This is a genomic window from Nonomuraea sp. NPDC052129, assembly GCF_040680095.1.
Lineage (GTDB): Bacteria > Actinomycetota > Actinomycetes > Streptosporangiales > Streptosporangiaceae > Nonomuraea.
On the sequence record NZ_JBFAVX010000032.1, the window covers coordinates 1 to 112313 of the forward strand.

At 70.2% G+C, this 112313-nt stretch carries 110 protein-coding genes and 4 pseudogenes (1 of these 114 running past the window's edge); 54 read left to right on the forward strand and 60 right to left on the reverse strand.

Going from position 1 to position 112313, the window contains the following annotated elements; translation table 11 throughout:
• The 3 genes from AB0L53_RS45035 to AB0L53_RS45045 all read left to right on the forward strand — a co-directional run.
• A partial coding sequence (locus AB0L53_RS45035) for a LysR substrate-binding domain-containing protein (RefSeq protein WP_364008519.1) occupies window positions 1-678 on the forward strand: 678 nt, incomplete at its 5' end.
• A gap of 79 nt (window positions 679-757) precedes the next feature.
• Complete coding sequence (locus tag AB0L53_RS45040; RefSeq protein ID WP_364008522.1) at window positions 758-1006, forward strand: hypothetical protein; 249 nt, start codon at window positions 758-760, stop codon at window positions 1004-1006.
• A gap of 257 nt (window positions 1007-1263) precedes the next feature.
• On the forward strand, window positions 1264-2901 hold the full coding sequence (locus tag AB0L53_RS45045) for a phospholipase A2 (protein WP_364008525.1): 1638 nt from the start codon (window positions 1264-1266) through the stop codon (window positions 2899-2901).
• 60 nt (window positions 2902-2961) lie between these two features.
• Here AB0L53_RS45045 and AB0L53_RS45050 read toward each other — a convergent pair whose 3' ends face one another.
• The gene (locus tag AB0L53_RS45050) at window positions 2962-3597 is read right to left on the reverse strand and encodes a CGNR zinc finger domain-containing protein (protein WP_364008528.1); all 636 of its coding nucleotides are present in this window, start codon (window positions 3595-3597) and stop codon (window positions 2962-2964) included.
• A 67-nt stretch (window positions 3598-3664) separates the two neighbouring features.
• Between AB0L53_RS45050 and AB0L53_RS45055 the strand changes: the two genes are divergently transcribed.
• Window positions 3665-4054 carry a RidA family protein gene (locus tag AB0L53_RS45055; RefSeq protein WP_364008531.1) on the forward strand — a complete coding sequence of 130 codons (390 nt, stop codon included), beginning with the start codon at window positions 3665-3667 and terminating at the stop codon, window positions 4052-4054.
• Window positions 4055-4094: 40 nt separating this feature from the next.
• Here the strand turns inward: AB0L53_RS45055 and AB0L53_RS45060 are convergent.
• Together AB0L53_RS45060 and AB0L53_RS45065 are read right to left on the reverse strand one after the other, a co-directional pair.
• Window positions 4095-4256, reverse strand: a pseudogene (locus AB0L53_RS45060) (substrate-binding domain-containing protein); the annotation flags it as partial.
• A gap of 73 nt (window positions 4257-4329) precedes the next feature.
• Window positions 4330-4494, reverse strand: a pseudogene (locus tag AB0L53_RS45065) (hypothetical protein); the annotation flags it as partial.
• Between AB0L53_RS45065 and AB0L53_RS45070 the strand changes: the two are divergent.
• From AB0L53_RS45070 to AB0L53_RS45080, 3 genes are all read left to right on the forward strand, one after another.
• Window positions 4429-5781, forward strand: a complete 1353-nt coding sequence (locus AB0L53_RS45070; protein WP_364008534.1) for a sugar phosphate isomerase/epimerase — start codon at window positions 4429-4431, stop codon at window positions 5779-5781. The pseudogene AB0L53_RS45065 and the gene AB0L53_RS45070 sit on opposite strands and share 66 nt — an antisense overlap.
• Window positions 5771-8731 carry a glycosyl hydrolase gene (locus AB0L53_RS45075; protein WP_364008537.1) on the forward strand — a complete coding sequence of 987 codons (2961 nt, stop codon included), beginning with the start codon at window positions 5771-5773 and terminating at the stop codon, window positions 8729-8731. Before AB0L53_RS45070 ends, AB0L53_RS45075 begins: the two co-directional genes overlap by 11 nt.
• A gap of 159 nt (window positions 8732-8890) precedes the next feature.
• Entirely contained in the window at window positions 8891-9424 is a 534-nt protein-coding gene (locus AB0L53_RS45080) for a MarR family transcriptional regulator (protein WP_364008540.1), read from the forward strand.
• A 61-nt stretch (window positions 9425-9485) separates the two neighbouring features.
• On the opposite strand, the gene AB0L53_RS45085 is transcribed toward AB0L53_RS45080, so the two are convergent.
• Window positions 9486-10235: an NADPH-dependent F420 reductase gene (locus AB0L53_RS45085; RefSeq protein ID WP_364008543.1), complete on the reverse strand. Its 750-nt coding sequence runs from the start codon at window positions 10233-10235 to the stop codon at window positions 9486-9488.
• Between the two features lie 98 nt (window positions 10236-10333).
• Here AB0L53_RS45085 and AB0L53_RS45090 point away from each other — a divergent pair, with 98 nt between their 5' ends.
• On the forward strand, window positions 10334-10990 hold the full coding sequence (locus AB0L53_RS45090; protein WP_364008546.1) for a TetR/AcrR family transcriptional regulator: 657 nt from the start codon (window positions 10334-10336) through the stop codon (window positions 10988-10990).
• A gap of 235 nt (window positions 10991-11225) precedes the next feature.
• On the opposite strand, the gene AB0L53_RS45095 is transcribed toward AB0L53_RS45090, so the two are convergent.
• Window positions 11226-12407 carry an erythromycin esterase family protein gene (locus AB0L53_RS45095; RefSeq protein ID WP_364008549.1) on the reverse strand — a complete coding sequence of 394 codons (1182 nt, stop codon included), beginning with the start codon at window positions 12405-12407 and terminating at the stop codon, window positions 11226-11228.
• Between the two features lie 72 nt (window positions 12408-12479).
• A complete protein-coding gene (locus tag AB0L53_RS45100) occupies window positions 12480-13202 on the reverse strand; it encodes a haloacid dehalogenase type II (protein WP_364008552.1) in 723 nt (240 codons plus the stop codon).
• Window positions 13203-13466: 264 nt separating this feature from the next.
• Between AB0L53_RS45100 and AB0L53_RS45105 the strand changes: the two genes are divergently transcribed.
• Window positions 13467-14348 (forward strand): nucleoside hydrolase, encoded by an 882-nt coding sequence (locus tag AB0L53_RS45105; protein WP_364008555.1) that lies wholly within the window; start codon window positions 13467-13469, stop codon window positions 14346-14348.
• A 17-nt stretch (window positions 14349-14365) separates the two neighbouring features.
• Here the strand turns inward: AB0L53_RS45105 and AB0L53_RS45110 are convergent, their stop codons facing one another.
• Entirely contained in the window at window positions 14366-15322 is a 957-nt protein-coding gene (locus tag AB0L53_RS45110; protein ID WP_364008558.1) for a helix-turn-helix domain-containing protein, read from the reverse strand.
• Window positions 15323-15395: 73 nt separating this feature from the next.
• On the opposite strand from AB0L53_RS45110, the gene AB0L53_RS45115 reads away from it, so the two are divergent.
• From AB0L53_RS45115 to AB0L53_RS45125, 3 genes are all read left to right on the forward strand, one after another.
• Complete coding sequence (locus AB0L53_RS45115; RefSeq protein WP_364008561.1) at window positions 15396-16061, forward strand: HD domain-containing protein; 666 nt, start codon at window positions 15396-15398, stop codon at window positions 16059-16061.
• Complete coding sequence (locus tag AB0L53_RS45120) at window positions 16049-16426, forward strand: hypothetical protein (protein ID WP_364008564.1); 378 nt, start codon at window positions 16049-16051, stop codon at window positions 16424-16426. Before AB0L53_RS45115 ends, AB0L53_RS45120 begins: the two co-directional genes overlap by 13 nt.
• Window positions 16427-16675: 249 nt before the next feature.
• Entirely contained in the window at window positions 16676-17551 is an 876-nt protein-coding gene (locus AB0L53_RS45125) for an NAD(P)H-binding protein (RefSeq protein ID WP_364008567.1), read from the forward strand.
• Window positions 17552-17642: 91 nt separating this feature from the next.
• Here AB0L53_RS45125 and AB0L53_RS45130 read toward each other — a convergent pair whose 3' ends face one another.
• Entirely contained in the window at window positions 17643-18017 is a 375-nt protein-coding gene (locus AB0L53_RS45130; protein ID WP_364008569.1) for a nuclear transport factor 2 family protein, read from the reverse strand.
• A gap of 163 nt (window positions 18018-18180) precedes the next feature.
• Between AB0L53_RS45130 and AB0L53_RS45135 the strand changes: the two genes are divergently transcribed.
• Together AB0L53_RS45135 and AB0L53_RS45140 are read left to right on the forward strand one after the other, a co-directional pair.
• Window positions 18181-19188, forward strand: coding sequence for a YafY family protein (locus tag AB0L53_RS45135; RefSeq protein ID WP_364008572.1), 1008 nt, complete (start codon window positions 18181-18183; stop codon window positions 19186-19188).
• Window positions 19189-19396: 208 nt separating this feature from the next.
• Window positions 19397-19699: a histidine phosphatase family protein gene (locus AB0L53_RS45140; protein WP_364008575.1), complete on the forward strand. Its 303-nt coding sequence runs from the start codon at window positions 19397-19399 to the stop codon at window positions 19697-19699.
• A gap of 37 nt (window positions 19700-19736) precedes the next feature.
• On the opposite strand, the gene AB0L53_RS45145 is transcribed toward AB0L53_RS45140, so the two are convergent.
• Window positions 19737-20900, reverse strand: coding sequence for a hypothetical protein (locus AB0L53_RS45145; protein WP_364008578.1), 1164 nt, complete (start codon window positions 20898-20900; stop codon window positions 19737-19739).
• Between the two features lie 167 nt (window positions 20901-21067).
• Here AB0L53_RS45145 and AB0L53_RS45150 point away from each other — a divergent pair, with 167 nt between their 5' ends.
• A complete protein-coding gene (locus tag AB0L53_RS45150; RefSeq protein ID WP_364008581.1) occupies window positions 21068-22021 on the forward strand; it encodes a DUF5829 family protein in 954 nt (317 codons plus the stop codon).
• 92 nt (window positions 22022-22113) lie between these two features.
• Here AB0L53_RS45150 and AB0L53_RS45155 read toward each other — a convergent pair whose 3' ends face one another.
• Window positions 22114-23133, reverse strand: a complete 1020-nt coding sequence (locus AB0L53_RS45155; protein ID WP_364008584.1) for a saccharopine dehydrogenase NADP-binding domain-containing protein — start codon at window positions 23131-23133, stop codon at window positions 22114-22116.
• A 97-nt stretch (window positions 23134-23230) separates the two neighbouring features.
• On the opposite strand from AB0L53_RS45155, the gene AB0L53_RS45160 reads away from it, so the two are divergent.
• The gene (locus AB0L53_RS45160) at window positions 23231-24193 is read left to right on the forward strand and encodes a helix-turn-helix domain-containing protein (protein ID WP_364008587.1); all 963 of its coding nucleotides are present in this window, start codon (window positions 23231-23233) and stop codon (window positions 24191-24193) included.
• A gap of 9 nt (window positions 24194-24202) precedes the next feature.
• On the opposite strand, the gene AB0L53_RS45165 is transcribed toward AB0L53_RS45160, so the two are convergent.
• The 4 genes from AB0L53_RS45165 to AB0L53_RS45180 form a co-directional block, all read right to left on the reverse strand.
• A complete protein-coding gene (locus AB0L53_RS45165) occupies window positions 24203-24613 on the reverse strand; it encodes a VOC family protein (RefSeq protein WP_358441415.1) in 411 nt (136 codons plus the stop codon).
• A gap of 10 nt (window positions 24614-24623) precedes the next feature.
• Window positions 24624-25064, reverse strand: coding sequence for a helix-turn-helix transcriptional regulator (locus AB0L53_RS45170; protein ID WP_364008591.1), 441 nt, complete (start codon window positions 25062-25064; stop codon window positions 24624-24626).
• Between the two features lie 67 nt (window positions 25065-25131).
• Window positions 25132-25338, reverse strand: a complete 207-nt coding sequence (locus AB0L53_RS45175) for a 4-oxalocrotonate tautomerase family protein (RefSeq protein WP_364008594.1) — start codon at window positions 25336-25338, stop codon at window positions 25132-25134.
• Between the two features lie 48 nt (window positions 25339-25386).
• Window positions 25387-26121, reverse strand: a complete 735-nt coding sequence (locus AB0L53_RS45180) for an SDR family oxidoreductase (RefSeq protein WP_364008597.1) — start codon at window positions 26119-26121, stop codon at window positions 25387-25389.
• A 110-nt stretch (window positions 26122-26231) separates the two neighbouring features.
• Between AB0L53_RS45180 and AB0L53_RS45185 the strand changes: the two genes are divergently transcribed.
• Both AB0L53_RS45185 and AB0L53_RS45190 read left to right on the forward strand, forming a co-directional pair.
• On the forward strand, window positions 26232-26921 hold the full coding sequence (locus tag AB0L53_RS45185; RefSeq protein WP_364008600.1) for a TetR/AcrR family transcriptional regulator: 690 nt from the start codon (window positions 26232-26234) through the stop codon (window positions 26919-26921).
• A 113-nt stretch (window positions 26922-27034) separates the two neighbouring features.
• A complete protein-coding gene (locus AB0L53_RS45190) occupies window positions 27035-27478 on the forward strand; it encodes a hypothetical protein (RefSeq protein ID WP_364008603.1) in 444 nt (147 codons plus the stop codon).
• 114 nt (window positions 27479-27592) lie between these two features.
• Here AB0L53_RS45190 and AB0L53_RS45195 read toward each other — a convergent pair whose 3' ends face one another.
• Window positions 27593-28033, reverse strand: coding sequence for an Lrp/AsnC family transcriptional regulator (locus tag AB0L53_RS45195; protein ID WP_357958740.1), 441 nt, complete (start codon window positions 28031-28033; stop codon window positions 27593-27595).
• A gap of 79 nt (window positions 28034-28112) precedes the next feature.
• Here AB0L53_RS45195 and AB0L53_RS45200 point away from each other — a divergent pair, with 79 nt between their 5' ends.
• A complete protein-coding gene (locus AB0L53_RS45200) occupies window positions 28113-28856 on the forward strand; it encodes an AzlC family ABC transporter permease (RefSeq protein WP_364008607.1) in 744 nt (247 codons plus the stop codon).
• Complete coding sequence (locus AB0L53_RS45205) at window positions 28849-29175, forward strand: AzlD domain-containing protein (RefSeq protein ID WP_364008610.1); 327 nt, start codon at window positions 28849-28851, stop codon at window positions 29173-29175. The genes AB0L53_RS45200 and AB0L53_RS45205 overlap by 8 nt, the downstream gene beginning before the upstream one ends.
• A 9-nt stretch (window positions 29176-29184) precedes the next feature.
• Here AB0L53_RS45205 and AB0L53_RS45210 read toward each other — a convergent pair whose 3' ends face one another.
• Together AB0L53_RS45210 and AB0L53_RS45215 are read right to left on the reverse strand one after the other, a co-directional pair.
• Window positions 29185-29385, reverse strand: coding sequence for a hypothetical protein (locus AB0L53_RS45210; protein WP_364008613.1), 201 nt, complete (start codon window positions 29383-29385; stop codon window positions 29185-29187).
• Window positions 29386-29436: 51 nt separating this feature from the next.
• Window positions 29437-29667, reverse strand: coding sequence for a hypothetical protein (locus tag AB0L53_RS45215; protein ID WP_364008616.1), 231 nt, complete (start codon window positions 29665-29667; stop codon window positions 29437-29439).
• Window positions 29668-29677: 10 nt separating this feature from the next.
• On the opposite strand from AB0L53_RS45215, the gene AB0L53_RS45220 reads away from it, so the two are divergent.
• Window positions 29678-29818 carry a hypothetical protein gene (locus tag AB0L53_RS45220; RefSeq protein WP_364008619.1) on the forward strand — a complete coding sequence of 47 codons (141 nt, stop codon included), beginning with the start codon at window positions 29678-29680 and terminating at the stop codon, window positions 29816-29818.
• 67 nt (window positions 29819-29885) lie between these two features.
• On the opposite strand, the gene AB0L53_RS45225 is transcribed toward AB0L53_RS45220, so the two are convergent.
• Both AB0L53_RS45225 and AB0L53_RS45230 read right to left on the reverse strand, forming a co-directional pair.
• On the reverse strand, window positions 29886-30548 hold the full coding sequence (locus tag AB0L53_RS45225) for a response regulator transcription factor (RefSeq protein ID WP_364008622.1): 663 nt from the start codon (window positions 30546-30548) through the stop codon (window positions 29886-29888).
• Complete coding sequence (locus AB0L53_RS45230; RefSeq protein ID WP_364008625.1) at window positions 30545-31897, reverse strand: histidine kinase; 1353 nt, start codon at window positions 31895-31897, stop codon at window positions 30545-30547. Before AB0L53_RS45230 ends, AB0L53_RS45225 begins: the two co-directional genes overlap by 4 nt.
• A 133-nt stretch (window positions 31898-32030) precedes the next feature.
• Here AB0L53_RS45230 and AB0L53_RS45235 point away from each other — a divergent pair, with 133 nt between their 5' ends.
• From AB0L53_RS45235 to AB0L53_RS45245, 3 genes are read left to right on the forward strand one after another with little or no spacing between them, the layout of a single operon-like run.
• The gene (locus tag AB0L53_RS45235; protein ID WP_364008628.1) at window positions 32031-32942 is read left to right on the forward strand and encodes an ATP-binding cassette domain-containing protein; all 912 of its coding nucleotides are present in this window, start codon (window positions 32031-32033) and stop codon (window positions 32940-32942) included.
• Window positions 32939-33736, forward strand: coding sequence for a hypothetical protein (locus AB0L53_RS45240; protein WP_364008630.1), 798 nt, complete (start codon window positions 32939-32941; stop codon window positions 33734-33736). Before AB0L53_RS45235 ends, AB0L53_RS45240 begins: the two co-directional genes overlap by 4 nt.
• A 23-nt stretch (window positions 33737-33759) precedes the next feature.
• A complete protein-coding gene (locus AB0L53_RS45245) occupies window positions 33760-34953 on the forward strand; it encodes an alpha/beta hydrolase (protein WP_364008633.1) in 1194 nt (397 codons plus the stop codon).
• 51 nt (window positions 34954-35004) lie between these two features.
• Here AB0L53_RS45245 and chrA read toward each other — a convergent pair whose 3' ends face one another.
• From chrA to AB0L53_RS45270, 5 genes are all read right to left on the reverse strand, one after another.
• Window positions 35005-36210, reverse strand: coding sequence for a chromate efflux transporter (chrA, locus tag AB0L53_RS45250; protein WP_364008636.1), 1206 nt, complete (start codon window positions 36208-36210; stop codon window positions 35005-35007).
• Window positions 36207-36893, reverse strand: coding sequence for a TVP38/TMEM64 family protein (locus tag AB0L53_RS45255; RefSeq protein WP_357958777.1), 687 nt, complete (start codon window positions 36891-36893; stop codon window positions 36207-36209). The genes chrA and AB0L53_RS45255 overlap by 4 nt, the downstream gene beginning before the upstream one ends.
• Window positions 36894-37087: 194 nt before the next feature.
• Window positions 37088-38116, reverse strand: coding sequence for a serine/threonine protein phosphatase (locus AB0L53_RS45260; RefSeq protein ID WP_364008639.1), 1029 nt, complete (start codon window positions 38114-38116; stop codon window positions 37088-37090).
• Window positions 38117-38291: 175 nt separating this feature from the next.
• Window positions 38292-39452, reverse strand: coding sequence for a winged helix DNA-binding domain-containing protein (locus tag AB0L53_RS45265; RefSeq protein WP_364008642.1), 1161 nt, complete (start codon window positions 39450-39452; stop codon window positions 38292-38294).
• Between the two features lie 6 nt (window positions 39453-39458).
• Window positions 39459-40076: a DinB family protein gene (locus tag AB0L53_RS45270; protein WP_364008645.1), complete on the reverse strand. Its 618-nt coding sequence runs from the start codon at window positions 40074-40076 to the stop codon at window positions 39459-39461.
• A gap of 61 nt (window positions 40077-40137) precedes the next feature.
• On the opposite strand from AB0L53_RS45270, the gene AB0L53_RS45275 reads away from it, so the two are divergent.
• The 3 genes from AB0L53_RS45275 (at window position 40138) to AB0L53_RS45285 (ending at window position 42047) form a co-directional block, all read left to right on the forward strand.
• Window positions 40138-41142: a WYL domain-containing protein gene (locus AB0L53_RS45275; protein WP_364008648.1), complete on the forward strand. Its 1005-nt coding sequence runs from the start codon at window positions 40138-40140 to the stop codon at window positions 41140-41142.
• A gap of 115 nt (window positions 41143-41257) precedes the next feature.
• Window positions 41258-41671, forward strand: coding sequence for a ribonuclease domain-containing protein (locus AB0L53_RS45280; protein WP_364008651.1), 414 nt, complete (start codon window positions 41258-41260; stop codon window positions 41669-41671).
• 7 nt (window positions 41672-41678) lie between these two features.
• Window positions 41679-42047: a barstar family protein gene (locus tag AB0L53_RS45285; protein ID WP_364008654.1), complete on the forward strand. Its 369-nt coding sequence runs from the start codon at window positions 41679-41681 to the stop codon at window positions 42045-42047.
• A 29-nt stretch (window positions 42048-42076) separates the two neighbouring features.
• Here AB0L53_RS45285 and AB0L53_RS45290 read toward each other — a convergent pair whose 3' ends face one another.
• A complete protein-coding gene (locus tag AB0L53_RS45290) occupies window positions 42077-43573 on the reverse strand; it encodes a helicase HerA-like domain-containing protein (protein WP_364008657.1) in 1497 nt (498 codons plus the stop codon).
• Between the two features lie 418 nt (window positions 43574-43991).
• On the opposite strand from AB0L53_RS45290, the gene AB0L53_RS45295 reads away from it, so the two are divergent.
• The gene (locus AB0L53_RS45295) at window positions 43992-45155 is read left to right on the forward strand and encodes a Cmx/CmrA family chloramphenicol efflux MFS transporter (RefSeq protein ID WP_364008660.1); all 1164 of its coding nucleotides are present in this window, start codon (window positions 43992-43994) and stop codon (window positions 45153-45155) included.
• A 174-nt stretch (window positions 45156-45329) separates the two neighbouring features.
• On the forward strand, window positions 45330-50792 hold the full coding sequence (locus tag AB0L53_RS45300; protein ID WP_364008663.1) for a carboxyl transferase domain-containing protein: 5463 nt from the start codon (window positions 45330-45332) through the stop codon (window positions 50790-50792).
• 35 nt (window positions 50793-50827) lie between these two features.
• On the opposite strand, the gene AB0L53_RS45305 is transcribed toward AB0L53_RS45300, so the two are convergent.
• A complete protein-coding gene (locus AB0L53_RS45305; protein WP_364008666.1) occupies window positions 50828-51691 on the reverse strand; it encodes an NAD(P)H-binding protein in 864 nt (287 codons plus the stop codon).
• Window positions 51692-51821: 130 nt separating this feature from the next.
• Between AB0L53_RS45305 and AB0L53_RS45310 the strand changes: the two genes are divergently transcribed.
• The 3 genes from AB0L53_RS45310 to AB0L53_RS45320 all read left to right on the forward strand — a co-directional run bounded on the left by AB0L53_RS45310 (window position 51822) and on the right by AB0L53_RS45320 (window position 54684).
• Complete coding sequence (locus AB0L53_RS45310) at window positions 51822-52535, forward strand: TetR/AcrR family transcriptional regulator (protein WP_364008668.1); 714 nt, start codon at window positions 51822-51824, stop codon at window positions 52533-52535.
• Window positions 52536-52948: 413 nt separating this feature from the next.
• Entirely contained in the window at window positions 52949-54238 is a 1290-nt protein-coding gene (locus AB0L53_RS45315; protein ID WP_364008671.1) for a cytochrome P450, read from the forward strand.
• A gap of 92 nt (window positions 54239-54330) precedes the next feature.
• Entirely contained in the window at window positions 54331-54684 is a 354-nt protein-coding gene (locus AB0L53_RS45320) for a hypothetical protein (RefSeq protein WP_358551745.1), read from the forward strand.
• 9 nt (window positions 54685-54693) lie between these two features.
• On the opposite strand, the gene AB0L53_RS45325 is transcribed toward AB0L53_RS45320, so the two are convergent.
• Genes AB0L53_RS45325 through AB0L53_RS45345 form a run of 5 tightly spaced genes read right to left on the reverse strand, consistent with a single transcriptional unit; the run spans window position 54694 to window position 60746 of the window.
• Window positions 54694-57024 (reverse strand): penicillin acylase family protein, encoded by a 2331-nt coding sequence (locus AB0L53_RS45325; RefSeq protein WP_364008674.1) that lies wholly within the window; start codon window positions 57022-57024, stop codon window positions 54694-54696.
• A gap of 7 nt (window positions 57025-57031) precedes the next feature.
• Window positions 57032-59251 carry an FtsX-like permease family protein gene (locus AB0L53_RS45330; RefSeq protein WP_364008677.1) on the reverse strand — a complete coding sequence of 740 codons (2220 nt, stop codon included), beginning with the start codon at window positions 59249-59251 and terminating at the stop codon, window positions 57032-57034.
• Window positions 59248-59940: an ABC transporter ATP-binding protein gene (locus tag AB0L53_RS45335; RefSeq protein ID WP_364008680.1), complete on the reverse strand. Its 693-nt coding sequence runs from the start codon at window positions 59938-59940 to the stop codon at window positions 59248-59250. Before AB0L53_RS45335 ends, AB0L53_RS45330 begins: the two co-directional genes overlap by 4 nt.
• Window positions 59937-60464, reverse strand: coding sequence for a PadR family transcriptional regulator (locus tag AB0L53_RS45340; RefSeq protein ID WP_364008682.1), 528 nt, complete (start codon window positions 60462-60464; stop codon window positions 59937-59939). Before AB0L53_RS45340 ends, AB0L53_RS45335 begins: the two co-directional genes overlap by 4 nt.
• A 51-nt stretch (window positions 60465-60515) precedes the next feature.
• Window positions 60516-60746 (reverse strand): winged helix DNA-binding protein, encoded by a 231-nt coding sequence (locus AB0L53_RS45345; RefSeq protein WP_364008685.1) that lies wholly within the window; start codon window positions 60744-60746, stop codon window positions 60516-60518.
• Window positions 60747-60793: 47 nt separating this feature from the next.
• Here AB0L53_RS45345 and AB0L53_RS45350 point away from each other — a divergent pair, with 47 nt between their 5' ends.
• Window positions 60794-61186: a hypothetical protein gene (locus AB0L53_RS45350; protein ID WP_364008687.1), complete on the forward strand. Its 393-nt coding sequence runs from the start codon at window positions 60794-60796 to the stop codon at window positions 61184-61186.
• Window positions 61187-61222: 36 nt separating this feature from the next.
• Here AB0L53_RS45350 and AB0L53_RS45355 read toward each other — a convergent pair whose 3' ends face one another.
• Complete coding sequence (locus AB0L53_RS45355) at window positions 61223-61744, reverse strand: MerR family transcriptional regulator (protein ID WP_364008690.1); 522 nt, start codon at window positions 61742-61744, stop codon at window positions 61223-61225.
• Window positions 61745-61768: 24 nt separating this feature from the next.
• On the opposite strand from AB0L53_RS45355, the gene AB0L53_RS45360 reads away from it, so the two are divergent.
• Window positions 61769-63286, forward strand: a complete 1518-nt coding sequence (locus AB0L53_RS45360; RefSeq protein ID WP_364008692.1) for an MFS transporter — start codon at window positions 61769-61771, stop codon at window positions 63284-63286.
• Window positions 63287-63453: 167 nt separating this feature from the next.
• On the forward strand, window positions 63454-64578 hold the full coding sequence (locus tag AB0L53_RS45365; protein WP_364008695.1) for an AI-2E family transporter: 1125 nt from the start codon (window positions 63454-63456) through the stop codon (window positions 64576-64578).
• 48 nt (window positions 64579-64626) lie between these two features.
• On the opposite strand, the gene AB0L53_RS45370 is transcribed toward AB0L53_RS45365, so the two are convergent.
• Window positions 64627-65646, reverse strand: coding sequence for an NAD(P)/FAD-dependent oxidoreductase (locus tag AB0L53_RS45370; protein ID WP_364008698.1), 1020 nt, complete (start codon window positions 65644-65646; stop codon window positions 64627-64629).
• 341 nt (window positions 65647-65987) lie between these two features.
• On the opposite strand from AB0L53_RS45370, the gene AB0L53_RS45375 reads away from it, so the two are divergent.
• From AB0L53_RS45375 to AB0L53_RS45385, 3 genes are all read left to right on the forward strand, one after another.
• Window positions 65988-67595, forward strand: coding sequence for a phospholipase A2 (locus AB0L53_RS45375; RefSeq protein WP_364008701.1), 1608 nt, complete (start codon window positions 65988-65990; stop codon window positions 67593-67595).
• 106 nt (window positions 67596-67701) lie between these two features.
• On the forward strand, window positions 67702-70107 hold the full coding sequence (locus AB0L53_RS45380) for a S8 family serine peptidase (RefSeq protein WP_364008704.1): 2406 nt from the start codon (window positions 67702-67704) through the stop codon (window positions 70105-70107).
• Between the two features lie 49 nt (window positions 70108-70156).
• On the forward strand, window positions 70157-70447 hold the full coding sequence (locus AB0L53_RS45385; protein ID WP_364008891.1) for a VOC family protein: 291 nt from the start codon (window positions 70157-70159) through the stop codon (window positions 70445-70447).
• Here the strand turns inward: AB0L53_RS45385 and AB0L53_RS45390 are convergent.
• Window positions 70354-71472 carry a virginiamycin B lyase gene (locus AB0L53_RS45390; protein ID WP_364008707.1) on the reverse strand — a complete coding sequence of 373 codons (1119 nt, stop codon included), beginning with the start codon at window positions 71470-71472 and terminating at the stop codon, window positions 70354-70356. The two genes, AB0L53_RS45385 and AB0L53_RS45390, sit on opposite strands and share 94 nt — an antisense overlap.
• Before the next feature lie 339 nt (window positions 71473-71811).
• Window positions 71812-72363 (reverse strand): hypothetical protein, encoded by a 552-nt coding sequence (locus AB0L53_RS45395; RefSeq protein WP_364008710.1) that lies wholly within the window; start codon window positions 72361-72363, stop codon window positions 71812-71814.
• A 350-nt stretch (window positions 72364-72713) separates the two neighbouring features.
• Between AB0L53_RS45395 and AB0L53_RS45400 the strand changes: the two genes are divergently transcribed.
• Both AB0L53_RS45400 and AB0L53_RS45405 read left to right on the forward strand, forming a co-directional pair.
• Window positions 72714-73307 carry a hypothetical protein gene (locus AB0L53_RS45400; protein ID WP_364008713.1) on the forward strand — a complete coding sequence of 198 codons (594 nt, stop codon included), beginning with the start codon at window positions 72714-72716 and terminating at the stop codon, window positions 73305-73307.
• Between the two features lie 4 nt (window positions 73308-73311).
• Complete coding sequence (locus AB0L53_RS45405; protein ID WP_364008716.1) at window positions 73312-74421, forward strand: hypothetical protein; 1110 nt, start codon at window positions 73312-73314, stop codon at window positions 74419-74421.
• A gap of 237 nt (window positions 74422-74658) precedes the next feature.
• Here the strand turns inward: AB0L53_RS45405 and AB0L53_RS45410 are convergent, their stop codons facing one another.
• The 3 genes and pseudogenes from AB0L53_RS45410 to AB0L53_RS45420 form a co-directional block, all read right to left on the reverse strand.
• Entirely contained in the window at window positions 74659-75033 is a 375-nt protein-coding gene (locus tag AB0L53_RS45410; RefSeq protein WP_364008719.1) for a DUF488 family protein, read from the reverse strand.
• Between the two features lie 45 nt (window positions 75034-75078).
• Window positions 75079-75318, reverse strand: coding sequence for an oxidoreductase C-terminal domain-containing protein (locus AB0L53_RS45415; protein ID WP_364008722.1), 240 nt, complete (start codon window positions 75316-75318; stop codon window positions 75079-75081).
• A 225-nt stretch (window positions 75319-75543) separates the two neighbouring features.
• Window positions 75544-75744 (reverse strand): annotated as a pseudogene (locus tag AB0L53_RS45420) (transaldolase family protein); the annotation flags it as partial.
• 499 nt (window positions 75745-76243) lie between these two features.
• On the opposite strand from AB0L53_RS45420, the gene AB0L53_RS45425 reads away from it, so the two are divergent.
• Window positions 76244-77356 (forward strand): helix-turn-helix domain-containing protein, encoded by a 1113-nt coding sequence (locus AB0L53_RS45425; protein ID WP_364008725.1) that lies wholly within the window; start codon window positions 76244-76246, stop codon window positions 77354-77356.
• Window positions 77357-77420: 64 nt separating this feature from the next.
• Entirely contained in the window at window positions 77421-77981 is a 561-nt protein-coding gene (locus tag AB0L53_RS45430; protein ID WP_364008728.1) for a GNAT family protein, read from the forward strand.
• Between the two features lie 36 nt (window positions 77982-78017).
• Here the strand turns inward: AB0L53_RS45430 and AB0L53_RS45435 are convergent, their stop codons facing one another.
• The 5 genes from AB0L53_RS45435 to AB0L53_RS45455 all read right to left on the reverse strand — a co-directional run bounded on the left by AB0L53_RS45435 (window position 78018) and on the right by AB0L53_RS45455 (window position 82585).
• Window positions 78018-78479 (reverse strand): hypothetical protein, encoded by a 462-nt coding sequence (locus tag AB0L53_RS45435; RefSeq protein ID WP_364008731.1) that lies wholly within the window; start codon window positions 78477-78479, stop codon window positions 78018-78020.
• Window positions 78480-78917: 438 nt separating this feature from the next.
• Complete coding sequence (locus AB0L53_RS45440) at window positions 78918-79217, reverse strand: hypothetical protein (RefSeq protein WP_364008734.1); 300 nt, start codon at window positions 79215-79217, stop codon at window positions 78918-78920.
• A gap of 118 nt (window positions 79218-79335) precedes the next feature.
• Entirely contained in the window at window positions 79336-80112 is a 777-nt protein-coding gene (locus tag AB0L53_RS45445; protein ID WP_364008737.1) for an ABC transporter permease, read from the reverse strand.
• The gene (locus AB0L53_RS45450; RefSeq protein WP_364008740.1) at window positions 80109-81659 is read right to left on the reverse strand and encodes an ABC transporter permease subunit; all 1551 of its coding nucleotides are present in this window, start codon (window positions 81657-81659) and stop codon (window positions 80109-80111) included. Before AB0L53_RS45450 ends, AB0L53_RS45445 begins: the two co-directional genes overlap by 4 nt.
• On the reverse strand, window positions 81656-82585 hold the full coding sequence (locus AB0L53_RS45455; protein ID WP_364008743.1) for an ATP-binding cassette domain-containing protein: 930 nt from the start codon (window positions 82583-82585) through the stop codon (window positions 81656-81658). The genes AB0L53_RS45450 and AB0L53_RS45455 overlap by 4 nt, the downstream gene beginning before the upstream one ends.
• An 86-nt stretch (window positions 82586-82671) precedes the next feature.
• Between AB0L53_RS45455 and AB0L53_RS45460 the strand changes: the two genes are divergently transcribed.
• The 3 genes from AB0L53_RS45460 to AB0L53_RS45470 all read left to right on the forward strand — a co-directional run bounded on the left by AB0L53_RS45460 (window position 82672) and on the right by AB0L53_RS45470 (window position 85818).
• On the forward strand, window positions 82672-83841 hold the full coding sequence (locus AB0L53_RS45460; protein ID WP_364008745.1) for a HAMP domain-containing sensor histidine kinase: 1170 nt from the start codon (window positions 82672-82674) through the stop codon (window positions 83839-83841).
• A gap of 358 nt (window positions 83842-84199) precedes the next feature.
• Window positions 84200-84769, forward strand: a complete 570-nt coding sequence (locus tag AB0L53_RS45465) for a hypothetical protein (RefSeq protein WP_364008748.1) — start codon at window positions 84200-84202, stop codon at window positions 84767-84769.
• Window positions 84770-84774: 5 nt separating this feature from the next.
• Window positions 84775-85818 carry a hypothetical protein gene (locus AB0L53_RS45470; protein WP_364008751.1) on the forward strand — a complete coding sequence of 348 codons (1044 nt, stop codon included), beginning with the start codon at window positions 84775-84777 and terminating at the stop codon, window positions 85816-85818.
• Between the two features lie 44 nt (window positions 85819-85862).
• Here AB0L53_RS45470 and AB0L53_RS45475 read toward each other — a convergent pair whose 3' ends face one another.
• The 5 genes from AB0L53_RS45475 to AB0L53_RS45495 all read right to left on the reverse strand — a co-directional run bounded on the left by AB0L53_RS45475 (window position 85863) and on the right by AB0L53_RS45495 (window position 91197).
• Window positions 85863-86396, reverse strand: a complete 534-nt coding sequence (locus AB0L53_RS45475; RefSeq protein ID WP_364008754.1) for a hypothetical protein — start codon at window positions 86394-86396, stop codon at window positions 85863-85865.
• Between the two features lie 293 nt (window positions 86397-86689).
• Window positions 86690-87322, reverse strand: a complete 633-nt coding sequence (locus AB0L53_RS45480) for a TetR/AcrR family transcriptional regulator (protein WP_364008757.1) — start codon at window positions 87320-87322, stop codon at window positions 86690-86692.
• An 85-nt stretch (window positions 87323-87407) separates the two neighbouring features.
• The gene (locus AB0L53_RS45485; RefSeq protein WP_364008760.1) at window positions 87408-88766 is read right to left on the reverse strand and encodes an MFS transporter; all 1359 of its coding nucleotides are present in this window, start codon (window positions 88764-88766) and stop codon (window positions 87408-87410) included.
• Window positions 88763-89833: a MerR family transcriptional regulator gene (locus tag AB0L53_RS45490; protein ID WP_358551816.1), complete on the reverse strand. Its 1071-nt coding sequence runs from the start codon at window positions 89831-89833 to the stop codon at window positions 88763-88765. The genes AB0L53_RS45485 and AB0L53_RS45490 overlap by 4 nt, the downstream gene beginning before the upstream one ends.
• Window positions 89834-90198: 365 nt before the next feature.
• Window positions 90199-91197: an alpha/beta hydrolase gene (locus AB0L53_RS45495; RefSeq protein WP_364008763.1), complete on the reverse strand. Its 999-nt coding sequence runs from the start codon at window positions 91195-91197 to the stop codon at window positions 90199-90201.
• Window positions 91198-91319: 122 nt separating this feature from the next.
• Between AB0L53_RS45495 and AB0L53_RS45500 the strand changes: the two genes are divergently transcribed.
• Complete coding sequence (locus AB0L53_RS45500; protein ID WP_364008894.1) at window positions 91320-93368, forward strand: BTAD domain-containing putative transcriptional regulator; 2049 nt, start codon at window positions 91320-91322, stop codon at window positions 93366-93368.
• A 63-nt stretch (window positions 93369-93431) separates the two neighbouring features.
• Here AB0L53_RS45500 and AB0L53_RS45505 read toward each other — a convergent pair whose 3' ends face one another.
• The 5 genes from AB0L53_RS45505 to AB0L53_RS45525 form a co-directional block, all read right to left on the reverse strand.
• A complete protein-coding gene (locus AB0L53_RS45505) occupies window positions 93432-94592 on the reverse strand; it encodes a sigma-70 family RNA polymerase sigma factor (protein WP_364008766.1) in 1161 nt (386 codons plus the stop codon).
• Between the two features lie 3 nt (window positions 94593-94595).
• Window positions 94596-94934 (reverse strand): YciI family protein, encoded by a 339-nt coding sequence (locus tag AB0L53_RS45510; protein WP_364008768.1) that lies wholly within the window; start codon window positions 94932-94934, stop codon window positions 94596-94598.
• Window positions 94879-95532 (reverse strand): dihydrofolate reductase family protein, encoded by a 654-nt coding sequence (locus AB0L53_RS45515; protein ID WP_364008771.1) that lies wholly within the window; start codon window positions 95530-95532, stop codon window positions 94879-94881. Before AB0L53_RS45515 ends, AB0L53_RS45510 begins: the two co-directional genes overlap by 56 nt.
• Window positions 95533-95667: 135 nt before the next feature.
• Complete coding sequence (locus tag AB0L53_RS45520; protein ID WP_364008774.1) at window positions 95668-96915, reverse strand: isoprenylcysteine carboxylmethyltransferase family protein; 1248 nt, start codon at window positions 96913-96915, stop codon at window positions 95668-95670.
• Window positions 96912-97817, reverse strand: coding sequence for a hypothetical protein (locus AB0L53_RS45525; RefSeq protein ID WP_364008777.1), 906 nt, complete (start codon window positions 97815-97817; stop codon window positions 96912-96914). The genes AB0L53_RS45520 and AB0L53_RS45525 overlap by 4 nt, the downstream gene beginning before the upstream one ends.
• A gap of 82 nt (window positions 97818-97899) precedes the next feature.
• Here AB0L53_RS45525 and AB0L53_RS45530 point away from each other — a divergent pair, with 82 nt between their 5' ends.
• Entirely contained in the window at window positions 97900-98538 is a 639-nt protein-coding gene (locus tag AB0L53_RS45530; protein ID WP_364008780.1) for a TetR family transcriptional regulator, read from the forward strand.
• Between the two features lies 1 nt (window position 98539).
• Here the strand turns inward: AB0L53_RS45530 and AB0L53_RS45535 are convergent.
• The 3 genes and pseudogenes from AB0L53_RS45535 to AB0L53_RS45545 form a co-directional block, all read right to left on the reverse strand.
• Window positions 98540-98662: pseudogene (locus tag AB0L53_RS45535) on the reverse strand (ATP-binding protein); the annotation flags it as partial.
• Between the two features lie 8 nt (window positions 98663-98670).
• Window positions 98671-99138: a cupin domain-containing protein gene (locus AB0L53_RS45540; protein ID WP_364008783.1), complete on the reverse strand. Its 468-nt coding sequence runs from the start codon at window positions 99136-99138 to the stop codon at window positions 98671-98673.
• A gap of 136 nt (window positions 99139-99274) precedes the next feature.
• Complete coding sequence (locus AB0L53_RS45545) at window positions 99275-100495, reverse strand: NAD(P)/FAD-dependent oxidoreductase (RefSeq protein WP_364008786.1); 1221 nt, start codon at window positions 100493-100495, stop codon at window positions 99275-99277.
• A 101-nt stretch (window positions 100496-100596) separates the two neighbouring features.
• On the opposite strand from AB0L53_RS45545, the gene AB0L53_RS45550 reads away from it, so the two are divergent.
• Together AB0L53_RS45550 and AB0L53_RS45555 are read left to right on the forward strand one after the other, a co-directional pair.
• Window positions 100597-101139, forward strand: coding sequence for a TetR/AcrR family transcriptional regulator C-terminal domain-containing protein (locus AB0L53_RS45550; RefSeq protein WP_364008789.1), 543 nt, complete (start codon window positions 100597-100599; stop codon window positions 101137-101139).
• A 174-nt stretch (window positions 101140-101313) separates the two neighbouring features.
• Window positions 101314-101784: a VOC family protein gene (locus AB0L53_RS45555; protein WP_364008792.1), complete on the forward strand. Its 471-nt coding sequence runs from the start codon at window positions 101314-101316 to the stop codon at window positions 101782-101784.
• A gap of 202 nt (window positions 101785-101986) precedes the next feature.
• Here AB0L53_RS45555 and AB0L53_RS45560 read toward each other — a convergent pair whose 3' ends face one another.
• Window positions 101987-102712: a helix-turn-helix domain-containing protein gene (locus tag AB0L53_RS45560; RefSeq protein WP_364008795.1), complete on the reverse strand. Its 726-nt coding sequence runs from the start codon at window positions 102710-102712 to the stop codon at window positions 101987-101989.
• An 82-nt stretch (window positions 102713-102794) separates the two neighbouring features.
• Here AB0L53_RS45560 and AB0L53_RS45565 point away from each other — a divergent pair, with 82 nt between their 5' ends.
• Both AB0L53_RS45565 and AB0L53_RS45570 read left to right on the forward strand, forming a co-directional pair.
• Complete coding sequence (locus AB0L53_RS45565) at window positions 102795-103631, forward strand: NAD-dependent protein deacetylase (protein ID WP_364008798.1); 837 nt, start codon at window positions 102795-102797, stop codon at window positions 103629-103631.
• Between the two features lie 108 nt (window positions 103632-103739).
• Entirely contained in the window at window positions 103740-104978 is a 1239-nt protein-coding gene (locus AB0L53_RS45570; RefSeq protein ID WP_364008801.1) for a cytochrome P450, read from the forward strand.
• A gap of 3 nt (window positions 104979-104981) precedes the next feature.
• Here AB0L53_RS45570 and AB0L53_RS45575 read toward each other — a convergent pair whose 3' ends face one another.
• Window positions 104982-105395, reverse strand: coding sequence for an organic hydroperoxide resistance protein (locus AB0L53_RS45575; protein ID WP_364008804.1), 414 nt, complete (start codon window positions 105393-105395; stop codon window positions 104982-104984).
• 79 nt (window positions 105396-105474) lie between these two features.
• On the opposite strand from AB0L53_RS45575, the gene AB0L53_RS45580 reads away from it, so the two are divergent.
• Entirely contained in the window at window positions 105475-105906 is a 432-nt protein-coding gene (locus tag AB0L53_RS45580; protein ID WP_358184381.1) for a MarR family transcriptional regulator, read from the forward strand.
• 93 nt (window positions 105907-105999) lie between these two features.
• A complete protein-coding gene (locus AB0L53_RS45585) occupies window positions 106000-107226 on the forward strand; it encodes an MFS transporter (protein ID WP_364008808.1) in 1227 nt (408 codons plus the stop codon).
• A gap of 122 nt (window positions 107227-107348) precedes the next feature.
• Here the strand turns inward: AB0L53_RS45585 and AB0L53_RS45590 are convergent, their stop codons facing one another.
• Window positions 107349-110708: a S8 family serine peptidase gene (locus tag AB0L53_RS45590; protein WP_364008811.1), complete on the reverse strand. Its 3360-nt coding sequence runs from the start codon at window positions 110706-110708 to the stop codon at window positions 107349-107351.
• A gap of 90 nt (window positions 110709-110798) precedes the next feature.
• On the opposite strand from AB0L53_RS45590, the gene AB0L53_RS45595 reads away from it, so the two are divergent.
• The gene (locus AB0L53_RS45595) at window positions 110799-111857 is read left to right on the forward strand and encodes a hypothetical protein (RefSeq protein ID WP_364008814.1); all 1059 of its coding nucleotides are present in this window, start codon (window positions 110799-110801) and stop codon (window positions 111855-111857) included.
• Between the two features lie 42 nt (window positions 111858-111899).
• Here AB0L53_RS45595 and AB0L53_RS45600 read toward each other — a convergent pair whose 3' ends face one another.
• Window positions 111900-112313, reverse strand: partial view of an MFS transporter gene (locus AB0L53_RS45600; RefSeq protein ID WP_364008817.1) — the end only. It continues 756 nt past the right edge of the window; the window shows 414 of its 1170 coding nt (coding positions 757-1170); its start codon lies beyond the right edge, outside the window — the gene reads right to left on this strand; the stop codon is at window positions 111900-111902.

Consider the following 112313-nt stretch of genomic DNA (forward strand, 5'->3'; position numbering starts at 1 on the left):
GTGGCGGCCGCCGCCGGCGAGATCCGCGGCCGGCTCGCCATCGGCGCCATCCCCACGGTCGCGGCGGTCGATCTGCCGGCCGCGCTGAAGGAGTTCCACCTGCGGCATCGGCAGGTACGGATCAGCCTCCGCTCGGGCGCGAGCGAGGATCTCATCGAAGGGGTGAACCAGGGCACCCTGGACGTCGCCTTCCTGGGGCTTCCCCTGGGCGCGCGCCCCCAGGGAGTCCGCGGCCGCGAACTGGCGCGCGGCGACCTCGTCGCCCTGGTCGCGCCCGACCACCCGCTGGCGGACGAGCAGTGTGTGGACCTGCACCAACTGGCGGACGAACCGTTCGTCGACTTCCCCCTGGGCACCGCCGCGCGGGCCCAGTCGGACGAGGCGTTCGCGGCGGCCGGGGTGCGGCGGGAGGTCGCCTTCGAGGTGACGACCGTGGACTTCATCACTCGCCTGGTCCGGCAGGGCCTGGGCATCGGGATGCTGCCCGCCGCGTTCGTGGCCGAACTCGCCGATCTGCCCGTCCTCCAGCTTCGCGACGCTCCCGCCCGCATGGAGCACCTCATCTGGAGTCGCTTCTCTCCCTCCCCCGTCGCCGCGGCGTTCCTGTCCGCCCTCGGCATCTCGGCGGCGGAATCCGCAAGCTCGCCGGAATCCGCGGTGGTGGTTCCCGACGAATAGGTCAAGAAAGCGCTCAACGGTTTCGGCGTCGCCTGCACCGTCGAAACCGCCCCCTTACCTGCGCTGATCGGGAGGATGTGTGAAGGAGAGGCTGCGGCAGCTCGCCCTTGCCTTTGTGGGGGTTCTGATCCTGGGGTTCGTCGCTCTGATCGTGGTGATCTTCGTACCTGAATCGCTGCCGTATGTGGTCGTCGCCGTGGTGGCCATCCTCGTTGTGGGCGGCATCCTGTTCGAGATCTTCGTCCTGTCCGACCCGGAGCCCCCTGGCCTGCCGCCGCGATCGGCCCACGACGAGACGATGGAACGACGCCGTCGCGATCCCTGGTGACGCGACAGCACAATTGCCAATAACCAAAGTCAAGTCATTATTGCCGAAACCCCCACAGCATCGCCATAAATTCACCATAAACTCACTATACAGCCCACCTACCTGCGCAAACGTATGAATAATTCACCTCCAAACTATAGCTCCATCGGCGATTTGAGCATCGTTCTGCAAAACAGTCAAGCTCTTGTCAAAACGATTTATCAGCACTTATCCTCCAGGTGATCAAATCACTTTTTCTCTTTTCCTGGAGGCACCACTTGCGCCGATTAGCGCTCCCCGTCGCCGTCACGGCGATGCTCCTCCCCTTCCTAGCCCCCGAGGTCTCCGCCGCCACGGTCACCTCGAAGGCCTCCGTCGCAGTGCTCGCCGACCCGCCGCCTGCCGACGTGCAGGAGATCGGCCCCGGCCAGTACTCCGCCGACACCAAAACCTTCAAACTCACCGAGCTGGACGTGTCCGCGGGCGCGATCAGCCGTAAGCACGGTGTGGCGCTGGCCGGTGGTGACCTGGCCCGACCGCAGTCGGCCCCGGCCACCCGCCCCGAACTGGGCGTCTTCGGGCCGGGCTGGCAGGCCGAGTTCGCCGGTGGGGAGATCAACCGGAAACTGGAGAACCAGAACGGCACCCTCGTCGTCACGGAACTCGAGGAAGGGACGTCGACCAGCTACCCCCTGAAGAGCAGCGTCTCCACCCCTGACGGGGGCGGCATCCAGACGTACGAGGCCGCCGACGGATCCAAGATCACCGAAACCACCAAGTGGGACGCGGCCGTCGGCGCGATGCGCACCACGACGACCGAGACGTTCGTGACGGATTTGGGTCCCCTGAACCCGGGCGCCGAGCCCATGACCTACCCCGACGGCACCCCCATCAGCGCCGCCGACCTCCAGCTCACCTACGTCTGGTCACGGCCGGCCGGGGCGCCGAGCGCCGACCCCTGGCGCGTGACCAGCGTCGGCACCGCCGCCCTCGGCAAGTCCACGATCACCTACGACGCCCAGGCCCGGGTCAGCACCGTCAAGGAACCGACCCGTGGCGAGAACCCCGCGTCCGTCACCAAGTTCACCTACGCCACGGCCACCACGGCCGCCGGCACCTCCTTCGGCGACTTCGCGGGCCGGCTCAAGGAGATCACCGTCGCGTACGGAACCCAGGCGCCGCAGACCGAGGCCAGCTACTCCTACGACCCGAACGGCCTGCTGCGCACCGTGACCGACCCCAGCGTCGGCGCCACGCAGGGGACCTACGCCTACGACTCGGTGGGACGCCTGTCGTCGATCGAGTCCGCCAGCAACGGCGGCTGGCAGCTCTCCTTCCCGGCGGGCGTCGCCGCTCCCCAGGTGACCGCCACCGACACCGACATGCCGGCCAACGGCGGGACGACCGAGGGCGCGGCCGGACTCGACGACCCCAACGCCACCGAGCCGCCGGCCAGTGACTTCCTGCCGGACGGCGTGGACCCCCCGCAGTCCTACCCGAAGAAGTGTGACACGGCCAAGACCTGGATGTGGTACACGAAGTCGGGCTGCTCGGCGTGGGCATTCCATGGCGGCAAATGGCGGAAGCCGAGCTGGAAGCGGACCGCCAGCGGCTTCAAGGTCAGGGGCATCGACTACGACCACTGCACGAAGCCGGGAGCGGACCGCCCCGCCGGGTTCGACTTCCGACCGGCCTGTGACTCCCACGATTACGGGTACGGCCTGATGACCAACCAGAAGAAGCACTACAAGTACTACCTCGACCGCACTCTCTGGCGAAAGGCCGACGTGGACACCCGCTTCTACATCACCTTGAAGGACAAGGTGTGCGGGGGCTACTTCTTCCTGGTGCGGGGCGCCTGCAGGAAGATCGCGGCAGTCTACTACGCGGCTGTTCTCCTCTTCGGCATGCCTTGAGAACGGCGTGCGCAAGCCGTAAAACCCGCTGAGTAACCTCCCCCGGGCCGGATGGCGGCATCAGCCGCCATCCGGCTCCGTGGCGCGCCGGGCGCGGTGCGCCCGGAGTTTGTGGCGGTTGCCGCAGCGCTCCATCGCGCACCAGCGCCGGGCCCCTGGGCGGGAGGAGTCGACGAACACGAGCGGGCAGTCGTCGCTCGCGCACTCGCGGATGCGCTCGGAGAGCGGCCCGGACAGCAGCTCGATCATCTCCCGCGCCAGCGTCGACAGCGCTTGCGTCGCCCGCACGGGCGACACCCACCCCGCGGTCGTGCCGCCGACAACCGGCGCGGGGACCAGCTCGTGGATCAGCTCGGGGACCAGCGGCGCTTCGGCCGCGGCCCGGTTGATGGTCGCGACCGCCTCGGCAGGGAGGGGGCGACGCGCGGCCTGGGCGTGCGCCGCGTCCCAGATCGCCTGGCGGAGGGCCTTGGCCGCGATCAGCTCGCGGGCCGTCACGGGGACCGTCATGACCGCGGCCAGCGGCGGCTCGGCCAGCCATTCGCCCAGGTCGGCAGGCTCATGCAGGGTTTCGAACACCGCGTAACGGCCCTCGCCGCCCGTGTGGGCGAAGTCCAGGCAGACCGCGCCGGCGTCGAACCAGAACGACCCTCCCTTGGGGTCGTGCAGCATCCTGCCGGTTGTGCTCGCGCGCATGAAACCACTATAACTGGTGTCGTACGAAACCACTATTACCGGTGTCAGCGTCAGAGGAGGACGACACATGAGCACACGGCACATCAACCCCGAGGGACTCCACCGCAGTCCGGCCTTCAGCCAGGCCGTCGTGGTCGAACAGCCGGCCAAGACGATCTACATCGGCGGCCAGAACGGCGTCGGCGCCGACGGCAAGGTCGTCGGTCCCACGGTCGGGGAGCAGGCCAGGCAGGTGTTCCGCAACCTCGCGGCCATCTTGGCGAGCGAGGGGGCGAGCCTGGCGAACATCGTGCACTGGCGCATCGCCGTGGTGGACGGCCACACCTTCGACGAGGGCGTGGCCGCCTTCCAGGAGGTGTGGGACCGGGCCGACCCACCGCCGGCCATCACGGTGCACGTCGTCGCCGGCCTGGGCCCCGGGTTCCTCGTCGAGGTCGACGCCGTCGCCGTCGTGTGACCCCACGGGCCGGCGGCACATCCGCGAGTGTGCCAAGTCGCTATCCGGCGGTTCGCGGGGAGACGCCGGTACTGCCACGGACGATGAGGCGTGTGGGCAGGACGATCTCGCGGCGTTCCTGATTGTCGCCGCTCAGCCGGTCGATGGCCGCCTGGACGGCGAGCCGGGCCTGCTCCAGCGGCGACTGGCTGACGGTCGTGAGCGATGCGCGGGTGCCGCGCCATGAGGCTGTCGTCGAAGCCGGTCACGGACATGTCGGCCGGCACCCTGACCCCCTGGCTCTCCAGCGCCTCCATCATCCCTAATGCCGTACGGTCGTCGAACGCGACGACCGCCGTGACATCTGTGCGGAGGCGCTTCAGCGCCGCCGCCCCTTGGCGCTCGGTGAGACCGCCAGGAAGGACGACGGGCTCGAGCCCGTGCCGTCCGCCTGCCTGCACGACAGGCCGCTGCCCGAGGCCCTGGCCATTCTCAGGGGGATGGGGCTGGACAGCGCGGAGATCAACTCCGGCGGGTTCATCCCGGAGCCGCACCTCCCGATCGACGACATCTTCGGCAGCGAGCAGGCCCGTCAGGACTACCTCGGGCTCTTCTACGAGCAGGGGATCACGCTCACCGCGCTCAACTGCAACGGCAACCCCCTTCACCCGAACGCCGAGGTACGGGAGAAACACGCGGGCGACCTCCTGCGGTCGCTGGAGCTGGCCGCAGTCCTGGGCGTCAAGCGCGTCGTCGCGATGTCGGGTACGCCCGCCGCGAGCGCCACCGGCACCAACCCGGCGTGGAACGTTCTGCCCTGGGACAGCGCCTACCTCGACGTTCAGGGCTACCAGTGGAACGAGGTGGCGATCCCGTTCTGGAAGAAGGTCCAGTGGCACGCGACCCACTTCGACGTCAAGGTCGCGATCGAGATGCACCCGCACAACGTCGTCTACAACCCGGCGACGCTGGAGCGGCTCGTCGACACGATCGACGCGACGCATGTCGGCGCCGAGATGGACCCCAGCCACCTGTTCTGGCAGGGCATCGACCCGGTGGCGGCGATCGGCCGCCTCGGCTCGCTGGTGTACAACGCGGCTGCCAAGGACACCCGGATCAACCCGGAGGCGCGGGTGAACGGCGTCCTCGACGACCGCTTCGGCCGGGTCCACCCGGACGAGCCCAGGGCCGTCGGCCTCGGCGGGCCGTACACCCTGTCGCGCTGGCCGCGGAACTCCTCCTGGGACTTCGTCGCCGTCGGCCGCGGGCTGACGACGCGAAAATCAAGTCCTTCAAGAAGGCCCTCTACCCTTCATGCGCGAGTCTCGGGGGCTGTCGCCGATCCGGATGATGGAGCCGCCGTTGATGCGGATGTAGGCGTGCGAGTGCAGCTTGTGGCAGCCGGGCTCCCTGGCGATGCCGTTGTCGCCGGCGACCAGCGGGTAGTGTCCCTTGGCGCAGGAGAAGGGGATCGGTCATCGCGCGTTCGGCTAAGGCCTTCTCCCACAGGTTTCGGGTGGTTCCGGCGAGGACCGCTGGCGGCCGCGTCCACTGATCTCAAGCTTGCCGCGAAGCCGAGACGCTGTCGAGCCGTTGTTCCGAGGCGTACGCGAGGGCCCACAAGTTTCCTCAGGACAATTTATTGTTTCCTCACGACATTGTTTTCTGCTGTTGTGCGCCCTACTGTCGGTCCGACGGGCACTCTCAGGGCCCCCATTGACGTTCAGGGAGAAACGCGTGTCACTTGACGACCTCGCCCGCATGATCGCCGACCCGTCGATCGAGTTCCGGCCCGAGCTGCGCTGGTGGCTGGCGGAGGGCCTGCACACCGACGAGACGCTGGTCCGCGAGATCGACACCGCGCACCGGCTGGGTTTCGGCGGGATGGAGTTCCTCGCGATGGACGAGGGCGCCATCGACCACTCCCGCTACGGCTGGGGTGCGGAGGAGTGGGTGCACGACTCCCAGGTGGTCGTCGAAGAGACCACTAAACGGAACATGTCGGTGAGCTTCACCTCCGGCACGAACTGGTCGAACGCGAACCTCCCCACGATCACCCCCGACGACCCGGCCGCGGCCCAGGAGCTCGACGTGGTGTTCGAGGACCTCGCCCCTTCGAGCTCCCGCAGCGGGGCGCTGCCGCGCGTCGACCTGGACGCCGAGCCGCCAACGCTGCACATTCCCGGCCACCGCGGCAAGATCACCGAGCAGCACCTGGTGGCCGTCGTGGCCGCCCGCCTGCTGGAGACCGGCGCGACGGGCACGATCCTCGACCTCGACTCCGTCATCGACCTCTCCGACCAGGTGCGGGAGGAGAGGCTGGAGTGGAGCGCGCCCGCCGACGGCGACTGGCGGCTCTTCGTCTTCTGGACACACGGCACCGGACAGACCGCCTCCCCCTCGGCGTCGGTCAACTACACCGTCAACTACCTGGACCGGGACGGAGTCGACGCGGTCATCGACTACTGGGACTCGGTCGTGCTCACGCCGGAGTTGCGCGAGCAGATCAGCCGCAACCCGCGCGCGCAGATGTACATGGACTCCCTCGAACTGTCCGTCTACGGCGCCGGGGGCATGTTCTGGGGGCGCACCGTCGCGCGGGAGTTCCGCGCCCGTCGCGGGTACGACCTCACCCGCTGGCTGCCCTTCCTGATCCGGTCCGCGCCCTTCATGGCTGTCAGCACGACCTACCAGAACGACGTGCGCGAGGAGCACCGCGTCACCGTCGAGAAGGTGCGCTTCGACTACGTGCGTACGCTCACCGACCTCTACATCGAGAACATGCTCCGCCCCTTCGCCGCGTTCCTGCACGACAACGGGATTTCGCTCCGCGCCGAGATCAGCTACGGACTGCCGTTCGAGCTCACCCGGCCGGGGCCGGAGGTCGACGGCATCGAGACGGAGTCCCTGGAGTTCGGCGCGCAGATCGACGCCTATCGCTTGCTGGCCGGTCCGGCTCACCTGTTCGGCAAGCAGTACTCCTCCGAGACCGGCGCGACCACCCGCAACCACATGCTCGACCACCGCTTCTACGACCAGATCATCGCCACCCAGCTGGCGGCGGGGATCACCAAGACCGTGCTGCACGGCTGGGCGAGCACCGCGGGCGCGGAGGGCGTCACCCATTGGCCGGGACATGAGGGCATGTGGCCGATGTTCTCCGAGCGGTTCGACACGCGGCAGCCCGCGGCGGAGTTCTACCCGCTGTGGAACAAGGCGATCGGCCGCTACCAGTGCGTCCTGCGGCAAGGCCGGCCGCGGATCGACGTGGGGATCCTCCGTACCGACCACTTCACCGACAACACCTCGGGGCTGGTCTTCCTCGACCAGGACGGGCGGCGGATCCCGGACGAGGACGCCTACGGGCGCATGTGGATGCGCGACCGGCACAACCACTGGTGGCGGGACCTGGGCATGCAGGACGCCGGGTGGACCTACGAGTTCTTCGACGGCTCACTGCTGCTGCGCGAGGAGGTGTCGTTCGCGGACGGGCTGGTGCAGCCGCACGGTCCGGGTTATCAGGCGCTCGTCGTCTATCAGGACACGCTCGACCCGGACGTGGCGGTCAAGCTTCTGGAGTGGGCGCGGCAGGGCATGAAGCTGCTCATCGTCAACGGCGCCACCGAGCTCAAGTGGCTCATGGCCGGCCAGTACACCACCCATCCCCGAGCGGCCGCCCGCACCCCGGGGCTCGACGGCCGCGACGAGGAGCTCGCCCAGACAATGGCGCGACTTCGCGCGCTGCCGACCGTCGCCGAGGTGAACGACCCGGCCGGCACCGTCGAGGCGCTGCGCGAGCTCGGCATCGCCGGACGCGCCGAGTTCACCGGCGAGAACCGCAGCCTGCTCAGCCACCTGCGCGAGGACGGCGATCTGCTGCACCTGTACCTGTATCACTTCCTGTACGAGACCAGCGAGCCGACCACGGTCGAGATCGCCCTCCCCGGCACCGGGACGGCTCACCGGATCGACGCCTGGACCGGCGACATCCACCCGCACCCCGGCATCCGGTACGAGGCGGGACGGACACTCATCTCTGTGTCCCTGGCGCCCGGGGAGACCGCGCTGTTCACGATCGACCGCTCGGCACGGGAGCCGGCGGGCTCCGAGCCCGTCGAGCCGCGCCTCCTCCAGGAGATCGCGGAGTGGACGACCACGGTCGAGAGCTGGGACGCCGGCGAGCTCGAGGTGATCAGCGAGGACCGCGGGCTCGGTTACGAGACCCGCGAGGTACGGCCCACCACCGCGATCACCCGCCTCGACGGCGGCCACGGCCCGCTCCGCCCGTGGAAGGACCTCCGCCAGGTCGGTCCCGACGTCAGCGGCGTCGGAGCGTACGACGCGACGTTCACCCTGGAGGAGGCGCCCGTCGCGGGAGCCAGGTACGTGCTGGACCTCGGATCGACGGCGGGTGGCCTCGGCTCCGTCCAGGTCAATGAGGGCCCGGTCAAGGGCTTCGACACCTCCCGCCCGACCGTGGATGTCACCGCCGACCTGCGGCACGGGGAGAACACGGTGACGGTCCGGGTGTCGAGCTCGCTGAACAACCGGCTGCTCGCCCGCGGCTACTACGACTCGATTCCCGACATCGCCGCGCAGCTCGCCGGAGGCGCTGGGATGCAGCAGACCGAGGTACACGACCACGGCCTGCTCGGACCGGTGCGACTGCTGCTACTGCGCGAAGCGACGGCGAACTGAACCAGCCGGGTCGGGCGGGCTGAGGCGGGCGGGGGGCTGAGGCGGCCGGGCCGGCGACCGGTCGCGCGGGAGCCTGCGCATCCGGTCGCCCGCCCTCCCGACCGGCAGTAGGGTTCCCGGAGACAGAGCGCGGATACAACGGGCGAGGGGAGGCACATCGTGACCTGGACACAACGCCACGAGCTGGACGATCAGGACATCGACCTGTCCTCCGTCATCGCCCCGGACCTCCTCGATCCGCGCGTCTCCCTCTCCTCGATCATCCACTGGGCGGACAGTCATGCGGTACGACTGGCCCTCATGGCCGCCGTCGAATTCCCCGTCAACGATGTGCCGATGTTCCTCGTCGTGAACCAGCTCAGCTACCGGGGAGCGATGCGCCCCAGCGACCTCGCGCTGGCCCTCGGAACAGGGCGGGCCAATCTCACCAAGATCGCCCATCGCCTGCACGACGCGGGCCTCATCGTGCGTGTTCGCGAGCCATCGGACGAACGCAGCGTGCTGCTCGCCCTCACTCCCCGGGGGCGGGAGATCGGGGAGCGGATCATGGAGTGCGTCCAGCAGGACCTTGAGTCGCTCCTGGCGGACTGGAGCGACGAGGACGTGGACACGCTCAAACGCCTCCTCGCCCGCTTTGCCCGCGACACGATGTGGAAACTGCCGACGCCGAAAGGCCATGTCAGGTCGGGCTGAGGTCTCCTGGTCCCCACGGCATCGTGGGCGAGGCCGTCAGCCCGCTCCCGGCGGCGCCGGACTATGCCCCCGGGAGAAGCTTTCCGCCCGCCACGCCTCGGACGGCGCTGTCGATCAGTTCCTTCACCTGAGCGGCCGGCACCGGGACGCCCGGGGTCTCGAAGAACCAGCGGAACGCCTCGTCCTGGCCGACCCCCTCGGGCGTCTGCCCCGGGAAGTACGGCTGGACGTACACCGGCGTGCCCGGTTCGACGCGCCAGCTGTCGGCGAGCGACCCGGTGTCCACCGCGTCGTAGCCAAGTGCGTCCAGCAGCGCGATCACCTCGGCCTTGGCGGCCGGGTCGTCACCCGCGATGGGCAGGGCGCTGCGGTCGGCGGCCCCGGCCGGCCGGGCGCTGGTGGACAGGCGGTGGAAGTCGATGTTGTTGAACGCCTTGACCAGGCGTGAGCCGGCCAGGTGCCGCTGCACCAGGGCGCTGGAGGTCAGCTCGTCGGAGTCCAGCTCGGCGATGCGGCCGTCGCGCTCCGGGTAGTAGTTCATCGTGTCGATCACGATCTTGCCCGCCAGAGCGGCGGCCGGCAGCTGCTCGTAGGCGTGCAGCGGAACGGTGGCCACGACCAGGTCACCGGCCTCGGCGGCCGCGGCCGGCGTGGCCGCGCGGGCCTGCCCGCCCAGCTCGGTCACGAGATCGGCGAGGGTCTCGGGGCCACGCGAGTTGCTCAGAACGACGTTCAGGCCGGCGGCGACGGCGAGGCGGGCCAGCGTGCCGCCGATCATTCCGGTGCCTATGAGGCCGAGAGTCTTGGTCATGGCGTCTCCATCTCAGTGGGGAAATTTACGGGACATCTGCAAGATACAGCACACATGCAAGAATAAAGACACATGTACGGTAGGCTAGAGTTACGGATGTGGCAACGACCAGAGACAGCAACCCCCCGAAGGTCGACCTGCGCGTGCGACGCACCCAGGCGGCCCTGCGGCGCACTCTGATCCAGCTCGCCGAGGAGCGGGACCTGTCGCAGATCAGCGTCGCCGACGTCGCCGAGCGGGCCGAGGTGAGCCGTTCCGCCTTCTACTCCCATTACCGGGACGTACACGAGCTGGCCGAAGCCGCCTGCACCGCCATGGTCGACGACTTGATCGAGTCCCTGCCCGCCCTCGCCTGCGAGACGGCGGACGAGGCGCCGGACCCGATCCAGGCGCTGGCGGCGTTCTTCGCCAACCTCGCCGAGTACGCCGGTCTCTATCGCAGCCTGCTGGGGCCGCAGGGCAGCGCGCGCGTCATCGACCACGTACGCCGCCGGATCACCGCGACCATCCACTTCGCCGCATGCGCGTCACCGGTCGCGGCGCCTGAGGTCCCGCATGACGTACCCGCCGCGTTCACCGCCGGCGCGCTCATCGGCGTGGCCTCCGACTGGCTCCAGCGCGGATGCCCGCGGACACCGAACGAGATGGCCGCGTCGACCTGGCCCCTCCTCGCCGCCCTCCACCACCTCGACGGCACACCCGTTGATGACGCCGCGAACCCGCGAGGTGATCGGCCAGTGCCCCAATCTCTGTGACGGTCCGTCGTGGTGGGGGTGCCTTTGGTGGGATACCCCCTCCGGGGGAACGAAAGAAGACGGTCCGTCGTGGCCGAGGTCCCTACCGAGAGACACTTTCTCCGGGAATCGGAAGTCGTGCCGGCAGAGGTCTCTTCGGAGGGACCCCCTTTGGGGAAGCGGAAGAGGACGGTCCTCCGTGGTTGAGATCCCCAGAAAGGGACCCCCTTCGGGAACGGCGGCCACGATGGGTGGGTCAGATTTCCTTGACGAACACGATGGCGTCGATCTGGTCGATGGTGGCCGGGTCAAGAGACAGGTAGGTGTACTCGGCCGGCACGCGAGGCGTCAGCTTCCGGTCGAGGGTCGCGGCGAGGCGGCCGGGATCGATGACGGCACGGGCGTGGGGCAGGGTCGACAGGAGTCCTTCTAGGGTGTCGGGAGGAGGGACGTCGGAGCCGCGGGTGCCGAAGGTGGCGGCGGCGAAGGCGTACTGATCGCCGAGGTGGGTGCCGATGATGGCGCCCGCGCTCCACCACTGGAGCGACTGACCGGCGAACCACAAGTGACTCTTGTCGCGCTGCAGATGGCGGTTGCCGGCGAACGCGAGCGTGGGGCCGCGACGGGCCTCGCGGCGGACGATGGCGTCGAGGTTGTCGGCCATCATCGCATCGCGCAGGCACATGAGCGTGCCGAGGCGGGTGGGCGCGGTGTCGGCCAGGCCGGCGTGGTAGCGCAGGAGCCCGGCGGCGGTGCGGGCGTGCAGGTCGGCGCGCCACCAGTCGTCGGATGAGGTGGTGGCCGTCAGGTGGGGGGCGTGCGCGGTGAGCAGCGCGCGCAGGTCGTCGGCGATCAGGCGCAATTCCTTGGCCTCGGGGGTGCGGCCGACGGACTCGGTGGGATCCATGATGCCCCGATCGATCCAGCGCTCGTCGGATCCGAGCAGCTCGTCGAGGGTCTCGCGACTACAGGCCAGGTCGAGGTGGGCGGCGAGGTAGTCGTACAGCGCGGTCAGGGCTGGGCGGGGACTGGCGACGCCGGTCACCTCCAGCGGGGCGTCGAAGCCGTAGAAGTGGAGCCGCTCGTCCGGGGAACGCTGCTCGTTGTAGGCGCGCATCCAGCGCAGGAGCTCCCGGTTGGCGGGTGAGGCGCCGAAGCCGTGGCTGAAGCCGCGGCTCATCGCGTCGTCGAGGGTCGCGGTGCCGTCGGTGACGTATGCGTCGGCGGTCAGGGCCGCGAGGCAGTCGCTCTCCAAGGTGATCGAGCGGTAGCCGTCGTGCTCGACGAGGTGGTGGAAGAGGTCGTTGCGCAGTTCGAGGAAGGCTTCGACGCCGTGGGTGGGCTCGCCGAGGCCGAGCAGGCGGGTGGCCGGAGACAGGAGCGCGGTGAGGGCGCCGCCAGTGAGGGAACGGGCGGCGTCCCGGCTGAAGGCCGTCATGCATTCGACTGTATCGTTGAACCCTTCGTGTAAACTTTGGCGGCCCTTCTAGCCGTTTACGAGTGCATACCCTCAAACAGAGTTGTCAGCGTCGACCGCGTCCGCGAACGCGCCCATGGACGTGAAGGTCCAGTCCGGGGTGACATCGGCCGACGGCGCCGGCGTTGCTCCCCCACCCGGGTTGTCATGACGGCGGTTGATCCACACCGTCGGCAGACCCGCGGCCTTGGCCGGCACGTGGTCGTGGAACAGGCTCTGCGCCACGTGCAGCAGCTTGCCGTCGGCCACCCCGAGCCGCCCGGCCTCGCTCATCAGCGCCTCGAAGTTGCGGGGAGACGGCTTGTATGAGCCGATGTCCTCAGCGGTGAGGATGCTGGTGAAGGTGACGCCGAGGCGCTTGTTCGAGCCGGCGAAGGAGGCCCGGTCCACGTTGGACAAGATGATGAGCTTGTACCGGCGCGCGAGCCGCTCGAGCGCCTCCGCCGAGTCGGGGAAGGCCGGCCAGTCAGGCACGGAGACCGCCAGCCGCTCGGCCTCCTCGTCACTGACCGGCACGCCGAGTTTCGCACCCAGGCCACGCATCGCGCGCGCCAGGATGCGCGGGTAGAGGTCGCCGGGATGCTCGACCTCAGCCTGCGCCTCGTGCGTCGCGTACGCCATCAGCAGTTGTTCGTCAGTCATCCGGAGACCGTGCGCGCCGGCCCACTTACGCAGGACGGCCGCGATGCCGGTCTCCCAGTCAATGAGGGTCCCGTAGCAGTCGAAGCTGAGGGCATCGAAGTCGCTGAAGGTCACCGTGCACGCTCCTGGACGAGGTTGCAACTTCCGCACTGCGCCTTCCAGGTCGGCGAGCAGCCGACGACGCAGCTCGTTCGGCGACGGCGCCCGCCACCGTAACCGGGTGAATCGACACGGTTAACCGTATAACAGGCAGTCAGGCGATCCGAGATCATCTGCCAGTCGTTGACAGCGCTCCTCATTGACAGCGCCCCGGAGATCGGACAACCTACCGGAACGGAAGATTATGCGGCAGTGCATAATTATGCAATGGGAGCTGCGATGCGCAAGCGCAGAGTGATCATCAACACCGACGCCAAGAACGAGGCCGATGACCAGTTCGCCATCGTCCACGGATTGTTGTCACCGACTCTCGACATGCGCGGGCTGATTCCTGCCCATTTCGGCACCTGGCGGTCGCAGCGCAGCATGGAGGAGTCCCGCGAGGAGATCGATCTCCTGCTGGATCTCCTCGGCCTGACCGGCTCCGTCACCGTCGCGAACGGCGCGGCGACGCCGTTGCCGGACGAGCACACCGCCGCGGACTCCCCCGGCGCCCGGCTGATCATTGAGGAGTCGAAGCTCGCGAGCGAGGAAGACCCGCTCTATGTGGCTTTCCTCGGGCCGCTGACCGACATGGCCTCGGCGATCCTGCTGGACCCCGACCTCGTACGACGCCCGCTGGTCGTGATCTGGATCGGCGGCTCCGGATACCGCGGCTACGACGAAGGCTCGCGAATCGAGTTCAACCTCTCCAACGACATCCATGCCGCCAACGTGGTGTTCGACTCCGGCATGACCGTGTGGCAGGTGCCCAGAGACGTCTACACCAAGGTCTCGGTGAGCTATGCCGAACTGGAGGAGAAGATCGGTGATGCCGGCCCGCTGGGTCGCTACCTGATCAAGCAATTGCACGAGTGGAACGCGACGTACCACCCCGGCCCGATCGAGTCCCGCTCGCTGGGCGATTCACCGGCCATCGCGCTGATGCTCTACCCCGCGAGCGGAAACCTGCGCGTCAGGCCCGCTCCCCGCTTCGGTGCGGACGGCTCCTATCTGCCCGGTTCGAACCACCCTATCCGGGTCTGCGAGGAGGTCGACGTGCGGTTCCTGCTGGAGGACATGTTCGCCAAGATCCGGGCCTTCGGGCGCGAGCACGACTGACGCGCGGGTGTGACCGGTCAGGCGTCCGCCATCTCGTCCTTGTGGCGGAACAGGCTCCGATATTCCTGAGGCGAGGTGCCAAGGTGCCGATGGAACGCGGCCCGCAAGGAAGCGGGAGCGCCGAGCCCGGTGAGGCGGCCGATCTGCTCGATGGGCACGGTGGTCGCCTCCAGCAGTTCGCGGGCTCGGTCGATGCGTGCGTCGGTCAGCCAGGCCATGGGCGGAGTGCCGGTCTCCTCGCGGAAGCGGCGGATCAGTGTCCGCCGCGACATATGGGCGCGTTCCGCGAGGTCGTCGACGGCAAGGGGCTTCGCCAGGTTGTCGATCATCCACTCCCGCAGAGGAGCAAGTACGTCTCCGCTCGCTTCGGGGCGGAACTGTTCGACGAACTGCGCTTGACCTCCCCGTCGCCGTGGCGGCGCGACGAGATCACGTGCGCGTGTGTTCGCCGCCGCGGCGCCGAGGTCGGTGCGGATCAGGTGCAGGCACAAGTCGATCCCCGCGGTCACGCCGGCGGAGGTGAGGATGTCGCCGTCGTCGACATAGAGCTGATCTGGCAGGACATCGACGCGTGGATACCGCTGACGCAACTGCTCGGCCGCCCGCCAATGTGTGGTCGCGGGGCGTCCATCGAGCAGCCCGGCCGCGGCAAGGGTGAAGGCCGCGGTGCAGATGGAGACGAGCCGGGCACCTCGGGTGTGAGCCGCCCGTAGCGCCGCCAGCAGCTCAGCCGACGGGGTCGCGTCAATGTCGTCGTTGCCCGGAATGATCACCGTGTCGGCGTCGTCCAGCGCCTCAAGGCCGGCCGCGACGGTGATCGCGAAGCCGCACCCCGGCACCAGCCCGGTCTCGGTGTCAGCGCACACCGTCAGCTCATAGTGGGGGTCCATGGTGAAGATCTGCGTCGCGGCACCGAACTCGAGCGGGAGCACACCGGGCTGTACGAGCACTGCGACGTGGTGTCTGCCTGCCATAGTGGCACGATTGTAGCGCTGAATGGCATCCGTGCCACTTTTGGCCGGGTTCCTGGCCTCGTACCGTCGAGTTATGACCGATACCGCCGCCCTCTCGGAAGGGTTGCAGAACGACGTCCTCGCTCTCCCGGCCGGGCCGCTGGTTGAGGCGAGCCTCGCCGCGGCACGGGCCGCGGTGCATCCATCTGTGCTGAACCACAGCATTCGCGGTTTCTACTGGACCCGTCTGTTCGCCGCCCACAAAGGCGTCCTGAACGACGCGGACTACGACGAGGAACTCCTCTTCGCCGCCAATGTGATGCACGACCTGGGAACGGGCCCCGACGCACCGGGCCGGCTCCGGTTCGAGATGGAAGGCGCCGATCTCGCCGCCACCGTGCTGACCGAACTCGGCGCTCCCGCACGGGACGTCGACCGGGTCTGGGAGGCGATCGCTCTTCACACCACCCCGCAGATCCCCGAACGAATGGGGCTGCTGACCTACCTGACCTACGAAGGCATCTGGATCGACTTCGGGAAGAATACCGACCTCGTGGCCAAGGAGCAGAGGCAGATCCATGCCGCCTACCCACGGCTTGAGATGGTCCGCCATATGGCCGAGGAAATCCTCGCCCACGGAGCCCGCTCCGAGACAGCCGCACCCCCTTACGCGGTCGCCTTTCATCTGGCGCGCGAGCGGGAAGCGGATGGAGTCACCTTCATGGAGCGTGGCGTAGCCAATGGCCCATGGGGAGAGTAGACCCGCAAGAGTTGGAGTCAAGCATGTCGAAAACCGTCTCCCAGCACCTGTTCGGAATCGAGCGGGTCGTCGTCGTACACCATTCCTTCTGCGGCGGGACCTCCTTCACGGAGGAGGGGATCATCGACGCGTGGAAACGTGAACAGCACACCGATATCTCGTCCGTGTACGACTGGGACGGCATCCGCATCGCCGACTTCGAGAAGTCACTCGACTACGACGTGAACCTGATCCGCAACAGCCAAGGCACGCCGAAACACATTGAGATTCATGGCCTCTTCTACAACGTCGATTCCGGCGAGCTGACAGAGGTCGTCCGGGACGTTCCCGCTGAGGCCGCACCCGGCCAGAAACACGAGAGGTGACGACTCAGGCATCAGGGGCGATCCGCTGGCCGGTCCGCCGGCATCGCCCTGCTCACCATCCACCCCGCCGCACGCCGCGACACTGCTAATTCCAAAGAAGGAGTAACAACTAAATGTTCTCGAAGTAATGCGGCGGTCACTGCTTCCAGGCATGTGACCGTGACCGGGAAGGAAAAGTCCATGAGCGACAACAAGTGGATGGATGGACTCACTCCCGCACCGGCACTTCTCTAGAAACGGAAACCCATCATGGAACGCAATCTTCTGGTGATCGGCTCGACGGGAAAGACCGGTCGCCACACCGCCGAGCTCCTGCTTCAACGCGGCCACCACGTCCGCGCGCTCGTCCGCCGAGTCGATGAGCGCTCCGAGAGGCTTGCCGGTCTCGGGGCGCAGATCGTGGAAGGCGACGTCCTCGACCTCAACTCCCTGGCGGAGGCGATGAAAGGGATCGATGCCCTGTACTTCACCTACCCGATCCGCCACGGCCTGATGGACGCCACGGCGAACGTGGCCCTGGCGGCGGAGGAGAGCGGCGTGCGGGCGATCGTGAACATGTCGCAAATCTCCGCCCGCCGCGACTCCGCCAGCAACGCGGCACGCCAGCACTGGGTCGCGGAACGCGTACTGGAGCGCTTCCCGGTGGCCGTCACCCACATCCGCCCGACCTTCTTCGCCCAGTGGCTGATCGACACCTGGGCCGACGGAACCGGCGAACTGCGGCTGCCCTTCGCCGACGGACGCCATGCCCCGATCGCTGAAAGCGACCAGGCAAGGGTGATCGCGGCCATCCTGGAGGATCCAGCCCCGCACGCCGGCAAGATCTACCCGCTGTACGGGCCGGTGGAGCTCAACCACTACGAGATCGCCGAGAAGATGTCGCAGGCGCTCGGCCGTCAGGTCACGTACGTGCCCATCAGCCTCGACGAGTTCAGGACCATCCTGGAAAACCGCGGCGCGCCGGAGCACCTCATCCAGCATCTTCTCGCCGTCGCGGTCGACTACCGCAACGGCGTCTTCGCCGGCACGAACGACCTCGTGAAGAAGATCGGCGGCGCCGACCCCCTCGATGTGGAGAGCTTCGTCGCCCAGAACCGGGCGGCCTTCGACCCGCACACCGCCTGAATGGCTGCCCGCGACGCGGCCGAGCAGGCCCGCGCCTCCTGACCGAGGCTGTCGCCGCTCACGTATGCGGGCCCCCCGGCACGGGGCCGGGTCAGTGCTGGATGTCGCCTCTGGCCTTAGCCATCGGGAGCAGGTCGAAGACACTGATCACGCGCGTGATCTCGCCGTTCTCGACGGTGAGGTAGTCGATACCGCGGAAGTCCTTCAGGATGGGCGTGTCGACGGCGTACACGGTCGCCGCGTTTGTGTCGTTGCTCAGGACGTCGATGACGGTGGCGCCGATGAGCGAGTTCGCGAACCGTTCGAGGAATCGGCGGTAGCCCTCTACTCCCTCGAACGTGCCGGTCGGGGCCTCGCACACGACGTCGTCGGCGAGCAGGCTCAGCGCCTTCTCGACGTCCTTGCTGGTCCACGCGCGGACGAAGTCCTCGGCGACCTTCTGGGCGAGCGCGTTCGTTGCGGTCACAGCACAGTTCCTTTCGTGGGGCTTTGTCCCTGGCGAGTCGTGGGGCTTTGTCCCTGGCGAGGCCGGGGACGCTCGGAGCCGCCTCCTGTAGGTGGCTCGTCTGCCTGCAGCTTCACCGAGGTATATGTCAGGTGCTGTCATATACATAGGTAAATTTGGAACCATGAGGTCCGAGCGCCTGCTGTCGATCATGCTGCTGCTCCAGACCCACGGCCGGCTACCCGCCGGCGACCTGGCCGAGCGCCTGGAAGTGTCGGTCCGCACCGTCATGCGCGACATCGAGGCGCTGTCGGCGGCCGGTGTCCCCGTCTACACCGTGCGCGGGCCCCATGGCGGCATCGCCCTGCTGCCCGGCTACCGCACCAATGTCACCGGCCTGACCGCCGACGAGGCCCGCGCCCTGTTCGTCCTGCTGTCCGATCATGCTCACACCGAGCTGGGCCTGGGCCGAGCCCTCGGCTCCGCGCTGCGCAAGCTGATGGCCGCCCTGCCGGCCCCGCACCGGCCGGACGCCGACCTGGCCAGCCGCCGTATCCTCATCGACCCGGTGCGCTGGCGCGGCGGACCGGCACGCCCCGCCACCGGGCCGGCCGTCGACCTGGCCGTACTCCAGCAGGCCATCTTCACCGACCGGCGGCTGCGCCTGCGCTACCGGCACGGCCGCGACAACCGCGTCCGCTCCTACACTCTCGATCCGTACGGCCTGGTCAACAAGGCAGGCGTCTGGTACCTCGTCGCCGACCACCGCGGCGAGCCCGCACTCTTCCGAGCCGACCGAGCCTTGTCAGCCGGCATCCTCGACGAGCCCGTACGACGCCGCGACGGCCTCGAACTGGCCGACGTCTGGGACGGCCTGCGCCGCCACATCGACGACATTCCCGCCCCACTGCCCGTCACGGTCAGCGTCCACCGGGACATCCTCGCCAGATTCCTGCGTATCCACGAAGCAGACCTGGCCGGGCCCCCTCCCACCGACCTCTCGCCGGACGCCGACGACCACCCGGAGCGGGTGCATGTCGACCTGCGCTTCCGCTCCCTGCCCGCAGCCGAGGTACTGCTGGCCTTCGGTACCGACGCCGAAGTCCTCGCTCCGGCCGAGCTCCGCCAGGCCCTGGCCCGCAAGGCGGCCGAGGTCGCCGCCCGCTACACCACCGACACCGATCACCGGTAGGGCCGCTCTTAAGATCATCCCGGAACTGTCCCCTACAGGAAGAGCTCACTCATGCGCACCATCTATGCCGTCACCCATCCGGAGGCGACGCACCACGTCGAGGGGGTCGTCGGCGGCTGGCATGATTCGCGGCTGACGCCGGCCGGGGGGAGGGCCACAGGAGTGGCTGGACCAACGATTCATCCCACCGCCTGTGGCCGGGGAGCGGTTGGAACACGACGAGGGCGTGGAGGGGGCCGAGACCAAGGCGGCCTTGGCACGGCGCATCTACGCGGCCATGGACGAGATCTTGCGGCGCCCCTGCGAACACCAGATCATCGTGACGCACGGGGGCTCCCTGACATTCGTCGTGGCGTCCTGGATCAAGATGCCGATCGAGTCGGTCGGCCATGCCAGTTTCCGGGCGCCATCCGGCAGCATCACCACCCTGCGAGAAGACGACTTCTTCCACAACCGCCAGGTCGTCAGCCTCGGTGACACCCGCCATCTCGACTCCGCCGAAGCCGGCTGACCTCTACCTGGCCCGCCGAGCTCACGAAGCCCGGTGGTCACCAGGCTGCGCGCGGCGGGTCGCCCTCACCGGGACGCTGGTCGACTGTGATCGGCACCGAGGTGGCCGCGCCGTCGGTGAGGCCGATCCGGTAGGCGCGCCAGTCGTGCACGTACAGGAGGTGCTCGCCGGTTCCGTCGACGCTGAAGCGCAGGCTCAGTGAGGCGCCGGGCGGCAGCTCCGGCCTGGCCAGGATCTGCGCCGGCCCGCCTGCCACGGGGACGCGTTCGACGACATGCCCGGAGGCGTAGATCAGTGCGCTGCCGTCGGGGGTGTGGGCCACCGACTCGATCGGCATGGCGCCCGTGGTGTTCTTGATGATCCGGGACGCGGCACTTTCCGGGTCGGCGTCCAGGCGGGCGAGGTCGAGCGAGGCGATGGCCCGGACACCCAGCACGTACGCGAGCGAGCGGCCGTCCGGGGCCCAGGACAGGCCGGTCACCATCGAGTGCGCCATCGTCTTCCAGTCCCGGCGCCGGCCGGTGGCGACGTCGAGCACGGAGATCTTGGCGCCACCTCCGATGAGCGGCGTGGAGTAGGCCAGCCGGGTGCCGTCGGCGCTGAGGGCGAGGTCGAAGACGGCAGTCAGGTCGTCGGGGTCGGTCTGCGTGACGGCCACCGGCTTACCGGGCCGCCCGTCCTCGCCAAGGCGTACCAGGAAGAAGCAAATGCGGGGCTTCTTCGGCTCGGTCCAGCCGGCGACCGCGAACGTGCGGTTGTCCCGGGCGGCGGCCACGAGATGCCAGGAACTCTCGACGCCGGGCGGCAGCGGGATGTTCGCGATGAACGACCCGGTCTCGGCGTTGTGCACGGCGGGCGGCACCGGAGTGAAGACAGCGGTCTTGGACCTGCCGGGGAAGTGGGTGAGCGGAGTGCGCGCGGAGACGAAGAACCGCGGCGGGCCCGTCGCGGTCAGGGGCGTTCCGGTCGCCATGGGCTCGGCCAAGGAGGTCGCCATCGGGAACGGGTGCCGTACGGGACCCGAGGACACCATGGGCGAGGGCGGCGACGGGACCACCGTGAGCGACGGCAGCGGCGCGGACGTCAAGGGCTGGGGTGCGCTGATGAGCGACACCCGGTCGGCGGCCGGATCGGCGCATCCGGCGACCAGGACGGCCAGGGCTAAACCGGTCAGGGCGGCGGACGTACGTGACGACGACATGTAGCGATCATCGCATGGGGCGGCAGCGACGCGCATAACACAGAGCGGCCGGGCGGCATGGCGGTTGACCTGCTGATTCGCGGGGGCGGTGGGCGTCGTTCCGGCGCAAGGTTAGAGGTTTGTCAAATCTTCAGTGGATGTGATCTTCCCAACCTAAGATCACGTCCATGCTGATTCACCGAACCTTACGGACGATCACAGTCCTCGCCGCGACGTTCACCGTCGCATTGTCCGGGGCGGTCACAGGCGGCGCGAGCGCGGCGATGGCCGACGAGAGCCAGCCGAAGCCCGACCGTCAGCTGCTCTTCTACAACCACGCCTACAGCGTCGTCGACAAGGAGACCGCCGACGCGGTCGAGAACTCCGACTACCTCCGGAAGTTCGCCAACTTCGAGGTCCGCACCACGACCGGTGGTGGGATGACCTGGAAAGGCCGCTACCTGAAGGGTCGCGAGACCTATCTGGAGCTGTTCTCGGTGGGCGACCTGCCCGGCCAGGACGCCGAGTTCGGCTCCGCCGGGCTCGGGACCTCGGTCGAGCGCGCGGGGGACCTCTCCACGGTGACCGAGCGCCTGAAGGCCGCGGGGATCGCCAATCCGTTCCCGTACCGCCAGACCCGTGACTTCGGCGACGGGGTCAAGGTGCCGTGGTTCGACACCATCCGTGCCACCGGTGACCAGTACGACGCCTTCGACCCGTGGGCGATGGAATACCTGCCGGAGTACTTCGCCGACCCGCGCAGCAAGACCGAGCCCGAGAGCTTCCCCGGGGACGTCGGCCGGGAGCGCTACCTGCCCGACGACTACCGCGACCACCTGATGCGTGACGTGACCTCCATCCGCATCGGGGTGCCCGCTCGCGACCTCGCCAACACGGTGCCGCTGCTGCGCGCCGGCGGCTTCACCGTCCGGACGCTTCCCGGCGGTGGCGTCGTCGCCGAGGGCGGCGGCACCCGGATCCAGCTGGACTCCGTCGCGCGCGAGCAGGCCGGCCTCAAGCAGATCCAGATGTCGCTCAACAAGCCCCTGCTGTCCATGACCGAGGAGCGGATCGGCCGGTCCACCCTCGTCGTCGGCCCCGGCGCTCGCGCCGTGTGGACCTTCGACGCGCCCGCCAAGTAAGCATCGCTCCACCCGAGTAAGCGTCACTCCCCTCGCCGGCACCGAGGGCGGCATGACGGTCCCTCAGGCCCGGCGCGGCGCGATGGATGCGGTCAGTGCGGAAGCTCGACCGACAGGTGCGGACTCAGCGCCCGGAGGAAGTCCGCCGCGTCGAACATCGCGCCCGCCGAGGCCAGGCCCGTCGCCCGCGTGTGCCCGGCGAGGATCCGCTGGACGGCCTCTACCGCCAGAGGTGCGGTGATCGCGTAGATGTCCTGGCCACGGGCCGTGGCGCGGCGCTCGACACCGCCCGCGCGTACCAGGACGTCGACGACGAAAGTCTGGTTCGACCGGCCCAGAGCGTCGACCGGCTCCGGCGCCGGCGTGTCCTCCCGGGCCAGGTCCCTCGCGGCTTCGACGGTCATGTAGGTGCGGACTTCAGGCACGGCCAGGTGACTGGGAACGGTGACGACATCGGCCATGGTGAACTCCGCGATCACCGCCCGCCGGCCCAGCGGCTCTGGAAAGAGCCAGTCCTGCTCCACCGTCTTGTCGTCGTGGTACCGCAACGCGCCGTCCGTGAACCGCACCCGACGGCCCGCGCGACGCTCATGGGACACCTGTCCGGCCGCCCGCGTGCCGGCGGTGGGATGCCAGCTGCTCAGCCCGTACGCGACGTGCGCCTCGTCCGCGGCGGTCCACTCTCCCATCGCCGCGGTCACCAGCAGGTCGCCCAGCCCACCGTAGAAGGCCATCGCCGGCACCACGGGCCGGGTAGCTGCCGCGTGGTCGGCGAACATCGCGGCGTTCGCCTCGATCTCGGCCGCGACGTCGACGTACGGGATCCCCGCGCGCGAGGCCGCCTCGACGACCGGGCCACCCGTCACCGCGAACGGTCCCGCACAGTTGATGACGGCCGCCGCGCCGGCGAGGGCTCGGTCCAGCGCGCTCGCGTCGTCCACGCCGGCCGGCCGCACGACCACGTCGGCCCACTCGGCCGCCAGCGCCGCCAGCCGAGCCGCGTCACGGCCGGAGATGACTGTGGCGATGCCACGCCTTCGTAGCTCGGCGACGATGAAGCGACCGGTGTGCCCTGTCGCCCCGTAGACCACCACTGCGGCCGTCGTGCTCATGGTTCCCCCATCTCGATGTTCTGATGGGCCTCAGTCTCGCGGTGGGCGGGATCCGACAGTGAGGGTCCGGAACGCCATCATGCGTACACTTTCGGACATGCCCACCGTCGCTGTGCTGACCGCCGGTCACCTGCTGCACTTCGAGCTGGGGGTGGCCTACGAGATCTTCGGCAATCCCCCGAGCGAAGCCACGAAGGGCTGGTACGACGTACTGCTCTGCGGGCCGGGGCCGGTGCGGGTCGGGCCGTTCATGGTCGAGCCCGACTGCGGGCTGGAGCGCTTGGCCGGCGCCGATACCGTGATCGTGCCCGCGTGCGCCGACATCGACGATCCGCCGCCGGCGGAGCTGGTCGAAGCCGTACGCGCTGCCCACGAGTCGGGGGCCCGGATCGCCTCCCTCTGTACCGGAGCGTTCGTGCTCGGCGCCGCGGGCCTGCTGGACGGCCGGCGGGCCACCACTCACTGGGCTCATACCGCGGAGCTGAGCGCCCGCCATCCGCTGGCCGTGGTCGATCCGGACGTCCTGTACACCGACAACGGCAGCGTGCTCACCGCCGCGGGCAAGGCCGCCGCCGTGGACCTCTGCCTGCACCTGATCCATCTCGACCACGGCGCCGCCGTCGCCAACTCCGTCGCCCGCCGCCTCGTCATGCCGCCGCATCGGCCCGGTGGTCAGGCCCAGTTCGTCGCTACGCCGATGCAGGTCAGGAGCGACCACCTGCTCGCCGACCTGTTCGCGTGGGTCCGGCAACGGCTGGACCAGCCGCTGACGGTGACCGACATGGCGCGGAAGGCGAACACGAGTCCGCGCAATCTCGGACGGCAGTTCCGGTCAGTGGCCGGGCAGACGCCGCTTCAGTGGCTCCTGACCCAGCGCGTACGCCGTGCCCAGGAAATGCTGGAGGCCACCGGCGAGAGCATCGAGGCGATCGCCGTCGCCACCGGCATGGGCACTGCCACGACGCTTCGGCGCCAGTTCAAACGGATCGTCGGGGTCCCGCCTGACAGCTACCGGCGCTCGTTCCGCGGCGCGGATCGAGCGAGCTCTCTCCGGTGCTGAACGCGAGTATTACGCCTTGGGCGCCTGCTGGATCCGTACCAGGTTGCCCGAGGGATCGCGGAACGCGCTGTCGCGCGGCCCCCAGGGCTGCTCGATGGGCTCCTGCAGCACCTCGGCGCCGGATGCCCGGACCCGTTCGAAGGTCGCGTCGAGATCGTCGGTGCTGAAGATGATCATCGCCAGGACGCCCTTGGTGAGCAGTTCCTGCAGGGCGTCGCCGTCGGCCTGGGAACGGCCGGCGTGTGGTTCGGAGAGCACGATTTCGAGGTCCGGCTGGGTCGCGCTGCCGAGCGTGACCCAGCGGAACCCGCCGGAGGCGACGTCGTTGCGTACCTCAAGGCCGAGGGCGTCACGGTAAAAGGTGAGCGACTCGTCCACGTCGTTGACGGTGATGTGGCAGTAGCGGAGTGCGATGGTCATGTCGCCCACGTTAGGCGGCGGCGACGCGATCCGCTTCTCCGATCCTGCTCGGCGGGTTTCGTGTCGGCCGCGTGCGCACCTTCGCCACGCACGCGGGCATCGCCGTTTCGGCGCCGTGCTCCCGGCCTCGGTACGCGCTCGGCGTCTCCCCCACCACCTCGGTGAACCGCGAGCTGAACGAGCCGAGTGACGTACAGCCGACCGCCATGCACGCGTCGGTCACGCTCATCCCCTCGCGCAGCAGCGCCATCGCCCGCTCGATCCGGCGGGTCATGAGATAGCTGTACGGCGTCTCGCCATAGGCCGCCCGGAACCGTCGCGAGAAGTGCCCCGGCGACATGAGGGCGTGGCGGGCCATCGTCGGCACATCGAGCGGCTGCGCGTACTCCCGGTCGATCAGATCGCGCGCTCGGCGCAGGTGCGCGAGATTGGCGAGGTCTTCCGGACTCATGGGACGAACATACCACTCCCAAATAGCCATTTACCTGCATGAATACGCTCATGGCTGGGACAGGTGCTCAGCTTCGGCCGAGCATCTCAGCGGTGAGGACGTCGCCGCCGAGGCCCCAGCCGCCGTCGGGGACTTCGTCGATGAGGACCAGGGTGTTCGCCCGGGCCCGCTCGCCGTACACGGCCGCGTAGGCGTCGGTGACGGCGTCGATGAGCTTCTTCTTGGATTCGGGGGTCAGGGTGTCGGCGGGCACCTTGAGGTTGGCGAACGGCATGGTGTTTCCCTTTCGTGTGGGTGATGAAGAGTTGACAGGAGGCGGACGTCAGATGATGCCGCCGTTCACGCGCACGACCTGCCCGTTGACCCAATGCCCCGCGGGACCGGCCAGGAAGGCGACGACCCGGGCGATGTCCTCCGGGGTGCCGAGCCGCGCGAGCGGGGGCTGGTTGGCGAGCCGCTCGATCGTGGCCTCGTCCTTGCTCTCGAGGAACAGGTCGGTGGCGGTCGGCCCGGGCGCGACCGCGTTGACTGTGATGTCCCGCCCACGCAGCTCGCGGGCCAGGATGAGCGTCATCGCCTCGACGGCACCCTTGCTGGCGGCGTACGCCCCATAATTCGGGAGCTGCATGCCCACCACGGAGGTGGACATGGTGACGATCGAGCCTCCGCCGCGCACGCGACGCGCGGCCTCCCGCGCCATGACGAAGGTGCCGCGGATGTTGGTGCGGTGCAGGGCGTCCAGGTCGGCGAGGTCGAGGTCGGCGATCGGGGACAGCGCCAGCCGGCCCGCGGAGTTCACGACGACGTCGACCCCGCCGAAGACCTTCTCCGCCTCATCGAACATCGCCGCGACCGCGACCTCGTCCGCCACGTCGGCCTGCGCCGGGATCGCCCGGCCGCCGGCCGCGGTGATCTCCTGGACCACCTCGGCGGCGGCCGTGGCCGACCCTTGGTATCCCACGACGACCGCGGACCCCTGTGCCGCCAGAGTCGTCGCGATCGCCCGGCCGATCCCACGGGAGCCGCCACTGACCACGGCTATGCGCTGCTCATTCATGGAAACTCCTCCATTCGTATCGTCGATACGCCTCGGCGATATCGCCGCTATGGCATGACGGTAGCACGGTCTTCGTATCGTCGCTAGCGCTGAGGCGTATCATTGGTCGCATGACAGGAACGGACTCCCTTCGCACGGCGATGATCGAAGCCGCGGAGCGTCAGCTGGCGACCTCCTCGGACAACGAGATCGCCACGCGGGCGGTCTGTGAGGCGGTCGGTGTGAGCCAGCCCGTGCTCTACCGGCTCTTCGGCGACAAACGAGGACTTCTGGACGCCATCGCCGACCACGGATATGAGAGGTACGCCACGCTCAAGGCCGCGCAAGAACAGACGGCCGACCCGGTAGCCGATCTACGCGCCGGCTGGGACGGCCACATGGCGTTCGCGAGGGAGAATCCTGCCCTCTACCAGCTGATGTTCACTCCCCGGCCGTGGTCTCACTCTACTGCTCGGGATCGCGTGTTCGACTTGCTGGTGGCGACGCTCGTACGGTGCGCGGCGACGGGCGCGCTGAAGGTCGAGCCGCGAACCGCCGCCCAGCTGATCCTGTCGGCGAGCATCGGCAACGCCCTCAACCACCTCGCCGGCCCGGCCCTGTTCGACGACCCCGCGCTGTCCCATCGCATGCGCGACGCCGTGTTCTCGCACGTGCTCACCGAAACAACCGCTCAAGAGGACGCCGACCCGCTGCGTACCGCCGCACTGCGCCTCCACGCGCAACTCGGCCTCGGGGGCACCGACGCCCTCGAACCGGCCGAGGTCGCCCTTCTCCTGCGCTGGCTCGAACGCATTACATAACGTTTTGGTGGCTGCCGGCCCAGACGACCGGCGTCCGGTCCGCCCATGGGCGGGCGCGCTGGCTTCCTGCCGTGCTCGTCACCACGCCCCCCAAGTCACCCTGGAGAAGTACCGTGTCCGAACACATCGCGACCTGGCGCGACGCCCGCTACGACATGCCCGTCGGTCAGCAACTGGCGCGCTACGACGAACTGGCCGCCAAGCACGCGTCGGCCCGCGCCCGGATCGAGCTGGTGACCCGAGGGATCTATGACCCGGCCCGGCACGGAGCCGACGACCGTCCTCCCCTTACCGTGGCCGAGCACATCGAGCTGCTGGCCCTGGCGGAGTGCATCGCGCGTACCGTGCGCCATCCCGCCAACATCCACCACGCGGTGCAGGCCGGAGTCACCTGGGCCGACATCGCCCGCATCGTCGACTCCGACGAGCGCACCGTACGGCGGGACTACCAGCAATGGGCCGACGACCAGTACGACCTCAACCGGCAGGACCCCGACCTCGGTATGACCGCCGAGGAGCACGTCGCCGCGACCGCCAGAGCTTCGACCGGGCTGTGAGACCGGCCCAGCACCGCAACGTCATGTGTCTCGCAGGATGTCGAACGCCTGGCGGGCCAGGCGCCGCGCCGAGTCCAGCGTCCGCTCCTCCTCGGGAAGGTCGTCGCGGGGTGGTCACGGAGCCGGCTTGAGGTTCTTGAGCGTGAAGTGTGAGGTGATGCCCCGGACGCGCGGGATGGTCATGACGTACTGGCTCAGGAACGCCTCATAGGCGGCCAGATCGGCCACGGCCACCCGCACGAAGTAATCGGGACTGCCGAACAGCCGCCGCAGCTCGACGACCTCCTCGGCCCGCGCCAGGGTCTGCTCGAAGTGCTCGACCGTCTCCGCGTCCTGGGCGTCGAGCGTCAGGTCGACCAGGACCTCGAAGGACCGGCCCACGGCGGCGGCGTCGATGACCGCCCGATAGCCACGAATCACGCCCTCGGCCTCCAGCCGCTGAACGCGCCGCAGGCACGGCCCGGTGGTTAGCCCGACCCGCTGGGCCAGCTCCACGTTCGTCAGCCGCCCGTTTCGCTCCAACTCGGCGATGATTGCTCTGTCAATCGAATCCACGAAAGAATATTGCACTGCGGACCTCTGGCAGAGCAATATCCGCAACCACATAACAGCCGTTTTCCGGCACCCTAGAAGGGTGCAAGATGTACTAGTCCCGACCACGGTGACCCCCGCCCACGCCACCCGGCGCCAGCAGATCGCCGCAGGTGTGCGCGATTCCTTCTCCGCGGGGCTGGGAATCTTCCCGCTGGGGATCGCCCTCGGCCTGCTGGTCCTCCAGGCCGGCCTGCCCGGATGGCTCGCCCCCGCCCTGTCCATGGCCGGCTTCGCCGGCTCCCTGGAGCTCCTGCTGGTGGGCATGATGGCCACCGTCATGCCGCTCGCCGCAGTCGCGCTGACCGTCCTGGTGGTCAACTTCCGGCACGTCTTCTACGCCTTCTCCTTCCCGCTTCACCTGGTCAAGAACCGGTGGGCGAAGGCGTACGCCGTGTACGCGATGATCGACGAGGCGTACGCCGTCAGCGCCTCCCTCCCCGAGACGGAACGCTCCGCGCCCCGGCTGCTGGCGATGCAGATCTCCTGCCAGACCTACTGGGTCGGCGGCGGCCTGGTCGGCGTCGCCATCGGCGCGGCCCTGCCCGCACCGATCAAGGGCCTGGAGTTCGCCCTGTGCGCCCTGTTCACCGTGCTCACCCTGGACGCGTTCCGCTCCCGCCGCGAGATCCCCTCCGTGCTGCTCGCCGCGGCCAGCGTGACCGTCGCCCTCATCGTCACCCCGGGCGTCGCCATGTTCACGGCGCTGCTGCTGTTCGTCGCCCTGCTGCTGGCCCGCCACGCGCTCACCACCCGCCGACCCGTCCCGGAGGCCGACGATGCCTGACATCGCCTACATCCTCGCCGTCCTCGCGATCGTCTTCACCATCACCTTCGCCCTGCGCGCCGTACCCTTCGCGGCGCTGCGCACGTTGCGCGGCTCGGCCGCCGTGGCGCAGCTGTCGATCTGGATGCCGGTCGGCATCCTCGCCATCCTCGCCCTGACCGCCCTGCACGGCACCATCACCGCCGACCCGCGCGCGACGCTGTACGCGTTGCTCGCGGTCGCCGTAACCGCGGTCGTCCACCTCGCCTCGGGCCGCCGCACCATCCTGAGCGTCGGACTCGGCACCGCCGTCTACGTCGTCCTCGTCAACGCCTTCTGAGCTTGTCTTTCAACCCCCGATGAAGCGCCCGGCCATCAGAGGTGGGCTGCGGGTACGGCATCCGCAGCCGGGCCGGCAACTCCAGCCGGCGGTGCGGATGGTGAGTCCGGGCCCGGCCACTTGGAGGGCCTGGGGCCGGCGGGCGATCGCGGTGACGCGGTGTCCGGCGGCCAGGGACCGCTCGACGATGAGCCGTCCGGTACGGCGCACCGATGACGGCGATGGAGCTCATAGGGGCGTTCCTCCCCGAGTGTCAGTGGGCTAATGGGCGGCGGGCTTGGTGGCGGGCTGGAACTTGAAGGAGACGGCCTCCATGAGCCCCTTGTGCTTGGTCTTCTGGACAGCGGCGATGCGCCACTGTCCGTCGGCCTCACGGACGAGGGTGTAGGTGGCGAGCTTGCCGAGCTTCTTGGGCGCGCCCTTGACGACCTCGCCACGGGTGACCACGACGGCGGTGTCAGCGCCGTAGCGGCGGATCTCGAGGATCTCCATGATCAGTTGGGTGCCCTTGAGGAAGCTTCACAAGGTCGGCGCGATCCTCGCCGGCTACTCGACCGAGCAGCTCGACGTCCTCTTCGACTACTTCGACCGCGCCGCCGATGCCTACCAGGAGGCCGCCGAGCTCCTGCGATCCGACTCCTGAGCCGTCTGCCCCCGGAGGTGGCGCTGACGTCCGTCGTGAACTCGCCGCCCGGCACGAGGCCGGCCTGTCAACGGGACGGGAACACCAGGCCGGCGTCGTAGGCCATGATGACCAGCTGTATTCGGTCACGGGCGCTCAGCTTGGCAAGCAGGCTGGCCACGTGTGCCTTGGCGGTGCCAGGGCTGATGTGCAGCCGGGTGGCGATCTCGGCGTTGGACAGGCCGCCCCCGACCAGGGCCAGCACCTCGTGCTCCCGTTCGGTGACGCCCGCGAGCCGCCGCGCCTGGGGAGACGGGGCGCGGGCCGGACCACGGGTGAAGTCCTCGATGAGGCGGCGGGTGACGCTGGGGGCGATCAATGCGTCTCCGGCGGCGACGACGTGGACGGCGGACAGGATGTCGTCCAACGCCATGTCCTTGACCAGGAATCCGCTCGCGCCAGCGCGCAGGGAGGCGTAGACGTTGTCGTCGTCGTCGAACGTGGTCAGCATGATCACGCGGGTGGTCTGGGACTCGGCGAGGATGGTCTGGGTGGCCTCGATGCCGTCCATGCCCGGCATGCGGATGTCCATGACCACGACGTCGGGGCGCAACCGGCGGACCAGCTGGACGGCCTGGGCTCCGGTCCCGGCCTCTCCGGCGACCTCGACATCGGGGGCGGCGTCGATGACCATGCGCAGGCCCGCGCGGATCAGCGGCTGGTCGTCGGCGAGCACGATGCGGATCGTCACCGGGCCTCCACCAGGTCGATGTCTGTGTCCTGGCCGAGGCCGTTCGGCGCGAGCGGCAGACGTGCGGTGACGCGGAAACCGCCATCTGGCCGGGGGCCCGCGCTGAAGTATCCGTTCAACAGGGCGACCCGTTCGCGCATGCCGACGATCCCATGCCCGTCGCCCTCGCAGACAGCGGCATGCCCGTCCTCCTCACCGGCGATGGCGTGCCTGTCGCCCTCACAGAGAGCGGCGTGTCCGTCGTCGATGACGTCGATGCGTAGTTCCTCTTTCCCGTAGTCGATCACGACCCGGCAGTGGTCCGTGCTCGCATGGCGGAGCACGTTGGTGACCGATTCCTGGATGATGCGGAAAGCGGACCGATCGACGGCGGCGGGCAGCGGGCGTGGCTCTCCGTGCCGGCGCACGTCTACGCGGACACCGGCGGCCATGGCCGTCTGGGCCAGCCGGTCGACGTCGGCCAGCCCCACGGGAGCAACCGACTCAGCCAGGCCGGAATACCCACGTTCAGCCAGGCCAGGACGCCCCCGCTCGGCCGGGCCGAGATGCCCGCGCTCAGCCATACCGGGATGCCCGCGCTCGGTCGTGCGGAGCACGCCGAGCAGGTGCCGCAGCCCCTTCAACGTCTGCCTGCTGGTGTCCTCGATCGCGCCAAGCGTCTGGCGCGCCTGCTCCGGCCGGCTGTCGATCACCCGGGCGCCCGCGCCGGCCTGGATGGCGATGATGCCGATGCTGTGCGCGACCATGTCGTGCAGTTCTCGCGCGATGCGCAGCCGCTCGTCGGTGACCGCCCGAGCCTCGGCGTACGCGCGCAGCGCCCGGTCGTACTCGCGCCGCTGCCTGATGAACATCCCGGCCAGCCAGGCGACCAAGACCGCCAGGCCGAGCAGGAGCGACAGCGCGAGGAAGCCCAGCGCCGAGGCACGCAGGCCGTGGCGCAGCAGGTCAAGCTGCCAGGTCGTCTGCTGCACCAGCAACGCGGCGACCGCCGCCGCCAGGCCCGCGCGGCGCGATCGGGTGGCGGCGAGGAGGCAGACCATGACGTCGGCCGCCGGGAAGAGCGGCCAGACCCCCTGGGCCGGATAACCCAGGGACGTCGCCACGACGATCTCGGCCAGCAGCAGTGCGAGCACCGTGGCCGGCCGCTGCCGCGCCCAGGCCAAGGGGACGGCCATGGCGACGGCGAACCCCGCATGCGCCGCGCCCACGGGGAACAGGTCTTCACCGACGGTCAGCGTCACGGCGTACAGCAGTGGCACCAGGGCCGCGACGCCGCCCCAGATGAGCAGCGCCCGCACGCCGGAGGGCAACCGTGACCAAAGTGGTGGTCTGGGCGTTTTGTCGCGCACCCGGCCGATCGTAGTCACCCGCTTCCCGTCGGGCATCGGCCTGTGGGCGTATGCCCGCAGGCCACCCCCGCACCGCGGAAACCGGCCCACGGCCAGATGCGGCGCGTCTGAGAGCTGCGACAGCGTTGACCGGGTGATCGAAGTCAACGGACTGACCAAACGCTACGGCGCGGTGACGGCGGTGCGGGACCTCACCTTCGCCGTACGACCGGGGCACGTCACAGGGTTCCTCGGCCCGAACGGCGCCGGCAAGAGCACCACCTTGCGCATGATCCTCGGCCTGAACCGCCCCACCGCGGGCACCGCCACCATCGACGGCCGCCCCTTCGCCCGCCATCACACCGGGCTGCGTCATGTCGGCGCGCTGTTGGACGCGGGCGACGTCCATGGCGGCCGCACCGCCGCCGCGCACCTGCGCGCGCTGGCGGCCGGCAACGGCCTGCCCCGGCGCCGGGTGGCCGAGGTGCTGGAGGAGGTGGGCCTGGCCGGAGCGGCGCGGCGCCGGATCGGCGGGTTCTCGCTCGGTATGCGCCAGCGGCTCGGCATCGCCGCCGCTCTGCTGGGCGACCCGCCGGTGCTGCTGTTCGACGAGCCGATCAACGGCCTGGACCCCGAAGGCGTGCGCTGGGTACGCGGCCTGTTCCGGCGCCTGGCCGCCGAGAGGCGCACCGTGCTGGTCTCCAGCCACCTGATGAGCGAGATGGAGAACACCGCCGACCGCCTGGTCGTCATCGGGCGAGGCGAGTTGATCGCCGAGGAGAGCCTGGCCGACTTCGCCGCCCGCGGCACCGGCGCGTCCATCGCCGTGCGTACTCCCGACCCCGCCGAGCTGGCGGCGGTCCTCACCCTTGAGGGCGCGCACGTCCGGCCGGACGGCGGCGAGGCCCTGACCGTGACCGGGCTGAGCGCCGCCCGCGTCGGCGAGCTGGCCCATCAGCGGCGGATCATGCTGTACGAGCTCGCCCCGCGTACCGCCTCGCTGGAGCAGGCGTTCATGGAGTTGACCGCCGACCGCGCCGACTACCGAGCCGGGGACCCGCGATGACCGACGGCCGATTCCGCGACCTCCTGGCCGCCGAGTGGATCAAACTCTGGTCCCTGCGCTCGACCTCCTGGCTGGTGGGCCTGGGCACGTTGGCCATCGTCGCGTTCGCTCTCCAGAACAGCCTGGACGCCTACAACGGCTGGCCCGGATTCACCGCGATGGAGAAGGCCAGGTTCAACCCCCTGACCGAGGCGTTCAGCGGCCTGTCCGCCTCCATGCTCATGATCGGCGGCGGCAGCCTGGGCGCCTTGACGATCGTCGGCGAGTACGCCACCGGCCTGATCCGCACCACCCTGGTCGCCGTCCCGGCCCGCCACCGCGTCGTGGCCGCCAAGCTCACCATCGTCGCCACGGTCACGCTCGCGACCGGCACGGTCGTGTCGCTGGGCACGTTCGGCGTCAGCCAGGCCGTCCTGTCCGGCCGCGGCGTCGCCGTCTCGCTCGGTGACCCCGCCGTCCTGCGTGTCCTGGCCGCCAACGCCCTGCTGGCACCGGTGTCGGCGCTGACCGGCTTGGGGATCGGCGCGCTGCTGCGGCACACCGCCGCCGCCATCGTCGCGGTCTGCGCCGCGCTGGTCATCGTGCCCACCTTCTTCCAGCCCAATGTCCACCAGTGGCTCAACGACCTGTACGCCCTGGCCCCCTTCTACGTCTGGCGCACCTGCCTGGGCCTGCCCCAGCTCCGTGACGACCCCGCTCTGCCGACGGTGGCCGGCTCTTGGGCCGCCTTCGCGCTTTGGCCGCTGGCCGCCGCCGTCGTGACCTTGATCGTCGTACGTCGTCGTGACGTATGAGCGCCCTAATGAGGAGAAATCGCATGACAGTGCAGTCGATTCGGACCCGCTTGCTGGCCGTTCCGTTGACGGCCTGCCTCACCTTGATCGCGGTGACCGCCACGACGTCGACCGCGACTGCGACCGGAAAATCGGCCCTCACCGCGACCGTGTCCGGAAAACCGGCCCCCACCGCCGTCCGGCTGGAACTTCCCCGCCCGACCGGCCCCGACGCGGTCGGCCGCGACATTCTGCACCTGGTCGACAGCAGCCGCAAGGACCCCTGGGTGCCCGACTCGGGCCCGCGCCAGCTCATGGTGTCGATGTACTATCCCGCCCGCTCCGCGACCGGCGACCCCGCCCCCTACATGACCACCGCGGAGGCCGCCTCGCTGCTGCGGCGCAAGGCCCCCGGCGTCGAACTCCCTCCCGAGACCGTCAGCGCCACCCGCACCTACGCCCGCACCGGCGCTCCCGCCAAGCGCGGCCGGTATCCACTCGTCGTCCTCTCCCCCGGCCTCGGCCTCCCGCGCGCCAGCCTCACCTTCCTGGCCGAAGACCTGGCCAGTCGCGGCTACGTCATCGCGCTGGTCGACCACGCCTACGAGTCCTCCGGCACCACCCTGCCCGACGGGCAGACCATCACCTGCGCCCCTCTGTGTGACCAGCCCAAGCCTCCAGAAGGCGGGCAGGCGACCATCACCAAGAATCGGACCAAGGACGTCTCCTTCGTCATCGACGAGCTGGCCGGCCGGCACCCCGCCTGGGAGAAGTCCCGCATGATCGCTCCCAAGCGGATAGGCATGGCCGGCCATTCCCTCGGCGGCGACGCCAGTGCCGCCACCATGGCCGTCGACAAGCGCGTACGGGCTGGAGTGAACCTGGACGGCACCTTCCACCCCGCCGTCACGCTCGACCGGCCCTTCCTGCTGCTGGGCAGCCAGGCCGACCACGTCCCCGGCAAGGACGACACCTGGGATGCGAGCTGGCCCAAGATGAGCGGCTGGAAGCGCTGGCTCACCGTGGCCCATACCAGCCACACCAGCTTCACCGACCTGACCATCCTGCAGAAAGCAGTCGGCATGTCAGCGCCCGACGAGCTGTCGCCGCAACGCTCCCTCGAGCTCACCCGCGCCTATGTCGGCGCCTTCTTCGACCTGCACCTGAAGGGCAAGAAGCAACCGCTGCTCAACCGGCCGTCACTGGCCAACCCCGAGGTCGCCTTGCACAATCCCTGACTCGCTCAGCGTCGGTCCCGCCCCGCGCACTCGGCGGGGCGGGACCGGGAGTCAGAACAGCAGGGCGTGCGCGATGCCGATGGCGGCGCCGCCTGCGATGAACCAGGCGTTGTTGAGCCGCGTCTTCCACAACAGTACGAGCGTGACCACGGCGATGAGCGCGGTGAGCGGGTCGATGATCGCGGTCCGGCCCAGTTCGTAGGACACCCCGGCCATGAGGGCGAGGGCGGCGGCGTTGAGGCCGTCGAGCAGGGCGGAGGTCCACTCGCTGGAGCGGAGCTTGTCGGTGAGTTTGGTGAGCAGGCCGACGAAGACGAACGAGGGCAGGAAGATGGCCACGGTGGCCAGAAAGGCGCCCAGCGGCCCGGCGATCATGTAGCCGACGAAGGTGGCGGTGGTGAACACCGGACCGGGGGTGACCTGGCCGATCGACACGGCGTCGATGAGCTGCTGGTTGGTGATCCAGCCGAGCCGGTCGACGAAGTCACCGCGCAGGAAGGCCAGCAGCACGTAGCCGCTGCCGTACAGCACCGAACCGATCTTCAGCATGGTGGCGAACAGCTGAAGCAGCTGGCCGCCCGTGGGGTCGCCGAACACCGGCAACCCGCCGATCACCGGGGACCCGCCGAACGTCAGCAGTGGAGCGGCGAGCACCCCGTGGGCCGCGTCCCGGCCCGGCGGACGACGCAGGGCTCGGGCCGTGGCGGCCAGCGCCGCCCCGGCCGTCAGCACCAGCAGTTCGTTGACGCCCAGCAGGTACGCGGCCAGCGCGGCGACCGCCAGCACGCTCAGCCAGACGGTCTTGACCACGGTGCGCAGCATGCCGAACAGCGCGTGCGCGATGATCGCGATCACCGCCGGGACGATGCCGTACAACAGGCCCTCGGCCGCCGGCGTGCTGCCGTAGGTGACGTACGCCCAGGCCAGGGCCGTGACCATCAGCGCGGCCGGGAGGATGAAGCACACCCCGGCGGCGACCAGCCCGCGCCACCGGGCCCGGTCGTAGCCGAGGTGGATGGCCAGTTCGGTGGAGTTGGGGCCGGGGATGAGGTTGGTGGCGCCCATCAGGTCCACGAACCGCTGGTCGCTGACCCAGCCGCGGCGGCGTACCAGCTCGTCGCGCATCATCGCGGTGTGCGCGGCCGGGCCGCCGAAGGCGATGATGCCCAGCTTGAGGAACACCAGCGTCACTTCACGCAGACGGCGCCGGGCCGCCACCGGGTCCTGCCCGTGCGCTCCGGGCTCGTCCTGGCTCACCTGGACCCGGCCGGATCTTCCGCGTCCGGCTGCTCGACGCCGAGGCGACCGTCGACCAGCAGGCCGGCCAACCCGATCGCACCGCAGATCACGGTGACGACGACCAGCGCGGGATCGGTACGTCCGGTGAGCGCGTCACCGAGAAGGACGACCGCGATCGTGCCGGGAGCCACACCGACGGCCGTGGCGACCAGGAAGGGCACGAGCCGGACCGACGACACGCCCGCGCAGTAGTTGACCAGTGGAAAGGGAACCGGCCCGATCAGCCGCAGCGACCCGACGGCGAGCCAGCCACGACGGGCGAGGCGCCGGTTGACCGCCGCGACCGCCGGGTGGGTCAACCGCGCGGCGACCGCGTCGCGACCGATCGCGCGGGCGAGCAGAAAGGCCAGCGCCGCGCTCACCGTGGTCGCGCAGAGCGCGATGGCGATGCCGGTGACCGGCTCGAACAGGAGCCCGGCGCCGAAGGTGAACGGGGACCGCGGGAAGGCGATGGTTACCAGCGCATGCGTGACGAAGAACATGAGAGGAAGCCACGGACCGGCGGCCCGTGCCCAGTCGCGGATCTGTTGGGCGTCCGGATACGGAACGAACAGCGCGATCGTCACGAACGCCGCGAGCAGCACCACGACCCCGATCAGCCTCGGAGTACGGAGCCATCGCGCACGGCGGCGTATCAGCATGGAAGGTGCTTTCAGTTTTACGCGGAGCTCGGGGCGGGCTGGAACAGCTCGATGAGATTACCAGCGGGGTCGGCGAGCAGGATCTGGCGCCCACCGGGGCCGGACACCGGCTCGCTTCTGAAGGTCAGCCCAGCGGCGCGTAGCGGCTCGTACGTCGTCGTTGAGGTCCCGAGGACCGGCGATGAGGCGGTCGCTCAGCGCGGCGCGCTCAGGGCGCGTTCGACCTTCTCGGCCGGGTACGGCGTCGTGCGATCGACGCCGAACAACTCCCAGTAGAAGTCGTTCATGGCTGCCGCGACAGGGGCGTACCGGCGGATCATCGCGGCGACAGCCGGCGGAGCACCGGCGGGGTCCGCACCTGCCGCGCACGCGCGGATGTACGCGTTGCGCCGCACGGGCCCGCCCTCTTGCGGCACCGCCACCCCGCAGATGTTGGTGACGAGCCAGTTGACCAGCTGCATCAGCGCGTAACCCGTGTCGTGCGTCGCGTTGCGGGCCAGAAATCCACTCTCGCGGGCGGACAGGTCGAACCGAGGGGAGGTCGCCAGCCCGAAGTCGGCGATGTACAGGCGTCGGCCGTCGGTCAGGACGTTGCCGAAGTGGGCGTCGAAGTGCGTCAACCCGCGGCCGTTCATGAACGCCACATCGGCCGGCAGGCGTGACCCGACCATGGCGCACGCCGCTACCGCGGCGTCCTGGCCGGCGGTGAGCTGAGCGGCGAGCCAGTCATGGAGGTTGTACGGGATGAATTCCTGAAAGAGCACGACGCAGGCGGTGGCTCGCGCGAGGGCGTCCAGGCGTCGCCGTACCGCCGAGGAGCCGTCCCAGTATCGGACGACGGCCTCGACGTCGGCGTGCTCCTCGGTGGGCGGGGGTGCTCCCGGCAGCACCCGCCAGTGGTACAGCAGCGGAAAGGCCGCGCTGTGCCCGGCCAGTACCCAGGTGGTCGCCATGACGTTGGCGGCGAGTTCACGCCAGGCGCCGAAGCTCGGCGAGCCGACTCCGTACTGGCAGAACGGGGGCAGCCCGAACAGGTTCGCCGTGGACATCACGTTGTCCGCCTGGCGCTCCACGTCGGTCAGCGGCACCCGCTTCGCGAAGACCGGCACGCCGTCGACGTCCAATAACGCGGAGGTGCCACCTATCCCCGAGCCGAGCCTCCGCGCCTGCCGCAGCGACTCGGCGAGCTGCCGGTCACTGCGCAACGCCAGTGCGCTCGCCACAGCGCCGTATCTGCCGAGACGCTCACCTTGGGACATGTCCGGCTGCGCACCGCGCGGTTCCAGCGGGAGGCCTCCTTCATGATCGGCTCGTCTGGTCAGACGCTACACCCGCGCGCTGCCTGTGCCTTCTTCTCGGATTTCGGTGCTCAAGGGAAACAGCTCGCGGGTGTGGCGGTCAGCGGGGAGACGCGTCGATCTGTACGCGGTCGCTCTCGCCGTCGGACAGGAACGCCGCCAGCTCCTGTCCCTGCTCGGCGACCTCAGCTCGGTCGGCTCGGGAGAAGCCGCCCAGCGGAGTGACGATCACGGTGCCCGCCTGGACGCTCCAGGTCGCGGCGACCCGGCCGTCGACCAGGACAACACGAGCCCCGGCGACCGAAAGGAGGCGGTGGGCGTCGTCGATGATCCGGCCGCGGTCGTGGTAACCGAGGATCGCGTTGTCGAAGGCCGGCAGGAACCGTACCGGGGCCGGTGTGTCGGGGTCGGGGCGCGGCGCGTCGGGGAGGTCCAGCAGGACCCGGCCGCGCTCGTCCCGGAAGGTGACCAGCTCCTCTCGTATCGCGGCCACCGCGGCCGGCAGTCCGGCCAGGCCGCACCAAGCCCGTAGGTCGGCCGAGGCGGCCGGACCGAACGCGGCCAGATAGCGCCGCACCAGCGCTTCACCAACCGGATCGGAGCCGACCGGATCAGAGCCGACCCGATTCGAGCCGACCGGATCGGCGCCATTCGGATCGGCGCCATTCCGGGCCGGTGAGTCGATCTCGCGCCCCAGCCAGGAGGAGAGCAGGACGTTGCGTACTCCCGCCCGCGCACGCCACACCCCACGCGGCGGCAGCTGCGCCATCGGGATGAGCGCGGCGACCAGCATCTCGCCCAGCGCCCGCGGCCCCGGCTCTGGCCAGCGTTCGGCCAGCGCCCGCGCGAGCTCGCTCATCGAGCGCGGCTCGTCATCGGCCATCACCGCCCGTCCTGCCGCCGCGAGCTCGTCGAGATCCACCCCGGCGAGCTCGCGGCGATAGGTCCCGAGTACGCGCTGACGCAGCATGGCGTCATGGCGGCCCCGCCAGGCCAGGATGTCGTCGGCGGTCAGGAGGTGGACGGTGCGGCGCATGAGGTGGGTACGCACCACGCCCCGCCGGATGAGCAGGTCCGAGAGCGCCGCCGGGTCGAACGCCCGCAACCGCGACCAGAGCCCGACGAACGGTTCCTGCGGCTCCTGCGCCTGCAGGCCGCACAGGTGCGCGACGGCGTCGAGCACCGGCACGTCGGCGCGATCGAGCAGCAGTTGCCGGGCGAGCGTCGCGCGGTTGAGCGCCCGGGTGTCCAGAATGGTCATCGCCGCTCAGGTCGACTTCTGACCGTCGAGCGTCTCGCGCAGGATGTCGGCGTGCCCGGCGTGCTGGGAGGTCTCGGCGATGACGTGCATCAGCACCGCGCGCACGCTGCGCACCGCGCCCGGCTCGTGCCAGGGTGCCTCCGGTAGCGGCTGCGTCGCCGACAGGTCGGGGACGGCGGCGACGATCTCCGCGGTGCGGGCGGCGACCTGCTCGTAACGCTCCAGGATCCCGGCCAGCGAGTCGCCGGGCAGCATCTGGAAGTCGTTCTGGTGGTCGATCATCCACTGCGGGAACTCGCGTGCGGTACCGGTCGCGATGTCGGCCCAGGTGACGCCCTCGGGCAGGCCGTACGTCATCGCCGACGGGCCGTCGACCACGAAGCGCAGCCACGTTTCCTCCATGGACGCGACGTGCTTGACCAGCCCGCCGAGGCACAGCTCGCTGACCGTCGGGCGCTCGCCCAGTTGCTCGTCGCTGAGCCCGCGGACGGCGTTGGTCACCGCGGATCGCGCGTTCGCGATCGCGGCGAGCAGGTCGCTCCGCTCGGCGTCGAGGGTCGCGGGGGGCGTGGTGGTGGCGGTCACGGCGTTCGGGCCCTTCGAGTCGTTGTCGTTGTCTGGCATGCGACAACAGTCGCAGAGGAAGCGGACAGGGAGTGTCCTCTTCTCCGGGCAAAATGAGGTCATGCCGAAGACTTCCGCGCGACTGCTGTCGTTGCTCTCGCTGCTCCAGACGCGCCGGGAATGGCCGGGGGCGCTGCTGGCCGAGCGGCTGGAGATCAGCCCGCGCACCGTACGCCGCGACGTCGACCGCCTGCGTGAGCTCGGCTATCCGATCCTGGCTTTCAAGGGGCCCGACGGCGGCTACCGGCTCGACGCCGGCGCGGAACTGCCCCCGTTGCTGTTCGACGACGAGCAGGCCGTCGCTCTGGCCATCGCGCTCCAGACCGCCGCCACCTCCAGTGGGGCGGGCATCGAGGAAGCCGCGGCCCGCGCGCTGAACACCGTCCGGCAGGTCATGCCCGCACGGCTGCGCCACCGGATCGACACCCTCCAGATCACCGCCGTCGAGCGGCCGGCGCGCCGACCGGGCCCACAGGTCGACAGTGGCGTCCTCATGGCGATCAGCGCCGCCGTCCACGCCCGGGAGGTGCTGCGCTTCGACTACCCGCCTGGTGTGGACGACGACGGCGTGCCGACCCCGCCGCGCCGGGCGCAGCCCCATCATCTCGTCACGTGGGGCGGGCGCTGGTACCTCGTCGCCTGGGACCTCGACCGCGAGGATTGGCGTACCTTCCGCGCCGATCGGATCACCCCGCGCACCCCTGCAGGGCCCCGCTTCACTCCGCGCGAGCTGCCCGGAGGCGACCTGGTCGCCTTCGTGACCAGCAAGTTCCGGGGCCTCGACGGCGCCGGCAACTGGCCCTGTCGCGGCGAGGTGATCCTCGACCTACCAGCCGCCGCCGTCTCCCGCTTCACCCACGACGGAGTCGTCGAGGAGCTCGGCCCGAACCGCTGCCGGCTCGTCGTGGGCTCGTGGTCCTGGACCGACCTGGCCGCCGTCCTCGGCAGGTTCGACGCCGACATCGAGGTCGTCGGCCCTGCCGAGCTCAAGGACGCCTTCGCGCGCCTGGCCCGCCGCTACGCCGGCGCGGCGACCGACGCACTCGCCCCGCCGGGTACAGAGTGATTGAACAGGAGCCGTCCGCGAAGTGTTCACCTTCCCCTTGGCATTCTTTGCCTTGATTTGACCTGAGTTGAGCGGCGAACATGACCATGTCTGTCACCCCCCCGAAGGAGGCCTCGTGCACACTCAGCCGCGCCCCCGCCCTTCCTGGCCGGTACGACTGACCGTCGTCCTCGCCGCCATCACCTCCCTCGTCGGCCTGGTCGGCATCACCCCAGCCAACGCCACGGTCTACAACTCCTGCACCATCTCCCGCTGCGCCGACGCACGCTCGGCCAACTCGATCTGGGCTGCCAAGAACTACCCCACCAGCAGCGGCTGGTACGCCTGGACGGACGGCAGGTACAACTACACCGGTGGGCGCTTCTACAACCGGGAAGGCCAGCTCCCCAGCGGCGCCACCTACTATGAGTACGACGTGTACTCCCGGGCGCGGGGTGCCGCGCGTGACGCGTACCGGATCGTCGTCAACCGCAGCAGCGGTGTGACGTGGTTCTCCCCCAACCACTACACCGACTTCTACCGGCTCTAGGACCGCCATGACCGCCGCCGCACATCCGCCGCCGCACTGGCTGACAGTGTCCACCGACCCTGCTCCGGCGCTGGTGGATGGGCGAGCCTGCCGGACGCGTGCCGCCTTCTTCGAGGAGGTGGCACGCGCCCTGCGCCTGCCCGGCCACTTCGGCCGCAACTGGGACGCGCTCACCGACTCCTTGCGCGATGTCGGCGCGATCACCCTGATCGTCGGACACGCGGAGGAACTGCTCAGCGCCGAGCCTCCCGGGCAGCTCGCGACCCTGCTGGCCGTTCTCGCCGACGCGGCCAAGACGGGGCTGACCGCGACCCTGTGCACCGACCCCGGCCACGAGGCCCTGCTCCGGCAGCGGGTCGCCGCCGCGCTGGCCTGAAACCTCGGGCAGGGTCCGCGCGCGCTGATTCAGCGTCGCCCGCGACGGGCGGTGCCGAAGATGGATCTGGTGATCTCCCGGCCGAGACTGGAGGCCGCCGACCGCGCCAGGGACTGGAACTCCTTCGACTCCAGCACCCGCTCCAGCATGGACTGCTTCTGCTCTCGCTCCGGCTCTCGCGGGGTTTCGCGAGCGGGGCCCTTGGGAGGCTCGGCCAGCTTCGCGGACAGGATCTCGTAGGCCGACTGGCGGTCGACCGCCGTACCGTACTTCCGCTGAAGCGGCGAGGCGGCGATGACGCCTTGGACCACGTCCGGGCTCGACGGCCCCATGAGCGACTGAGGGGCGCGCAGGCGCGTCCAGGCGACCGGGGTCGGCGCGCCCGTCTCGGACAGGACCGTCACGACGGCCTCACCGATGCCGACCTCGGTGAGCAGCCGCTCCAGGTCGTAGGAGGAGGCGGGGAAGGTCGAGACGGTGGCCTTGAGCGCCTTGGCGTCCTGGGGGGTGAAGGCGCGCAGGGCGTGCTGCACGCGCGCGCCCAGCTGGGCCAGCACGTCCGTCGGCACGTCGTTCGGTGTCTGGGTGACGAAGAACACGCCCACGCCCTTCGACCGGATCAGCCGTACGGTCTGGGCGATCGACTGCAGGAACGCCTTGGACGCGTCGTCGAACAGCAGATGCGCCTCGTCGAAGAAGAACACCAGCTTCGGCTTGTCGACGTCCCCCACCTCGGGGAGCTCGTGGAACAGGTCGGCGAGCAGCCACATCAGGAAGGTGGAGAACAGCTGCGGCCGGTCCTGTACGGCGGGCAGCTCGAGAACGGAGATCACCCCGTGACCGTCCGGCGTCACCCGGAGCAGGTCGCGCACGTCGAACTCCGGCTCGCCGAAGAACGCCTCCGCCCCCTGCGCCTCGAAGTTGGTCAAGGCGCGCAGGATGACCCCGGCCGTCGCCGCCGACAGCCCGCCGATGCCGCTCAGCACCTCCGGTGTGGTGGTCAGATACCGGATGACCGCGATCAGGTCTTTGAGATCGAGCAGCGGCAGCCCTTGCTTGTCAGCGAAGTGGAAGACCAGTCCGAGTGTCGACTCCTGCGTCTCGTTGAGCCCGAGGACCTTGGCCAGGAGGGTCGGGCCGAAGGCGGTCATGGTGCCGCGGATCGGGATGCCGTCTCCCAGACCGCCCAGGGAGAAGAACTCCACCGGACAGGCCGCGGGCTGCCAGGTCTCACCTACCTCGGCGGCGCGCCGGGTGACGCGCTCGGAGGCCGTACCCGGCGAGGCGAGCCCCGACAGGTCGCCCTTGATGTCGGCGAGGAAGACCGGGACTCCCTGGGCGGCGAGCTGCTCCGCCATGAGCTGGAGGGTCTTGGTCTTTCCGGTTCCGGTGGCGCCGGCGACCAGTCCGTGCCGGTTCAGCATGCTCAGGGGGATGCGGATCCGCTCGGCGGAGTCGGCGGTGCCGTCCTCGCGTACCAGGGCGCCAAGCTCCAGTGCCGCTCCCTCGAAGTCGTACCCCTTCATCGCTTCTCCCCCTCCGGGCGTCCACCGAGGGGTCGTGCGCATCATGCTCACTTCGCAGGTGCGAAAAACCCGCGTCTGGGCAAAAGCGACTATGCGCTGGACGAGTTCTGTGACATTTGACTATCGTGTGGCCTGTGTCCAGTCCTGAGGCGTCAAGACGCTAGCCACCGGTTCTTCCGGTGGCTTCTCGTGATGTCACGCGGCAGCGCCGCCCCCTGAGGCCAGCGCGCCCTTTCGTCACTCCCGCCGCCGGATCACCGTCAAACGGACTGATTCGTTCCAGGAATTCCGCCCCTGTCGTGGTGCCGGACCTGGCCCTTTCCTCTCACGCGGTAGCGCCCGCGCGTCCCTGATGGACGCTGGTGCGCGCCGCGTCGTCCTGTGATGCCCTTTCAACGCGGCCTGGAGTCTTTCGCTCATGCCCTTCGCCATCTACATCCTCGGACTGGCGGTCTTCGCCCAAGGAACGTCCGAGTTCATGCTCTCCGGACTGGTTCCGAACATCGCCGCTGAACTGAACGTGTCCATCCCGGCCGCCGGCGCGCTGACGTCCGCCTTCGCCGCGGGAATGATCGTGGGAGCGCCACTGATGGCGGTGCTCAGTATGCGCTGGCCACGTAGACGGGCGCTGCTCGTCTTCCTGGTCGCGTTCATGCTCGTGCATGTCGCCGGCGCCCTCACCGCCAGCTTCTCGGTGCTCCTGGTGACCAGGGTGCTCGGAGCGCTGGCCAACGCCGGCTTCCTCGCCGTGGGGCTCGCGACGGCGGCCGGCATGGTCGCGCCGAACGCCAAGGGGCGGGCCACCTCCATCCTGCTGGGCGGCATCACGCTCGCCTGTATCGCAGGGGTGCCCGCCGGTGCCGCGCTCGGTCAGACGTTCGGCTGGCGGTCGGCGTTCTGGGCCGTGGCCCTGATCTCCCTGCCGGCCGTCCTCGCCGTGCTGCGCTCGGTACCGGACCTCGCGCCGGCGACGGGGGACCCCCGCGCGGGGCGCGAACTCCGGGCCCTGCGCGGCCCGCGACTGCTCGTCGTGCTGGCGTTGGCCGCGCTGGTGAACGCCGCCACCTTCTGTACGTTCACGTACCTGACCCCATTGGTCACCAACGTGAGCGGCTTCTCGCCGGGCTGGGTTCCGGCGGTGCTGGCGCTGTTCGGTCTCGGGTCGTTCGCCGGGGTGACCATCGGCGGGCGCCTGTCCGACACGCGGCCGACGCTGGTCCTGATCGCGGGCGGGATCGCCCTGCTCGCCGGGTGGGCGCTCTTCGCCGCCACAGCCGGCAGCCCGGCCGCCACGCTTCTGCTCGTCTTCGTCCAGGGGACCCTGTCGTTCGCCGTCGGCTCGACCCTGATCGCCCAGGTCCTGTACGCGGCGACCCAGGCGCCCTCGCTCGGCGGCTCCTTCGCGACCGCGGCCCTCAACGTGGGCGCGGCGGCCGGTCCCGCCATCGGAGGCGCCACCATCGCCGCCGGGTTCGGCTACGACTCGCCTCTGTGGGTCAGCGCCGTGCTGGTGGCGGCGGCGTTCGCCACAGCGGGCCTCGCCGAGGCCGTACGGCGTCACGCTGTGGTGGCCGCACGGTAACCTAGGGCCACCTGGCGCGCTCGCGCACGCGTGCTTTTGGTCGTTCCCTACAACTGTGGAGCCTTGGTGTGCTCCCTCTGCGACATTTCCCTACGAGCCGGCAGAGGCAAGGCTGTACAGGTGCGGGGGGTGCCACAGGGAAGGCGCGCACAGTCAACAGGAGGGCTCGGTCGGGTGTTCAGTCGTGTCGCCATCGTCAACCGTGGTGAGGCCGCGATGCGGCTCATCCACGCAGTCCGGGAGCTGGCCGCGGAGACCGCGACACCGATCCAAACCGTCGCGCTGCACACCGACGTCGACCGCACCGCCACGTTCGTGCGCGAGGCCGACCTCGCCTACGATCTCGGTCCGGCGTCCGAGCGCCCATACCTCGATCTCAAGGCGCTGGAGCGCGCGCTGGTGGAGACCGGGGCCGACGCCGCGTGGGTCGGCTGGGGCTTCGTCGCCGAGGACCCGGCATTCGCGGAGCTGTGCGAGAAGATCGGCGTCACCTTCGTCGGGCCGAGCGCGGAGGCCATGCGCCGGCTCGGCGACAAGATCGGCGCGAAGCTGCTCGCCGAGGAGGTCGGCGTGCCGGTCGCGCCGTGGAGCCGCGGCGCGGTCGAGACCCTGGACGCCGCCCTCGCGGCGGCGGCCGAGATCGGCTACCCGCTGATGCTGAAGGCGACCGCGGGCGGCGGCGGGCGCGGCATCCGCGTGGTCACGGACGAGGCCGAGCTCGCCGACGCCTACGAGCGCACCAGCCAGGAGGCCGCGCGGGCGTTCGGCAGCGGCGTGGTGTTCCTGGAGCGCCTGGTCACCGGCGCCCGGCACGTCGAAGTCCAGGTGATCGCCGACGGCCAGGGCACCGCGTGGGCGCTCGGCGTCCGCGACTGCTCGGTGCAGCGGCGCAACCAGAAGGTCATCGAGGAGTCGGCCTCGCCGGTGCTCAGTCCCGCGCAGACGGCCGAGCTCAAGGCGTCGGCCGAGCGGCTGGCCGTCGCGGTCGATTACCGGGGCGCGGCGACCGTCGAGTTCCTTTACCACCCCGGCGACCAGCTGTTCGCCTTCCTCGAGGTCAACACCCGCCTGCAGGTCGAGCACCCGATCACCGAGTCCACCACCGGGTTCGACCTGGTCAAGGCGCAGCTGCGGGTGGCATCCGGCGGCCGGCTCGAAGGTGCGCCGCCGGTGGAGCGCGGGCACGCCGTCGAGGCCCGGCTCAACGCCGAAGACCCCGACCGCGACTTCGCGCCCTCCCCCGGCCGCATCGCGCGGCTGGACCTGCCCGCCGGGCCGGGCATCCGCGTGGACACCGGCGTCAGCGAGGGCGACACCATCCCGGCCGACTTCGACTCGATGATCGCGAAGATCATCGCGTACGGCGTCGACCGCGACGAGGCCCTCGGCCGGCTGCGCCGGGCCATGGCGCAGACCACGGTGATCATCGAGGGTGGCGCGACGAACAAGAGCTTCGTGCTCGACCTGCTCGACCAGCCCGAGGTGATCGACGCCAGCGCGGACACCGGCTGGATCGACCGCGTCCGCGGCCAGGGCAGGCTCGTCTCCCACCGGCACTCCGCCGTCGCGCTGGCGGCCGCCGCCATCGAGGCGTACGAGGAGGAGGAACGCGCCGAGCGGCAGCGGCTGCTGTCCACGGCGTTCGGCGGGCGCCCGCAGGTGCAGCACGAGAGCGGCCGGCCGCTGGACCTCAAGCTGCGTGGCGCCGGCTACCGCGTGCGCGTCGCGCGGGTCGGCGCGCACCGGTTCCGCGTCGGCGTCCAAGCGGGCGACGACGTCCGCACCGCCGACGTCGAGCTTGAGCGCTTCGACCGGCACACCGGGCGGATCATCGTCAACGGCACCCCCTACCGCCTGCTCACCGGCACGCACGGGCCGATCCACCTGGTCGAGGTGGACGGCGTGACGCACCGGGTCAGCCGCGACGAGGGCGGCGTCGTCCGGTCCCCCGCGCCCGCGCTGGTCGTCGCCACGCCGCTGAAGGTCGGCGCCGAGGTCGAGGCGGGCGCTCCGGTGCTGGTGCTGGAGAGCATGAAGATGGAGACGGTCCTGCGGGCGCCGTTCAAGGCGCGGCTGAAGGAGTGCGTCGTCTCCGTGGGCAGCCAGGTCGAGACCGGCGCGCCGCTGCTGCGGCTGGAGCCGCTCGCCGACGACGCCGCCGAAGCCGCGAGCACCTCGGCCGCCGCGTCCGTCGAGCTGGACCTGCCCGCCGCGCCGGGCGAGATCCCGGCGTGGAAGCGCGCCGCGCGCGGCCAGGAGGACCTGCGCAGCCTGCTGCTGGGCTTCGACGTCGACCCGCACGACGAAGGCGGGGTGCTGGAGGACTACCTCGCCGCGCGCCGGGCGGCCACCGAGGAGGGCCATCGGCCGCTGGCCGAGGAGCTCGCGCTCGTCGAGGTGTTCGCCGACCTCGCCGAGCTGAGCCGCAACCGGCCGGCGGGCGAGGACGGCGGCGCCGGCCACGTCTACAGCGCTCGCGAGTACTTCCACACCTACCTGCAGAGCCTCGACGTCGAGCGGGCCGGGCTGCCGGCGGCCTTCCAGGCCAAGCTCGCCAAGGCGCTCGGGCACTACGGCGTCACCGACCTGGAGCGCTCTCCCGAGCTCGAGGCCGCGGTGTTCCGGATCTTCCTCGCCCAGCAGCGCGCGTCCGCCGACGCCGCTGTGGTCACAACATTGCTGCGCGCCTGGCTGCGGGAGTCGCCGCCGGACGAGACGCTGCGCGAGCCCGCCGGTCTCGCGCTGGAGCGGCTGCTGGCCGCGACCCAGGTCCGCTTCCCCGTGGTCTCCGACCTCGCGCGCGGCGTGGTGTTCGCCTGGTTCGCCCAGCCGCTGCTGCGCCGCAACCGCGCCCGTGTCTATTCCGACGTGCGCAAGCACCTGCGCCACCTGGACGCGCACCCGGACGCGCCGGACCGCGCCGAGCGCATCGCCGAGATGGTACGCACCACCGAGCCGCTGGTACGCCTGCTCGGCCAGCGGCTCACCCGCGACGACCTGGACAACGCGATCATGCTGGAGGTGCTGACCCGGCGTTACTACGGCAACAAGGGGCTGACCGGCGTCCGCACCAGCCAGGCCGGGGGCTGCACGTTCGTGGTCGCCGAGCGCGCGGGCTCCCGCGTGGTCTCCTCCGCGGTCGCCTTCGAAGACCTGGGCAGCGCGCTGCGCGGGCTCGCGGAGCTGGTGAGCGGCGAGGACGCCATCGACGCCGACATCTATCTCGCCTGGGAGAGGCAGCCGGAGGGCTCCGAGGCGATGGCGGCCGCGCTGCACGAGGTCGTCAGCGCGCACCCGCTGCCGAGCCAGGTCCGCAGGCTCACCGCCACCGTCGCGGGCAGCGGCGGCACGGTGATGCACCACCACTTCACCTTCCGCCCGTCGGACACCGGGATGACCGAGCAGCGGCTGATCCGCGGCCTGCACCCGTACATCGCGCAGCGGATGCAGCTGGAGCGGCTGAGCAAGTTCGACCTGACCCGGTTGCCGTCCTCGGACGAGGAGGTCTACCTCTTCCAGTGCGTGGCGCGGGAGAACCCGTCGGACGACCGCCTCGTCGCCTTCGCGCAGGTGCGCGACCTGACCGAGCTGCGCGAGCACGACGGCCGGCTGGTCGCGCTGCCGACGGCCGAGGACACCATCGCCACCTGCCTCGACTCCATCCGCCGCGCGCAGTCGCGGCGGCCGTCGGAGAAGCGCTTCAACACCAACCGGATCGTGGTCTACGTCTGGCCGCCGAGCGGCATCACCCGCGCCGAGATCGAGATGATCGCCGCGCGCGTGCGGCCGACGACCGTGGGCGCCGGTCTGGAGGAGATCCTGTTCATCGCGCGGCAGCGCGACCGGACGACCGGCGAACTGACGAAGATGGCCGTGCGCATCACCTTCGACGCCACCGGCGGCACCGACCTGACCATCGGCGAGCCGTCGGACGAGCCGGTCGAGCCGCTCGACGACTACCGGCAGAAGGTGCTGCGGGCCAGCAGCCGCAACACGGTCTACCCGTACGAGCTGACCGGCCGACTCGGCGACTTCGCCGAGTACGACCTCGATGACGACCACACGCTGGTGCCGGTCGAGCGGCCGAAGGGGCGCAACACCGCGGCGATCGTGGCGGGCGTGGTCACCACGCCGACCCGCCGGCACCCGCAGGGCGTCACCAGGGTCCTGCTGCTCGGCGACCCGACCAAGTCGCTCGGCGCGCTGTCGGAGGCGGAGTGCCGCCGCGTGATCGCCGCGCTGGACCTGGCCGAGCGGATGCGGGTGCCGCTGGAATGGTACGCGCTGTCGGCCGGCGCCCGGATCTCCATGAAGTCCGGCACGGAGAACATGGACTGGGTGGCCGCGGCGCTCAAGCGGATCGTCGAGTTCACCCAGGACGGCGGCGAGATCAACATCGTGGTCGCGGGCATCAACGTCGGCGCGCAGCCCTACTGGAACGCCGAGGCGACGATGCTCATGCACACCAAGGGCATCCTGGTGATGACGCCGGACTCGGCGATGGTGCTGACCGGCAAGCAATCGCTCGACTTCTCCGGTGGTGTGTCGGCCGAGGACAACTTCGGCATCGGCGGCTACGACCGTGTGATGGGCCCGAACGGGCAGGCTCAGTACTGGGCGCCCAACCTGGCCGCCGCGCGGGACGTGCTGATGTCGTACTACGACCACACGTATGTCGCGCCCGGCGAGCAGGGGCCGCGGCGGGCGAAAACCACCGACCCCGTCGAACGCGACATCTCCGACTTCCCGCACTCCTTGCCGGACAGCGACTTCACCACCGTCGGCGAGATCTTCTCCGCCGAGGCCAACCCCGACCGCAAGAAGCCGTTCGACATCCGTACCGTGATGCGGGCGCTGTCCGACCAGGACCACCCGGTGCTGGAACGCTGGGCGGGCATGGCCGACGCCGATACCGCGGCGGTGCAGGACGTGCATCTCGGCGGCATCCCGGTGTGCCTGCTCGGCATCGAGTCACGGGCGGTGCCGCGGCGCGGGTTCCCGCCCACCGACGGCCCGGACACCTACACCGCGGGCACGCTGTTCCCGCGCTCGTCGAAGAAGGCCGCGCGGGCGATCAACGCGGCCAGCGGCAACCGGCCGCTGGTGGTGCTGGCGAACCTGTCGGGCTTCGACGGCTCGCCGGAGTCGATGCGGAAGCTGCAGCTGGAGTACGGCGCCGAGATCGGCCGCGCGATCGTGAACTTCCGCGGGCCCATCGTGTTCTGCGTGATCTCGCGCTACCACGGCGGCGCGTTCGTGGTGTTCTCCAAGGCCCTGAACCCGAACATGACCGTGCTCGCGCTGGAGGGCTCGTTCGCCTCGGTGCTCGGCGGCGCCCCCGCCGCCGCGGTGGTGTTCTCCGGCGACGTCAACGTCCGCACCGCGGCCGACCCGCGCGTACGGGACCTGGAGGCGCGCACCGCGGCCGCCGCCGGCACCGAGCGCGCCGCGTTGACCGCGGAGCTCGACGAACTCCGCGCGTCGGTCCGCGCGGAGAAGCTCGGCGAGGTGGCCGCTGAGTTCGACCGGGTGCACAACATCCAGCGCGCGGTCGAGGTCGGCTCCGTGGACGCCGTCATCCGCGCCGCCGAACTCCGCCCGCGCATCATCGAGGCCATCGAGTCGCGTCTGCGTTAGCCCGCGTTGACCCGCGTCGAGCCTCCGCAGCCGCGTCAGCCTTCTGTGAGCGCCGCTTTCATGACGTCCCGCAGGGGCGTCGGCGGGTGGCCGATCAGGTCGGCCAGCGCCGGGTCGACCTGGGCGAACTCACCCTGCCTGCCGGCGGCGAACATGCCCACGAGCATCCGTGCCCGCGGCTCCGGCACGCCATGGGAGAGCAGGCTCGCCACGTACTGCTCGTCGGTGATGACGACGCGCCTGATCGGGCGTCCGGTGAGGTCGGCGGCGAGCGCGGCGACGTCGGCGAGGTCGAGGGCTTCGGAGCCGGTGAGCGGCGGGGTCGGGCCGTCGAAGCGGCCCTCGTCGGCCAGGATGATCGCCGCGGCCTCGGCCAGGTCGGCGTGGGCCGTCCAGGAGACCGGCCCGTCCTGCGGCGCGGCCAGCTCGCCGGTCCGCAGGGCGTCGCGCAACAGCATCAGCGGCGTGGCGGCGTAGAAGCCGTTGCGCAGCGAGGTCCAGGCGACGCCGGACTCCCCCAGCGCCGCCTCGGTGGCGGCGTGGTCCGGCATGGGCGCGAAGAGCGAGGCCGGGTTCGCGCCCATGTGGCTGGTGTAGAGGATCCGGCGCGCGCCGGCCGCCTTGGCCACCGTGATCGCGGCGCGGTGCAGGCTGAGCGCCGTGTCGCCGGTGGCGGCGGCGGACACGATCAGGACCTGGGAGGCGCCCTCGAAGGCGTGGGCGAGGCTCGCGGGCTCGGCGTAGTCACCCCGGCGGACGCGGACGCCCCGTTCCCGCAACCACTGTGCCTTCTCAGGGTCGCGGACGCTCACCGCGACCTTCTCGGCGGGGACATGTTCGAGCAGATCCTCCAGAATCGCCCGGCCGAGCTGTCCGCCGGCCCCGGTAACAATGATCATTATGACCTCCAGTTGTCGCCTTGCAGCAGGGTCGCCGGGGTCAGATCAACTCCCGCGCATCACTGCTAACGATATGGACGTTATCACCGATAAATAGTGATGCTAACGCGAATCTGTTATCGTTGCCACCATGGATGCCGATGACTTCGACGCCGGGGGCGGCCCTCGCGAACGCATCCTCGCCGCCACGGCCAAGCTGCTCGCCGAGGGCGGCCGGGAGGCCGTGTCGACGCGCGCGGTGGGCGCCGCGGCCGGTGTGCAGGCGCCCACCATCTACCGACTCTTCGGCGACATGCGGGGCCTGCTCGACGCGGTCGCGGCCGAGGGCTTCGCCGCCTACCTGAGCAGCAAGACCGGCCGGGAGCCCATCGCCGACCCGGTCGAGGACCTCCGCGCCGGCTGGGACCTGCACATCGGATTCGGCCTGGCCAACCCGGCCCTGTACCTGCTCATGAACGAGCCCCGCCTCGAGGCCGCCGCCGCCCCGCCCGCCGCCGTCGCCGGCGAAAGGGTCCTCGCCGCGCACATCCGCCGGATCGCCGAGGCGGGCCGGCTGCGCGTCAGCGAGGAACGCGCCGCCCACCTCGTCCAGGCGGCCGGTCTCGGCACGACCGTCACCCTGATCACCATGCCCGCGGACCGGCGCGATCCGGAGCTGTCCGTCCTCGCCCGCGAGGCGGTCATCGCCGCGATCACCACCGACGCTCCGGCGGCCGTGTCCCCCGGACCGGTCACCGCCGCGGTCACTCTGCGCGCCGTCCTGCCACGGACCACCGTCCTCACCGACCCGGAGCGGCGCCTCCTGGAAGAGTGGCTCGACCGCATCGCCGGCCCGGCTGGCTGACGGCCCTCCGGATGGTCTGTCACACGGACGTCCCGGTCCCTGTGACGGTCCGTGGTGGCTGGGGCCCTTTGAGGGAGATACCCCTCCGGGAGAGGGGAAGAAACGGTCCGTCGTGACTGAGGTCCCTCGGGTGGTTAAGGAGCTGGCGCCCCCGGAGCGGTCCATCAGGCTGGAGCCTTGCCATGACCAGCGGGATACGTGATGCTTACTGACCTCTTGTGTGAATCGGCCAAAAGCTCCCAGAGCGCATCACTCGTGCTGTTACGTCTGCACCGACGTAGCGACGGGAGCAACCAGAGAGGTAGTTCGTCCCCGTGACCCATGGCCCGTGGCCCCAGCAGCCTGCGCAAACACCACAGTCGACGCCCATAGAACCGCTGCTGACCAGGGAATACGACGCTGATCCCGCGCTCATGCACGAGCGCCTGCGCGCCACGTACGGACCCGTCGCCCCGGTCGACCTCCTCGGGGTGCCGGTCTGGTTCGTCCTGGGCTATGAGGAAGTGCTACGCGTCCTGCAGAACACGGGCGGCATCTGGAGCAAGCACGTCGACAGGTGGCAGGCCAACATCGAGGGGCGGCTACCGGCGGACTGGCCGCTGCTGCCCGTCTTCCAGATCAACAACTCGGCGTTCCAGGAGGGTACGGCGCAGCGCGAGTTGCGGGGCGCGTGGACCAGCGCGCTCGCGCCGTTCCAGAACCCCGGCCACCTCCAGGCGCAGCAGTTGGAACGTTCGATCGTGCGCTACGCCGACGACCTCCTCGACGTGCTGGCGGAAGGCGGCTCCACAGGATGGGCGGACCTGGCGGCGCAGTACGCGCGGCCACTCCCCCTGATGGTCGCCAACCGCATGCTCGGCTTCAGCGCCAACCGCGGCGAGGACGTCGTGATGGACATCTGGCGGATGGTCGACGCCGGGCCGGACGCGCCCGCGGCGTTCGAGCGGCTGTACGCCGCCATGACGGAGCTCGCGGCGAGCAAGCGCGACCGCCCCGGGGACGACCTGCCCTCCTACATGATCGAGGCGAAGCCGGACATCACGCTGGACGAGCTGGCCCGCGAGCTCCTCATGCTGCCCGGCCTGCTGGACTTCACCGCCAGTCTCGTCTGCAACGTGGTCGTCGAGGTCGTCTCCAATCCGGATGTCCGGGAGAGCCTGTCGGTGGGTTCGATCGACGAGACGGTCAACCGGGTCGCCCTGCTCAATCCGCCGATGGCCAACCTGACCTTCCGGTTCCCGATGACGGACGTGAAGCTGGGCAACTACACGATCGCCGCCGGGGATCCGGTCATGCTCTCCGTCGCGGGCGCGCACGCCGATCCGCGATTCGCCGGGGCGATCGATCGGCTGGCCATCCGCAGCACCCGCGCGCACCTCGCCTGGGGCGCGGGGCCGCACAGTTGCCTGGGCCAGCGGCTCGCGACCCAGATCGCCACGATCGCCGTACGCCGGCTCTTCAACCGGTTCTCCAAGATGAAGCTGGCGCTGCCGGCCGACCAGCTGCCCTGGCGCTCCTCCCCCTTCATGCGGGCGCTGCGGTCTCTGCCCGTCCAGTACGAACTCGCCAGCCCCCACGTCCCCGCGACCGCCCCCGCTCCCGTGGACGCGCAGCCGTCCCCGGCGGGTGAGGCCGCCACCGGGCAAGGGTCGCCCCGTTCCGCGCTGTGGAACTTCCTGCGCGGGCTGCGTCGCGGACGATAGGCCCCCCTTCAGGTGGAGGGGACGCTCCACTTACCGTGCTACGGTATCCCGGCAACTGGAGAACCCCCTCCAGTTGCCGGAATGGAGGATTCGTGCCCTACAAAGGACCCCTGCCGAAGCAAGTGGTCACCCGTGTCAACGCCTGCGCGAGCGCGCTGCGCTCCTCTCCTCGCTGGGGCAGGCTGGTGCGGAAACACCTCACGATCGTCACCTACACAGGACGTCGCTCAGGACGTGTCTTCAGCACACCTGTCGCCTACCGGCGGGCGGACGACGTCGTCACCATCGGTGTGCAGATGCCGGACGCCAAGAAGTGGTGGCGCAACTTCCTGGACGAGGGCGGCCCGATATCGCTGGACCTGGACGGCGCCGAGCGCACCGGGCACGCGGTCGCCCGGCGCGACGGAGCGGGCCGCGTCACCGTCACCGTGCGCCTCGACGGCTGAGCTGAGCCGTCACCCTCGCACTGTGGCGGTTTTCAGCTGCGGTGCGGCGGCGATCTCGGCTTCGGTGAAGCGCTCGGTGACCCACTGGCGACGCGAGAACAGGTCCGTCTGGTCGGTGTGGTGGGGCGAGGCGGGGTTGGCGGACAGGGAGTAGGTCAGGACCGTACGGGTACGCGGCCCGTCCGGGGTGAGCTCGACGGCCATCATGAAGCTGGAGCCGGTGTCCACCTCCGGGTAGCGCCCGTCGGCGCCGAGGGGACCCCTCATGCGCACCCTGTCGAAGCAGCCCTCTCCCTCGGTGCAGCCGGGAAGCGGGATCGAGGCGTAGCGCTGCGCCTGGCCCGGAGTCAGCGTTAGGGGGACGCGGTTGGTCTGGAAGAAGAGCACGGCGTCGGCCAGGGCGTGCCGCACCGCGGGATCGTCGCCCTTGAGCCCCCGAGGGGTGGTCAGCGGGCGCGCGGGATCGAACGGCACCCGCCAGGGGCTGTACATGGGCTCTCCCGGCTTGATGGGACGCTCAAGCCGGGAGAAGAACTCCCGCCACAGGATGGCCCCCTGGCCGTCCAGAGTGGCGCGCCCGTCCCAGCCGGCCAGGGTCCGGCAGGCCTCGCGCACGTTCACCCGCTTGCCTTCGGAGGTGGTCGGCTCGGGGTTGGCCCGGCACATCCGGAGCAGGTCCGAGCGCATGAGCTCGAAGGTGTAGTTGCGCTTGCCGTACGCGGTGGCCTGCAGCGTTTCCAGGGTGAAGCCGGGCGCGCCGAGGCCGTCGGCGCCGGACCGCCGCTGGGCGATCATGTCCAGGCTGACCCGGGGGCGCGGCTCCAGCTCGGTACGCGCCTGACCCCACGCGAGCGGATAGCCGGTCAGCGGCGCCGCCGGATTCGTCATCCAGAAGGTGTTGTTGGAGTTGGCCACGTAGTCGGCGCGGGTCAGCCTGGGCTGCTTGCCCGGTCCGAAGATGCCGGGCACCACGGCGTCGCCGTCCTTGCCCCACCGGCACGCGGAGGTCGAGCCGTCCAGGACGTATGCCTCCAGTCCCGGGATGGGCGAGGGCTTGGCGCAGCGGCGCGCCTTGGCGTCGGTGACGTGGGGGACCACCGAGGCGTCGGCGAAGTAGGCGGTCCCGCCGACGTCGGTGGCCAGCGTGTGGACGAACGCCATGCCCTGGTAGGTGTTCTGGGCCGCGCGTAGCTCGGTGAGGTTCCTCGCCCTGCCCATCGCCAGCCACTCGTCGGCCGCGCGCAGGTTGGCGGCGCTGACGTCGGCCAGCGCGTACGCGACCTTGTCGGTCTGGCCGACGGCGAGCACCGGACCGTAGCGCGAGGTGTAGAGCGTGTGGCCGCTGGTGGTGCCGTCTTGCAGCGTCACCTCCACCTCCTGGTGGCCGACCGGCTCCGCGTGGCCGTCCACCAGGTAGCTGCTCCGGTCGCCCGCGAGCGTCAGCTGGTAGACGGTGAAGCGCTGGGCGTGGGAGACGGTGTGGGTCCAGGCCAGGCTCGCGTTGTGGCCGATCTGGACGACCGGGGTGCCGTACAGGCTGCCGCCGGAGACGTCGAACACGCCGGGGATGGTGAGCTGCACCTGGTAGAAGCGGCGGATCCCGTTCCAGGGGAAGTGCGGGTCGGCCAGCAGCATGCCGTGGCCGTCGCGCGTCGCCTGACGGCCCAGTGCCCAGGCGTTGCTGCCCGCGGGCGGTCTCCGGTCCGGGCCGTCGGCTTCCGGGCCGCGCACTCCGGTGATGGCGTCCTTGAGCCCGGCGCTGCCCACCATGCGGTTGAGGTCGAGCAGGTTGTTCCAGATGTCCGTGGCGGTGATGGGGCCGACCCACGCCTTGCCCCGGCAGGTGGGATCGGGCAGGTTCGCCGCCCCGGTGTCGGCCAGGTAGCGGTTGTATCCCGCGACGTAGCCGTCGACCAGGCGGCGCACCTCGGCGCCCGGCCCCACCGGCGCGGGCCGGGCCAGCAGGCGCCCAACGACGCCGGAGTCCGTGACGCTCTTGTAGTAGACGTCGCTGGACAGGTTGGTGACCGGGCGGACCGGGTCGTCGGACATGGCCGTGGCGCCGAAGTAGCGGGACCGCTCGCCCCGCATGGTCACCACCCACGAGGCCAGCACGCACAGGTTGTCCTGCGCGAAGGCGTAGCCGTACCCGAACCCGAGGCCGCCGTAGTCTTTGGCGGAGATGTGCGGGATGCCGTACTCGGTGCGCCGGATCGTGGCGGAGTAGCGCTCGTCGGCGGCAGCGGCGGACGGCGCGGTCGCGTTCGCTACCACGGAGGAGGCGAGCGCGAACAGCGCGAACAGCGCGACCAGCACGGCCGGTCGCGGTATGAGCTTCATGTGGCTCCTATTCGAAACGGGCGTTGTCGGGCGCGGTCAGGCGCCTGAGCAGCGGCAGACCGGCCAGAATCACCAGCAGGGAGGCGGTCAGGCCGCCGCCGACGGTCGCGAAGTAGACGGGGCCGGGCAGCGCCAGGGCGGTCTCCTTCATCGCGAGCTGGTCGATGAGCGGCTCGGCCACGCCGAACCCGGCGCCCGCGGCGAGCACGGCGGCCAGGACGAGCGGCAGCGCGGACTCCAGCAGCACCACCCCGGCGAGGGTGCGGGTGGGGGTGCCAGCCAGCCGCAGCAGGGTGAAGGGCTGCCGGCGTTCGACCAGCCCGCCGCCGACCGCCACCACGAGGCTGCAGCCGCCGACGATGAGGGTCAGGGCGACGACGGCCAGCGCGATGTTCTGGCCCTGGGTGTACAGGGTCGCTCTGACCTGGGCGACCTCGGCGAAGGTCATCGGGGCTTCGACGGTGTGCTCGGCCAGCAGCGTACGGAGCCGCTCCACCGCCGCCGGGTCGGCCGTGGAGATCAGGATCGCCTCCATGGCGAGGCCGGTGGTGGAGGAGACGGATCGGCTGCCGGCGCCCGCGAGGGGCAGGATCTTGTCGATGGTGAGCGGGTTGTCGACGTTGACCACGCGGTAGAAGGCTCCCGCGACGGCGTGCGTGGCCGCCGGGCACCGCCCGAGCACGGGGAAGCGGGCCAGGCTCGCGCATTCGACGGCGGTTCTCGCGGGCGGTTGACCGTCCGCGGGCGGGGGGCCGCTCGGCTGCTCCGCCATGGCGTAGATGGGCAGTACGTCCACGCCCGGGAAGCCGCGCAGCCGGGCGAGCAGGTCCTTCTGCGTCTGCTGGGACAGCCCCGCGGTGCCGGGCCGGGCGAACTGGGCGCGCAGTACGTGGTTCAGCGCTCCCCCGGCCACGGCCTGCTGGCCCGACAGCACCGCGGGGACGATCCCGGCGAGCGCCGTGCCGACGAACACCGCCAGCACGAGCCCGCTGACCGCGCGGAAGGCGGCCCTGGGGTCGGCGACCATTCGCTGCGCGGCCAGCAGCGTCGCCGCGCTCCGGGTCCGCCGGGCGGCCAGGCGCGCGGCCCGCATCGTCAGCCAGGGACCGGCCAGGATCAGCCCGACCATGATCAGAGCGAGCCCCGCCACGGCCAGCACGGTGTCGAGGTCGTTGTCGCCGCGGAACACCGGGCCCGCGAACAGCCCCAGCCCGGCCAGCAGCGGGATCACCCGCCACGCCCTCGGCGGAGCCGCCACGCCCTTCCTGGCCACTCCGAGGGGTGAGATCCGCACCCGGCGCAGCGACCACAGGGCGGCGCCCGCCGCGGCGACCGGCACACAGGCGAGCACGGCCGCGTACTGCCAAGGATGTGGGGCGATCAGCTCGGGGAAGAAGCGGACGCCGGTGATCCGCACCCCGGCCAGCGCGGGCCGTACCAGCTGGAAGAGCGCCAGACCGGCCAGCGCGCCGAGCAGCGCGCCCAGCGCGGCGTCCACCGCGGCCAGCACGTTGATCTGCCGGGAGGTGGCGCCCACCAGCCGGATCGCCGCCAGGCGGGTCTCACGGCGGGCGGCCGCCAGCCGGGTGGCGGTGCCCACGAGCGCCAGCAGCGGGACGACCAGCGCGATGGCGCCCACGCCGAAGCCGAACCGGTAGATGTCGGCGTAGCCGTCGGTCGCGGGCTCGGTGGCGACCGTGTCGACCTGCGCGGCGCCGGGCATGGCGGCGACCTGCCCCGATGTCCGCCCCACCACGATGGCCAGCTCGTCGGGCCCGGACAGCCCGGCCTGGCCGATCAGCCCGGCACGGGTGCCGGGGAAGCGATCGGCGAGTTGCTCGCGCGGCGCCGAGTCCAGCAGCCTGGCCAGCGCGGGCGAGGCGTAGTACTGGCCGGGAGCGGGCATGCGGGACAGGCCGGGGATGACCGGCGCCCGGGCGCCGAGCGCGGCGGCGTCCAGCCTCGTGATCGTCTGCCCGGCGTAGTAGTCCTCGTGGAGGTTCCACAGCGCGCTGTCGGCGGTGGCGTCCAGGGCCCAGCCGTTGGGCGCCGTGCCGCGCGTGCATTCCCAGCACAGGCGGTCGTTGGTGGCCTGGAAGGCGTTGAAGAGCGACAGCGTGCCCAGCAGCACCGCGACGCCGGCCGCCACCCCGCCGACGATCAGCGCCAGCCTGGCCACCGCCTCCCTGCCGCTGCTCAGCGACAGCCGCAGGCCCAGCCGGATCATCGGACGATCCCGCTGGCGTACGGGTCGGTGACCCGGCCGTCGCGGACGACGACCTCCCGGTCGGCACAGGCGGCCACCCGGGCGTCGTGGGTCACCACGATCACGGTGGTGCCCTCCTGGCGGGCCAGGCTCACCAGCAGCTCCATCACGTGCTCGCCGGTGAGCGAGTCGAGCGCGCCGGTCGGCTCGTCGGCGAAGACGACCCGCGGCCCGGTCACCAGCGCTCTGGCGATGGCCACCCGCTGCGTCTGCCCGCCGGACAGCTCCCCCGTACGCCGGCCCCGCAGCTCGGCCAGCTCCAGCCGCTCCAGCCAGGAGGCGGCCCGCGCGTAGGCGCGACGGCGGCGGGTACGGCCGAGCAGCAGCGGCAGCGCCACGTTGTCGGCCACGGTCAGCTCCGGCACGAGCTGGCCGAACTGGAAGACGAAGCCGAAGGCGGTGCGCCGTAACTCGCTGCGGCGGCCGTCGTTCAGCGTGTCCAGGCGCCGCCCGTCGAACCACACCTCGCCGCTGTCCGGGGTGAAGATCCCGGCCAGGCAGTGCAGCAGCGTCGACTTGCCGGAACCGCTGGGCCCCATGACGGCCAGGACCTCGCCCGAGCTCACCGACAGGCTGGCCTCGCGCAGCGCGGGCGTGTTGCCGAAGGCGCGGCTGATGCCTTCGGCCCGCAGCACCGGGTTGACGATCATCGCTCGCGCACCGCCGCCGTCAGCGCGTCCAGGCGGGCCTGGGTGACGTCGATCCACCGCAGATCGGCCTCGAGGCGGAACAGCCCGTGATCGGCAAGCAGCGCGTCGATCAGGTTGCCGGCGCGCTTGATCTCAGTCAGCTCGCGCATGCGCCGCAGATGCGTCGCCCGCTGGGCGTCGAGGTAACCAGCCGCGTCGCGGCCCAGCATCAGGGCCAGCACGACCTTGGTGAACAGCACGGTCTGCAGGTATGGCTCGGCCGCCACCGGCTCGGCCAGCCACTCCTCGACCTCGCCCGTGCCCACCGGGGTGATGGCGTAGCGCTTACGGTCGGGCCCGTCGCCCGGCTCGCTCGGCCCGGCGGTGATCTTGCCGTCTCTGGCCAGCCGGCCGAGCGTGGAATAGACCTGGCCGAAGGGCAGGGGCTTGCCGCGGCCGAAGAAGGTGTCGTAGTCGCGTTTCAGGTCGTATCCATGGCTCGGCTCCCGTTCCAGCAGGCCGAGCAAGGCAAGGGGGACGCTCATGGGACGCCACTATACCCCGAGGGTATATACGACGGGGATAACGACACCCGCTCAGCCCGATGTGGGCCGGCCCCCCACGACGGCAGCGGCGAGCCGGGTGAGCTGAGCGGCGGAGAGGTGGCCGGTGAGCCTGGTGACGCGGCGGCCGATCTCGGCGGCGCACCCCTCGGCGAACCGCTTGCCCTCGGGAGTGAGGCGGACCAGCACGGCGCGGCCGTCATGGGGGGAAGGCGAGCGCTGGACCAGTCCGCGATTCTCGGCGCGGCTGACCAGGCCGGTCATGAAGGACAGTGATCGTGCCCCGCCATCGAGGCGGTTACCCTGATCATGTGACGGATGCGATCCCGGTCGAGCGTATGCCGACCGCCATGCGAGTCGCCATGTTCGTCCTGACGCTCGATGTGGCCTTCAGCCTCTTGGGGCTCGCCATCATGATCGGCACGGTCGCTTTCGCCTTCGGTGGGCCATTTCTCCTGCTGCTGCTCTACAGCGCCGTGATCACAGCGTTCATGTGCTGGCTGCTCGCCCGCTGGTCTTCGCGACGTACGTTCGTGCGCTGGGGTGCCATCGCCGTCGAAGGGGTCTCGGTCGGTGGTTCCCTCCTCAGGAACGCGATCGACGGCGGTTTCGGCTGGACCACGCTGGTCCCGGCCACGCTCCTACCGCTGGTGCTCGTCATCATGCTGCTCACGCCTTCGGCGGCCCGCTGGTTCGACCGCTGATGACATAGCGGACCGCGCAGGTTCGCTACAGCACACTCAGTGGACGCCCGCTTGGCGGTCCGGCGCTTGGCGGTCAGGCGTTTGGCGGTCAGGCGTTTGGCGGTTGGGCGCCTTGGGTGCCCAGAGCTGGTCGGCGTCGCCGGCGGCGAGCCGGCCCCGGTAGACGTCGATCTTGTGGTCGATGAGCCGGAGATTCTCCTGTAGCTCGGCCATCTTGGCGAGCACGTCGGCGCGGTGGCTCTCCATGAGGGCGAGTCGTTCCTCCTCGTTGCCGTGTCCGGCGGAGACGAGCTCGGCGTAGCGCCGGATGGCCTTGATGGGCATGCCGGTGGCCCGCAACCTGGTGCAGATGGTGATCCAGTCGAGGTCCAGCTTCCGATAGCGCCGCCGGCCGCCGGCGGTGCGGTCGACGGCGGTGACGACCAGACCGGCGCGTTCGTAGTAGCGCAGGGTGTGCGCGCTGACCCCGGTGAGGCGGGCGGCCTCGGCGATGCTCAGGCCAGCGTCAGGGATAAAGCGAGCAGGCTCGACTTCCGGCTGCGGCTTGACTTCGAGCATGCTCTAAATCCTAGCGTCGTGGTCATGAGCGACTCAATGCGGCCGAAGGCGACGGCCGGCGAACGCGGGCCGATACCGCGTGACGTGCCCGGCCTCAGCCGACGCCGTCGATACCTGGTGCTCGCCATCTGCTGCGCCAGCATCATCGTCGTGGTGATGGACATCTCCATCGTCAACGTGGCGCTGCCGGCGATCCGTCACGACCTGCGCACCTCGGTGTCCGGCCTGCAATGGTCGGTCGACGCGTACACCCTGGTGCTGGCCTGCTTTCTGTTGCTGGCCGGGTCCACCGCCGACCGGGTCGGCCGTCGGCGGACCTTCCAGGTCGGCCTCGCCGTCTTCGGGCTCGGCTCGCTGATGTGCGGCCTGGCGCCGAACATCGGCTGGCTGATCGCCGCACGTACGCTCCAGGCCGTCGGTGGCACGATGCTCAACCCGGTGGCGATGGCGATCACCGCCACCACGTTCCCCGACCCGGCCGAGCGGGCCAGGGCCATCGGCATTTTCGGCTCGATGTCCGGTCTGTCGCTGGGGCTGGGTCCGATCCTCGGCGGCGCGCTGGTCGACGGCTTCGGCTGGCGCTCCATCTTCTGGATCAACGTGCCGATCGTGGCCGCCGCGATCGTGTGCACGGCGCTGTTCGTTCCCGAGTCCCGCGCCGCCCGTGCGCGCCGCTTCGACCCGGTGGGCCAGACGCTGGTGATCCTGGTGCTGGGCAGCGTCGTCTACGCGATCACCGAGTCCGGCAGGTCGGGCTGGACCTCGCCGATCATCCTCGGGCTGCTAGCCGTCTCCGTGCTCGGCGTGCTGGGCATCCTCGGGTACGAAACGCGCCGTGCCGACCCCCTGCTGGAGCTGCGCCTGTTTCGCAGTGTGCCGTTCAGCTCGGCGATTCTGATGGCGTTGTTCGCCCTGTGCGGGTTCGGCGCGTTCCTGTTTGTGACCACCCAGTATCTGCAGGACGTACGCGGCATGTCGGCGCTGACGGCCGGGCTGTGCCTGCTTCCGGTCGGTGGGCTGGTCGTGGTGCTGTCCCCGCTCACCGGGCGGGTGGTCGGAGCGCGCGGTCCGCGCCTGCCGCTGGTGGTCGCCGGGGCCGCGCTGGCGCTGGGCGGCGGGGCGTCGCTCTGGCTCGTACCGGCCACCCCGCTGCCGGCCGTACTCGCGATCTATCTGTTGTTCGGTGTCTTTCTGGGCACCGTCAATCCGCCGATCACCAACACGGCGGTGTCCGGTATGCCGCGCTCGATGACCGGGGTGGCCGCCTCGTTGGCCTCCACCGGCCGACAGACCGGCACCAGCCTGGGCGTCGCGATCTCCGGCACGATGGTCGGCTCATCCGTGGCTCATGGCGGCACGGCGTTCACCGGCGCGGAGCACGGCGTGTGGTGGCTGGTGCTCGGGCTCGGCGTCGGCGTCCTGGCCCTGGGACTGCTCAGCACCGGGCGCTGGGCTTCGGAGACGGCCGGGCGGGCCGCGGCGCTGTTCGAGGGGATGGACCGGGGCGAACATCCACGAACCGCCTCCCTGAGCCACCGCTGATCGGCCCCGCTGATCGGCCCCGCTGATCGGCGCTGGTGATCGGCGCTGGTGATCGGGCGCTGGTGATCGGGCGCTGGTGATCAGCATCGTCCGATGCATGGCCGCGCGTCGGCAAGCTGTGACCCCCGGCACGGTATGAAGCGATGCCTCCGGGCAGAGGAGCACCCGTGCCGGAACCCTCTGATCACCCCACCGCGCAGGCCCCGGGCGATGCCAGGGCCGTTCGAGAGGAACCCTCGCCGTTACCGTTCGGCCGCCCCGGCCGTCCCTTCGGCAGCAACCCCTTCCTCTTCGGCTTCACCGCCGCGCTCGGCGTACTGGCCGCTTGGCTGCTGGTCCAGGCGCTGACCGCCGCCGTCTCCATACTGATCTTGATAGTGATGTCGCTGTTCCTCGCGGTGGGGCTCAACCCCATGGTGGAATGGCTGGAAGAGCGGCACCTGCCGCGCTGGCTGGCGATCACCCTGGTGTTCGTCGCGGTGATCGCGTTCTTCGCGGTCTTCGTCATCGCGGTCGTGCCCGCCGTGTCCCAGCAGAGCGGTCAGTTCGTCGAGCAGTTACCCGCCTACATCAGCCAACTGCAGAACAACCCGCAGGTGCGCGAGCTCGATCAGCGCTTCGGCCTGCTGGAGCAGGCACAGGCCTACCTCACCGGCGGGCAGGTCGGACAGCAGTTGTTCGGCGGGCTGCTCGGCGCGGCCAGCGTCGTGGTCAGCGCGGTCTTCTCCGCCGTCACGGGACTGATCTTGACGCTGTACTTCCTGGCCGCACTGCCCTCCATCATCCGGGTCGGCTACCGGCTGGTCCCCAAGAGCCGGCGGCCGCGCGTACAGATGCTGGGCGATCAGATCTTCAAAAGCGTCGGCGGGTACGTTGCCGGGAACCTGCTCATCTCCCTGATCGCCGGGGTGACCACGTTCATGTTCCTGTCGATCGCCGGCGTGCCCTACGCGCTGCCGTTGGCCATCATCGTGGCGATCACCGACCTGATACCGCTGATCGGCGCCGGGATCGGGGCGACCATCGCCATCTTGGTGTCACTGTTCGTGTCCTTTCCGGTGGCCATCGCCACGCTGGTGTTCTTCATCGTCTACCAGCAGATCGAGAACTATCTGATCGCGCCGAGAGTGATGAAGTCCTCCGTCGACGTGCCCCCCGCGACCACCATCGTCGCCGCGCTGATCGGCGGTGCGCTGCTCGGCGTGGTGGGCGCGTTGCTGGCCATCCCAGCGGCCGCCGCCCTCCAGCTGATCACGGCCGAGGTGGTGCTGCCGCGCCAGGAACGCCACTGACCAATGCCGGGATATTTCCCAGGAGAATGGGCGAAATGCCGCGATGGTTCACAGGCCGTGGCGGCTTTCGCCCATCGCCAGTTCGCACAGACGCGCTTCGGCCTCGGCCGAGAACGGGTCCCGGTAGGCGGCCACCGCCTCTCGGATCTCCTCGTCGATCAGGTCGGCGTTGATCTGGGCCGCCGCGGTGGCGCCCGCCGCCGCGGCGGTGCCCACCTGGGCGACCAGATCGCTGACATTGCCCGCGACCCAGATCCCGGGCACGTCTGTACGGCCGGTCGCGTCAGCGGGGATGTACTCGCCGGCTCCCGTGGGATGCTCGACCGGCCGCAGCCCCAGCGCCGCCAGGAACCCCGCGCGCGCCACCATCCGTGTGGCGACCGCCATCACCTCGCGGCGGACCAGCGTGCCGTCGCCCAGCCGTACTCCCACGATGCGGTCCTCGACGATCTCCAGGGACGCCACCTCGCCAGGCACCACGGTGATGCCGCGAGCGGCCAGCCGCTCCGCCTCCTCCTCGTCCGGCGGCGGCATGGTGTGGGAGAAGAGCGTGACGTCGGCGCTCCACTGACGCAGCAGCAGCGCCTGGTGCACCGCCATCGGCCCACTGGCCAGTACGCCGATGGCCCGGTCACGAACCTCCCAGCCGTGGCAGTACGGGCAATGAATCACATCCCGGCCCCACCGAGCCCGCAGCCCCGGCACGTCCGGCAGTTCGTCGACCAGCCCGGCGGCCACCAGGAGCCGGCGCGCCCGGACGGACCTGCCGTCGGCCAGCGTCACAGTGAACCCCTTGGCGTCCCGCACCGCCGTGGCGACCTCCCCGGCCACCACGTGACCGCCGTAGCCGCGAACCTCGGCCCGGCCGCGCTCCAGCAACTCGGCCGGCCGGATCCCCTCCCGGGCCAGCAGCCCGTGAACGCCCTGCGCCGGTGCGTTGCGCGGGGCTCCCGCGTCGATCACCGCCACCGACCGCCGCGCCCGAGCCAGCATCAGCGCCCCGCTCAACCCTGCGGCGCCACCGCCGACCACCACCACGTCATAGCCGTCCTTCAGCTGATCGGTCACCTTGACCACCTCCGCGACGAACTATGCGACCCCATGGACCACAGCCGCAAATTCTGTTGCCGGTATGGCAAAAAAGCGCGTCTGCGACTTCCGTGGTAGGCCACACCCCCGGTGTCAGCGAACGGAGTAGAAGCGGCTACCGCGGATGGTGGACCGCTGGTTCAAACCAGGGGTTGAAGACGGGCCGCCGAACTCTCCATAGATTTCGAGCACCGTTCTTTTCCTCGAAGTCCCCTCCCTCCCAGGGGGAGCCCCGCACTCCACGAAGAGTGATCGTCGACCCCCGGCACTCGTCCAGCGGGACCGCGAGCGTCTTGACCCAACGACGTAAGGAGAGCTTCATGAGGCGATTAGCCATCGTCACGGCGGTCACCGCGGTGATCCTGCCCCTGCTGACCGTCCTTCCCGGGCAGGCGGCCGTCGCCGCCACGGCGTCGGACAGCGACCAACCCGTCGGCCCCGGCCAGTACTTCGCCGACACCAAGACCTTCGAGCTCAACGAGATCGACGCCTCGGTGGGCGCGATCGGCCGCAAGCACGGTGTGGCCGCCATCGACGGCAGCCTGGCCCAGCCGAAGGCGGTGCCGGCCTCCCGCACCGACCTGTCGGTGTTCGGGCCGGGCTGGCAGGCCGAGTTCCTCGGCGGCATGACCGGCCGGAAACTCGAAGTCCTCAGCGACGCCGTCCAGGTCACCGAGCTCGACTCGGGGGAGAAGGCCCGATACGCGCTCAAGAGCAGCGTCTCCTTCCCCGACGGCGGCGGGGTACGGCGCTACGAGGCCGAAGGCGGCGCCAAACTCACCGAGACCACCCGGTGGGACGCGACGGCCGGTGCGATGCGCAGCACCATCAGCGAGACCATCGCCACCGGCCTCGGCACGACGGAGGCGGGCGACGACGGGTACACCGACGACAGCGGCAACCCGATCAGCTCGGCGGACCTCAACCAGGTCTACACCTGGCAGCAGACAGGCGTCTCCCAGGGCGACACCTGGCGGGTGACGGACGTCGGCACGAAGGCCTTCGGGACCTCGACCGTGAAGTACGACGCGCAGGGCCGGGTCGCCACCGTCACCGAGCCCGCCGCCGGCGAGGAGCCCCAGAGCGTCCTGGCCTTCACCTACGCGACGTCCACCACGGCCACCGGCACGGCCTTCGGCGACTACGCGGGCCGCCTCAAGCAGATCACCCAGACGTCCGGCTCGGCGGCACCGGAGACCGTGGCCGGCTACACGTATGACGCCTCCGGCCTGCTGCGCAGCATGGCCGATCCGCGGGAGAGCGGCATCCCGCCGGCGACGTACGTCTACGACACGACCGGGCGGCTGAGCACCATCGACTCGCGCCAGTCGGGCGCCTGGTCGCTGGTCTACACCGGCGAGTCCGCGCTGCCCGCCGCTACCGCAACCTCCACCACCAGGTGGCCGGACGCCTCCGACAGCCCGCCGCCGGCCCTCGACCCCACCGCTCCGGGGGGCACCCCGAGCGGCGACGTCGCGGGCCCGATGTCCTACCCGGCCTCCTGCTGGGCAGCCGTGCACTGGCTGTACTACAGCCGCGCGTGCGCGGCCTGGGCGGCGCACTACGGCTGGCACAAGCCGCTCTGGAGGCAGTTGCCCACCAAACGCTGGGTCGTCGGCATCGCCTACGACCACTGCACCAACTCGCCGGATGCCCCGTCGGGATTCAACTTCCGCTCGGCCTGCGACATGCACGACTACGGCTACGGACTGATCGGCAACAACCTGAAGAGGTGGTACTACCCGTACTACCTCGACTGGAGCCGTAAGACCGATGTAGACGTCCTCTTCTACACGACCCTGCGTGACTGGACGTGCTCCGCTTACAACCGGTTCGTGCGACCGCTCTGCAGGAACATCGCGTGGACGTACCGGCAAGGCGTGCGTAGGGGCAACCCCAGGAACGGCGCGAACGCGACCAGGGACTAACGGATCGGCGGACGCCACCACCGGAGAAAGCGCCCCGTAGTGGCGTCCGCGGCCTACCACCATGTTCTTTCCGCAACTCCTTCGTGGCCCTGAGCGGAGACCGTAAATGAACCGACGTCCGATTCGCCGCATCATCGCCTTGGCGGCGATCCTGCTCTCCTCGATGGCGCTCTCCCCCGGCGTCTCCGCGTCGGCGCTGAGCCCGCAGGAGGCGGCGGGCCCGTGGGTGGAGCCCGGCCTGGCGCAGAAACTCGCGGGTGGAGCCCACGTCAGGGTGAACGTGGTGACGAAGGCCCGCGCGGACCTGCCGGCCGCCGCGAGTGCCGGGCAGGTGCTCCAGACATTGTCCGTCTTACCCGTGGTCACACTGCGCGCGGACCAGGCGGCGCTGGATCGGCTGGCCGCGCAGCCCGGCGTGGTCAGCGTGTCGGAGGACCGGCCGGTGCCGCCGACGCTCGGCCAGAGCATCCCGCTCATCGGCGCCGACCGCACGCGCGCGGCCGGCCTGACGGGCGAGGGAAGCGCGGTGGCGGTGCTGGACACCGGCGTGGCGGTCAATCATCCCTTCCTGGGCGGCCGGGTCGTGGCCGAGGCGTGCTTCTCCCCCATCGACCCTGACTACTCGGCCACCAGCCTGTGCCCGAGCGGCGCGGACCAGCAGGACGGGCCGGGCTCGGCGGACTCCGAGAGCGGCCCGTGCGCGGACGCCGCGCTGGACTGCGACCACGGAACGCACGTGGCCGGCATCGTCGCGGGCGACGGCGAGGGCCTGGACGGCGACGACGGCAGCGGCGTAGCGCCGGCCGCCGACATCGTGGCCATCCAGGTCTTCAGCAAGTTCGACAGCGAGGACTTCTGCGGGCTGGGCGGGACGCCGTGCGTCCTCAGCTTCACCAGCGCCCAGCTGGCCGGGCTGGAGAAGGTACGGGAGCTGAACGGCGAGCTGCCCATCGTGGCGGCCAACCTGAGTCTGGGCGGCGGCCGGAACACCGGGCCCTGCGACGGCGACCCCCGCAAGCTGGCCATCGACAACCTCCTGGCCGCCGGGGTGGCCACGGTGGTCGCCGCGGGCAACGACGGCTACACCGACGCGATCAGCGCTCCGGCCTGCGTCTCCTCGGCCATCGCCGTGGGCAGCACCACCAACGAGGACGCCGTCTCCTCCTTCAGCAACCGCGGCCCGCTCCTGGACCTCTTCGCTCCGGGAACCGACATCATCTCCTCGGTACCCGGTGACGCGTGGCGCTCCATGAGCGGGACGTCCATGGCCGCCCCCCACGTCGCCGGCTCCCTGGCCGTGCTGCGCCAGGCCTTCCCCAACGCGAGCGTGACCGAGCTGGAGTCGATGCTCAAGGAGAACGGCAGGAGCATCAGCTACCCCGGCGCCACCACTCCACGGATCCAGCTCGACGACGCCGCCCTGGGAGCGACCCCGAGGCCGGGGCCCGACCAGTACTTCAACACGCGCGGCCGGATCCTGGACAGCGTCCAGCTCAGCGCCAACTCCACCATGGCGGTGCAGGTCGCGGGTGTGGCCGGCCTGCCCGCGACGGGGATCCGCGCGGTCGCGCTCAACATCGCCGCCAAGGGCGACTGGTTCAACTCGGGCTCCCTGGCGGTGTACCCCTCCGACGAAGCGGAGCCGGAGAGCAACGTGCTCTTCTACGACAGCAGCCGCTACGCCTCCACCATGGTCATCGCGAAGGTCGGCGCGGACGGGAAGGTCAAAGTGGTGAACAGGAGCGGCGCGCCGGTGCGCGTGACGCTCGACGTCCACGGCCACACGCGCGCCCAGGCCGACGCCGCCGTGGGCGGCACCTACATACCGATCTCCCCGGTACGGCCGGCGGAGCGGACCGTCATCCCGGCGTGGGGCAATGTCCAGCTGGCCACCTCCAGCATGTCCGGCGTCCCCGCCTCCGGGGTGGACACGGTCGCGCTCACGGTGATGGTCAAGAGCGCCGCCACCGGGACGATACGGGTCTACGCCGCCGGGGACATCTATCCCATCGACGCCAACATCGACTACCCGGCCAACACCGCAGCGCAGTTCTTCACCATCGTCAAGCCCGGCCCCGACGGGAAGATCAACCTGCACAATCTCGGCGCCGGCACGGTGGAGATCTCCGTCGATGTGAGCGGCTACTACACCTCGGCCCAGCGGGGATCGACCACCAAGGCGATCCGGCCGGCGTCGGTTGCCAAAGCCGTCACCATCACCGCGGGCGGCACCCGCGTGCTGAGGTTCACCGGGGTGCCGGACATCCCCTCGTCCGGCGTCGCCGCCATCGGCTTGTCCGTCGCCGCGAAGGCGAGCGCGGCCGGGATCGTCTCGGTGGTGCCGCAGAGCGGCCCGAACACCGCCCGGGTGGTGGCGTACCCGGCGAACAAGGACACCAGCGGCTTCACAACGGCCGCGCTGCGGCAGGACGGGACGGTCGTGCTGAAGAACGAGGGCACCTCGCAGGTGACCGTCTCCGTGGACGCCTACGCCTACTTCCCGGCCCGATGACGTTCCACCGCCTCCCTTCCAAAGGCCCCGAGTGCAGTTGGCGTCAGTGGTGATGTTCGTCCGCGATCTGGACGTCAGCGTGGATTTCTACCGTGAGCTCCTGGGGATGGAGATCCCGGTCCGCAGTGCCACTGCGGCGCTGCGAGCAGTTCCTGTCCGGGACATGCCCACCGGATGCGAAATCTTCGGACGCGAGGTCGGCCGGCAGCCGCGGCACGCAGGCGATGCGGCTGCCGGCCGGTCTGGTCAGGGGGTGACGATGGCGAGCTGGTCGACGGGGTTCTCGGTGACCCAGAGGTTGTCGTCGGATCCGACGGTGATCTGCATGGGGCCGGCGTAGCTGGTCGGGAGAGCGTATTCGCTGATGGTGCCGGTTGTGGTGATGTTGGCGACGTTGTTGGCGCTCTGTTCGACGAACCACACGTTGTCGTCCAGGCCGAGGGTCATTCCCCAGGGGAAGCTGTTGGGATCGCTGAGGGAGTAGTCGGTGAAGCTCCCGGCGGTGGTGGCCTTGCCGATCCTTCCTTGGGCGTCGGTGTACCACAGGTTGCTGTCGGATCCAGTGACGATCCCTATGGGCAACGCGCCAGTGGGACCGGCGTACTCGGTGACGGTTCCGCTGGTGGTGACCTTCGCGAGACTGCCCAGGAGAGGCTCGGTGAACCACAGGTTGCTGTCAGGGCCAGTGGTGATGAACATGGGGTAGGCGCCGGAAGTGGGCAGACTGTATTCGGTGATCGTCCCGGACGTGGTGATCTTTCCGACCTGGTCGACGTTGGTCTCGGTGAACCAAAGGTTGCCGTCCGGACCGGAAGTGATGCCCCATGGGTAGGCGCCGGAAGTGGGCAGACTGTATTCGGTGATCGTCCCGGACGTGGTGATGCGCCCGATCTTGTTGGCGTTCGCTTCGGTGAACCACACGGCGCCGTCAGATCCGGTGGTGATGTGGCCGGGCTGTGAGTCCGCGTTGGGCAGGCTGTATTCGGTGTACACGCCGCCCGGGGTGACTTTCCCGATCTTGTTGCCGTTGTTCTCGGTGAACCAGATGTTGCCGTCCGGACCGGAGGTGATTCCGACAGGGCTCGCTTGGTAAGTCGGTACGGAGCTCTCGTTGATCGTCGGTGTGCGCAGGGAGTCGGCTATGCGCATCGGGACGTTCGCGTGCCGGTCGGCGGGCGGGAAGATGCACCGGATGTGCCTATGGTGCGGCCGCTGCTTGAGCGTGAGGCAGAGCTTGACCCAGGGGCGTAGGGGCGAGGGGAGGTGGGGTGGCTTGGCGTCGGATGCGGCGGCTGGTATGTGGGCCGCCAGGAGCAGGGCCATGACGGCGAGTGGATATCCGAGGATTCTGGAGCGTCGACGCATGACATCCCCTTTCAGGAAGAATGGAAATATATCGGCTGGATGAGCGGCTTTTACCGCCACAAGCAATGTCTGGAATGCTCGAATATCCGCCGCGAACACCGCCGAATAATCGATACATCGGACATTCCTCACCTCCGCCCGGCTCAGCCGTCCCAATATCTCCCGGCGCCACCGTTCCACCTCGGCTGTCTTCGTTTGTGGCCAGTCATGAGTCCGCCAATTCACCGGCCGGGTTGCCAAAGCAGCGGGCGGGCGGTTAGTGGGAAATGTCGGCTTCGCCGCAACGAGCCCCTATGAAGATGTCGAACCGGGGCCCGCGCGATGGCGGGAAGCGAGTGATCACGTAACCGTATGGGTGATGACGCCGGTGTAGTGGCCAATGATGGCCGCGATCGGGACACTGATCACGAGCTTCGGCTGCCAACTGGTGGTGGTGCTGAGCGGCGCCTTGGTCCCCTTGAACGCGATCACCGGCGAAGACAGCGGAACCTTGTCCGCCGCGGTGAGCTGCCCCGGGACGCGGGTGCCACCGCCCGATTGGCTGGTGGTCGGGCCGGACCAGTACGCGACGTTGCCTTTGGCGATCGTCTCGCCTGCGCTCCCGCCGCCGGTGGTGAAGTTGGTGGACGTCACGGTCGCCGTCCAGGTCATGGACCCGTTACGGGAATCCTCCACGGTGATCGTGCCCATGCTGGCGCTGAGCGAGTTGCCCTGACTGCCGTTTCCCAGGCCGGCCGAGGCAGGCACGGTGATCGTGAGGGTATTGACGTGCAAGGCGAACGTGGAGTTCGTCGCGGCACCGATGGCACCGGCGGCGGCCACAGGGGCCGCGGGAGCACCGAGCCCGAGGCTCACGACGATCGACGCCATCAGCGAGGCGAATGTCCCCACGTATCTCCCTCGATTCCGATGAATCTGCATGAGCCGGACCGCCGACCGTTCAGGCGACGAGCGAATGCCGTCGGCAGTCTAAGTGGCGAATGGCGGGCCGCGTTCGCAGGGCAATCCCCGCGTCCGGTAAATTCATCGCCAAACATTATGCAGTATTTGGGCGGGAACCTCATAGAACGGGGGCTGCGACCAGGCCAATCACGGCATTCGAAGGCTTGGCGTTTTTTGGTGGGGCGATTGACTGTATCGGCAAAGGAGTCGCTTTCGCTCCGTGTTAATGTTCCCACATCCTGCGCCCGGAGTGGGCCGGGGGTTTTCGATGTCTGCGAGTTCGAGGAGAATTCACCAGCATGAAAGCGCTTTTGCGGACCGGCCTGGTGGGATTGGCGGGGGTGATGACGGTGGGAACGCTGACCGGAATGCCGGCCGAAGCCGCCACCTGTGCCAACAACACGGCGTGCAACACCACGGTCACCTTCGATGTGATCGTGGGTGCGCTGGAGATCACCGTGCCCAACAGCACGGTCGACCTGACCAATGACGCGGCACCGGGCGGCTACTCCTCCGGCCAGCTGGGGGCGGTCACCGTGAACGACGCGCGCGGCTCGGCCACCCCCACCTGGACGGCGGCCGTGACCTCGACGGCCTTCACCACCGGCGGCGGCGACGACCCCGGGGAGACCATCTCCAACGCCAGCGTGTCCTACTGCTCGGGAACCGCCTCCGCCACGAGCGGCAACGGAACCTTCACCGCCGGCCAGACCGGCTGTGCCGCACCACCTCCCGCGACGGGACAGGCCTTGAGCGCCTCGCGCACCGCCTACAGCCATTCGGGCGGCACCGGCAGCAACTCGGCGACGTGGAACCCGCTGATCACCATCGCAACCGCCCTGAGCAACGTGGCAGGCCAGTACACCGGCACGATCACGCACACGGTGACCTGACCACGTGGGCCTGCGCACCATGCTGCTCTCCTCGCCGCTGCTCTCCTCGCCGCTGCTCTCCTCGCCGCTGCTCTCCTCGCCTATGCTCTCCTCGCTGCTGCTCTCCTCGTTCGGGGCGCTGACACTGCTGCTCAGCACGATCAGCGCCCCCGCCCTCGCCCAAGGCGGATCGGGCGGCTCGGACCCGTCCGACCGCGACCCCCGCGGCGTCATCGGCATCAAGCTGCTGGAGGCCTCCGCCAACCGTCGCGACGATCCCCGCGCCTACCTGTACATCGTCGACCACATCAACCCCGGATCCAAGATCTCCCGGCGCTTCGAAATCGAGAACACCTCCAGCAGTCCCCAGCGCATCGCGGTCTATCCCGGTGCGGCGGAGATCCGCGACGGCAAGTTCGTGCCGTCGCCGGAGCGCGACGCCAACGAGCTGAGTTCGTGGGTGTCCATCAACCGCACCGAGCTGGTCGCGCCGCCGCACAGCCACATCCCGCTCAAGGCGACGATCACCATTCCCCAGACCGCCACCAAGGGAGAACGCTACGGCGCCATCTTCGCCGAGGCGACCTCCCCAGCCGCACCCGGCGCCGCTCGCAATGTCCAAATGGTCAACCGGGTCGGTATCAGGATCTATCTCGACGTCGGCCCCGGTGGTGACCCGCCGTCGGACTTCCGCATCGACCGGCTGACCCCTGGCCGCACGGCCGACGGCATGCCCGTGGTCCAGGCCGCGGTGCACAACACCGGCCAGCGCGCCCTGGACATCAGCGGGCAGATGCGGCTGAGCGAGGGGCCCGGCGGACTCGGCGCCGGTCCGTTCCCAGCCCAGCTGGGCACCACGCTGGCGCTCAACGCGAGTGCGCCGGTCGCCGTCGTGCTCGACGAACGGCTGCCCGACGGCCCGTGGAAGGTCGAACTCCTGCTGGAAAGCGGCCGTGTCCACCGCACCGTCACCGCGACGCTCCTCTTCCCCGGCAAACCCGCCAGCTGGGGCATCCCGGCATTGATCGACTCGTCTTGGCCGTGGATCCTCATCATCGGCCTCGCCACGACGGTCGTGGCCACTCTGGTCCTCGCCCTGTGCCTTTTCCGGCGACGTCGAACCCGCCTTACCTAGTCCGCGACCACCCACCGCCTGGGGCGGCCAACTAGACGGTGCCGCGCAGTGGGAGTCCTGCCTTGCGGTAGATGTCGTCGGTGAGCCGACTGCGCACGAGCCGAATGGCTGGCATGGGATGCGCGCCGCATGTGGGTCGGGTGCGAAACACCGCTTCCCGGCTTGGTGGTGGGTGCTGTCGGTTGATACCTGTGCGTATCGGCCCTACGAGCACGGCCGTCCTGCCGGCGGCCGTGGTCACTGCTGGAGCAGTTCGGCGAGCACGGCGGCCTCGCTGATCTCCGGCTGTTTGGTCGCGGTGAGCAGGGTCAGCACTCCGCTGTTCGCGAGCTCGCGCAGGTGCGTTACCGCGGCTGCCCGTTCGGGATCTGCCAGTTCGCCGCGGTAGCGGCGGCCGAACTCCGCGAAGAGCTCGGGATCGTGGTGATACCAGGTACGCAGCTCTGTCGATGGAGCGACCTGTTTGCACCATTCGTCGAGGCCCCCCTTGATTTTGGTCAGCCCTCGCGGCCAGATCCGGTCCACCAGCACCCTGGTGCCGTCGTCTCCAGTCGGCTCCTCATAGACCCGGCGCACCTGAACCTTGCCCTTGCCCTTGCCCTTGCCAGCCATGGTTGCCTCCTCACGGTCGTGCGCGTCCCTGTATGGCGGGCGCCTTCATCCGTCTCCTGCTTTGGGCGAAGCGCCGACCAGAGAGCCCAGCGGTGTCTCGGCATCGCCCAGCGCGCTGGTGTCCACTCGTTCGCCCGAACGTACGAGATCTTGGATGGCGTCGTTGACGTCCCAGATGTTGACGTTCGTACCGGCCGGCACTCGCCCGCCGCGCAGCCAGAACGCGGCGAAGTGGTGCGTCTGGACGTCACCGCGGCCGATCCGGGTGCCGTCGGACAGCCTCACCTCGTGCCTGGCGGCGTCGATGCCAGTGACCGCCGTACCGAGGAGCAGATCGACGTCGTGCTCGCCGTACCACGGCTGCGGGTGGACGTAGATCTCCTCCCGCTCGGTTCGCCCCCGCCAGACCTGCTCCGGCGATCAAGTACGTCATGTCAACGGCCATGTCCAGCACTTCTGTCGGTTGTTCAAAGGGTGGTGGCCAGGTGCTCGCGCGGCCGGTCCCATCTCGCCTCGAACGCTCATCTGTGCGTTGTACGCATCACCGCGCGATATGGCTTTCGCGAAGATGGTGGGATTGGTGGTGACCCCCACCACGTGGTCCCGCGCGACCAGTTCCGCCAAACTGCCTGAAACCAGCCGCTCCCGGCTCAGGTCGTCCAGCCAGACCGACACCCCGCGGGCGGCAAGTTCGGCCAGTGGATCGGCCATGGCATGGCTCCCTTTCCATTTCGTGCGGTGATGTACATCCACGGACGTACATCCGCCTCCGTTCAGGACTCCACCAGGGCCGCCACCCCTCTCATGACACCGACGCTACACCGGTGGACGTCAAGCGACTCTCCACAATCAGCAGTTGTGGACAAGGGTGCGGCGGATCTTGATCTCGACATGGTCCGCGCTTTCGTCGCCGTAAGTGGCCGAGTTCTACCGCTCGCTGAGCGCCGCGTTCGACATCCGGATCGACACCTCAGGGCCGAACTTCGGCTGGGACTACTTCGTGGAGGAGATCGGCTCCGGTCAACGCATCGGGTTCGCGGGTGAGCAAATCCTGTTCAAGACCTCAACCCGCGATGCCGATCAGTCCGGAATATCCGGACACGAGGGATATCGGTCGCAACCGAGCAACTCATCCACCCCAGGCTCAGATGATGCATGCATCCGAATGCCCTTTGTATCCTGTGACCATGACGGGGACGAAGAGGTCGCGATGGTCAGGCTGACCCGGGCGCAGCAGCAGGAGCGCACCAGGGCGGCCGTCCTGGTGGCCGCGCGGGCGGAGTTCGGCGAGCGTGGATACGCCGACGCCAAGGTGGACCGGATCGCGGAGCGGGCGGAGCTGACCCGTGGCGCGGTCTACTCGAACTTCCCGAGCAAGCGCGCGCTCTACCTGGCGGTCCTGGTCGGCTCGATCGAGCACGCGGACGCCCCTGTCGGCTCGATCGAGCACGCTGACGCCCCTGAGGCGCCGTCGCCACCCGGTCTGGCCGAGGCGATGGGCGCGTTCGCCCGCGGCTGGCTCGAACGCCTGCCGCTGGCCGGCGACACGCCCGCCGACGGAAGCCTGCGGCTGCGCTCGCTGGCCGGGGTGTTCGACGACGAACCTGGCCGCACCGCGCTGGCGCAGGTCACCAGGCTGGAGGCGCTGCTGCTCGCTCTCGCGCTGGAGTCACGCCTGCCGCACCACACGCGGTGCGTACGACTGGCGGAACTGGTCCTCACACTGCTGAACGGGGCCGGTCACCTGGCCGACACGGCACCCGGATTCGCCGACCCCTTCGACGTGGCGCGGGCCTGCGAGCACCTGACCGGCCTCGACCTCGCCGACACGTGGGATCCGCCGCACCTGCCCTTCGTCGCCCCCGCGCAGTCTGTCCAGGACCGCTGGGAGCCGCCGGCCGAATTGCCGGATCAGATCACCGGCCGCCGGGTCGGGTTCGACGCCGACGGCGTGCTCGTGGTCCTCGGGGCCGGACGATTGGAGGCGGCGGAGGAAGCCGTCCGCGCCGCCCGGCCGGGCGACCAGATCACCGTGGCGGTGGTGACGGACGATCCCGCCGAGATCGGACGTCTCGTACGGCTCAGGGTCGGCGACCTCACCGGGTGCCTGCGACGGGTGTTCGAGCCGGAGGCCCGGCCGGGCTTCCGGCTCGTCCTCGACGACCACGCCACCATCGCCTCGGCCGTCGGCCTCCCGGACATCGGCGACGCCACCGAGACCGCGGTACGCGTTCAGGCGGGCGAGATCATCGCCCGAGCCCGCGGACGCGGCGCGGCCCACGCTGTCGCGACCGCGACGTCGCCTGACGGTGCCGGGACATGACGTCGCGCCGCCCGTGAGAAGATCCGTTCACCGTTTGGGCTGGTTTCGACCGTTGAGGTGATCTATGTACGCGATATCCCTGGGTGACGACGGCGCGGAGCTGCGGCCGCTGGAGCCGTGGCGGGCGGCGGAGTTCCTAGCCCACATGGACCGGGGGCGGGAGTTCATCGGGCAGCACATCGCGCTGCCGGACGTCGTCACGGACCTGGAGTCGAGCCGCTCGTACCTGCGGACGTACGCCGAGAAGGCCGCGGCCGACGTGGGCCGGATCTACGGCATCTGGACGGACGGCAAGCTGGTCGGCGGAGTCCTCTTCCGGACGATGAACATCGAGCACGGTACGGCCGAGGTGGGCTGCTGGCTGGAGCCGGCCGCGGCGGGCAAGGGCCTGGTCACCAGGGCCGCGCGCGTGATCATCGATTGGGCCGTCGAGGAGCGGGGCATCCATCGCGTGGAGTGGATCGTCTCGGCGGAGAACGCGGCCAGCATCGCGGTGGCCCGGCGCCTCGGGATGACGAAGGACGGAGTGCTACGCGAGAGCTACCCGTATCGGGGCAAGCGGCTCGACATGGAGGTCTGGTCGGTGCTCGCGCCGGAGTGGCGGGCGGGCAAGCAGGCGCCTTAGAGCGATGCGCGCTGCTCCCGCGCCCTATGGCTTGTCTCACTGGACCCCTACGAGCACCGGCCAGCCGCCCTGTGGCGTGAAGGTGGCGGCGGCCGGCATGCGCAGTTCGAGTCGCTCACGGCGCGCCCTGGCCAGCAGGCGGAAGTCGCCGAGGAGGCGATCCCCCACCGTCACCGAGCGGTCGACCCGCAACGACTCCAGCACCCACATGTGGGCGTCGAAGATCTGCTGGACGGTGAACTCCGCCTCCCGCCCGTTCGGTATCAGCTCGGTGAGCAGGCGGGTCTTGAGGGTGTGCACATAAGCGATGGCCTTTCCCGGCATCTTCGCCGCCACCGCCGGATTCTTGGGAATCACCATGGCCATGCCCTCGCCCTTCTCGTCGAACGCCGTGCTCACCCGCGGATCGTTGCGCCAGAAACGCTGCTCGAGAATGTGGTCGACGTACAGATCGCCGCGCCCGCGGTTGAGCTTGGACAGCGTGCGGAAGTCCTCCACCCGGGCGGCGAGCCGGTCGTAGTGCGCGATGTCGGGGCGACCCGCTCGCGCAGGTTGCCGTGGAAGGCGCTCAGGGCGGTCGCCACGTTCGTCAGCCGCAGCTGCTCCGGCGGTTGCACCGACCCGCTGCCCGTCTGGGACGTCACGTGGAAGTGCTCGGAATTCAGCCGGCCCAGTAAAACGGACGTCGGCGTAGTCTCGTCGCACCCGGCGGAGGCCGGGCAGTGATCCGGTGGAAGCCGAAGCCGCGTCCGTCCGGCAAGCCGGGCAGACCGTGGGTGAGAACCGCGTTGTCAGGGCCTGACTGCGCACTGCTGGAGGAAGTGCGCCTCTTGGGCCACCGCCCCGCCGGACGCTGTCCCGTTGATGCGGACACCAACAGGGGCGGGGACCGAGCGCCAGTCAGGCACCCAGATGTGACAGAAAATTACCTCACGATTACCATCCGTCGCAACCAAGCGGTGAGGTGCTCCCGTCGACCGTCTCCATCTCGTCCAGCCGCGCGGCCAGCTCGTCGAGCTCGGCGCCCAGCGGGGTGTCCGCCGGGTCGCCGATGAACTCCGGTCCCGCCACGAACGCCGTGGCGGCCTCCTCTATGGCAGTACGCCGCTGGGGCGCCTCGACGGCCTCCCGCAGCGACTGCTGAAACGGCGTGTCCTGGCTCAGCGGGATGCTGGGATTATCCGGATCCTGCGCCACGGCCGGCCGCGTGAGCATCAATCGAAAGAGATGCTCCATGGGGTTTTTCCTCCGCCCCGTCCTGAACGTGCCGCCTCCTTGCGGCACCTCTCTGTGCTCTTTGGGGCGTTCCACCACGTTCCACGCGGTGTGCGGGCGGGTGTGGCTCAGACGTCGTTCAGGCGTCGCGCAGCCGTAGTGACAGCCCGCCGCCCAGGAGCGCCGCGGCGGCCCAGAGGGCCAGGACGCCGAGTCCCGCCCATGGGCTGAGGGGCAGGGTGGACAGATGGGTGGTCGCCTGGATGGCGAGCCCGGCGTTCATCGGGGACAGCTGCCAGAGGAGTTTCTGCCAGTCCGGATCGGCGATCATGAAGGGCAGGATCGAGAGGACGTAGAGCAGGCCGAGCACGACCCCGATGGCCGTGGCCGAGTCCCGTACGGCGGCGGCGATGCCGAGGCTGAGCAGGGCGATCAGCGCGAGATACAGGACCGAGCCGAACGCCGCGCGCAGCATCGGCCCCTCGAACAGGGACAGCATCGGGGTGCCCGGCCCGCGGGTGAAGCCGTTCTCGAGCAGGACGCGCCGCCCGACCAGCAGGGACGCGAGCACCGCGACGGTCCCCGCGGCCAGCGTCAGCCCGGTGACGACGGCCGCCTTGGCGGCCAGCACGGTGGCCCGGCGCGGCATCGCCGCCAGGGTGGTGCGGATCATGCCGGTGCTGTACTCGCCGCTGATCGCCAGCACGGCCAGGATGGCGACCATCGCCTGGCCCACCTGGACCCCGAACAGGCTGATCTTGGCCGGGTCGTAGGCGCAGCCCGCCGACGTGCAGGACACGGCGGCGGCCGCCACGACGCTCACGGCGACGGTCAGCGCGACGAGCCCGAGCAGCAGCCAGCCGGTGCCGGCCACGGTTCGGAGTTTCGTCCACTCCGCCGGCAGATGTCGTCTCATGCGTCCCTCCGACGTAGCTGGAAGACGGCCAGGCCGAGCGCGAGCACGGCGTATCCGCAGAGCACGGCGAGCCCGGCCCAGGGTGCCAGCGGGTAGTAGCCGCCCGATGGGGTGTAGTTCCCGAGTACGTGCGCGTACGCCGGAATGCTCTGCTGGATCGCGAAGCCGGCGGCCGGGGTGAGCCGCATCAGCCACTGCGCCGCGCCCGCGGGCAGGACCGAGGCGGTCGCGAGGATGTAGGGGACGACGATCAGCACGATGGCGGTGATGACCGCCGCGACGCTGCGCCGGAACAACGTGCCCACGGCCAGGGCGAGGATCGCGGCGGCGGCGAGCAGCACCGCCGTGCCGACGATGACGCGCAGTTCGGTGAACGGCGCCACCGGCAGGACGTGGTTGCCGTTGGCGACCAGGATCCCCTTGCCGAGCGTGACCGCCGCCGTGGCCGCACCCACTCCGGCGACGAAGGTGACCGCGCCGATGGCCAGGGCCTTGGCCACGAGCGTCCGGCCGCGCCGCGGGCCGGCGAGCAGGGTGGTGCGGATCAGGCCGCGCCGGTATTCGGTGGTGATGAACATGACCGCCACCACGATCACCACGATGAGCCCGGTCAGTACGCCGGTGAGGGTGTTCTCGATCTGCTGGCCGTCCGAGAGCGGCGCGATGTCGCCGACGCCGGTCACGGTGTACGTATCGCCGGACTCCTTGAAGCCGCCCGGATGGTGGGCCGACCCGTCGGGGTTCAGGGTGACGCCCACGTCGTCGGGGCGCCACGCGCCATCGGCGGCCGAGCCCTCCAGGCTGACCTGGTCGAACACGGCGGTCGCCTCGGCGAAGCGGGAGGCCGCGCTGGACCCGCCGAAGTCGCCCGGCGTCACCGTCAGGTCCCCTGGTGAGGCGGCGAAGAGCCCGACCTGCACCGCGTCCGGCAGCCCGGCCAGGTGCGCGGTGCCGACGCGGGTCCACTGCCTGCCGTCGGTGGACTCGTAGCCGGTGAGGTCCTCACCGGAGCGGGTCAGCCGCAGCCAGCGCGGGGACCGCTGGGAGACGCCGCCGGGCCGGCCGGCCACGTCCTGGGTGAAGTCGTGCTGCATCCGCACCCCGTGCGCGCCGGTGACCATCACCGCCGCGTAGGCGGAGCCCTGCTTCATGCTCTCCTTGATCATGACTCCGGCCTTCGCCCACGGCACGAGGCCGGAGGCGAGGCGCCGGCTCCCCGGCGTGAGGTCGGGCAGGCGCTTCTGGCCGGTCATCGAGGTCACGCGGACGGTGATGCTGCCGTCTCCGTCGAGCGTCCGGTGGACGAAGTAGAACTTGTCCTCCACCGCCTCGCCGCCCGGACCCACCGGTACGGCGGGACAGGCGCCGCCGCACGAGGTGTGGCTGCCCGAGGCGGACAGCAGCCCCAGCAGCACGGTGACCAACGCCGCGCCCGCCATGGCGAGCACCCAGCCGCGGACCGTCCGGAACTTGGTCCATTCGGCGCGCAGCAGCCGCATGAAGCCGGAGCGGTGGGAGGCCGAGCGGTAGCCGGCGGTGGCGCTCATCGTGCCGCCTCCTGCCCGGCCGCGCGGAACTCGACGGCGTCGCGGGTCAGCTCCATGTACGCCTCCTCCAGCGTCGCGCGATGCGCCGACACCTCCGAGAACGGCACTGCGGACCGGTTGAGCACCGCCACGACGTGCTCGGCCGCCAGCCCGGTCACCGTGAGAGTGTCGCGGCCGGTGGCGGCCACGGCGGCGCCGGCGTGTGCCAGCGCCGCCATCGCCTCCGACGGTGCGGTGGTGCGCAGCGCGATCCGGCCGGTGGAGGCGGCGGCGATCAGGCCGGCCACGCTGGTGTCGGCGACGACCCGGCCGCGGCCCACCACCACGAGATGGTCGGCGGTGTCCTCGAGCTCGCTCATCAGATGGCTGGAGACGAGCACGGCCCGGCCCTGGGCGGCCAGCGCCCGCAGGAAGCCGCGCATCCACACCATGCCCTCGGGGTCGAGGCCGTTGGACGGCTCGTCGAGCATGAGCACGGGCGGGTCGCCGAGCAGCGCGGCGGCGATGCCGAGCCGCTGGCGCATGCCCAGGGAGAAGCCGCCCGCCCGGCGCCCGGCCGCCGACCCGAGCCCCACCCGCTCGATCACCTCATCGACCCGCCGGGCGCCCAACCCCTGGGAGTGGGCCAGCCACAGCAGGTGGTTGCGGCCGGTGCGGCTAGGTTGCAACGCGGCGGCGTCCAGCAGCGCGCCGACGTGACGCAGCGGGTCGCGCAGGCCCGTGTACGGCCGCCCGCCCACCAGCGCGGTGCCCTCGTCGGCCGCGTCCAGGCCGAGGATCACCCGCATCGTGGTGGACTTACCCGCTCCGTTGGGGCCGACGAAGCCCGTGACCTGCCCCGGCTCCACGGTGAAGGACATCCCATCCAACGCCATGGTCTGGCCGAACCGCTTACGCAGCCCGGCGACCTCGATGGTTGCTCGCATGGGTTCGGTTCTACGCAAGACGCCATAACGTGGGCCGAACCGAGGCCGTCATGTCGTTGTTAGGTGCGAAACAGCATGCTGGAGTCATGAGGAAACTGCGGGACGGCACCGTACGGCTGCGCTTCACCGCCCTGTACGGCGCCCTGTTCCTCCTGTCCGGCATCGGGCTGCTGGCCATCACCAACCTGGTGAGCCTGGGGACGCGGGTCACCTCCCCTGTGGGGACGGCGCCGGTCGAGCGGCTCACGCCCGGCGCCGCCCAGGAGCTCATCGCCCGCCTCCAGAGTCAGCTGTCGGAGGTCCAGGCGCTCCAATCACGCCAGCTCCTCATCGGCTCGGCGGTCGCGCTGGCCGTCATGGCCGTGGTGTCGATCGTGCTGGGCCGGATGGTCGCGGGCCGGGTGCTGCGCCCGTTGCGGACGATCACCGCGGCCACCCGGCGGATCTCCGCCGACAATCTGCACGAACGGCTGGCCGTGCCGGGCCCGGCCGACGAGGTGAAGGACCTCGCCGACACCATCGACGACCTGCTGGAACGCTTGGAGGGCTCCTTCGACGCGCAGCGCCGGTTCGTCGCCAACGCCTCTCACGAGCTGCGCACCCCGCTGGCGACCATGCGGGCGTCGCTGGATGTGGCCCTGGCCAAGCCGGAACCCGTACCCGCGCAGACGGTCGTGTTGTCCGAGCGGCTCCGCACCGAACTCGACCGGGTCGACCGGCTTCTGGAAGGCTTCCTGGTGCTCGCCCGCACCCAGCACGGTGCCCTGGCCGACCGGGCGGAAGTCTCGCTCGGCCGTACGGTGTCCGCCGCCCTGGCCGCCCGAGCCGCCGGCATCACCGCCAGGAACCTCACCGTCCACGACGGCGACGTCCACGACAGCGTGTGGACGTGGGGCAGCCGGACGCTCCTGTCCCGCCTGGCCGAGAACGTGATCGACAACGCGATCACCCACAACCACGACGGCGGCTGGATCCGCCTGTCCGCCACGTCAGACGGCGCGACCGCGCTGCTCGTCGTGGAGACGGGCGGGCCGGTCCTCGATCAGGAGCAGGTGGCGCGGCTGGCCCAGCCGTTCGAGCGGCTCGGCACCGACCGGACCGGCTCCGGCGACGGCTCCGGGCTCGGACTGTCGATCGTCGCGGCCATCGCCACCGCGCACGGCGGCGGCCTGGAGCCGCGGGCCCGGCCCGACGGCGGCCTGCGGGTCACCGTCTCACTGCCGCCGACGTCCGTACGGGCGGAGGCCCCGGCGTGAAGGTGCTGGTGGCGGGGCGTGAGAATGCTTGTGGACCGGCATCATAGATCACTTGCCGCTGTCTTCATTCCCCCGCCAGATCCGTGGGCGGCGGTTCCCACGTAAAGACAACGACAAGAGCTCTCGGATCCGGGGACGCCGATGCCGTTGTGAACCAGAGTGCAGGGGCAAATCGGCATAACCACCGTTATTCCTCACACATGGCTCCACACGGTGAATTGCTAATTTCCGATTGTCGTCATTTGATCACCAAAAGTGTTCCAGGTGCCCTCGGGAACGGTTTCCAAAATCTGATCACTGAGGAGAATGTGCTGAGAACGGCCCAGAGAGGGCGGGAAATGCGATGAAGGAGACAGCAGTGTCCAAAAGCCGTCTGGGCCTTCCCCTGATAGGCATCATGGCGACCGTGGCGGTGGCCCTGCCCGCACAGGCCGACACCTGTGCCGCGTCCACCACCTGCTCCACCACGGTGACCTTCACCGTGGCCGCCGAGGGCGGGCTGGAGATCACCGTACCCGACACGGCGAACCTCGGTAGCGGCAGCTCGGGCGGCCAGATCAGCACGCAGCTCGGCTCGGTCACGGTGGCCGACCAGCGCGCCGCGCTCACCGCCACCTGGGTGGCGTCCGTGATCGCCGCGTCGGGAGGCTTCACCACGGGCGGCGGCACCGCCGCCGAGACCGTTCCCAACACGGCCGTCCTGTACTGGTCCGGCGGGACGACCGCCACAACAGGGACCGGGACCTTCGTTCCCGGTCAGGCGAACGCAGCAGCCGCGCAGTCGCTGAACGCCTCACGCACCGCCTTCAGCAAGACGACCGGCTCCGGCGACAACTCCGCCACCTGGAACCCGACCATCGTGATCAACGTCCCCGACCAAGCGGTGGCGGGCGTCTACACCGGCACGGTGAACCACTCCGTCGCCTAGCCCACATGCCCACTTCACTGTTGCCCCGGCTCGTTCCCGTGACGCTGCTCGCGTACGCGATGCTCAGCGCACCGGCGATCGCGGACTCGAGCCGGGGCGCGGCGCGCCCCTCCGGCAAGGACAGCATCGGCATCAGGTTGCTGGAGATCCCCGCCAACCGGATGGACGACCCGCGCGCGCACGCCTTCATCGTCGACCACGTCAATCCCGGCACCACGTTCACCCGGCGCTTCGAGGTGTACAACATCTCGGACAAAACCCAGCACGTGCAGCTGTACACCGCCGGTGCCGGCATCAGCCACGGCCGCTTCACCTTCGAGCCCGAACGCACGCCGAACGAACTGAGCTCCTGGATCAAGCTCAACCAGGCCGCCACCGACCTGCCGCCACAGGGCAGGACGTCGGTGAAGGCCACCGTCGGCATTCCCGCGTGGGCTCCCAAAGGCGAGCGGTACGCCGTCATCTGGGCACAGATCTCCTCGCCCGGCGCGGGGCAGCAGGAGGGCATCACCCTCGTCAACCGCGTAGGGCTCCGCGCCTACCTCGACGTCGGTCCGGGCGGTGAGCCACCCTCGGACTTCAAGATCGGCGAGATCCTGCCCCAGCGGACCGAGGACGGGCAGCCGAAGATCGTGGCCACCATCGCCAACACCGGCGAACGCGCCATCGACCTCGAAGGGAAGCTGTCGCTCAGGGACGGGCCGAGCGCTCTGAGCGCCGGCCCATTCCCGATCGAGCGGGGCACGACCCTGGCCCCCGGCCAGCAGGGGGATGTCTCCGTACATCTGGGACAGGATCTTCCCGACGGGCCGTGGAAGTTCAGCCTCACGCTCAAGAGCGGCCGGATCGACCGGACGGAGACCGGAACGCTCACCTTTCCGCGCAAGGCGGGGTCGTGGGGCCTGGCCGCCGCGTCGGACTCCCCGCTGGCGCTGATCCTCGTCCTCCCCGGCCTCGCGGCCCTCGCCGCCGGGACGGTCCTGATCATCACCTTCCGCCGCCTGCGCGCCCGCCGAAAGAGCGCCGCCGGAGCCGATTCGAGCCGCTGAGCGGCGATCGGCTCCGGTGCGGCCGGGGGCGTCTGGTCATCGGCTCAGGCGACCGAGTGGCTGATGGTGCCGGTGTAGGTACCGGCCACCGCCTGGGCGGGGACGTCGATCACGATGGTCGGGTTCCAGCTGGCGGAGTTGTCGCCAGCGCCGTTGATCTTGCTGAAGGCCGTGTACACCTCGTCGAGCACCTCCGCGTCGGCGGCGGTGGGCTGGCCGGGCACGAAGGTTCCTGCGCCGGTGGTGGCCGTCGCGGGTCCCGACCAGTAGCTGAGCGCGCTCAGCGGCACGGTCTCGGCGCTAGTACCGCTGCCGGTCGTCAGGGGCGTGCCGTACACGCTCGCCGTCCAGGTGGCGTTCAGCGCGGCCCGCTGGTCCATGACCGTGACGACCTGGAGCTGCCCGCTGACCTGGTCGCCGGGCTGACCGCTGCCGAGGCTGACCGGCCCGTCGGGCACGCTGATCTCCAGCCCCTCGCCCGCATTGACGGTGAACGTCACCGTCGTGGAGCAGGTGGTCGACTCCGCGCACGTGTCCGCCTGGGCGGAGGTCGCCCATGCCAGCGCCGTGGTGACCATCGCGGCGGCTGTGCCCGCCCGTATAGCATTAAATCGGCTCATTCCCATGGCCGACCCCCTATCGAATTCGGCCCGCTCCCAGGGCGCCAACATGTCGATCAGATCCTGCTCTGCACGAGACGTCCGGAAACGCCTCCTACAGCAACTGGCGACTCCTTTGTCATGATCTATTCGCGCTTGGCGACTACGCTCTACTCGCTCGATAAACAGAACCTGACGGCCCCATTTTCCGCCCGCTAAATGTCGCTATCGGCATTTCTTGAGCGATATGTCCTTTATCGGCATGCCTTTTATCAGTGCGCTTGAGAACGGTCGCCGGACCGCTCTGGACAGCCGTCGCCCGGCAGGCAGTCCAGCCAAGCGACCAGGCGGGCACCTTGCCGCGTCATGACGTCGGGCTCGCGCAGGGCGTTGGCCAGCAGCGACATGCCCTGATAGGCGCCCACCAGGGTCAGGGCGAGCCCGTCAGGATCAGGCAGCCCCAGGTCGCGGAACTGCCGTTCGACCCAGTCCAGCAGCAGCCGGATGGCCTTGCCCGCCTCCACGTCCAGGCCGCCCTCGTCACGTTTGTCCAGCTCGACGGCCAGCGTTCCGGTCGGGCAGCCGTAGCGGGCCGCGAGCTCGCGCTGGCTGACCCACGCCTCCACCAGGCCCTTGAGCCGCTCCAGCGGGCCGCCGAGGCTCTCCAGGTGTTCGGTGAGCATCCCCAGCTGCCGGACGTGCTCGCTGAGCGCGGCCGAGACCAGCTCATCCTTGGTCTTGAAGTAGTAGTACACATTGCCCACGGGCACGTCGGCGGCGCGGGCGATGTCAGCGATGGTGGTACGTTCCGCGCCCTGCTGGTGCACGACCCGGGCGGCGGCGATCATCAGCCGCTGCCGCTTGGCGGTCGCCGTCTTCGCCCGGGAGCCTTTCGAGTCAGTCACCTAACTAACTATAGGCGCCCGGTCAACCGCCTGGCGAGACGCTGTTCTGTCCTGGGTCAGTCCGTGGGGCGGCGTAGTGCCGCTGTCAGTGATCTGTCCCTGGGGCGGCGTAGTGCCACAGCCGAGGCACCGCCCATACGATCAGGGCGACGGTCGTCACGGTGAGCAGCCCGCCGACGCAGATCGTCACCCGCGGGCCGAACGCCGCCGCGGCGGTCCCGTGCAGCAGATTGGCCAGTTGAGGGCCGCCGATGAGGACGACGGTGAGAGATCCCTGGATCCGGCCGCGCATGGCGTCGTCGGTGTACGCCTGGGAGATGGCGTTGCGGAAGGTACTGAGCACGAAGTTCACCGCACCGCCGAGCAGGAGGGCCGTAAGCGCGACCCAGAGCCGCGGCGCCAACCCGAGGACGCCGACGGTCCCTCCCCAGGCAGCGGCGGCCGATGCCATCAGGGCACCGTGACGGCGGGCGCGCGTGAACGTCCCCGACATCAGCCCCGCCACGAAGACGCCGGCCGGATAGGCGGCGTAGAGCAGACCCAGTTCCACGCCTCCTCCCACGGGTCCGCTGTAGGTGCGCTGCGCCAGTTCCGGAAGAAGCGCTGACGGCATCCCGAAGACCATCGCGGCGAGGTCCACCGCCAGCACGGCCACGAGCACCCGGCTGCTGAGCAGGTAGCGGAACCCGGCGAACGTCTGCCCGAGAATCGACGGCCGCCGCACTGTCGAAGCTTTTGAGCCGCCGTAGGACTTGGAGGCGCCGTACAGCTCGCCCCGCGACACCGGGCAGGCCGGGTCGGGCAGGATCGGCGGCAACTTGATCACCGCGTATATGACGGCCGACAACGCGACGGCGTCGAACAGGTACAGCGTGCCGAGCCCCACCACCGGAATAAGCACACCGGCCAGCAGCGGCCCCACGACCGATCCGGTGTACCGGGCCAGCGAGCTGAGACTGTTGGCCGCCGTCAGCAGCTCGGCGGGCACCAGGCGGGGCACCGCGGCGCCCATCGTCGCCATGATCGCCCCGAAGGCCAGCCCCTGGCACCCCGCCAGCACCAGCAGGACGGCGACGGAGCGATTTCCCAGGCCCGCCTGAGCCCACAAGGCCAGGTAGGTCAGCGCGAGCCCGCAGTGAGCCACCAGCAGCAGCAACCGCCGGTCAATGAGGTCGGCGAGAGTTCCGGCCCCCAGCGAAGCGACGACCAGAGCACCGAACGACACCACGGCCGCACCGCCGACGGCCGCGGACGAGCCGGTCATCGTGAACAACTGCGTCGGCACCGTGACCACGCTGAACGAGCCGCCGACCGCGCAAACGGCCGAGGCGACCCACAGCCGCCGAAAGGCGGGGATCGCCAGGGGCCGCCGGTCGATCGTGTACGCGCCGAAGGAACGGACCACCGACGCGCCGCCATGGGAGCGAGGGGCCACGCCGGTCACAGCATCACCACATCGGCCACCACGCAGGCGACGTTGTCCGGTGCCCCAGCGGCGTACACCAGCCTGACCAGCTCGTCGAGAACCTGCTCCGGCCCCTCCATACTGCTCAGGACACCGTGCAGTGCCTCTGCCGAGACGACAGTGGACAGACCATCGGAGCACAACAGATAACGGTCGCCGGCGACAGCCGTATGCAGCGAAAGGTCCGGTTGCGCCCCTCCCTTACCCATGAGCGCACGGGCCAGCAACGAGCGCTGCGGATGCGAGGCGGCCTCCTCCGGGCTGAGACGGCCCTCGTCGACCAGCCCCTGCACATAGGTGTGATCGTGGGTGATCTGGAAGATCTCGCCGTCGCGCAGCAGATACGCCCGCGTGTCACCGATGTGCACCAGCGCCAGCTGGGAGCCCGACCACAGCATCGCGGTCAGCGTCGTGATCGCCTCACCGGACAATGTCGACTCGGCGATGCCCTGAAGGGCCCGATCGGCATGGGTCACCGCATCAGCCAGCGCGCCGAGCAGATCCCCGGCGGGTACGGCCGCCAGCTCCAGCGGCTTGAGGGCCTCGATCGCCGCCGCGCTCGCCAGGTTGCCGCCCGGCCCGGCTCCGTCGGCCACCGCCAGGAGCCGGGTGCCGGCGTACACGGAGTCATCATTGCTCGTACGAACCAGCCCCGACTCCGACCGGGCCGCATAACGGATCCCGATCATTGCTTCCGCGTCCTCCACGGCGCTGCCCCTTCCCGACAGGTAATCGACGAGGAAGGTGGCCAGTTGCTCCCGTACGGCGGTGGCGGCCATGACCTGCGCCCAATAGCCGGCGACCTGCTCGGCCGCCGCCTCCGGTTCCAGATCGCACACCTGACGGATGCCGGCCAAGGGCATCCCCAGCCGCCGCAACCAGACGATCAACCGGGCCCGCTCCAGCTGCGCCGGATCATAGAAGCGGTAACCCGACTCCCCGTCCACGGCGGCCGGGCGGAGTAGCCCGAGCTCGTCGTACAGCCGTAATGCCTTCGGCGACAACCGCGCGGCCCGAGCGAACGCCCCGATCGTCAGCAGCCCCATACCCGCCCTCCTCGCGCCGGCCAAAGCGACCGGCACCACGATGCTGCCCCTTCACCCAAGGGGAAGGTCCACTCCTGGCGCCAAGACTCTCGCGGCTCAAGCCGACAGGCCAACCGGAACGCGCCCAGGCCGTGCCGGACCGCAAACAGGCAGTGGGCCTCGGCGGGGTGACCGCAATGGTCTCCCGGGTGGTTTGTCACTTGTGACGGTCCGTGGTGGCTGGGGTCCTCCCGCCGGAGGAGCGGGAGGATGCATGCCCGGCGATCGTTCGTGGGCACCGCACGTGACGCGCGCACCGTCCGGGCCGCGTGGGGGTTGGTGCCAGCGGCGCGGATGCCTTCGGTGGCTCGGCCCTGGCTGGTCGTTCAGCGGGTGAGCAGGTCTCGGAGGGTCTTGGCGATGTCAGCGGGCGCTTCCTCGGCCATGAAGTGGCCGCAAGTGACGGTTTCATGCCGCAGGTCGGGTGCCCATGCGCGCCACAGGGCGGCCGCGTCGAAACCGAGGGCGGTGCCCCAGCCCTGCTGGAGAACCGTGACCGGCATCCGCAGCCGGTTGCCGGCGTCCCGGTCGGCTTGGTCGTGGACGACGTCGATGCCGGCCGAAGCACGGTAGTCCGCGACGATCGAGGGCACCGCGCCGCGGCAGGCGTCCAGGTAGGCGGTGCGGACATCGGCGGGGATCGCCTGCGGGTCGTTGGTCCAGATGTCGAGGAAGTGGCCGAAGAAGACGTCCGGGCTCGCGGCGATCATCTGCTCGGGCAGGCCCGGCGGCTGGGCCATCAGGTAGAGGTGGAAGCCGACGGCGGCGCTGGTGCCACGCATCACCTGCCACATGTCCAGGGTCGGCAGTACGTCCAGGACGGCCAGGTGGGTGATCACCTCAGGGTGATCAAGTGCGGCGCGGAAGGCGACCAGGGCGCCGCGGTCATGCCCGGCCAGCGCGAAACGCTCATGGCCCAGCGCGCGAGCCAGGGCGACGATGTCGGCGGCCATGGTGCGCTTGGCGTATACGGCGTGCTCGGTCTCAGCGGGATCGGTCTCGATGGGACCAGTTCTGATGTGGTCGGTCCCCGTGTGGTCCGCCCTAGCCCGGTCCGCCCCGGCCCGGTCGGTCCCAGCCCGGTCGGTCCCAGCCCGGTCGGTCCCGGTGGGCTTGTCGCTGGCGCCGTAGCCGCGCAGGTCGGGGCAGATCACGGTGTGGTCGGCCGCGAGGTCGGCGGCGACGTGCCGCCACATCAGGTGGGTCTGCGGGAAGCCGTGCAGCAGCACGATGGGCGTGCCCGAGCCCGCGACGGCCGCGTTCAGGGACACGCCGTCGGCGACAGGCACGCGCTGGTAGTCGAAGCCGGCGATGGCAGGCGTCATGGTCCGGTCCTTTCCGATGGAGTGCCTCCAGCCTGCCGGGCGCGGATGAGCATCGGATGAGCGCGCTATAGCGTGAGGCCCGGGTGACGATGACACGGAAGAGTGGGGTAGTGGCGCGGAAGATGTTCGGGGTGCTGGGGCCGGTGGTGGCCTGGGACGAGGCCGGGGGCGCGGTCGCTTTGAAGGGACCGCGGCACCGCGCGGTGCTGGCCCGGCTGATCGTCGCCCGCCGCCGCGTCGTCCCGGTCTCCCGCCTGGTCGAGGACCTGTGGATCGATCCCCCTCCAGGCGCGGTGGGCGCCGTACGCACCTTCGTGGCCGCCCTGCGCCGCGCGCTGGAGCCCGAACGCCCGCCCCGCGCCGCGGCCCGGCTGCTGATCACCGAGGGGCCGGGGTACGCGCTGCGCGCGGAGCGGGACGCGGTGGACGCCTGGCGTTTCGAGCAGGCGGTGGCCGCGACGCTGCCGCCCGAGGGCGTACTCAAGCGGCTGGAGGAGGCGCTGGGTTGGTGGCGCGGACCAGCCTACGCCGAGTTCGCGGAGGAGGACTGGGCCCGCGCGGAGCGCTCCCGCCTGGCGGAGCTGCGGCTACAGGCGGTGGAACGCCAGGCCGAGGCGCGCCTTTCCCTGGGCCTCGCGGCCGAAGCCGTGCCGGATCTGGACGCGCACGTGGCCGAACATCCCTGGCGCGAGGACGCATGGCGGCTGCTGGCACTGGCGCTGTATCGCACCGGCCGCCAGGGCGACGCGCTCGCGGTGCTGCGCCGGGCGCGTACGCTCCTGGTCGAGCAGCTGGGAGTGGATCCAGGCCCCGGGCTGCGCCGCCTGGAGACGGACATCCTCCACCAAGCCGGCCACCTCGACTCGGCCGAGGCCACAGGCCGGGCAGAGACGACCGAGGCCACAGGCCCGGTGTGGGCAGAGACGACCGAGGCCGCGAGCCGGGTATGGGCGGAGACGGCCGCCGCCTATGACCGTACTGTGGCGTCCGGTTCGCGAGCGCGGCTGGAGTCGACGGTGGGCCTGCTGCGCAATCTGGCGGTGACCGGGGGCGGCGGCCTGGAGGAGGCCCGACGCTATCGTGGGGTGGCCGTCGCGGCGGCGGAGGAGCTGGGCGACGCGGAGCTGACCGCCCGCGTGATCGGCGCGTACGACGTACCGGCGATTTGGACCCGCTCGGACGACCCGGCACAGGCGGCACAGATCGTGGCGGCAGCCGAACGCACCCTGACCGCTCTCCCACCCGGCACGCACCAGGCGGCGCGGGCGCGGCTCCTGGCCACGATCGCCCTGGAGTCGCGCGGCACCCGCGCGGCGCGCGGACCCCAGGCCGCCCGGCAGGCCGAGGAGATCGCCCGCCAATTGGACGATCCCGGGCTGCTGGTGTTCGCCCTCAACGGGGTGTTCATGCAGACCTTCCACCGGGCAGGGCTCGCGCCGCAACGCGACGAGATCGGCGCCGAGCTGGTCGCCCTGTCCGCCCGGCATGGGCTGGTCACCTTCGAGGTGCTCGGGCACCTCATCCGCCTCCAAGCCCGCAGCGCGCTCGCGGACTTCCCCGGCGCCGACGGGCACGCGACCGCCGCCGAACTACTGGCCCGGCGGCATGAATTGCCGCTGGTGGGGGTGTTCGTCCAGTGGTACCGGGCGCTGCGGCTCGCCGCGACCGGACAAACATCGGGGGCGGAGGCAGCCTTCGCGCAAGCGTCCTTGGTGGAGGCGGCATATCGGGACGCCGCCGCGCGGCTGGACGGCGCGGGCATGCCCGGACTGCGGTCCGGCATACTGCCGCTCGCGCTGCTGTGCCTGCGCCTCCAGTACGCACGGCCCGGGGAACAACAGGCGGACCTGGTCGACGAGCAAACCGACTGGGGACCCTACGAGCCATGGGCGCGCCCCTGGGTGCTGCTGGCCCAGGATCGTCGCCACGCGGCTGTGGCTGCGTTGCGCCTGGTTCCGGACCCGCCCCGCGACCTGCTGTACGAGGCCCTGTGGTGCCTGATCGCGCGGGCGGCCATCGCCGTCGGGGAGCGGGAGACGATGGAACGCGCCCACGCCGAGCTCACTCCGGCGGCGGCGGAGCTGGCCGGGGCGGGCAGCGGGCTGCTCACCCTGGGCCCGGTCGCCACACACCTCGACGACCTCGCCACCGCCCTCCGCCATCGACCCTGACCTCGCTCCGCGCACGATAGACGCGCAAGCAGCCGACCACCGCCGTCAAGGCCGCGAGGTGAGTCACAGCTCGGCGAGACGACCGCTGAGGAAGCGACGCTCGGCCTCGGTGGTGGCGAGGTCGAGCGCTCTTAGGTAGGCCGCCCGCGCCGCCACGGTGTCGCCGAGGCGCCGCAGGAGTTCGGCCCGAGTGGAGTGGAAGTAACGGTAGTCGTCGAGGTGGAGCGCGTCGACGATCGCCAGAGCCGCCTGCGGCCCCTCGACCTCGGCGATCGCCACGGCCCGGTTGAGCTCGACGACCGCCGAGCCCGTCAGTTGCCGCAGGCGGTCATAGAGGGCGGCGACGGCCGGCCAGTCGATGCGCTCCTCGGTCTGCGACTCGGCGATGGCGGCCTGCACCGTATAGGCGCCGGAAGCACCCGACCTGACGGCGCGGTCGAGCAGCTCGCGCCCTTCCTCGATCTGGGCGGTGTTCCACAGGCTGCGATCCTGGTCGTGGAGCAGGATCATCTCGCCGTCGCGAACACGGGCCGCGCGACGTGAGTCGTGCAGCAGCATCAGCGCCAGCAGCGCCGCCGCCTCGGGCTCGTCGGGCATGAGGTCGAGGAGTGTCCGGCCCAGCCGGATCGCCTCCGCCGCGAGGTCGGCCCGGCCGTCGCCGTATCCCTGGTTGAAGACCAGGTAGAGCACCGCGAGGACCGCGCTCAGGCGGGAGGGCAGCAGGCGCTCGTGCGGAATCGCGAAGGGGATCGCGGCCGCCCGGATCTTGTTGCGCGCGCGGGAGAGCCGGCGCTTCATCGTCTCGTCGTTCACCAGGAACGCACGGGCGATCTCCGGAGTCGACAGGCCGCCCAGCGCGCGCAGCGTGAGCGCGACCTGAGCCTCGGTCGCCAGGGCGGGGTGACAGCACATGAAGAAGAGTTCGAGGCGTTCGTCGGTGATCGTCGTCTCGTCCATCGTGACCTCCTTCGGCATGGGGTGGTCCAGCAGCCGGCTCTTCTCCGCCCGGGTACGGTCGCGGCGAAGGCGGTCGATCGCCCGGTTGCGGCCGGTCACCACGAGCCAGGCCCCCGGATTGTCCGGGAGCCCGTCGCGGGCCCAGCGCTCAGCGGCGATAACGAACGCCTCCTGCGCGGCCTCCTCGGCGAGGTCGACGTCGCCGAGGAAGCTCACCAGGGCCGCGAACACGCGTGCCCACTGGTCGCGGAAGACCTCCTCGATCACGGCCTACCGCTCCACCAGCGGCCGTACTTCGACCGAGCCGCCGAGGCGGGCGGCCGGGATCCGGGCGGCGAGCTCCAGCGCGGAGTCGAGATCGTCCGCCTCGACGATGTAGAAGCCGCCGAAGATCTCCTTGGTGTCGGCGAACGGCCCGTCGGTCAGCAGCGGCTCGCCGTTCTGAACGCGGACGGTGGTCGCGGTGTCGGCCGGCTGCAGCCGCTCGCCCCCGAGCATGCGCTCGTCCTTCATGAGCGTGATGTACTCGGCGCTGATGGCGGCGCGCTGGTCCTCACTGAGGCCGTCGTACGCCCCGGGGCGCTCGTTGATCAGCAGGGCGTATTTCACCGGCTGATCTCCTTTCGCTGATCTCCTTTCGCTGATCTCCATTCGCGGAAGTACGGTCGTAGACGAGGCGGGCGGCCTGGCCGACCTTTTCGGCGGACGCGAGGTCCAAACCGAGGGGCTGGTCGAACAGGCGCCGGCCCGTGCCGAGCACCGTCGGGAAGACCAGCAGCCGGTATTGATCGATCAGGTCGTGGGTCCGCAGCGCATCGACGATGCTAGCGCTGCCGGCGACCACGACATCCTGGCTCTGCCGGCGCTTGGCCACCTCGTCGGCCAGGTCCCCCCGCAGCAGGGTGGAGTTGCGCCATCCCTCGACGTGGTCCAGCGAGCGTGAGGCGACGAGTTTGGGGATGGCGTTCATCTTCTGGGAGAACTCGTCCTCCCTGGGGGACCAGATGCGCGAGAACAGCTGCCAGGTGACCCGGCCCAGCAGCATGACTCCGGTGTCCAGCACCTCCCCCAGCTCGAACTTGTCGCCGGCCACGCTTTCGGGCCCGTAGCGGAACGCCCACCCTCCCTGCGCCGAGCCGGCCGACCCGTCCGGGTCCTCCATGACCCCGTCGAGAGAGACGAACTGGATGACGATCACCTTGTTCATGACCTTGAACCTCCACGTAACCGGTTTGTCGGGCATAGGACGAACAGGCCACGCTTCTGGGGACAGGTGAAAAATGTGATGCCGGTCACAGTTGCGCGCCAGTGGCCGGGCAGGCGTCTCGGGGCCGAGCGGGTCTCACGTTTCCGCCGGTCCGGTGGCTCGGGGCCGGGCGGGGCCGGCACCGAAGGCGTCCGCGCACAATTGGGCGAACCACCCCACCCCTGGCAACAGGAGCACCCAGCCGAGCAGCGCCCACCCCAGGTGGAGGTGCTGGGCCGCGTGGGCGAAGGCCGCCACTCCCTGGGCACGCAGCCCGTCGGCACGTTCGTAGGTCATCCGCCGCAAACCCCCCGGATGCCGCTCCGCAGGCAGGATCCGCAGCGAGACGGGCCGCCGGCGGACGAACCACCGGCCGACCGCGTCGCACCGCTCGCAGGTCGCGGCCACGTGAAGGTCGGCGGGCGGCAGGCCGGGGTAGGGGCGGATGCGGGGCAGCCAGGCGCGTACCTGGTCACGGTAGTCCGTCCACTCCTGGCCGTACCGCGACACGAGCTGGGTCCCCTCGTGCCAGGCGGCCAGCCCCGCGCCGTAGGCGACGCAGCTCACCGCGGCGGCGGCGAAGCGCAGGTCGAGCACCGCGAGCAGCAGGTAGGCGCCCGCCATCGAGGACTGCATGGGATTGCGCAGATAGGCGTACGGCCCGCTCGTGACCAGGCGTTTGGGCGGATCGTACGGCACCGGCGTCCCTCCCCCGGCGACGGCGAACTCGCGGACGGCGGCCAGCCCGAACAGCAGCGGCACCGCCACGACCTGCGCCAGCAGCCCGATCACCCACTCGGGCTGCCGCCATACGCCGGTCAGCGCGACGGGCACGCCGAGCATGAGCCCGCCCGCGAGGCCCACCTGGAACGACACGCGCCAGGTGAGCCGCCGGTCAGCAGCGGTCCAGCGGGCCAGCAGCAGGCCGGGCAGCAGGCAGAACCCGATCGCGGCGGCCTCCCCGTACAGCCACCCTTGGCCCAGCGCCACGACCGGTTCAGCCAGAGGCATCATCCCGAGATCCAGCCAAGCGAACCCCGCCAGGACCAGCGGCAGCGGGTACGCCCGCGCCACGCACGCGGGCAGCGCGCCCCACAGCAACGCCCAGCCCAGCAGCAGATCGATGGGGACGCCCGCCACCACGGCGCCTTCGGCGGCGAAGCGCCACCAGCCCGCGTACGCGGCGACGGCGTTCACGACCGCGAGGGTGACCAGGTTCCAGGCCGTGGCCAGGATGATCGCGGCGAGGTCCCGCTCCCCCGGCCGCCGTACGGCCGCCGCGATCCAGACGGCGGCCATCGGGACGAAGAGCGCGGCACCCCGGATGAGCGCGGGATCGCTCATCCGGCGAACGTCTTGACCAGGTAGCCGGCCGCCTCGGACAGCGCGTAGCTCTGCAGCGGGCCGAAGTACCAGCCCGGATCGAAGGTACGGCGGTAGGCCAAGGTCACCGTCAGACGGCCGCTTCGCCAGTCGAACGTCGCCCGGCGCAGGTCCAGCCAGCGCGCGAGCGTGGTGTCCGCCACCACGGCGAACACCACCCGCCCCGGCATACGCTCGCTCACCCGCAGGGTCATGGACCGGGGCTCCAAGGGCGCGCCGATGCCCAGCGAGCGGCGCGGTGTGAAGATGATCTTCCGGGTGTCGCCGACGGCCAGCCCGGTGCCTTCGGCCCGTAACGGCCGGGGGAAGCCGAGTGACAGGAACCGCGACTCCACGGGCCCGAACCGGGGTTCGGCGGCCAGCGCCCGCTCGACATTCGCCGCCGTCCGTTCGACGTTCGTCGCCGCCATCGCCCCGGTGACGCTCACCTCGTTGTCACGGGGCAGCGAGACCGCCGTGCCCTCCAGCGTGGCGGCGACGAGAAGCGGCGCGAGGAGGAGGTTCATCCGGCCCTTGCCCCGGTGGCGCCGGACTTCGTCGATGAGCAATCCGACGAGCAGGCCGACCAGGTAGAACAGCGGCGCGGCCATGAGCAGGCAGACGATCCCCTCCCCGAGCAGCGGACCGGCCAGAGCCAGGGCCACAGTGATGGACGCCATGATCACGCCGATGGTGCCGCGCGGCCGGGCGGTGAGGGCGACGGTGACGGCGATCACCGCGGGGATGCCGACGTAGAACAGCGCCGTCTGCTCCAGATGCCCCTCGTGCAGGACCCTGTCGAGCAACATCGCCGCGAACAGCGCGACCAGCACCCCGGCCAGCGTCCACCGCGCCCTCACCTGCGGCTGGCGTTCAGGCTCCATCCGCCCCCCTTAACCAGTAGATTTAATCAGGCGATTAAACTGTACGATGAGGGCGCGGGATTCTGTCAAGCGGGGGGTGCGGGTGGCCGAGAAGCAACAGCAGGGCGCGGAGACCCGAGACCGGCTCATCGACGCCGCGGCCGAGACGATCCGGAGCCAGGGCTACGCCGGCACCAGCGCGCGAGCCATCGCCAAGGCGGCGGAGGTCAACTCGGCGCTGGTCTTCTACCATTTCGGCGGCGTCGACGCGCTGCTGCTCGCCGCGCTGGACCGCTCGTCAGAGCAGCGCATGGCCACCTACCGGGAGGCCGTGGACAAGGCCAAGAACCTCGAGGAACTCGTCGAGACCGCGAGCGCCATCTACCGGGCCGACCTCGAAGGCGGCCACATCACGCTGTTCTCCGAGATGGTCGGCGCGAGCATCGCCCGGCCCGAACTCCGCGCGGAGATCACCGCGCGCTCCGAGCCCTGGATCGACTTCATCGAGCAGGCCCTGGAGCAGGTCATCGGCGGATCACCGCTGGCCAGGCTGCTGCCGCCACGTGATCTCGCGTACGCGGCGATCACGTTCTACCTGGGCGTCAACCTCTTCACCCACCTCGACGCCGACCGCACCCGCACCGAGGCCATGTTCAACCTCGCCGAACGGGTCGCACCCCGCGCGCGGCTGCTCACCATGCGCCTGCCCGGCCGTCGTGGCAGTGACAAGCCCAAAAAATAGCTCACGTCGAGATGGGCAAGGTGAGGGTCATGGTGAGCCCTCCCCCGGGGGTCTCCTCGGGTACGAGGGTGCCGCCCATGGCCTCGGTCAGCCCTCGAGAGAGCGCGAGGCCGGCGCCTGCACCCATTCGGGTCAGTCCGGCAGTCTCATCTCCAGCCCGTAGCGCAGCCCGACCTGCGTCACGGCCTTCAGGCTCGGCAACGGATGGTCCGCCGGCGGGGCCTGCCGGGTCGGCGCCAGCTCCCCGATCTCGGTGAAGAACCCTTCGATGCCGCCGGGCGCGTAGGTCACGAGAATGCGCGCGTCCGTGAGGGGTTCGAAGCGCTCCCACGTCCTGTCGGGGATGTAGAAGAACGAACCCGGGCCGCCTTCCACCACCTCGTCGTCGATGTAGAGGCGGACCGTCCCCTCCAGGATGTAGAGCATCTCCGTTCCCGGATGCGTGTGCGGCGGGGGGCCCATTCCGGCCGGGACGGTCATCTCTATGACCGTCACGCCGCCACCCGTCTCGTCGCTCGCGGCCTTGACCTCGTAGAGACCGCCGAGCACCCAGAACGCGTCGCCTTCCCCAGGCTTGCGCGCGATCACATTGTCGGCCATGTCCTCCCCCTCCGCTCCGTAATCACCACCTGACCAGGAGTGATCCGGACAGGTCAATCGAACCCCGGACAAGAGTCTCCAGAAGCAGGTAAACAAGACCGCCAGCCCACGTCTCCTGGGGCCGTGGGGGGACGGATCAGCGGGTCTCCTGTGGCCCTGGGGGGACGAATCTCTTCAGCGCCTCCTTGCCGACCCGCACCGCCGCGTTCCCGCGTTCGAGCAGGTCGTCCTGGTACTCCCCCAGCGCCGAGATCAGGTCCCGCTCGCCTCGGTGGACCTCGGCCAGCCGGGCGCTCAGCCGTACGGCGTCCTGCATGGCGGTGTTCGCGCCGTTCCCGCCGCTGGCCAGTGTCAGGTGCGCAGAGTCACCGAGCAGCGTGACCCGGCCCACCGGCCAGGGCGGCATCGGCCGGTCATAGACCTTGGACCGGCCGACGGCGCTCATGTCGGCGGAGCGCACCAGATCCCGCAGGTCGGGATGCCAGCCCTCGAGGAGCTCCAGCACCAGCTCGCGCGCGTCCTCCCCGGCGGACCCCGGATTGGTGGCCGCCGGGTGCTCCGGCGGCACCAGCAGCACCCACCGTACGTAGCTGTCCCGGTACGGCATCTCCAGCCCGGGGACGAGCTCGGCGGCGGCCGCGGACGGCTCCCTGTCGAACTGCATCCGGCCCAGCATCAGCGTGATTCCGGGACCCTTCACCATCGTGCCGCGCCCCGGCACCAGCCGCAGGAAGCGGTCGGTGATCGTGGTGCGCCCCATCGCGCCGCACAGGTCCGCGTCGACCAGCTCGACCTCGGGCGTCAGGTGCCGACGAACCACCGAGTTGCCGCCGTCGGCGCCGACCAGCACCGCACCCGTGGCCTCCGTACCGTCGGCGAAGCGCGCGGTCACAGTCTCGCCCGCCCTCTCCGCACCGTCATTGAAACGCACGGACGCGCTCCCGCCCGCCCCCGCTACGACGCCCGTCAGCCGCTTGCCGTGCGTGACCCGGTCGCCCAGGTCGCCGAGCAGGATCCGCCGCAAGACCTGCCGGTCCACCGCCCTGCTCCCCTCCACCGGCCCCTCCAGGTCGCGGCTGAGGACCGTTAATTGCTCGTCGAACAGCAGCCCCGGCCCGGTCAGGCCCCCGCTGGTGGCCTCGACCAGCTCGTAGAGCCGCTGCGGCAGGCTCGCCCGCAGCGCGGTCAGCCCCGGCTCCGCCAGCCCGATCCGGTATCCCTGGAACCGCTCGCCGCTGCCGTCATCCGCCTCGTACACGCGCACGTCGAGGCCCGCTCGGACGAGCGCGTGGGCGAGCGTCAGCCCGCCGAGCCCCGCCCCGATCACCAGCACCCGTCCCACGCCTTGCTCGGTCATGACACCCTCCGTCTCCGACGCTGTTCCGACGTGAACAACGTTCACGTGTACATTGTTCACGTACGGAGAGCCGCATTGTCAACCACGTCTTGGAGGATTCGATGAGTGAGCGACGCGCCCAGGTGCTTCAGGCGGCGATCGAGCTGCTCGACGAGGTCGGCCTGGACGGTCTCACCATGCGGCTCCTGGCGAGCCGGCTCGGCGTGCGGGCAGGTGCGCTGTACCGGCATTACCCGAGCAAGCAGGCCCTGCTGGACGCCATGGTCGCGCACCTGGTCGTCCCGCCGGGCGAGGCCGTGCCGCCGCTCGACGGCCCCTGGGACGAGCGGCTGCGCCTCCTCGCGATCGGCACGCGGGAGCTCATGCTGGCCCACCGCGACGGGGCGCGCCTCATGTCCACCTTCCAGAACCCGGGCAGCGAGGCCGTCGCCTTCTACCACGACCTCATCGCCACCCTGACCACCGCGGGCGTCCCCGCGGACACGGCCGCCGCGGCCGTGGACACCGTCATGGCCTACGTCAACGGCTACACGACCGAGGAACAGGCCCGCTCGATCGCCACCCAGCCCAGAGAGTTCCGCGACCGCACCTTCCGGGCCGGCCTCGAACTGATCATCACCGGAACCAAGGCATCCCTGCCCTGAGCTGCCCCTGGAGCCGCTCTGGACCTGCTCCTGGAGCTGCGACGACACGATCGCTCGACATCGGGAAGAAATCTAGCGCCGCCGTGTCGAATCGCCGTCGACGTGTTCGACGCGTTAGTGACAGGACAGCCCGGGACTCACCGTTCCGGACTCCCGCACTTGGAGGAGCGCATCATGCAGAAGATCACCACGTTCCTGTGGTTCGACAATCAGGCCGAAGAGGCGGCGGCTTTCTACACCTCGCTGTTCGAGGACTCGCGAATCCTGGAGGTCCAGCGCTACGGCGACGCCGGCCCGGGTCCGGCGGGGACGGCCATGACGGTGTCGTTCGAGCTGGCGGGCCAGCGGTTCGTCGCGCTGAACGGCGGCCCGGAGTTCACCTTCACCGAGGCGATCTCGCTGTACGTCGACTGCGCCTCTCAGGAAGAGGTCGACGAGCTGTGGGCCAAGCTCACCGAGGGTGGCGAGGAATCGCAGTGCGGCTGGCTGAAGGACAGGTGGGGCCTGTCCTGGCAGATCGTCCCCAAGGTACTGCCGGAGCTGCTGGGCAACCCCGACCCGGCCAAGGCGCAGCAGGTCATGAAGGCCATGCTGGGCATGCGGAAGATCGACATCAACGCCCTGGAAGAGGCCGCCCGCCTCTGAGCGGCTGTCCGATGACGGCGCCGCGGTCCTGAACGATCAACCGGCTGGGAGCGGCCAGTCGGGTTCGTTCACGGGCAGCTACACTGTCCCGGCCGCCGCGGGCTGGGACTGGAACGCCATCCGCTTCGTCTGACCTCCCGGGGCGTGGACCAGCTTGGTCCGCGCCCCTATTTTCTTGCCGTCTATTGAGGGCTGTCCATCCTCAGGTCGTCGGGCGGAGCACCTGGTCCAGGCCAAGCGGGGTGGCCGGTGGCAGGGGGTCGGCGCCTTCGGCGCGGAACGCCTGGAGCAGGAAGGCCACCAGCCGCCGGGACGCGGTCAGCGCCGCCTCGGGCGAGTCGGTCACGATGCCGCTGTTGGCCATGAGGAGGAGCGTGAGGTCGTCCTGGACGAAGTCGGCACGCAGCCGCCCGGCCTCCTTGGCCCGCCGCGCCAGCTCGGCGAAACCCCGCTCGGCGCATTCGCGTTCGTGCTCGAAGGCGATCGCGTCCGGGAACTTCGACAGGAACGCCGCGGTGAATCCACGGTCGACGGCCTGCATGGCGCACACCTTCTCGATGACGGTGCGGAAGCCGCGCCACGGGTCGGGGTCGGCGAGCGCGTCGTCGACGACCTTCGCGCACGCGTGGAGGTCGTCCGCGAACACCTCGACGACCAGCGACTCCTTTGTGGGAAAGCGGCGGTAGAGGGTCGCGATCCCGACGCCGGAGCGCCGGGCGATCTCGACCATCGGCACGTCCAGTCCGAGCGTGGCGAAGGTCTCACGGGCGGCCTCGAGGATGCGGTTGCGGTTGTGCAGCGCATCGGCGCGCAACCCAGGTGCGTCGGCGCGCGGCTCAGGTGCTTCAGCGGGCGGCCTGGGCGTTTCGGCGGGCTGCCCGGGTGCGTCGGCGGGCGCGTACGGCATCTGAGACGGCTCGGTGGACATGCCTCTCACTTTAGCCCAACCGGAGAACCCTTTCCGGTTACCGGAATACGGCGCGGCGTGACGAGTCGGGCACCATAGTGCTGTGACCGAAAGTGTGGGAACCCGCGGCAGCGCGCTCGACTCCCTGATCGAGCTGGTGGCCAGAGGTGGCGTGGTGGTGCTCAGCGGGGCAGGGCTGTCGACCGAATCGGGAATCCCGGACTACCGGGGACCCACAGGTCGTGCCCGGCAGGCCGAGCCCATGACGTACCAGCGCTTCGTCGGCAGCGCCGAGGCGCGGCAGCGATACTGGGCGCGCAGCCACGCCGGCTGGCGGCAGATCGGCCTGGCCGCACCCAACGCCGGGCATCGCGCCGTGGCGGAGTTGGAACGGCGCGGGCTGATCGAGACCATCGTCACGCAGAACGTCGACGGCCTGCACCAGGCGGCCGGAGCGCGGCGGGTGATCGAGCTGCACGGCGGGCTCGACCGGGTCGTGTGCCTGTCCTGCCGCGAGCGGACCCGCCGCACCGAACTGGAGACCCGCCTGCGATCGGCCAATCCCGGCTGGGCGGCCAGCGGGCAGATCAACCCCGACGGTGACACCGCGCTCACCGACGATCAGGTCGAAGGGTTCCAGGTGGTGGACTGCGCGGCCTGCGGCGGGCTGCTCAAGCCCGACGTGGTGTTCTTCGGCGAGAACGTACCCAGGACCCGGGTGGATGAGTGCTTCGCGCTCGTCGCGGCGGCGCGGGCGCTCCTGGTCCTCGGGTCGTCGCTGACCGTACGGTCCGGCCTGCGATTCGTCAGCAAGGCCGCCGCGCTCGGCATCCCGATCGCCATCGTGAACCAGGGGCCGACCGGCGGAGACGCCCAAGCCGTACTCACCCTGGACGCACCCCTCGGCGTGACCCTGACTCACCTCACCACCCGCCTCTGACGCGGCCGGGTAAGAGTTGCGGGTCCTGCGGTGACGTCTAACTCGCTTTGCTGGTCCCGTCGCATCGCAGACAGTTGGGAGGACATTTCACATTTTGGAGGCCTCTCAATGACTACCTCTCCTCTACGAATCCCGGTTCCCGGCGAGCGAGCGTCCAGCACGATTCACCGCTTTCGCGATGAGCACGGGCCAGTGGTCCCCATCGAGCTCCCGGGCAAGGTCAAAGCGTGGGCCGTGACCTCGTACGACATGGTGAACGAGGTTCTCGCCAACGACGACACGCTCTTCAGCAAGAACGCCCGGAACTGCCCCGCACTGCACGACGGCACCATCCCTCCTGATTGGCCGCTGCGGCAGGTCATCGAGGGCGATCACCTGCTGACCCAGGACGGGGCGGACCACCGGCGGCTGCGGGGCCTCATCAACCGGGCCTTCACCCCGGCACGTGTGCAGGGTCTCGCCGCCCGCGTCCAGGAGATGACGGACGAACTCCTCGACCGGCTGCCCGACGATGGCGAGGTGGTGGATCTCGTCCGCCATTTCACCGAGCCGTTGCCGGTCAATGTGATCTGCGAGCTGTTCGGCGTGCCCGAGGAGGAGCGCTACCAGATCCGCGCGTGGACGAATGTGCTCCTGTCCCACACCGCCACCCCGGAGGAAGCCGGCACGGCCGGGGCCGGCCTGCTCGGTTACCTGGCCAGGTTCATCGACCGCAAGCGCGGCGATATGGGGAACGATCTCACCTCCGGGCTCATCCGGGCGCAGGAGGACGACGGGGACCGGCTGACCGACGACGAGATGGTGGGGATCTTGTGGCTGGTGCTGATCGCCGGCCACGAGACCACCGTGCACCTGCTCGCCAACACGGTCATCGCCTTGTGCGCGGACCGGGACCAGCTCACCCTGGCGGGTACGCGGGACGCCTGGGCGCAGGTGGTCGAGGAGGGGTTACGCACCCGGAACTCGGTGATCAACGTCATGTTCCGCTACCCGCTGAAGGACGTGCGCCTCGGCGAGGTGACGATCCCGGCCGGGGAGCCGATCATGGTCGGGATCGGCGGCACGGGGACGGATCCGGCCAGGTTCGGCGGGGACGCCGGGCGGTTCGACATCGCGCGCGGCCAGGAGACGCATCTGGCGTTCGGCCGCGGGCCGCACTTCTGCCTGGGCGCGCCGCTGGCCAGGCTCGAGGCCCGCATCGCGCTGTCCTCGCTGTTCGGCAGGTTCCCCGAGCTGCGCCTGGCGGTCGGGGAGGACCAGATCGTCTACAGCTCGTCGTTCATCACCGAAGGACCGGCGGTGCTGCCGGTGGTGCTCGGGCCCGCCAAGGACGGAAGTCGCCGGTAGGACCTATTCGATGACGAGGGTCACCGGGATGTTGCCACGGGTGGCGTTGGAGTACGGGCACACCTGATGCGTGGCCTCCACCAGGGCGCGGCCGGTCTCACCCTGCAGGTGGTCGGGGAGCTCGACGCGGAGCGCGACCTCCAGGGTGAAGCCGCCGTCGCCGTTGGGGGCCAGGCCCACCTCGGCGGTGACTGACGCCTGCTCGGCCTCCACCTTCATGCGCTTGGCCACCAGGGCGAGGGCGCTGGCGAAGCAGGCGGCGTAGCCCGCGGCGAAGAGCTGCTCGGGGTTGGTGCCGGCGCCGACCCCGCCCAGCTCCTTCGGCGGGGACAGCGTGACGTCCAGGCGCCCGTCGGAGGAGACGGCGCGGCCCTCGCGGCCCGTCGCGGTGGCAATGGCGGTGTAGAGGGTGCTCATGATCGCTCCTAATCGATTGTGTACAACTTGATTGTGCACAATTTAATTGCCTGCCGTCAACCCCGGGTATGCTGGGGTCATGAACGCGTTGCTGCTGGAGAACCAGGTGTGCTTCGCCGTGCACGCCGCGTCCCGCGCGCTCGACGGCTTCTACCGGCGCGAGCTGGCGGAGCTGGGGCTGACCTATCCGCAATATCTGGTAATGCTGGTGCTGTGGGAGCGGGAGCCGGTGACGGTCAAGGAGCTGGGGGTGGCGTTGCGGCTCGACTCCGGCACCCTGTCACCGCTGCTCAAGCGGCTGGAGGCGGCCGGGCTCGTCCAGCGGGAGCGCAATGCCAGCGACGAGCGCTCCGTGGTGGTGCGGCTGACCGGCGCGGGCGCGGAGCTGCGGCAGTCGGCCCTGCGGGTGCCCGAGCACGTGCTCGGCGCCACCGGGCTGCGGATGAGCGAGCTGGCCGACCTGCAGCGTACGCTCGGCCGAATGACCCAATCCCTGACCGAAGCCACCTGAGGTAGCCTCTCCGGACGAATCGTCGAACAGCCCCAAGTACCACCGGCTGGTCTGTATGAAGAATGCGGAACGCCCGCATCACCGGAGGTCGCCTTGGGGAGTACGTACACGCTCGACGTCAGGAAGACCGCGACCCTCACCGTCGGCCTGCTCATGGGAGTCTGGGTCGTCGACTACATCGACCGGGTGATGATGGCGGTCGCACTGCCGTTCATCGGGGCGGAGTTCGCGCTCACCAAGACCGAGCAGGGCGCGCTGATCACCGTGTTCGCCCTGGTCTACCTGCTGTGCCAGATCCCCGGCGGGCTGCTGGCCGACCGGGTCGGGGCACGCAGGCTGCTCGTCGTCTCGCTCGCGCTGTGGTCGGCGTTCACCGCGCTGACCGGCCTGGCGTGGGGGCTGGGCGCGTTGCTGGTGATCCGGGCGCTGTTCGGCGTGGGGCAGGGGATCTTCCCCGGCGCGTCCTTCAAGGCGCTGTCCGAGCGGACCACGCCCGAGCGGCGGGCCACGGCGGCGGGCACGATGCTGGCCGCCACCCAGCTGGGCGCGGGCCTGGCGCCGCTGGTCGTGGCGCCGCTGCTGCTGGCGTTCGGGTGGCGGCCCACGTTCTGGGTGACGGCGGCCGCGGGCGTCGCGATCGGGCTGCTGCTGTGGGCACTGCTCCCCCCGCCTCTGCCCGCCGAACTGAACGGCTCCGGCGACCTGTCGCGCCCCGCTCCCCCGCCCGCCTCCGTACTGCGGGCACCGGCGGTGTGGAAGTTCGCGGCGCTGTTCTGCGCGACCAACATGCTCGGGTACGGAATGATCACCTGGGTGCCCAGCTATCTGCTGGAGGCGCGCGGCGTCTCGCTGCTGAACACGGGCCTGTACGCGGCCATCCCCGGCCTGGTGATGACCGTGACGATCACCCTCGGCGGCTGGCTGTTCGACCGTTACTTCCACGACCGGGGCCGGCTCTTCGTCATCCCACTGCTGCTCTGCACCGCCGTGCTGCTGGTGCTGATGCTGCGCGCGGAGACCGCGGCCGGGTTCACGCTGTTCCAGACGCTGGCCATGGCGGTGGCCGGGCTGTCGATGATGGGGATCCTCGGCATGCCGGTACGCGCGCTGCCGCCCGCGGTGATCGGCTCGGGAATGGGGGTGGTCAACGTCGGCGGGCAGGTGGCGGGCGTCCTCGCGCCGGTGCTGATGGGCTGGCTGGTCGACCATTACTCCTATACCGCCGCGTTCGGGCTGCTGATCGGCACCACGGTGCTGGGCGCGCTGATCGCGATGGTCGTACCGCAGCGGGCCGACCAGTTCCACCTGGAGCCCGCGTGACGGGAACGTTCCATCTGGAGGCCGCGTGACGGGAACGTTCCGCCTGTAGGCCGCGTGATCAAGGCACGGACACGAAGACGCCCCACCGCGCCTGTCCAGGCGGGGCGGGGCGTCCGCGCGAGCTACTTGATCTTGTAGGCCCTGGTGATGGTCTCGGCGAAGCCGTTGCCGCCGATGTCGACGGCCTTGACCCGCAGCGAGGCGAACTTGCCGCGCGCGCTGATCGGGTGCCAGGTCTCGGCGGCCCAGGCACCCTGGGCCGACGGGTGCACCAGCGTCGGCAGCCAGGTGCGGCCGTCGTCGTAGGAGATCTCCACGGTGAGCGTACGCAGCTTCAGATCGGGCGAGCCGTTCTGACGCTGGACGCGCAGCGGGATGCGCGCGAGCCCGGCCGCGGCCCGGTTGCGATCGTCCAGCTCCGGATTGATCTTGAGGGTCAGCAGCGGCAGCACCTGCCGCTTGCCCGGCTGAGGGGTCTTCGACCTGAATTTCCACTCGGCGCTGACCCGCGTGGACACCTGGGTCTGGGCCGGTACGCGGTCGGCCGTCATGGTCAGCCGGTACTCGCTCTCCTTCGTCTCCGCGGGCGCGTCGACCGTGCCGGGCAGGTAGTCGGCGGCGTAGATCTCCTTGCCGTCCCGGTAGAGCCGGGCCTGCGGAGCGGTGTACTCGCCGTAGGAGATGCGATCGGACGTGCCGTCCTCGAAGAGGCCCGCCGCGAACTGCAGCGTGTTCTCCTCCCGCCAGGTGTAGTCGCCGCCGGGGTTGAGCGCGGCGGCGAAGACGCCGGTGTTCCACTGGTCGTCGGTCTTCGTGCCGGCGCGGTAGACGGTGGTCTTCCCGAAGAAGAACTGGTCGGTGTCATTCCAGCCGTCCGGCGGCGTCCGGTACTGGATGAAGGAGGGATACCAGCCGGTGTCGCCGGGCGTGTAGTACTCGGTCCGGTGGAAAGGAAGCGAGAACCGGGAGACCTGGCCGTACGGCGTCCAGGCCAGCTCCGTCCCGTACAGCACGGGCAGGGCGAAGTGCTCGCCGAACTTGACGTCGTTCTGCGTGGCATAGGTGGAATTGACCTCGGCGAGGTCACGGCGGCGCGGGCGGTAGCCGGGGTCGGCGGGGATCCGCGGCTCGGCCTTCATCAGGTGGTAGAAGTACGGGCTGTCGTCGTAGCCGCCGTCACCCTTCGGCTTGGCCCACTGGGTCCAGCGGTAGTACGCGAACTTCTTGCTCACCGTACGCGTCGTCGGGATGGCCTTGATGCCCTCGACGCGATCCGCGCCCCACATGCCGGCCAGATCGACGTCCACGCCGAGGGGCTGGCCGTCGATGAGCTGGAGCATGCCGAGCATGCCGACGGCCAGCCGCGCGGTCGGCTCCTCCGTACGCACGTCCACCGGCTTCGCCTTGCGGGCGTCGGCGGCGACCGTACGGTCGGCGTCAAGGGTGAACTCCGGATCGGAGGACATCACCAGAGTGCCGTCGTGGTCGAACATGAGGCCGACGACGGTGTAGCGGTGGCCCCTGTCCAGCCTCAGGTCCAGCGTGCCGCCAGAGATGTCGTAGTTGCGCTGCTCCTCGGTGTCGAGGTCGATCACCCCGGCGAAGGCGTTCTGGACGGGCTGCCCATCCGTGCCGGTGTAGCGCAGCTTGAGCGCGCGCTTCTCCGGCGCGACCCGCATGCCGATGCCGGTGCGTACGGAGACGTCGGCGTTCGCGGCGATGACCGTACCGCTGAACAGGCCGGTCGGGCCCGGCGTGGCGGTCACCTTGACCTGGGCGGTGCCGTGCGCGGGCACCTCCACTGTCGTGGCGCCGAGCTTGAACGGCGTCACCACCGCGCCCTTTTCGTCCTTGGCGAGCACGATCAGGTTCAGCCGGACGGCGGCGTCGCCGTCGTTGCGGTAGGTGAGGGTCTTCTCCTTGGGCGCGGGGCTGGGCAGCTCGATGTCGCCCATGCTCAGCGCGGCGGGCTCGGCGGTGACCTGCTGGGTGATGGCGCGGGCGACGTCGACGCGGCCGGAGCCCTGGACGTAGGCGCCCAGCTCGTCGCCGGGCGCGGTGGAGGCCATCAGCGCGGCCTTGATCTGTGCGGCCTTCCAGTCGGGGTGCTGCCCGGCGACGATCGCGGCCGCTCCGGCCACGTGCGGGGTCGCCATGGACGTACCGCTCAGCGCCGTGTAGGAGTCGTCGACCGGGGAGCCGGCGGAGGTGCCCGCGGCCCGCGCGGCGACGATGTCCACGCCCGGCGCGATCAGGTCGGGCTTCACCGCGCCGTCGAACGCGCGCGGGCCCGTGCTGCTGAACTGCGCCACCGTGTCGTCGTCGCGGTAGGAGGCGCCGACCGACAGCGCGCTGTCGGCGGTGCTCGGCGAGCCGACCGTCTGCGGGCCGTCGTTGCCCGAGGCGATGACGAACAGCGTGCCGTACTTGTCCGACAGGCTGTTGACGGCCTGCTCCACCGGGTCGTCGCCAGGAGTGTCGGCCTCTCCGAGGCTGAGGTTGGCAACACGCGCGCCGTTCTCGGCCGCCCACGTCATGGCCTGGATGATCGCCGAGTCCGGGCAGTCCCCGCTCTGCACGCAGACCTTGCCGATCAGCAGCTTGGCACCGGGGGCGACGCCCTTGTACCGCCCGTCCGAGGCGGCGCCGGATCCGGCGATCGTGGAGGCTACGTGGGTGCCGTGGCCGTTGAGGTCGCGGACGTCGGGCTCGGAGGTGAAGTTCTCCGACTTGACCACCAGCCCCTGGAGGTCGGGATGGCCGGGGTCGTAGCCGGTGTCGATCACCGCGACCTTGACATCCTTGCCGGTCTGACCGGCCGCCCACGCCTTGGGCGCGCCGATGTGCGGGACACTGACGTCGAGGGACAGCTTGGCCTTGCCGTCCAGCCAGACCTTCGCGGGCGCGGCCGCCGCCCTGGCCTGCTGCCCTGTCAGGGACTTCCAGAGCGTGCCGGCCGCGGCGTGGGGCTCGCTCTGGGCGATTCCGTTGATCGCGGGCAGCGGGCGCCCGCCCGCGACGCGCAGCGTGGCGGCGGCGGTCTGGTCCGGGTACGTCACGATGAGCGGGAGCGCCGAGCTGGTGGCGTCGTCGTAGCCGAGGGCGGCGAGCCGGGTGACGTTGAACAGCCGGGGGTCCAGCCGGCCCGCGGCCAGCAGCGGCAGCGCATCGACGGGGACGATGCTGAGCCCGTCCTTGGACCGGCGGTGGATGAAGTTGATCTTCTCCCGGCCGGGGCCGGACTGGACGTCCAGCTGGGTCTGCTTGTCGGGGAGCGTACGGAGGACGACCTTGTCCCCAGTGAGGAGGGTGATGGTCTTAAGCGGGCCGGCCTTCGCGGCGGACTGGGCCGCGGTCGGGGTGGCCGAAGGAGTGGGGGTCGGGGTGGCCGACGGAGCGGGCGTCGGTGCGGCCTGGGCCGGAGCGGCGGCCGCTATCAGGGCCGTGATCACGACACCCAGGAGCGCGGTTCTCTGAAGCACCTCCGCTTTCTAATTCTTTGTGACTTTTGATGACAAGGTGATTTAAGTGGCCTATTGCGGCAACTGCCGGAAGTGGCCAAGATCATGAGCATGCTTGAGGACAGCCGGGCGCTGGAGGTCGTGGGGATCAGCGCGTTCGATGAGCGGATCTACCGTGGAGTGCTGGCCTGCCCCGGCATCACGGTGCAGGAGCTGGTCATGCGGAGCGGGGAGGGCGCGGGACGCATCCAGGCGTCGCTGAGCAGGCTCCGCGCCAAGGGCCTGGTCAGCCGTCTGTGGGGGCGCTCGCCTCGGTGGACGGTGACGAACCCGGGGACCGCGATCCGTTCGCTGGTGCGCGGCCTGCAGAGCGAGCTGGACCAGCTCACCGACACGGCCGACGAACTGGAGGCGGCCTTCCGCACCGTCGGCCAGGACCCGGAGGAGGGCGGGCAGTTCGAGGTCCTCGCGGGTCCCGAGGAGCAGGCCCGCTGGTACGTCCGGCTGCAGCAGGAGGCCAAGGAGGAGGTCCTGACCTTCGACTGCCCCCCGTACGTGCTGGACTATCACAACCCGCTGCAGACCGATCTGCTGCGCAGCGGCGTCCGCTACCGGACCATCTACGTGCCGGAGGCGTTCGACCACGCGGGGGCGCTCGACGAGGTGGGCAGCCTGATCAAGGCTGGCGAGGAGGCGCGGGTCCTGCCCCGGCTGCCGTTCAAGATGGCGATCGTCGACCGGTGGCGGGCGGTCATGCCGATGCACATGGACCCGCCGCTGACCCGCGGCGTGCTGATCAGCGGCTCCACGATGGTGGTGGCCCTGGTGGAGCTGTTCGAGCGCCTGTGGCGGGAGGCGCTGCCGGTACGCCCCGAGCTGTGGCAGGACGCACCCGCGACACCGCAGCCCGCCGACGCGGCGGACCCCGCCGGTGGAGAGCGGGTCGAGGCGGAGCCCTCCGGCGGGGGGCCGGAGGCGGCGGAGCTCGGCGCCGAGGATCGGCGGCTCCTGGCGCTGCTCGCCGCCGGGCTCAAGGACGACGCCATCGCCCGCCAGCTCGGCACCAGCCCGCGCAGCCTGCGCCGCCGCCTGCGTCACCTCCTGGACCAGCTGAACGCCGAGACCCGCTTCCAGGCCGGCGCCCAGGCCAGCCGCCGCGACCTCGTGTGACCCGCGTTCGAGGGTCAGACCCGTGTGACCCGCGTTCGAAGGTCAGACCTGTTCGACGGCGCGGACCCCGCCGCTCGACCGGTACCGGAACCACGCGTAGCAGCTCACGACGATCCCGGCCACGGTGACGGCGGCGCCGACGAGATACAGCGACCGCAACCCGAATCCACCGTCGATGACCCGGCCACCGAGCCAGGCGGCGAAGGCCGCGGCCAACTGGTAGGCGGACGCGTTCACCGCCATGGCCAGGGTCGGCGCCGCGGACGCGGTGGTCAGCACCCGGGTCTGCATGCCGGGAATGACGGAGAAGCCCAGCGCGCCGATCACGAAGACCAGCACGGCGGTGATCGCCGTACCGCCGCTGACCGCCCACATCAGCACCAGCGTCGCCGCGAGCACGGCGAGCAGACCGAGCTGTGACGACATCAGCGCCCGGTCGGACAGCCAGCCGCCGGC

What these genes read in the sequence shown, in the direction of transcription:
- AB0L53_RS45050 (WP_364008528.1), bottom strand. Translation starts at nt 3,597, where the DNA reads ATGCGCGCGAGCACAACCGGCAGGATGCTGCACGACCCCAAGGGAGGG.
- AB0L53_RS45055 (WP_364008531.1), top strand. Translation starts at nt 3,665, where the DNA reads ATGAGCACACGGCACATCAACCCCGAGGGACTCCACCGCAGTCCGGCC.
- AB0L53_RS45085 (WP_364008543.1), bottom strand. Translation starts at nt 10,235, where the DNA reads ATGACCAAGACTCTCGGCCTCATAGGCACCGGAATGATCGGCGGCACG.
- AB0L53_RS45095 (WP_364008549.1), bottom strand. Translation starts at nt 12,407, where the DNA reads ATGACGGCCTTCAGCCGGGACGCCGCCCGTTCCCTCACTGGCGGCGCC.
- AB0L53_RS45105 (WP_364008555.1), top strand. Translation starts at nt 13,467, where the DNA reads ATGCGCAAGCGCAGAGTGATCATCAACACCGACGCCAAGAACGAGGCC.
- AB0L53_RS45110 (WP_364008558.1), bottom strand. Translation starts at nt 15,322, where the DNA reads ATGGCAGGCAGACACCACGTCGCAGTGCTCGTACAGCCCGGTGTGCTC.
- AB0L53_RS45115 (WP_364008561.1), top strand. Translation starts at nt 15,396, where the DNA reads ATGACCGATACCGCCGCCCTCTCGGAAGGGTTGCAGAACGACGTCCTC.
- AB0L53_RS45120 (WP_364008564.1), top strand. Translation starts at nt 16,049, where the DNA reads ATGGGGAGAGTAGACCCGCAAGAGTTGGAGTCAAGCATGTCGAAAACC.
- AB0L53_RS45125 (WP_364008567.1), top strand. Translation starts at nt 16,676, where the DNA reads ATGGAACGCAATCTTCTGGTGATCGGCTCGACGGGAAAGACCGGTCGC.
- AB0L53_RS45135 (WP_364008572.1), top strand. Translation starts at nt 18,181, where the DNA reads ATGAGGTCCGAGCGCCTGCTGTCGATCATGCTGCTGCTCCAGACCCAC.
- AB0L53_RS45145 (WP_364008578.1), bottom strand. Translation starts at nt 20,900, where the DNA reads ATGTCGTCGTCACGTACGTCCGCCGCCCTGACCGGTTTAGCCCTGGCC.
- AB0L53_RS45150 (WP_364008581.1), top strand. Translation starts at nt 21,068, where the DNA reads ATGCTGATTCACCGAACCTTACGGACGATCACAGTCCTCGCCGCGACG.
- AB0L53_RS45155 (WP_364008584.1), bottom strand. Translation starts at nt 23,133, where the DNA reads ATGAGCACGACGGCCGCAGTGGTGGTCTACGGGGCGACAGGGCACACC.
- AB0L53_RS45160 (WP_364008587.1), top strand. Translation starts at nt 23,231, where the DNA reads ATGCCCACCGTCGCTGTGCTGACCGCCGGTCACCTGCTGCACTTCGAG.
- AB0L53_RS45165 (WP_358441415.1), bottom strand. Translation starts at nt 24,613, where the DNA reads ATGACCATCGCACTCCGCTACTGCCACATCACCGTCAACGACGTGGAC.
- AB0L53_RS45170 (WP_364008591.1), bottom strand. Translation starts at nt 25,064, where the DNA reads ATGAGTCCGGAAGACCTCGCCAATCTCGCGCACCTGCGCCGAGCGCGC.
- AB0L53_RS45175 (WP_364008594.1), bottom strand. Translation starts at nt 25,338, where the DNA reads ATGCCGTTCGCCAACCTCAAGGTGCCCGCCGACACCCTGACCCCCGAA.
- AB0L53_RS45180 (WP_364008597.1), bottom strand. Translation starts at nt 26,121, where the DNA reads ATGAATGAGCAGCGCATAGCCGTGGTCAGTGGCGGCTCCCGTGGGATC.
- AB0L53_RS45185 (WP_364008600.1), top strand. Translation starts at nt 26,232, where the DNA reads ATGACAGGAACGGACTCCCTTCGCACGGCGATGATCGAAGCCGCGGAG.
- AB0L53_RS45205 (WP_364008610.1), top strand. Translation starts at nt 28,849, where the DNA reads ATGCCTGACATCGCCTACATCCTCGCCGTCCTCGCGATCGTCTTCACC.
- AB0L53_RS45215 (WP_364008616.1), bottom strand. Translation starts at nt 29,667, where the DNA reads ATGGAGATCCTCGAGATCCGCCGCTACGGCGCTGACACCGCCGTCGTG.
- AB0L53_RS45240 (WP_364008630.1), top strand. Translation starts at nt 32,939, where the DNA reads ATGACCGACGGCCGATTCCGCGACCTCCTGGCCGCCGAGTGGATCAAA.
- AB0L53_RS45245 (WP_364008633.1), top strand. Translation starts at nt 33,760, where the DNA reads ATGACAGTGCAGTCGATTCGGACCCGCTTGCTGGCCGTTCCGTTGACG.
- AB0L53_RS45255 (WP_357958777.1), bottom strand. Translation starts at nt 36,893, where the DNA reads ATGCTGATACGCCGCCGTGCGCGATGGCTCCGTACTCCGAGGCTGATC.
- AB0L53_RS45265 (WP_364008642.1), bottom strand. Translation starts at nt 39,452, where the DNA reads ATGACCATTCTGGACACCCGGGCGCTCAACCGCGCGACGCTCGCCCGG.
- AB0L53_RS45270 (WP_364008645.1), bottom strand. Translation starts at nt 40,076, where the DNA reads ATGCCAGACAACGACAACGACTCGAAGGGCCCGAACGCCGTGACCGCC.
- AB0L53_RS45275 (WP_364008648.1), top strand. Translation starts at nt 40,138, where the DNA reads ATGCCGAAGACTTCCGCGCGACTGCTGTCGTTGCTCTCGCTGCTCCAG.
- AB0L53_RS45285 (WP_364008654.1), top strand. Translation starts at nt 41,679, where the DNA reads ATGACCGCCGCCGCACATCCGCCGCCGCACTGGCTGACAGTGTCCACC.
- AB0L53_RS45290 (WP_364008657.1), bottom strand. Translation starts at nt 43,573, where the DNA reads ATGAAGGGGTACGACTTCGAGGGAGCGGCACTGGAGCTTGGCGCCCTG.
- AB0L53_RS45295 (WP_364008660.1), top strand. Translation starts at nt 43,992, where the DNA reads ATGCCCTTCGCCATCTACATCCTCGGACTGGCGGTCTTCGCCCAAGGA.
- AB0L53_RS45305 (WP_364008666.1), bottom strand. Translation starts at nt 51,691, where the DNA reads ATGATCATTGTTACCGGGGCCGGCGGACAGCTCGGCCGGGCGATTCTG.
- AB0L53_RS45310 (WP_364008668.1), top strand. Translation starts at nt 51,822, where the DNA reads ATGGATGCCGATGACTTCGACGCCGGGGGCGGCCCTCGCGAACGCATC.
- AB0L53_RS45315 (WP_364008671.1), top strand. Translation starts at nt 52,949, where the DNA reads ATGCACGAGCGCCTGCGCGCCACGTACGGACCCGTCGCCCCGGTCGAC.
- AB0L53_RS45325 (WP_364008674.1), bottom strand. Translation starts at nt 57,024, where the DNA reads ATGAAGCTCATACCGCGACCGGCCGTGCTGGTCGCGCTGTTCGCGCTG.
- AB0L53_RS45330 (WP_364008677.1), bottom strand. Translation starts at nt 59,251, where the DNA reads ATGATCCGGCTGGGCCTGCGGCTGTCGCTGAGCAGCGGCAGGGAGGCG.
- AB0L53_RS45335 (WP_364008680.1), bottom strand. Translation starts at nt 59,940, where the DNA reads ATGATCGTCAACCCGGTGCTGCGGGCCGAAGGCATCAGCCGCGCCTTC.
- AB0L53_RS45340 (WP_364008682.1), bottom strand. Translation starts at nt 60,464, where the DNA reads ATGAGCGTCCCCCTTGCCTTGCTCGGCCTGCTGGAACGGGAGCCGAGC.
- AB0L53_RS45345 (WP_364008685.1), bottom strand. Translation starts at nt 60,746, where the DNA reads ATGACCGGCCTGGTCAGCCGCGCCGAGAATCGCGGACTGGTCCAGCGC.
- AB0L53_RS45355 (WP_364008690.1), bottom strand. Translation starts at nt 61,744, where the DNA reads ATGCTCGAAGTCAAGCCGCAGCCGGAAGTCGAGCCTGCTCGCTTTATC.
- AB0L53_RS45360 (WP_364008692.1), top strand. Translation starts at nt 61,769, where the DNA reads ATGAGCGACTCAATGCGGCCGAAGGCGACGGCCGGCGAACGCGGGCCG.
- AB0L53_RS45375 (WP_364008701.1), top strand. Translation starts at nt 65,988, where the DNA reads ATGAGGCGATTAGCCATCGTCACGGCGGTCACCGCGGTGATCCTGCCC.
- AB0L53_RS45380 (WP_364008704.1), top strand. Translation starts at nt 67,702, where the DNA reads ATGAACCGACGTCCGATTCGCCGCATCATCGCCTTGGCGGCGATCCTG.
- AB0L53_RS45390 (WP_364008707.1), bottom strand. Translation starts at nt 71,472, where the DNA reads ATGCGTCGACGCTCCAGAATCCTCGGATATCCACTCGCCGTCATGGCC.
- AB0L53_RS45400 (WP_364008713.1), top strand. Translation starts at nt 72,714, where the DNA reads ATGAAAGCGCTTTTGCGGACCGGCCTGGTGGGATTGGCGGGGGTGATG.
- AB0L53_RS45410 (WP_364008719.1), bottom strand. Translation starts at nt 75,033, where the DNA reads ATGGCTGGCAAGGGCAAGGGCAAGGGCAAGGTTCAGGTGCGCCGGGTC.
- AB0L53_RS45425 (WP_364008725.1), top strand. Translation starts at nt 76,244, where the DNA reads ATGGTCAGGCTGACCCGGGCGCAGCAGCAGGAGCGCACCAGGGCGGCC.
- AB0L53_RS45430 (WP_364008728.1), top strand. Translation starts at nt 77,421, where the DNA reads ATGTACGCGATATCCCTGGGTGACGACGGCGCGGAGCTGCGGCCGCTG.
- AB0L53_RS45440 (WP_364008734.1), bottom strand. Translation starts at nt 79,217, where the DNA reads ATGGAGCATCTCTTTCGATTGATGCTCACGCGGCCGGCCGTGGCGCAG.
- AB0L53_RS45445 (WP_364008737.1), bottom strand. Translation starts at nt 80,112, where the DNA reads ATGAGACGACATCTGCCGGCGGAGTGGACGAAACTCCGAACCGTGGCC.
- AB0L53_RS45450 (WP_364008740.1), bottom strand. Translation starts at nt 81,659, where the DNA reads ATGAGCGCCACCGCCGGCTACCGCTCGGCCTCCCACCGCTCCGGCTTC.
- AB0L53_RS45455 (WP_364008743.1), bottom strand. Translation starts at nt 82,585, where the DNA reads ATGCGAGCAACCATCGAGGTCGCCGGGCTGCGTAAGCGGTTCGGCCAG.
- AB0L53_RS45460 (WP_364008745.1), top strand. Translation starts at nt 82,672, where the DNA reads ATGAGGAAACTGCGGGACGGCACCGTACGGCTGCGCTTCACCGCCCTG.
- AB0L53_RS45470 (WP_364008751.1), top strand. Translation starts at nt 84,775, where the DNA reads ATGCCCACTTCACTGTTGCCCCGGCTCGTTCCCGTGACGCTGCTCGCG.
- AB0L53_RS45475 (WP_364008754.1), bottom strand. Translation starts at nt 86,396, where the DNA reads ATGGTCACCACGGCGCTGGCATGGGCGACCTCCGCCCAGGCGGACACG.
- AB0L53_RS45490 (WP_358551816.1), bottom strand. Translation starts at nt 89,833, where the DNA reads ATGGGGCTGCTGACGATCGGGGCGTTCGCTCGGGCCGCGCGGTTGTCG.
- AB0L53_RS45495 (WP_364008763.1), bottom strand. Translation starts at nt 91,197, where the DNA reads ATGACGCCTGCCATCGCCGGCTTCGACTACCAGCGCGTGCCTGTCGCC.
- AB0L53_RS45500 (WP_364008894.1), top strand. Translation starts at nt 91,320, where the DNA reads ATGTTCGGGGTGCTGGGGCCGGTGGTGGCCTGGGACGAGGCCGGGGGC.
- AB0L53_RS45515 (WP_364008771.1), bottom strand. Translation starts at nt 95,532, where the DNA reads ATGAACAAGGTGATCGTCATCCAGTTCGTCTCTCTCGACGGGGTCATG.
- AB0L53_RS45520 (WP_364008774.1), bottom strand. Translation starts at nt 96,915, where the DNA reads ATGAGCGATCCCGCGCTCATCCGGGGTGCCGCGCTCTTCGTCCCGATG.
- AB0L53_RS45525 (WP_364008777.1), bottom strand. Translation starts at nt 97,817, where the DNA reads ATGGAGCCTGAACGCCAGCCGCAGGTGAGGGCGCGGTGGACGCTGGCC.
- AB0L53_RS45540 (WP_364008783.1), bottom strand. Translation starts at nt 99,138, where the DNA reads ATGGCCGACAATGTGATCGCGCGCAAGCCTGGGGAAGGCGACGCGTTC.
- AB0L53_RS45545 (WP_364008786.1), bottom strand. Translation starts at nt 100,495, where the DNA reads ATGACCGAGCAAGGCGTGGGACGGGTGCTGGTGATCGGGGCGGGGCTC.
- AB0L53_RS45550 (WP_364008789.1), top strand. Translation starts at nt 100,597, where the DNA reads ATGAGTGAGCGACGCGCCCAGGTGCTTCAGGCGGCGATCGAGCTGCTC.
- AB0L53_RS45555 (WP_364008792.1), top strand. Translation starts at nt 101,314, where the DNA reads ATGCAGAAGATCACCACGTTCCTGTGGTTCGACAATCAGGCCGAAGAG.
- AB0L53_RS45560 (WP_364008795.1), bottom strand. Translation starts at nt 102,712, where the DNA reads ATGTCCACCGAGCCGTCTCAGATGCCGTACGCGCCCGCCGACGCACCC.
- AB0L53_RS45570 (WP_364008801.1), top strand. Translation starts at nt 103,740, where the DNA reads ATGACTACCTCTCCTCTACGAATCCCGGTTCCCGGCGAGCGAGCGTCC.
- AB0L53_RS45575 (WP_364008804.1), bottom strand. Translation starts at nt 105,395, where the DNA reads ATGAGCACCCTCTACACCGCCATTGCCACCGCGACGGGCCGCGAGGGC.
- AB0L53_RS45580 (WP_358184381.1), top strand. Translation starts at nt 105,475, where the DNA reads ATGAACGCGTTGCTGCTGGAGAACCAGGTGTGCTTCGCCGTGCACGCC.
- AB0L53_RS45595 (WP_364008814.1), top strand. Translation starts at nt 110,799, where the DNA reads ATGCTTGAGGACAGCCGGGCGCTGGAGGTCGTGGGGATCAGCGCGTTC.